At 70.0% G+C, this 110,060-nt stretch carries 107 protein-coding genes, 1 tRNA gene, 2 pseudogenes and 1 riboswitch (1 of these 111 running past the window's edge); of the genes and pseudogenes, 58 read left to right on the top strand and 52 right to left on the bottom strand.

The annotated features are described in order from the left end of the window. The 4 genes from ACFYQ5_RS17480 to ACFYQ5_RS17495 all read right to left on the bottom strand — a co-directional run. Window positions 1–857: AAA family ATPase (locus ACFYQ5_RS17480; RefSeq protein WP_389198294.1), on the bottom strand; the 857-nt coding region annotated here is incomplete at its 3' end. Further along, window positions 854–2,908, bottom strand: coding sequence for a Mu transposase C-terminal domain-containing protein (locus tag ACFYQ5_RS17485; protein WP_389198296.1), 2,055 nt, complete (start codon window positions 2,906–2,908; stop codon window positions 854–856). The genes ACFYQ5_RS17480 and ACFYQ5_RS17485, both read right to left, overlap by 4 nt. Further along, entirely contained in the window at window positions 2,902–3,654 is a 753-nt protein-coding gene (locus ACFYQ5_RS17490) for a TnsA-like heteromeric transposase endonuclease subunit (protein WP_389198298.1), read from the bottom strand. Before ACFYQ5_RS17490 ends, ACFYQ5_RS17485 begins: the two co-directional genes overlap by 7 nt. An 82-nt stretch (window positions 3,655–3,736) precedes the next feature. Then, window positions 3,737–4,003 (bottom strand): hypothetical protein, encoded by a 267-nt coding sequence (locus tag ACFYQ5_RS17495; RefSeq protein ID WP_389198300.1) that lies wholly within the window; start codon window positions 4,001–4,003, stop codon window positions 3,737–3,739. Between the two features lie 57 nt (window positions 4,004–4,060). Between ACFYQ5_RS17495 and ACFYQ5_RS17500 the strand changes: the two genes are divergently transcribed. Further along, window positions 4,061–4,654 carry a DUF4240 domain-containing protein gene (locus ACFYQ5_RS17500; RefSeq protein ID WP_389198302.1) on the top strand — a complete coding sequence of 198 codons (594 nt, stop codon included), beginning with the start codon at window positions 4,061–4,063 and terminating at the stop codon, window positions 4,652–4,654. A gap of 18 nt (window positions 4,655–4,672) precedes the next feature. Here the strand turns inward: ACFYQ5_RS17500 and ACFYQ5_RS17505 are convergent, their stop codons facing one another. Both ACFYQ5_RS17505 and ACFYQ5_RS17510 read right to left on the bottom strand, forming a co-directional pair. Further along, complete coding sequence (locus ACFYQ5_RS17505; RefSeq protein WP_389198304.1) at window positions 4,673–5,086, bottom strand: DUF5958 family protein; 414 nt, start codon at window positions 5,084–5,086, stop codon at window positions 4,673–4,675. 66 nt (window positions 5,087–5,152) lie between these two features. Then, entirely contained in the window at window positions 5,153–5,914 is a 762-nt protein-coding gene (locus ACFYQ5_RS17510) for an SMI1/KNR4 family protein (RefSeq protein WP_389198305.1), read from the bottom strand. A 291-nt stretch (window positions 5,915–6,205) separates the two neighbouring features. On the opposite strand from ACFYQ5_RS17510, the gene ACFYQ5_RS17515 reads away from it, so the two are divergent. From ACFYQ5_RS17515 to ACFYQ5_RS17535, 5 genes are read left to right on the top strand one after another with little or no spacing between them, the layout of a single operon-like run. Continuing rightward, window positions 6,206–7,081 (top strand): TnsA-like heteromeric transposase endonuclease subunit, encoded by an 876-nt coding sequence (locus tag ACFYQ5_RS17515; protein WP_389198307.1) that lies wholly within the window; start codon window positions 6,206–6,208, stop codon window positions 7,079–7,081. Further along, window positions 7,078–9,369: a transposase gene (locus ACFYQ5_RS17520; RefSeq protein ID WP_389198309.1), complete on the top strand. Its 2,292-nt coding sequence runs from the start codon at window positions 7,078–7,080 to the stop codon at window positions 9,367–9,369. Before ACFYQ5_RS17515 ends, ACFYQ5_RS17520 begins: the two co-directional genes overlap by 4 nt. Window position 9,370: 1 nt before the next feature. Next, the gene (locus tag ACFYQ5_RS17525; RefSeq protein ID WP_389198310.1) at window positions 9,371–10,663 is read left to right on the top strand and encodes a TniB family NTP-binding protein; all 1,293 of its coding nucleotides are present in this window, start codon (window positions 9,371–9,373) and stop codon (window positions 10,661–10,663) included. Then, window positions 10,660–11,874: a TniQ family protein gene (locus ACFYQ5_RS17530; RefSeq protein WP_389198312.1), complete on the top strand. Its 1,215-nt coding sequence runs from the start codon at window positions 10,660–10,662 to the stop codon at window positions 11,872–11,874. The genes ACFYQ5_RS17525 and ACFYQ5_RS17530 overlap by 4 nt, the downstream gene beginning before the upstream one ends. Continuing rightward, window positions 11,871–13,079: a TniQ family protein gene (locus ACFYQ5_RS17535; RefSeq protein ID WP_389198313.1), complete on the top strand. Its 1,209-nt coding sequence runs from the start codon at window positions 11,871–11,873 to the stop codon at window positions 13,077–13,079. The genes ACFYQ5_RS17530 and ACFYQ5_RS17535 overlap by 4 nt, the downstream gene beginning before the upstream one ends. 17 nt (window positions 13,080–13,096) lie before the next feature. On the opposite strand, the gene ACFYQ5_RS17540 is transcribed toward ACFYQ5_RS17535, so the two are convergent. Then, window positions 13,097–13,693, bottom strand: coding sequence for a nucleotidyltransferase family protein (locus ACFYQ5_RS17540; RefSeq protein ID WP_389198314.1), 597 nt, complete (start codon window positions 13,691–13,693; stop codon window positions 13,097–13,099). 81 nt (window positions 13,694–13,774) lie between these two features. Continuing rightward, window positions 13,775–14,275 carry an NUDIX hydrolase gene (locus ACFYQ5_RS17545; protein ID WP_389198315.1) on the bottom strand — a complete coding sequence of 167 codons (501 nt, stop codon included), beginning with the start codon at window positions 14,273–14,275 and terminating at the stop codon, window positions 13,775–13,777. A 154-nt stretch (window positions 14,276–14,429) separates the two neighbouring features. Here ACFYQ5_RS17545 and ACFYQ5_RS17550 point away from each other — a divergent pair, with 154 nt between their 5' ends. From ACFYQ5_RS17550 to ACFYQ5_RS17565, 4 genes are all read left to right on the top strand, one after another. Continuing rightward, window positions 14,430–15,074, top strand: coding sequence for a class I SAM-dependent DNA methyltransferase (locus tag ACFYQ5_RS17550; RefSeq protein WP_389198317.1), 645 nt, complete (start codon window positions 14,430–14,432; stop codon window positions 15,072–15,074). Between the two features lie 367 nt (window positions 15,075–15,441). Next, window positions 15,442–15,951: a helix-turn-helix domain-containing protein gene (locus ACFYQ5_RS17555; RefSeq protein WP_389198319.1), complete on the top strand. Its 510-nt coding sequence runs from the start codon at window positions 15,442–15,444 to the stop codon at window positions 15,949–15,951. 28 nt (window positions 15,952–15,979) lie between these two features. Further along, window positions 15,980–16,624 carry a hypothetical protein gene (locus ACFYQ5_RS17560; RefSeq protein WP_389198320.1) on the top strand — a complete coding sequence of 215 codons (645 nt, stop codon included), beginning with the start codon at window positions 15,980–15,982 and terminating at the stop codon, window positions 16,622–16,624. A gap of 117 nt (window positions 16,625–16,741) precedes the next feature. Further along, the gene (locus ACFYQ5_RS17565; RefSeq protein ID WP_389198321.1) at window positions 16,742–17,077 is read left to right on the top strand and encodes a DUF2516 family protein; all 336 of its coding nucleotides are present in this window, start codon (window positions 16,742–16,744) and stop codon (window positions 17,075–17,077) included. Window positions 17,078–17,088: 11 nt separating this feature from the next. Here ACFYQ5_RS17565 and ACFYQ5_RS17570 read toward each other — a convergent pair whose 3' ends face one another. The 3 genes from ACFYQ5_RS17570 to ACFYQ5_RS17580 form a co-directional block, all read right to left on the bottom strand. Continuing rightward, a complete protein-coding gene (locus tag ACFYQ5_RS17570) occupies window positions 17,089–18,417 on the bottom strand; it encodes a PP2C family protein-serine/threonine phosphatase (protein ID WP_389198322.1) in 1,329 nt (442 codons plus the stop codon). 309 nt (window positions 18,418–18,726) lie between these two features. Continuing rightward, entirely contained in the window at window positions 18,727–19,803 is a 1,077-nt protein-coding gene (locus tag ACFYQ5_RS17575) for an NlpC/P60 family protein (protein ID WP_389198324.1), read from the bottom strand. Window positions 19,804–20,098: 295 nt separating this feature from the next. Continuing rightward, window positions 20,099–20,884 carry a class I SAM-dependent methyltransferase gene (locus ACFYQ5_RS17580; protein WP_389198326.1) on the bottom strand — a complete coding sequence of 262 codons (786 nt, stop codon included), beginning with the start codon at window positions 20,882–20,884 and terminating at the stop codon, window positions 20,099–20,101. 193 nt (window positions 20,885–21,077) lie between these two features. On the opposite strand from ACFYQ5_RS17580, the gene mshA reads away from it, so the two are divergent. Both mshA and ACFYQ5_RS17590 read left to right on the top strand, forming a co-directional pair. Then, a complete protein-coding gene (gene mshA / locus ACFYQ5_RS17585; protein WP_389198327.1) occupies window positions 21,078–22,427 on the top strand; it encodes a D-inositol-3-phosphate glycosyltransferase in 1,350 nt (449 codons plus the stop codon). Window positions 22,428–22,475: 48 nt separating this feature from the next. After that, window positions 22,476–22,982 (top strand): YbjN domain-containing protein, encoded by a 507-nt coding sequence (locus ACFYQ5_RS17590; RefSeq protein WP_389198329.1) that lies wholly within the window; start codon window positions 22,476–22,478, stop codon window positions 22,980–22,982. On the opposite strand, the gene ACFYQ5_RS17595 is transcribed toward ACFYQ5_RS17590, so the two are convergent. Continuing rightward, entirely contained in the window at window positions 22,954–23,415 is a 462-nt protein-coding gene (locus ACFYQ5_RS17595; protein WP_389198330.1) for a hypothetical protein, read from the bottom strand. The genes ACFYQ5_RS17590 and ACFYQ5_RS17595 overlap by 29 nt on opposite strands. Window positions 23,416–23,632: 217 nt before the next feature. On the opposite strand from ACFYQ5_RS17595, the gene ACFYQ5_RS17600 reads away from it, so the two are divergent. Next, entirely contained in the window at window positions 23,633–24,412 is a 780-nt protein-coding gene (locus ACFYQ5_RS17600; RefSeq protein ID WP_389198332.1) for a hypothetical protein, read from the top strand. Window positions 24,413–24,433: 21 nt separating this feature from the next. Here ACFYQ5_RS17600 and ACFYQ5_RS17605 read toward each other — a convergent pair whose 3' ends face one another. Continuing rightward, complete coding sequence (locus tag ACFYQ5_RS17605; protein WP_389198333.1) at window positions 24,434–24,676, bottom strand: hypothetical protein; 243 nt, start codon at window positions 24,674–24,676, stop codon at window positions 24,434–24,436. Further along, entirely contained in the window at window positions 24,673–24,921 is a 249-nt protein-coding gene (locus ACFYQ5_RS17610) for a hypothetical protein (protein ID WP_389198335.1), read from the bottom strand. The genes ACFYQ5_RS17605 and ACFYQ5_RS17610 overlap by 4 nt, the downstream gene beginning before the upstream one ends. A gap of 248 nt (window positions 24,922–25,169) precedes the next feature. Here ACFYQ5_RS17610 and ACFYQ5_RS17615 point away from each other — a divergent pair, with 248 nt between their 5' ends. Next, entirely contained in the window at window positions 25,170–25,577 is a 408-nt protein-coding gene (locus ACFYQ5_RS17615; protein WP_389198336.1) for a hypothetical protein, read from the top strand. A gap of 208 nt (window positions 25,578–25,785) precedes the next feature. Here the strand turns inward: ACFYQ5_RS17615 and ACFYQ5_RS17620 are convergent, their stop codons facing one another. From ACFYQ5_RS17620 to ACFYQ5_RS17630, 3 genes are all read right to left on the bottom strand, one after another. After that, complete coding sequence (locus tag ACFYQ5_RS17620) at window positions 25,786–26,538, bottom strand: hypothetical protein (RefSeq protein ID WP_389198338.1); 753 nt, start codon at window positions 26,536–26,538, stop codon at window positions 25,786–25,788. A 335-nt stretch (window positions 26,539–26,873) separates the two neighbouring features. After that, complete coding sequence (locus tag ACFYQ5_RS17625; protein ID WP_389198340.1) at window positions 26,874–27,272, bottom strand: PPOX class F420-dependent oxidoreductase; 399 nt, start codon at window positions 27,270–27,272, stop codon at window positions 26,874–26,876. Window positions 27,273–27,448: 176 nt separating this feature from the next. Next, a complete protein-coding gene (locus ACFYQ5_RS17630; RefSeq protein WP_389198342.1) occupies window positions 27,449–28,603 on the bottom strand; it encodes an epoxide hydrolase family protein in 1,155 nt (384 codons plus the stop codon). Between the two features lie 99 nt (window positions 28,604–28,702). Here ACFYQ5_RS17630 and ACFYQ5_RS17635 point away from each other — a divergent pair, with 99 nt between their 5' ends. Then, on the top strand, window positions 28,703–29,302 hold the full coding sequence (locus tag ACFYQ5_RS17635) for a TetR/AcrR family transcriptional regulator (RefSeq protein WP_389198344.1): 600 nt from the start codon (window positions 28,703–28,705) through the stop codon (window positions 29,300–29,302). Window positions 29,303–29,877: 575 nt separating this feature from the next. Here the strand turns inward: ACFYQ5_RS17635 and ACFYQ5_RS17640 are convergent. Continuing rightward, window positions 29,878–31,179 (bottom strand): tetratricopeptide repeat protein, encoded by a 1,302-nt coding sequence (locus tag ACFYQ5_RS17640; protein WP_389198346.1) that lies wholly within the window; start codon window positions 31,177–31,179, stop codon window positions 29,878–29,880. A 115-nt stretch (window positions 31,180–31,294) separates the two neighbouring features. Between ACFYQ5_RS17640 and ACFYQ5_RS17645 the strand changes: the two genes are divergently transcribed. After that, window positions 31,295–31,762: a hypothetical protein gene (locus ACFYQ5_RS17645; RefSeq protein ID WP_389198348.1), complete on the top strand. Its 468-nt coding sequence runs from the start codon at window positions 31,295–31,297 to the stop codon at window positions 31,760–31,762. 798 nt (window positions 31,763–32,560) lie between these two features. On the opposite strand, the gene ACFYQ5_RS17650 is transcribed toward ACFYQ5_RS17645, so the two are convergent. Continuing rightward, complete coding sequence (locus tag ACFYQ5_RS17650) at window positions 32,561–32,869, bottom strand: NUDIX hydrolase (RefSeq protein ID WP_389198349.1); 309 nt, start codon at window positions 32,867–32,869, stop codon at window positions 32,561–32,563. A 17-nt stretch (window positions 32,870–32,886) separates the two neighbouring features. On the opposite strand from ACFYQ5_RS17650, the pseudogene ACFYQ5_RS17655 reads away from it, so the two are divergent. Together ACFYQ5_RS17655 and ACFYQ5_RS17660 are read left to right on the top strand one after the other, a co-directional pair. Continuing rightward, a pseudogene (locus tag ACFYQ5_RS17655) lies at window positions 32,887–33,085 on the top strand (helix-turn-helix transcriptional regulator). Then, complete coding sequence (locus ACFYQ5_RS17660) at window positions 33,085–34,335, top strand: tyrosine-type recombinase/integrase (protein ID WP_389198351.1); 1,251 nt, start codon at window positions 33,085–33,087, stop codon at window positions 34,333–34,335. The pseudogene ACFYQ5_RS17655 and the gene ACFYQ5_RS17660 overlap by 1 nt, the downstream one beginning before the upstream one ends. 835 nt (window positions 34,336–35,170) lie before the next feature. On the opposite strand, the gene ACFYQ5_RS17665 is transcribed toward ACFYQ5_RS17660, so the two are convergent. Beyond that, entirely contained in the window at window positions 35,171–35,932 is a 762-nt protein-coding gene (locus ACFYQ5_RS17665) for a phosphoglyceromutase (protein WP_014154899.1), read from the bottom strand. A gap of 250 nt (window positions 35,933–36,182) precedes the next feature. On the opposite strand from ACFYQ5_RS17665, the gene ACFYQ5_RS17670 reads away from it, so the two are divergent. After that, window positions 36,183–37,472 (top strand): MDR family MFS transporter, encoded by a 1,290-nt coding sequence (locus tag ACFYQ5_RS17670; protein ID WP_389198354.1) that lies wholly within the window; start codon window positions 36,183–36,185, stop codon window positions 37,470–37,472. Window positions 37,473–37,559: 87 nt separating this feature from the next. Here ACFYQ5_RS17670 and ACFYQ5_RS17675 read toward each other — a convergent pair whose 3' ends face one another. Both ACFYQ5_RS17675 and phoU read right to left on the bottom strand, forming a co-directional pair. Next, the gene (locus ACFYQ5_RS17675) at window positions 37,560–37,700 is read right to left on the bottom strand and encodes a hypothetical protein (RefSeq protein WP_389198356.1); all 141 of its coding nucleotides are present in this window, start codon (window positions 37,698–37,700) and stop codon (window positions 37,560–37,562) included. A gap of 118 nt (window positions 37,701–37,818) precedes the next feature. Continuing rightward, window positions 37,819–38,496, bottom strand: coding sequence for a phosphate signaling complex protein PhoU (gene phoU / locus ACFYQ5_RS17680; protein ID WP_033248220.1), 678 nt, complete (start codon window positions 38,494–38,496; stop codon window positions 37,819–37,821). A gap of 199 nt (window positions 38,497–38,695) precedes the next feature. On the opposite strand from phoU, the gene ACFYQ5_RS17685 reads away from it, so the two are divergent. Together ACFYQ5_RS17685 and ACFYQ5_RS17690 are read left to right on the top strand one after the other, a co-directional pair. Further along, window positions 38,696–39,964: a sensor histidine kinase gene (locus tag ACFYQ5_RS17685; protein ID WP_389198358.1), complete on the top strand. Its 1,269-nt coding sequence runs from the start codon at window positions 38,696–38,698 to the stop codon at window positions 39,962–39,964. Further along, window positions 39,961–40,641 carry a response regulator transcription factor gene (locus ACFYQ5_RS17690; protein ID WP_014047499.1) on the top strand — a complete coding sequence of 227 codons (681 nt, stop codon included), beginning with the start codon at window positions 39,961–39,963 and terminating at the stop codon, window positions 40,639–40,641. The genes ACFYQ5_RS17685 and ACFYQ5_RS17690 overlap by 4 nt, the downstream gene beginning before the upstream one ends. Window positions 40,642–40,711: 70 nt before the next feature. Here the strand turns inward: ACFYQ5_RS17690 and ACFYQ5_RS17695 are convergent, their stop codons facing one another. Further along, window positions 40,712–41,356 carry a DUF461 domain-containing protein gene (locus ACFYQ5_RS17695; RefSeq protein ID WP_389198360.1) on the bottom strand — a complete coding sequence of 215 codons (645 nt, stop codon included), beginning with the start codon at window positions 41,354–41,356 and terminating at the stop codon, window positions 40,712–40,714. Window positions 41,357–42,020: 664 nt separating this feature from the next. Here ACFYQ5_RS17695 and ACFYQ5_RS17700 point away from each other — a divergent pair. The 11 genes from ACFYQ5_RS17700 (at window position 42,021) to ACFYQ5_RS17750 (ending at window position 54,175) form a co-directional block, all read left to right on the top strand. Further along, window positions 42,021–42,503: a CarD family transcriptional regulator gene (locus ACFYQ5_RS17700; RefSeq protein WP_006380568.1), complete on the top strand. Its 483-nt coding sequence runs from the start codon at window positions 42,021–42,023 to the stop codon at window positions 42,501–42,503. A 429-nt stretch (window positions 42,504–42,932) separates the two neighbouring features. Then, window positions 42,933–43,697 (top strand): 2-C-methyl-D-erythritol 4-phosphate cytidylyltransferase, encoded by a 765-nt coding sequence (gene ispD, locus ACFYQ5_RS17705; protein WP_389198362.1) that lies wholly within the window; start codon window positions 42,933–42,935, stop codon window positions 43,695–43,697. Continuing rightward, the gene (gene ispF / locus ACFYQ5_RS17710) at window positions 43,687–44,205 is read left to right on the top strand and encodes a 2-C-methyl-D-erythritol 2,4-cyclodiphosphate synthase (protein ID WP_389198364.1); all 519 of its coding nucleotides are present in this window, start codon (window positions 43,687–43,689) and stop codon (window positions 44,203–44,205) included. Before ispD ends, ispF begins: the two co-directional genes overlap by 11 nt. A gap of 167 nt (window positions 44,206–44,372) precedes the next feature. Continuing rightward, window positions 44,373–44,951, top strand: coding sequence for a GNAT family N-acetyltransferase (locus tag ACFYQ5_RS17715; RefSeq protein WP_389198733.1), 579 nt, complete (start codon window positions 44,373–44,375; stop codon window positions 44,949–44,951). Between the two features lie 30 nt (window positions 44,952–44,981). Beyond that, window positions 44,982–46,508 carry an ABC transporter substrate-binding protein gene (locus ACFYQ5_RS17720; protein ID WP_389198366.1) on the top strand — a complete coding sequence of 509 codons (1,527 nt, stop codon included), beginning with the start codon at window positions 44,982–44,984 and terminating at the stop codon, window positions 46,506–46,508. A 4-nt stretch (window positions 46,509–46,512) separates the two neighbouring features. Then, window positions 46,513–48,225, top strand: a complete 1,713-nt coding sequence (locus tag ACFYQ5_RS17725; RefSeq protein ID WP_389198368.1) for an ABC transporter permease subunit — start codon at window positions 46,513–46,515, stop codon at window positions 48,223–48,225. After that, the gene (locus ACFYQ5_RS17730) at window positions 48,222–49,487 is read left to right on the top strand and encodes an MFS transporter (RefSeq protein WP_389198370.1); all 1,266 of its coding nucleotides are present in this window, start codon (window positions 48,222–48,224) and stop codon (window positions 49,485–49,487) included. The genes ACFYQ5_RS17725 and ACFYQ5_RS17730 overlap by 4 nt, the downstream gene beginning before the upstream one ends. 53 nt (window positions 49,488–49,540) lie before the next feature. Next, window positions 49,541–50,941 carry a cysteine--tRNA ligase gene (gene cysS, locus ACFYQ5_RS17735; protein ID WP_389198372.1) on the top strand — a complete coding sequence of 467 codons (1,401 nt, stop codon included), beginning with the start codon at window positions 49,541–49,543 and terminating at the stop codon, window positions 50,939–50,941. A gap of 106 nt (window positions 50,942–51,047) precedes the next feature. Further along, a complete protein-coding gene (gene rlmB / locus ACFYQ5_RS17740; protein WP_389198374.1) occupies window positions 51,048–52,004 on the top strand; it encodes a 23S rRNA (guanosine(2251)-2'-O)-methyltransferase RlmB in 957 nt (318 codons plus the stop codon). After that, window positions 52,001–52,480, top strand: a complete 480-nt coding sequence (locus ACFYQ5_RS17745) for a dTDP-4-dehydrorhamnose 3,5-epimerase family protein (RefSeq protein WP_389198376.1) — start codon at window positions 52,001–52,003, stop codon at window positions 52,478–52,480. Before rlmB ends, ACFYQ5_RS17745 begins: the two co-directional genes overlap by 4 nt. A gap of 60 nt (window positions 52,481–52,540) precedes the next feature. Next, a complete protein-coding gene (locus ACFYQ5_RS17750) occupies window positions 52,541–54,175 on the top strand; it encodes a DoxX family membrane protein (protein ID WP_389198378.1) in 1,635 nt (544 codons plus the stop codon). Between the two features lie 71 nt (window positions 54,176–54,246). Here ACFYQ5_RS17750 and ACFYQ5_RS17755 read toward each other — a convergent pair whose 3' ends face one another. From ACFYQ5_RS17755 to ACFYQ5_RS17765, 3 genes are all read right to left on the bottom strand, one after another. Then, window positions 54,247–54,966, bottom strand: a complete 720-nt coding sequence (locus ACFYQ5_RS17755) for an NDP-sugar synthase (protein ID WP_389198380.1) — start codon at window positions 54,964–54,966, stop codon at window positions 54,247–54,249. Window positions 54,967–55,002: 36 nt separating this feature from the next. Further along, the gene (locus tag ACFYQ5_RS17760; protein ID WP_389198382.1) at window positions 55,003–55,416 is read right to left on the bottom strand and encodes a hypothetical protein; all 414 of its coding nucleotides are present in this window, start codon (window positions 55,414–55,416) and stop codon (window positions 55,003–55,005) included. 276 nt (window positions 55,417–55,692) lie between these two features. Beyond that, window positions 55,693–56,829, bottom strand: coding sequence for an ABC transporter ATP-binding protein (locus ACFYQ5_RS17765; RefSeq protein WP_389198384.1), 1,137 nt, complete (start codon window positions 56,827–56,829; stop codon window positions 55,693–55,695). A gap of 176 nt (window positions 56,830–57,005) precedes the next feature. Here ACFYQ5_RS17765 and ACFYQ5_RS17770 point away from each other — a divergent pair. Continuing rightward, window positions 57,006–57,080: transfer RNA gene (locus ACFYQ5_RS17770), tRNA-Thr, on the top strand. Between the two features lie 106 nt (window positions 57,081–57,186). On the opposite strand, the gene ACFYQ5_RS17775 is transcribed toward ACFYQ5_RS17770, so the two are convergent. Next, entirely contained in the window at window positions 57,187–57,774 is a 588-nt protein-coding gene (locus ACFYQ5_RS17775; RefSeq protein ID WP_389198386.1) for a TetR/AcrR family transcriptional regulator, read from the bottom strand. 317 nt (window positions 57,775–58,091) lie between these two features. Between ACFYQ5_RS17775 and ACFYQ5_RS17780 the strand changes: the two genes are divergently transcribed. From ACFYQ5_RS17780 to ACFYQ5_RS17795, 4 genes are read left to right on the top strand one after another with little or no spacing between them, the layout of a single operon-like run. After that, the gene (locus ACFYQ5_RS17780; RefSeq protein WP_389198387.1) at window positions 58,092–58,691 is read left to right on the top strand and encodes a (2Fe-2S)-binding protein; all 600 of its coding nucleotides are present in this window, start codon (window positions 58,092–58,094) and stop codon (window positions 58,689–58,691) included. Then, window positions 58,688–59,680 carry an FAD binding domain-containing protein gene (locus ACFYQ5_RS17785; protein ID WP_389198388.1) on the top strand — a complete coding sequence of 331 codons (993 nt, stop codon included), beginning with the start codon at window positions 58,688–58,690 and terminating at the stop codon, window positions 59,678–59,680. Before ACFYQ5_RS17780 ends, ACFYQ5_RS17785 begins: the two co-directional genes overlap by 4 nt. Then, window positions 59,677–61,809 (top strand): xanthine dehydrogenase family protein molybdopterin-binding subunit, encoded by a 2,133-nt coding sequence (locus ACFYQ5_RS17790; protein WP_389198389.1) that lies wholly within the window; start codon window positions 59,677–59,679, stop codon window positions 61,807–61,809. The genes ACFYQ5_RS17785 and ACFYQ5_RS17790 overlap by 4 nt, the downstream gene beginning before the upstream one ends. Further along, the gene (locus ACFYQ5_RS17795; RefSeq protein WP_389198391.1) at window positions 61,802–62,956 is read left to right on the top strand and encodes an XdhC family protein; all 1,155 of its coding nucleotides are present in this window, start codon (window positions 61,802–61,804) and stop codon (window positions 62,954–62,956) included. Before ACFYQ5_RS17790 ends, ACFYQ5_RS17795 begins: the two co-directional genes overlap by 8 nt. Window positions 62,957–63,004: 48 nt before the next feature. Here the strand turns inward: ACFYQ5_RS17795 and ACFYQ5_RS17800 are convergent, their stop codons facing one another. Then, window positions 63,005–64,405 carry an NAD(P)/FAD-dependent oxidoreductase gene (locus ACFYQ5_RS17800; RefSeq protein WP_389198393.1) on the bottom strand — a complete coding sequence of 467 codons (1,401 nt, stop codon included), beginning with the start codon at window positions 64,403–64,405 and terminating at the stop codon, window positions 63,005–63,007. 63 nt (window positions 64,406–64,468) lie between these two features. Between ACFYQ5_RS17800 and ACFYQ5_RS17805 the strand changes: the two are divergent. Next, a pseudogene (locus ACFYQ5_RS17805) lies at window positions 64,469–64,750 on the top strand (hydroxyurea phosphotransferase); the annotation flags it as partial. Between the two features lie 140 nt (window positions 64,751–64,890). Continuing rightward, window positions 64,891–65,367: a GNAT family N-acetyltransferase gene (locus tag ACFYQ5_RS17810; protein ID WP_389198395.1), complete on the top strand. Its 477-nt coding sequence runs from the start codon at window positions 64,891–64,893 to the stop codon at window positions 65,365–65,367. A gap of 190 nt (window positions 65,368–65,557) precedes the next feature. On the opposite strand, the gene ACFYQ5_RS17815 is transcribed toward ACFYQ5_RS17810, so the two are convergent. Further along, complete coding sequence (locus ACFYQ5_RS17815; protein WP_389198396.1) at window positions 65,558–66,754, bottom strand: NAD(P)-binding protein; 1,197 nt, start codon at window positions 66,752–66,754, stop codon at window positions 65,558–65,560. 99 nt (window positions 66,755–66,853) lie between these two features. Here ACFYQ5_RS17815 and ACFYQ5_RS17820 point away from each other — a divergent pair, with 99 nt between their 5' ends. Then, window positions 66,854–67,561, top strand: coding sequence for a pentapeptide repeat-containing protein (locus ACFYQ5_RS17820; protein ID WP_389198398.1), 708 nt, complete (start codon window positions 66,854–66,856; stop codon window positions 67,559–67,561). A 27-nt stretch (window positions 67,562–67,588) separates the two neighbouring features. Here ACFYQ5_RS17820 and ACFYQ5_RS17825 read toward each other — a convergent pair whose 3' ends face one another. From ACFYQ5_RS17825 to ACFYQ5_RS17840, 4 genes are all read right to left on the bottom strand, one after another. Continuing rightward, a complete protein-coding gene (locus tag ACFYQ5_RS17825) occupies window positions 67,589–68,086 on the bottom strand; it encodes a hypothetical protein (protein ID WP_389198400.1) in 498 nt (165 codons plus the stop codon). Window positions 68,087–68,397: 311 nt separating this feature from the next. Then, window positions 68,398–68,736, bottom strand: a complete 339-nt coding sequence (locus ACFYQ5_RS17830) for a hypothetical protein (protein ID WP_389198402.1) — start codon at window positions 68,734–68,736, stop codon at window positions 68,398–68,400. Between the two features lie 151 nt (window positions 68,737–68,887). After that, a complete protein-coding gene (locus ACFYQ5_RS17835; protein ID WP_389198404.1) occupies window positions 68,888–70,480 on the bottom strand; it encodes a M4 family metallopeptidase in 1,593 nt (530 codons plus the stop codon). A 211-nt stretch (window positions 70,481–70,691) separates the two neighbouring features. Further along, on the bottom strand, window positions 70,692–71,267 hold the full coding sequence (locus ACFYQ5_RS17840) for a TerD family protein (protein WP_359479039.1): 576 nt from the start codon (window positions 71,265–71,267) through the stop codon (window positions 70,692–70,694). A 172-nt stretch (window positions 71,268–71,439) separates the two neighbouring features. On the opposite strand from ACFYQ5_RS17840, the gene arfB reads away from it, so the two are divergent. Then, complete coding sequence (arfB, locus tag ACFYQ5_RS17845) at window positions 71,440–71,874, top strand: alternative ribosome rescue aminoacyl-tRNA hydrolase ArfB (protein WP_389198406.1); 435 nt, start codon at window positions 71,440–71,442, stop codon at window positions 71,872–71,874. A gap of 32 nt (window positions 71,875–71,906) precedes the next feature. Here the strand turns inward: arfB and ACFYQ5_RS17850 are convergent, their stop codons facing one another. Further along, window positions 71,907–72,413 carry a flavin reductase family protein gene (locus ACFYQ5_RS17850; RefSeq protein ID WP_389198407.1) on the bottom strand — a complete coding sequence of 169 codons (507 nt, stop codon included), beginning with the start codon at window positions 72,411–72,413 and terminating at the stop codon, window positions 71,907–71,909. Between the two features lie 347 nt (window positions 72,414–72,760). On the opposite strand from ACFYQ5_RS17850, the gene cdgB reads away from it, so the two are divergent. Then, window positions 72,761–74,413: a diguanylate cyclase CdgB gene (gene cdgB, locus ACFYQ5_RS17855; protein WP_389198409.1), complete on the top strand. Its 1,653-nt coding sequence runs from the start codon at window positions 72,761–72,763 to the stop codon at window positions 74,411–74,413. Between the two features lie 132 nt (window positions 74,414–74,545). Further along, window positions 74,546–75,517 carry a carbohydrate-binding protein gene (locus tag ACFYQ5_RS17860; protein ID WP_389198410.1) on the top strand — a complete coding sequence of 324 codons (972 nt, stop codon included), beginning with the start codon at window positions 74,546–74,548 and terminating at the stop codon, window positions 75,515–75,517. A gap of 88 nt (window positions 75,518–75,605) precedes the next feature. Here ACFYQ5_RS17860 and ACFYQ5_RS17865 read toward each other — a convergent pair whose 3' ends face one another. The 3 genes from ACFYQ5_RS17865 to ACFYQ5_RS17875 all read right to left on the bottom strand — a co-directional run bounded on the left by ACFYQ5_RS17865 (window position 75,606) and on the right by ACFYQ5_RS17875 (window position 78,748). Then, on the bottom strand, window positions 75,606–76,538 hold the full coding sequence (locus ACFYQ5_RS17865; protein WP_389198412.1) for a 1-phosphofructokinase family hexose kinase: 933 nt from the start codon (window positions 76,536–76,538) through the stop codon (window positions 75,606–75,608). A 162-nt stretch (window positions 76,539–76,700) separates the two neighbouring features. Beyond that, window positions 76,701–77,855 carry an N-acetylglucosamine-6-phosphate deacetylase gene (gene nagA, locus ACFYQ5_RS17870; protein WP_389198414.1) on the bottom strand — a complete coding sequence of 385 codons (1,155 nt, stop codon included), beginning with the start codon at window positions 77,853–77,855 and terminating at the stop codon, window positions 76,701–76,703. Then, window positions 77,855–78,748, bottom strand: a complete 894-nt coding sequence (locus ACFYQ5_RS17875; RefSeq protein WP_389198735.1) for an ROK family protein — start codon at window positions 78,746–78,748, stop codon at window positions 77,855–77,857. Before ACFYQ5_RS17875 ends, nagA begins: the two co-directional genes overlap by 1 nt. 250 nt (window positions 78,749–78,998) lie before the next feature. On the opposite strand from ACFYQ5_RS17875, the gene ACFYQ5_RS17880 reads away from it, so the two are divergent. From ACFYQ5_RS17880 to otsB, 3 genes are all read left to right on the top strand, one after another. Beyond that, window positions 78,999–80,276: an ABC transporter substrate-binding protein gene (locus ACFYQ5_RS17880; RefSeq protein WP_389198416.1), complete on the top strand. Its 1,278-nt coding sequence runs from the start codon at window positions 78,999–79,001 to the stop codon at window positions 80,274–80,276. A 14-nt stretch (window positions 80,277–80,290) separates the two neighbouring features. Continuing rightward, window positions 80,291–80,569, top strand: a complete 279-nt coding sequence (locus ACFYQ5_RS17885; RefSeq protein WP_389198418.1) for a DUF3263 domain-containing protein — start codon at window positions 80,291–80,293, stop codon at window positions 80,567–80,569. Between the two features lie 73 nt (window positions 80,570–80,642). Beyond that, entirely contained in the window at window positions 80,643–81,491 is an 849-nt protein-coding gene (gene otsB / locus ACFYQ5_RS17890; protein ID WP_389198420.1) for a trehalose-phosphatase, read from the top strand. A 54-nt stretch (window positions 81,492–81,545) separates the two neighbouring features. On the opposite strand, the gene ACFYQ5_RS17895 is transcribed toward otsB, so the two are convergent. Both ACFYQ5_RS17895 and ACFYQ5_RS17900 read right to left on the bottom strand, forming a co-directional pair. Beyond that, complete coding sequence (locus ACFYQ5_RS17895; protein ID WP_389198422.1) at window positions 81,546–82,937, bottom strand: trehalose-6-phosphate synthase; 1,392 nt, start codon at window positions 82,935–82,937, stop codon at window positions 81,546–81,548. A 69-nt stretch (window positions 82,938–83,006) separates the two neighbouring features. Beyond that, window positions 83,007–83,957, bottom strand: coding sequence for a glucosyl-3-phosphoglycerate synthase (locus ACFYQ5_RS17900; protein WP_389198737.1), 951 nt, complete (start codon window positions 83,955–83,957; stop codon window positions 83,007–83,009). Window positions 83,958–84,110: 153 nt separating this feature from the next. Beyond that, window positions 84,111–84,238: riboswitch (SAM riboswitch) on the top strand. 18 nt (window positions 84,239–84,256) lie between these two features. Between ACFYQ5_RS17900 and thrC the strand changes: the two genes are divergently transcribed. The 6 genes from thrC to ACFYQ5_RS17930 all read left to right on the top strand — a co-directional run bounded on the left by thrC (window position 84,257) and on the right by ACFYQ5_RS17930 (window position 94,673). After that, window positions 84,257–85,555 (top strand): threonine synthase, encoded by a 1,299-nt coding sequence (gene thrC / locus ACFYQ5_RS17905; RefSeq protein ID WP_389198424.1) that lies wholly within the window; start codon window positions 84,257–84,259, stop codon window positions 85,553–85,555. A gap of 28 nt (window positions 85,556–85,583) precedes the next feature. Beyond that, window positions 85,584–85,859: a MoaD/ThiS family protein gene (locus tag ACFYQ5_RS17910; RefSeq protein WP_145804483.1), complete on the top strand. Its 276-nt coding sequence runs from the start codon at window positions 85,584–85,586 to the stop codon at window positions 85,857–85,859. Window positions 85,860–86,291: 432 nt separating this feature from the next. Continuing rightward, on the top strand, window positions 86,292–86,498 hold the full coding sequence (locus ACFYQ5_RS17915; RefSeq protein ID WP_003967346.1) for a cold-shock protein: 207 nt from the start codon (window positions 86,292–86,294) through the stop codon (window positions 86,496–86,498). 428 nt (window positions 86,499–86,926) lie between these two features. Beyond that, entirely contained in the window at window positions 86,927–88,549 is a 1,623-nt protein-coding gene (groL, locus tag ACFYQ5_RS17920) for a chaperonin GroEL (protein WP_033297197.1), read from the top strand. 513 nt (window positions 88,550–89,062) lie between these two features. Beyond that, window positions 89,063–91,849, top strand: a complete 2,787-nt coding sequence (locus tag ACFYQ5_RS17925) for a glycosyl hydrolase (RefSeq protein ID WP_389198426.1) — start codon at window positions 89,063–89,065, stop codon at window positions 91,847–91,849. 226 nt (window positions 91,850–92,075) lie between these two features. Continuing rightward, window positions 92,076–94,673 carry a glycoside hydrolase family 9 protein gene (locus ACFYQ5_RS17930; RefSeq protein ID WP_389198738.1) on the top strand — a complete coding sequence of 866 codons (2,598 nt, stop codon included), beginning with the start codon at window positions 92,076–92,078 and terminating at the stop codon, window positions 94,671–94,673. Between the two features lie 36 nt (window positions 94,674–94,709). On the opposite strand, the gene ACFYQ5_RS17935 is transcribed toward ACFYQ5_RS17930, so the two are convergent. Continuing rightward, on the bottom strand, window positions 94,710–95,606 hold the full coding sequence (locus tag ACFYQ5_RS17935) for a hypothetical protein (protein ID WP_389198428.1): 897 nt from the start codon (window positions 95,604–95,606) through the stop codon (window positions 94,710–94,712). Between the two features lie 379 nt (window positions 95,607–95,985). Between ACFYQ5_RS17935 and ACFYQ5_RS17940 the strand changes: the two genes are divergently transcribed. Further along, window positions 95,986–96,561, top strand: a complete 576-nt coding sequence (locus ACFYQ5_RS17940) for a hypothetical protein (RefSeq protein ID WP_389198430.1) — start codon at window positions 95,986–95,988, stop codon at window positions 96,559–96,561. 13 nt (window positions 96,562–96,574) lie between these two features. Here ACFYQ5_RS17940 and ACFYQ5_RS17945 read toward each other — a convergent pair whose 3' ends face one another. Further along, window positions 96,575–97,246, bottom strand: a complete 672-nt coding sequence (locus tag ACFYQ5_RS17945) for a TetR/AcrR family transcriptional regulator (protein WP_389198431.1) — start codon at window positions 97,244–97,246, stop codon at window positions 96,575–96,577. Between the two features lie 59 nt (window positions 97,247–97,305). On the opposite strand from ACFYQ5_RS17945, the gene ACFYQ5_RS17950 reads away from it, so the two are divergent. Further along, window positions 97,306–98,259: an NAD(P)-dependent alcohol dehydrogenase gene (locus ACFYQ5_RS17950; protein ID WP_389198433.1), complete on the top strand. Its 954-nt coding sequence runs from the start codon at window positions 97,306–97,308 to the stop codon at window positions 98,257–98,259. A 15-nt stretch (window positions 98,260–98,274) separates the two neighbouring features. Here ACFYQ5_RS17950 and ACFYQ5_RS17955 read toward each other — a convergent pair whose 3' ends face one another. Together ACFYQ5_RS17955 and ACFYQ5_RS17960 are read right to left on the bottom strand one after the other, a co-directional pair. Then, window positions 98,275–98,928, bottom strand: a complete 654-nt coding sequence (locus ACFYQ5_RS17955) for a response regulator (RefSeq protein ID WP_389198435.1) — start codon at window positions 98,926–98,928, stop codon at window positions 98,275–98,277. Between the two features lie 94 nt (window positions 98,929–99,022). Further along, window positions 99,023–100,693, bottom strand: coding sequence for a histidine kinase (locus ACFYQ5_RS17960; RefSeq protein ID WP_389198740.1), 1,671 nt, complete (start codon window positions 100,691–100,693; stop codon window positions 99,023–99,025). A 411-nt stretch (window positions 100,694–101,104) separates the two neighbouring features. Between ACFYQ5_RS17960 and ACFYQ5_RS17965 the strand changes: the two genes are divergently transcribed. Next, window positions 101,105–101,290, top strand: a complete 186-nt coding sequence (locus tag ACFYQ5_RS17965) for a hypothetical protein (RefSeq protein WP_389198437.1) — start codon at window positions 101,105–101,107, stop codon at window positions 101,288–101,290. 14 nt (window positions 101,291–101,304) lie between these two features. Here ACFYQ5_RS17965 and ACFYQ5_RS17970 read toward each other — a convergent pair whose 3' ends face one another. Together ACFYQ5_RS17970 and ACFYQ5_RS17975 are read right to left on the bottom strand one after the other, a co-directional pair. Beyond that, the gene (locus ACFYQ5_RS17970; protein ID WP_389198439.1) at window positions 101,305–101,571 is read right to left on the bottom strand and encodes a DUF397 domain-containing protein; all 267 of its coding nucleotides are present in this window, start codon (window positions 101,569–101,571) and stop codon (window positions 101,305–101,307) included. Next, on the bottom strand, window positions 101,552–102,394 hold the full coding sequence (locus ACFYQ5_RS17975; RefSeq protein ID WP_389198441.1) for a Scr1 family TA system antitoxin-like transcriptional regulator: 843 nt from the start codon (window positions 102,392–102,394) through the stop codon (window positions 101,552–101,554). The genes ACFYQ5_RS17970 and ACFYQ5_RS17975 overlap by 20 nt, the downstream gene beginning before the upstream one ends. Window positions 102,395–102,551: 157 nt before the next feature. On the opposite strand from ACFYQ5_RS17975, the gene ACFYQ5_RS17980 reads away from it, so the two are divergent. Next, window positions 102,552–102,752, top strand: coding sequence for a hypothetical protein (locus ACFYQ5_RS17980; protein ID WP_389198443.1), 201 nt, complete (start codon window positions 102,552–102,554; stop codon window positions 102,750–102,752). Continuing rightward, window positions 102,742–102,975: a hypothetical protein gene (locus ACFYQ5_RS17985; protein ID WP_389198444.1), complete on the top strand. Its 234-nt coding sequence runs from the start codon at window positions 102,742–102,744 to the stop codon at window positions 102,973–102,975. Before ACFYQ5_RS17980 ends, ACFYQ5_RS17985 begins: the two co-directional genes overlap by 11 nt. 119 nt (window positions 102,976–103,094) lie before the next feature. Here ACFYQ5_RS17985 and ACFYQ5_RS17990 read toward each other — a convergent pair whose 3' ends face one another. Then, on the bottom strand, window positions 103,095–103,646 hold the full coding sequence (locus ACFYQ5_RS17990; protein ID WP_389198446.1) for a hypothetical protein: 552 nt from the start codon (window positions 103,644–103,646) through the stop codon (window positions 103,095–103,097). A 148-nt stretch (window positions 103,647–103,794) separates the two neighbouring features. Next, window positions 103,795–104,829, bottom strand: a complete 1,035-nt coding sequence (locus ACFYQ5_RS17995; protein ID WP_389198448.1) for a hypothetical protein — start codon at window positions 104,827–104,829, stop codon at window positions 103,795–103,797. Between the two features lie 219 nt (window positions 104,830–105,048). Here ACFYQ5_RS17995 and ACFYQ5_RS18000 point away from each other — a divergent pair, with 219 nt between their 5' ends. Beyond that, the gene (locus tag ACFYQ5_RS18000) at window positions 105,049–105,654 is read left to right on the top strand and encodes a Uma2 family endonuclease (protein WP_389198450.1); all 606 of its coding nucleotides are present in this window, start codon (window positions 105,049–105,051) and stop codon (window positions 105,652–105,654) included. A gap of 308 nt (window positions 105,655–105,962) precedes the next feature. On the opposite strand, the gene ACFYQ5_RS18005 is transcribed toward ACFYQ5_RS18000, so the two are convergent. From ACFYQ5_RS18005 to ACFYQ5_RS18025, 5 genes are all read right to left on the bottom strand, one after another. Further along, complete coding sequence (locus ACFYQ5_RS18005; protein WP_389198452.1) at window positions 105,963–106,370, bottom strand: DUF5955 family protein; 408 nt, start codon at window positions 106,368–106,370, stop codon at window positions 105,963–105,965. 13 nt (window positions 106,371–106,383) lie between these two features. Further along, the gene (locus tag ACFYQ5_RS18010) at window positions 106,384–108,249 is read right to left on the bottom strand and encodes a hypothetical protein (protein ID WP_389198453.1); all 1,866 of its coding nucleotides are present in this window, start codon (window positions 108,247–108,249) and stop codon (window positions 106,384–106,386) included. Between the two features lie 65 nt (window positions 108,250–108,314). Next, window positions 108,315–109,127, bottom strand: coding sequence for a hypothetical protein (locus ACFYQ5_RS18015; RefSeq protein ID WP_389198455.1), 813 nt, complete (start codon window positions 109,125–109,127; stop codon window positions 108,315–108,317). Window positions 109,128–109,361: 234 nt separating this feature from the next. Next, on the bottom strand, window positions 109,362–109,532 hold the full coding sequence (locus tag ACFYQ5_RS18020; RefSeq protein ID WP_031093367.1) for a hypothetical protein: 171 nt from the start codon (window positions 109,530–109,532) through the stop codon (window positions 109,362–109,364). 124 nt (window positions 109,533–109,656) lie between these two features. Beyond that, on the bottom strand, window positions 109,657–110,060 hold the 3' end of the coding sequence (locus ACFYQ5_RS18025) for a PTS transporter subunit EIIC (RefSeq protein WP_389198456.1). It continues 1,111 nt past the right edge of the window; only the last 404 of its 1,515 coding nucleotides appear in the window; its start codon lies off the right edge, out of view; the stop codon is at window positions 109,657–109,659.

Consider the following 110,060-nt stretch of genomic DNA (forward strand, 5'->3'; position numbering starts at 1 on the left):
CCAACTCCACCTCCTCGATCTCCTCGATACCGACATCGGACAAACCCGCTGGCCACAGACCTGAAACGGTGACCCGCGAAGTCCGGGTCTAGGCTTTGGCGGTTGCGCCGCCCGAAGGGCTGGGACGGGATGACGGAGTACCGGCCCGCGATCTGTGCTCCTCTCGTGCCCTGGAACAGGGTGCTGGTCTCGACTTCGAGCCCGGCCAGTACGAACGTCGCCGCGATCCGCTCGGACAGGTACTTGAGCTGGTCAGATGCCTCGGCTCCGTAGCGGGTGGTCAGGTCAAGATTGTGGATCTCGTCGACCAGAACCAGGGTGGTGCCGAGCTGGGCGAGCAGGTCGCAGACTGCGTTGGTGATCTGGACTTGGCTCATGCGGTGGAGCAGAGGGACACCGAGGAACCGGGCGAACTCCCCGGCGAGCATCTTCGGAGTCGCGGCCGGTGGGACCGTGACGAAGATGACCGGCAGCTGTCCGGTGGCGGCGGGGTTGCGGCGCCGGGTGAGCTGTTCGACGTTTTTGCCGAGCTGAGTGATCGCGGTGGTCTTGCCGGTGCCGGCCGAGCCGGACACGATCAGCCCGCGGCGGGCGGAGACCTGGTGCCGGTTGAGCACGATCCGTTTGCGGCCGGTGGTGACGACCTTGCGGATCGTGGGGGTGGCGACGATGACGGAACTGGAGTGGTAGTCCTTCCGGGCTTCCTGGTAGGAGTCCAGTTCCTCCGCGTCCAGCTTGGAGCCCGGCGCCAGTGGCGGCGGAGGCTCGGGGCGTTCCTCGACGAAGGCCCGCCAGCCTTCCTTCGTGGTCAGCGTTGCGTACGGGTTGCCGATGTCCGGCGGCAGTTCCTCGGTCACAAGCGGCTCCCGTCGGTGAAGGCATCGAAGACGCCGAAGGGGATGACGTTCGACGGTGTATACGCCGCGGCTTCTTCCTCGTCCCACTCGTCTGCCTCGTCGATCTCCGACGCCGGGGCAGCCAGCGTCGCAAGGGGCCTGGGAGGCTCCAGGGCCGCCCGGGTGCGGGCCGCAACACGGCGATCCGGCCCGGACTCCGCCCGGACCAGGAGCTGCTTGACTGCGGCCGCGACGGTGGCTTGGTCGGTTTCGTCCTGGCCTCGCAGCGCGAGTAGGTCACGGGCCCGGCGCCAGGTGAAGTCCGCGAACGGCGCGGAGATCAGATGCCGGTGCGTCCAGGGAACGGTGATCCACTTGCCGGTGCGGGCATCGCGTACCGAGACCTGGGACAGGTCGTAGGGGTCGTAGTGGACCTCCCAGAGGCCGCCTTTCGCGTCCACTCCCGAAGGGCGGCGCTTCAGCGGGGCCAACTCCGGGCAGTTGTAGGTGCGATGGTCGATGCGGATTCCATAGGCATTCACCGACCGCCAGACCGCTGGCAGCAGTTCGAGGTAGTCGAGACCGCTCAGCGGCAGCGGGACGTAGCCGGTGCGGGCCACGAGCAGCGCGTACGCGTCGTTGGGTGACATCGACCGGCCGGGAAGGAACGGACTACGAAGCCCGTCGTGCGGCCGCTGCTGCCAGCAGGCCACGATCCATTCCTGAAGAAGGTCATCGAGTTCCGCGAGCGTCCATACCGCCTCGACACCCGCGCCGCGGCGGTCCGTGTTGGAGCCGGTGTAGCCGGAAACATGCTGGCAGAGCAGGGTGTTGATGGACGAAAAGGTCCGCTCCACGATGGCCTTGTCCGTCGGAGTGGCGGGCCGCGAGGGCTGGACGGAGACGCCCAGCGACCGGCAAGCCGCGATGAAAGTGTCGGAGACGAACACTTTGCCGTGATCGATTCCGATGGTTTCCGGGACGATCACCGGTTTCGCGGCGGCCTGCTCCAGCCGGGCGTCGATGTCCAGCAGCCGGGCGTGCGGGATCAGCGTCGCCGGCAGGGCCAGGGCCTCCGGCCAGCCCGGCCGCAGCGGCTCGGGGACCAGCATCTTCGCCAGCAGCAGCGACGCATCGACCGCCTTGGTGCCTGCCGGCCGCAGCACCGCCGCGCAGATCGTCCGGGTCGCCACGTCGACGGCGATGGTCAGTTCCGGACGACCGCTCACCCCGTCCTCCAGGATCACCAGCACGTCCAGCGGAGTCGTGTCGATCTGCACCAACTCACCCGGCCGGCAGGCCGCGGACGGCGTGAACATCCCCTCGGGCCGCCGAGCTTGGGAGCGGCGGGAAGCAGCCGAACCGAAGGCGTGCGTGCCCACGCTCACTGCCTCGACAAGCCGATAGAACGTCGTCTTCGACGGCATCGGCACTACCCCGGCCCCGTGCTGCTCGGCCAGCAGTGCCTCGACCCGGCGCCGCACCCGGCCTCGTGTCCCAGTCGACTCGTTCAGCTGGCTGGCCAGCACCTCCGCGACGGCTGAAACCACCCGCTCATCAGTCCGGCCCGTCGGCGAGGACAGACGGGTCTTGCGGTGATCGACCAGTCCCCAGACCCCTTGATCCCGGTAGCGGGCCCGCATCCTCTCGACCGTCCGCGCGCTCACCGTCCAGCCCAGGGCACGCAACTCGGTGGCCTTCGCGGCGATCCGCTCCTCCAAGGTATGCAGGGCCGGGTCGTACTCCGGCCGCGGCCCCGCCCCGGCTCCGATACCGCTTTGCCGCCCGGACTCCAGCTCCAGTAGATGCCGTTCCCAGGCGGTGGCCTTCTCCGCCTCCTGCGGCGGAACGGTGTCCAGCAACGCGAAGGGTGCCACTACCGGTGACCCGTCCCCCTGACCAAGGAACTCGAAGCCTTCGGCGGCCAGTAGGTGGGGCAGCAACACCAGGCTCGCCCGCCCGGCCTCGTCGGCCAGCCGCACCAGCGTCCCGGACAACCCGACCACGGTGTGCAGCCGCTCGTCGAGCCGGACCTGGTCGCCGACGCGCAGCGCCGCCCGTCCGCTCACCACGTCTCCACCCGCGACACCAGCGTCGTGTCCGTCAGCGGCTTCGACAGGTCCGCCCGGAGTCGCCCCGCCCAGAGCAGATGGAACACCGCTGGTAACACCGCAATCGGATCACCCAACAGCGACGCCTGCCCCACCAACGGTGAGGGCACCGAGAACACCGCCATCAGCCGCTCGGCCATCCCCGCGGTGGTCGCATGCCGAGGGTGCCGATACCCCGCCAGCCAGCGGACATTGGCCATACGGACCGGGTCCACCATCCCGACCACCCGATAGCCCCAGCCCGCCGCCTCACAAGCCAGCCGCGTCACCGCGAACTTGGCCGCCGATCGCTCGTCCACCCGGTCCAGAGGCCGGCAGTCCACCAGCAACCCCCGGCCGTCCTCGAATCGTGCGAAGTAGTCCGGCGCGTGGGAGATTGCCCGGTCCTTGTCGTTCTGCCAGAACAGCCATAGCGGCTGCGACAGCAGTCCAGTCACCTCGGGCGTGAAGTCCAGCAGCATCGCGTGATCCCGCTCCAGCCACGACTCGAACCCCACGTGCCCGCCCGTCGTGGCAGACCAGTACAGGCCCGGGAAGTTCCGCTGACCGCGGTATGAAGGGAAGCCACGTACTGGCAGTCCCGTCTCGAACTCGACCTCCTCCGCCTCACTCAGCGGTCGGCGGTGTTCACCTCTGGCATCCCGCCAACCGACCTCGAATCCGCCCACGTCCAGCGGTGCCGTATCACTCGTCCCGCCCAACCCCATGGACTTCACTGTCCAGAATCAATGGGAATCCACCAGAAGATTTGGGCTGAAACCCCTCATGTGAGTGATGCTGCGAGCCAGCTCAGTCAGAGTCTTCATGATCACTGGCGACATCGTCTGAGGCGGGTCGAAGCCTGCGACGCGCCGCGTCCAGGCGTTCGCCATAGTCCGCTGCGAAGATCCCAGGCAGGGACTTGTCGAGCGTTCCGGCCAGCCTATGAATGGGCGCCCAGACCGCCTCGTCGTCGACGAGACGGCTGAGGTTCGTCATCTGCACTCGCTCCAGCCAGTCCGACAGGACCAGCGCTTCATCAGAGGTGAGCTTGATGATGATCTCCGTGTTCTCCACTGCTCGAACATAGTTCGCCGACCCTGCGGTGTCAGAGGTGCCTGGCACAGTGCCGCCGTGGACATCGATTCCTTCTGGAAGCTCATCGAAGAGTGCCGACGGCAGACGCGGGGCCGGGACGAACGGCTGACGTGGTTGCGTGACGAGTTGTCGCGGAGGCCGCTGACAGAGATCGTGCAGTTCCAGGTTCGCCTGGACGAAGTGACGCGTGAAGCCTTCACCTGGGATCTCTGGGCTGCTGCGGAGCGGATCTTCGGCGGCTGGTGTTCGGACGACGGATTCTGCTACTTCGGCCTGTGGATGGTGGGGATCGGTCGGGAAGCCTTCGCGCGGGCAGTGATCGATCCCGACGCTCTGGCCGACACCCCAGAGGTTCAGTGCCTGGTGGGTCGCCCTCGGGAGCTCTGGAACGACGACTGGCCGGAGTGGGAGTCTCTCGACTACGTCGCCATGGAGGCGTATGGACTACTCACCCGCGCGGACGACGACTGCGGCGACGCATTCTATGAAGCCGTCGAAGCCGAGCAGGGCGCTGTAGGCGGCAATCCAGGGCCGCGCGGCGAGCAGTGGGACGTGCGATGCGAAGACGAGTCGAAGCGCAAACTGCCGAGACTGAGCGCGATGTTTCCCCTCCGGCCACTGGTCCGGTAGACGCGAAAGCGCGAGGGATCAGGCCGAGGCTTCGGGGATGTCGACAGACAGGCGATGCCACGCGTGGCCGCAGCCGCCGGAGCAGAAGCGCTCTCGTCGGCGTTCGTCGGCGACGGCCAGCACCGCGATCAGTAGCCGGAATGACTTGAGGCGCTCGTCGTGCGGGGTGAGACTGGCGATCTTTCCGAGTTGCTGGTCGATCCGCCCTCGTGTGATCAGAACCGCCGGTGTGTGCGTGGCGCGAAGTCCGGCGCGTCGGATACTTTCCGGGCCGTCCTCGGTGGTGGCGCGGGCCTGAATACAGAAATGTGACAGGAGACGCAGGGTGTTGGACTGCTCCTCAGTCGAGAGGCCCTCGAACCACTCGATGCCCTGTGGCATCGGCCGAAGCTCCTGGGCGAGCTCGTTGAGAATGATGTACGAATCAGCCATTCTCACGCCCCCGTTGCGCTCGATTCACAGACTTTCTCGGTGTGATCCAAGCAGACCATCGGGCGCCTAGAAAGGCAGTTCGTCGGCTTCCAACGGCTCTGAGTATCCACGTACCCAGTGGCCGGGGAGGGTGGCGCAGAGCGACTCCAGGTCGGCGAGCGTACTTCCCCGAACGTGCAGCCAACTGTGGTCACTCAGTCCGTCGAGCCGCAAGAGCTTCCCCGGCGCGGAATACCAGCACACGGGTGACTCTTCCTTCCCCGTCCACATCGGGTACTCGGGAAACTCCACCGGCGCGAACCGGCTCGGCAGCTCTCGAATCAGGCTGGCGGGAAGTTCGCAGGCGTTGTAGAGCCGTCCTTCGCTGCCAAGCAGCGTCTCGCTGAGTACGAGCTCGACACAGGCCAGGGAGACCCGCTCCAGGTAGCGGACCCAACCATCCCGTGACTGGACGAACACCGGCGGATCGTCCTGACCGAGGTCCCGCAGCCGCACTCCCCAGAAAGCGCATCCCTGGTTCTCGCTGCGGAAGACGAGCACTCCACCGAACTCGTCGTGTACGAAGAGCTCGGAAGGGCGCAGCAGCGGGTCCTGGTTCCCGGTGAGGTCGTGACGCGTGCCGAGAAGCGAATACCCCTCGCGCAACGCGGTCGGCAGCGCGAGCCCCAGCATCTCCTCGGCTCGCTTCAGCTCCTCCGCTCGCGTACCCGCGCCGTCGGCGAGCGGCTCCGCCCACGCTGCGGCAAAGTCCCGAACGAAGGCCCAGGCTCCCGCCCTGTCGGGTATCCCGCCGCGCAGAGCGTGAGCCACATCGAACGCGTCAACCATGCGGTGGACCGTACAGGCCGGCCAGCTTCGCCGGGACTCCGCCATGTCGTTTGCCAGAACCACTGGGACTCGCCACATCTGCTGAGAACGGACAGTTATCGCTGCGAGTCACAGCAAGTGAGACGGAGCGAGCTAGTTGTCGTCAACCGTCCACCCTGACCAGGGGGTTTCTGGGCCGCTGAGCACGACAACTGTCGTCAGATTCGCATCGTTCCTGGCGTGCCCCGCGCATTTTGCAGGCAAGTTGTCGCCAACTCCGAAGATCACCGACTCCCGGGAAGGGGGTGCCGTTTGTCCGGGTACATGACTGATCTACAAGGCGTCACCGCCCCGCACGCCGGGGATGGCACGTCGTACAGCGCCGGGCCGGTGTGGTCTCACCGGTGTAGGTGGGAGGACCTGCTCATACCGGTCTCGGTGGACGCCGGTCGGGCTGGCCTGGATGTGTCGGACGGCTGGACGGACCGGTGGACGGCGACGTGGAAGTACGCCGGGGACGACGTGACGGGTCCGGTACGGCATCTGGGGCACGCGCCGGTGGCGGACCGCCGGCCGATGCGGGGGTTCACCTGGCGGCGCGATCAGCGGCACCGGCCTGGTCTGGAATCGCTGCTGGCGACGGGGCGTCTTCACGGTTTCGAGAGTTTGGAGGAGGACCAGCTGCTGGTGGCCCTGGACTTCGCCGGTGATCTGGTCGAGGTGCTGTCGCAGCCGCTGTGTATCCGGTTCCGCACGCGGGAGAAGTGGCGCAGGCACACGCCGGATTTCCTTGTGGTCTCGCGGGCGGGGGTCTGGCTGGTCGATGTGCGTCCGAGACCGCTGATCGAGCCGGAGGATCTTGAGAGCTTCGCCGCGGCGGCGGAGGTGGCGTTGGTCTGTGGCTGGCACTACGTGGTGGCGGCCGAGTGGCGTCCTCATGTGAAGTCCACGCTCGACGCGATGTATGGACGGCGCCGTCCGCTCCGTGACGTGCTCGGTGTCCAGCCGGGCCTGCTCGCACATGCCCAAAAGGGGCTGCCGTTCGGGGAGTTGGCCCTGACGGAGACGTACTGGCCGGTGGCTCGCGCTCACCTGCTGCACCTGTTGTGGCACCGCCGCGTCGGTGTCGATCTCTCGCAGCCGCTGACGGACCGCTCACGAGTGGTGCTGGCGGGAGGTGCCGCGTGAACGCGTTGGCCACGCTTGATCTCTCCCCCGGAGCCGGCGTCGTGCTGGACGACGTGGAGTGGCGGGTCGAGCGGCAGGAACCGCATCTGGGCCGGGTGCAGCTGGTGCGGCCGGACGGTGGCAGGCAGCAGGTGACCTTCCGCTTCCTGGTCAACCATCCGAGGTGCCGTCCGTCGTCGCGCACGGCCGCGGAGGGGGTCAACCGGGGGCGTCAGCCGGCGTCGTGGAGTGACGTCAAGCCGGAGAAGCGCCCGCTGGTGGAACAGCGTTTCGAGCATCTCATGGAGGTGAAGTACGGCTACCGCAGCGGCGATCTGATGCGGCCAGCGCCGGGTGAACCGCGACCCGAGTACGACCCGGACCGAACAACGCTGACCGCGCGTCGGGAAGCGAAGGCCGTCGAGCTGGCGGCCCTGCGCCCCCAGGAGGCCAAGATGCTGCTGGGTGTCGCCCGTGTCGGAGTGCGCACGCTGGAGCGGTGGGAACGCCGGCGCAGGAAGTACGGGATGGTCGGCTGCGCCGATCACCGCTGGCTGCGGGAGAGCGGGGGCCATCCCAGCGTCGGTGAGGAGGTCCGCGAGGCGATCCTGGCGGTCAGGGAGGAGACGCGCCACCACCGCTCCCGCGTGAGTGGACGCACCCGCGAGAACATGATCCACCGCTACCTCCGGGAGACCTTTCCGGAGGAGGAGATCGAGATCCCGAGCTACCACACGCTGCTTCGGATCTGGAAGGAGTGGTTCGGTCCGGGCGGTGCCCGTCCGCGCTATGACCGGTCGGCCGAACTGCCCGCCAAGAACGGGCACGTGGTGGTGACCCGGCCCGGACAGGTCGTCGCCCTGGACACCACGATCTTGCCGGTGATGGTCCGCGAGAACGTCTTCGGCGATCCGGTGACCGTTCATCTCACGCTGGCTCTGGACGTCTACACCCATTCGATCTGCGCGTTCCGGCTGACTCTGGTGTCGGACTCCTCGGTGGACGTGGCGATGGTGCTGCGGGACGTCATGCTGCCGCTGCCGATGCGGGCTGAATGGGACGACGAGATGGAGTGGCCCTATCCGGGCCTGCCGGCCGCGGTGGTCGCGGAGTTCGCCGGGCACAAGGTCGCTGCCCTGCCGTTCTTCACCCCGGAGACGGTCACCTCCGACCACGGTTCCGTCTATCGCAACCACCATCTCGTGGATGTCCAGGAGGCGATGGGCTGCCGGATTCTGCCGGCTCGCGTCCTGCGGCCCACCGACAAACAGGCGGTGGAACGTGCGTTCGGTAGTTCTCGTTCGCTGCTGTTCGAGAAGCTGGCCGGCTACACGGGAGTCGACGTTGCCGATCGCGGCGCCGACCCGGAAGGCGACGCGGTGCTGACCATGAGCGAGATGGAGCACCTGATCGCGACCTGGGTCGTGAAAGTGTGGCAAAACCGCAGGCTGGGGGAGTTCGCGCCCTTCTGGGACCCGGGCGGCGATCACAGCCCCAACAGCCTGTTCGCGGCCTCCTTCGCTCAGGAGGGCTTCGCGATGGACATCCCGTCGCCGGATCTGTACTACCGCTTCCTGCCCGAGCACCACGTGAAGCGCATCTACCGGCGGGGCGTGAAGATCAAGGGACTTTGGTACGACGCCGAGATCCTGCGCGACCCTGACCGGCACTCCACGCGGGGCGGCCGATACAAGCAGACGTGGGTCATCCACCGTGAACCCCGTGACCGGCGCGTGGTGTTCTTCCAGGACCCTGAATCGCACGAGTGGCACACCCTGCGCTGGACGGGCCTGCCGTCCGAAAACGACGTTCCCGCCTTCGGGGACGCCCGTGTCGAAGAACTCCTCACACGCGTACGCGAGGCCGGGCTGAAGCCGCGCTCCGACACCGATCTCCTCCCGGTTCTCCTGGAGATGATCGGAGCCGTCGATCCCGTCGCGGGCTGGCCGTCGCAGATGACCAAGTCCCAGCGGATCCAGCAGGCCCGGGAGATCGAGCAGGCCCGCGCGGCTGCCGCAGACCGTCCGCAGGCCCCGAAGGAGCCGGGCGAGGAAGCACCCCAGGCAGCCGTCGGTACACCGGCAGCGGGTTCGTGGCAGGAGCGGGCCCAGCAGGCCGCCAGGAGCCTGGACTCCCACCGGCGCCGACGGCGTGAGGAAGTCCTGTCTTCCTCGCCTTCCTTGGCAGAGCCGGCACCGCTCGGCACCAGGCGCCGGGGCCGCAATCTGTTCCTCCTGGCGGACGACGAAGGCGACGACCGGACCGAAAGCCCAGAGCACCCCGACTCGCAGACGACGGACGAGGAGTGAGATGAGCGACCACGGCATGCCCGCGGCGGACAACCCCGTCCCGTTCCTGCGCTTCGGCCCCAGGCCGGACCGGACCACCTACGAGGGCTGGCAGGAGTTCCGCAAGACCCGGGACCTGTTCGTGCCGGTCAAGAAGATCACCTTGGCCGAGTACCGGCTGATGAGCCCGCGCAAGAAGTCGCTGCACGACCTGCACCGGGCCGCCACCCACGTCAACATGCAGCTGCTGGAGACACCGATGAGCGTGGCGGTCACCGATCTGATGCGCTCGCGCATCCAGAACAACGCCATGCGTTTCGGTCCCGGCACTCTCGACGGGCTGATGATCAACGGCGGTGGCTACCAGGGCAAGACGGAGACCGCCTGCCGGACTGCCGCCGAGTTCGAAGACGACTGGAGGAAGCTCTTCGATCAGTACCGATCCCACTACGTGGATGCGATGCCCGGAACCCGGGACCTGATTGCACCGATCGCCTACTGCCAGACACCGGTAAAGGCCACCCCGATCGCTTTGTGCGAGGCGATCCTCGACTTCTACGGCGCCCCCTACGGCAAGAACCTGCGCGGCATGATCCGCAACGTCCGCGAATCGATCAAGGCGCACGCCACCACCGTCCTGATGATCGACGACATCACCCGGCTCAAGATGCACCGCGAGGACGACCAGGACACCCTGGACCTCATCCGCGGCCTCATGGACTTGGACGTCACGCTTGTCCTCATCGGCGTGAACATCCCCCGCTCCGGGCTGCTCAGGGAGGGCTGGCACGATCCGCGCACCAAGCAGTGGGTCTACGCGCCCCTGACGAGGGGCAAGAGCTACAACCCCGATGCCTCCACCCAGACCGAGCGCCGCTTCGACCTGATCAACCTCGACCCCTTCGACTACAGCACCGACGCTGGCACCGAGGCGTTCATCGAGCACCTCGTCGGCATCGAGAACCAGATACGGCTCTTTCACGCAGGCCCAGGCACGTTGTCCGAGGGCAACATGCCCGAGTACCTCCGGCGCCGCACCCACGGCATCGTCGGGCTTCTCCGGCGTCTGATTGAAGACGGCCTGGTCAAGGCGATGGACAGTGGTCTGGAAGACCTGACCACCGACCTCCTCGACGATGTCCCCATCAACCTCGGCAACGTCCCGGGCAAGGGCAACGAGCGTGACGCCGAAGCCGGGGAGATCCCCGACGTCGACACCGCGCCCCAGCCGAAGCAAAAGCCCCGGCAGGCGCCCAAGAAGGGCCGCAATACCGTCTACGACGACCCCGGCACCCCTGCGGCGGTGGAAGCATGAACCGCCGCCCGCTCTCCCGCAGCCTGGTTCCGCTCGATGACGAGTCGCTGGCAGGGTTCTTGCTGCGCTTGGCCAAGTACACCGGATGCTCGCCGGCCGTGATCGCCGATCGCATGGGCCTTGGCCAGTACTACCGGGCAGCCATGCCCGTCGGATCCCTGCTCACGCTCTCCTCCGAGCAACTCTCTGAATGCGCGCATGTCGCCCGCCTGTCCCATGCGGAGATGGAGGGCCTTCTCCTCGCTCCGCTGGGGCGGCGCTACGGCCCGCTCAACCACCAGCTCTGGCCCTGGTCCGGCCCTCAGCAACTCACCTACCTGAGGCGCTGGGTCTATCTCAGGAACACCCAGTTCTGCTCACGCTGCCTGACCTCGGACAACAGCGCTTTCGGGGTCCTGCTCGGCGGTTCGTGGAAGAGGCGCTGGCACCTTGCCGTCTCCTTCGCCTGCGTCGAGCACCGACGACTTCTCAAGCGGAACTGCCCCCGTTGCCAGCACCCCGCACAAGCCGCCCGATGGGGCATCATCGAGCACGCCGCCGAGGAAGATCTTCACCCCACGCAGTGCCGCGCTTCGATCCACTGGAAAACGAGCAGTAAGAGCGGGTCGATATGCGGCACCTACCTGACGGACGGCTCGAACAAATTCCCGATCTCCAGCGACCCCGGTACCAGAAACGAGCTTCTGGCCCTCCAAGGACGTATCGACACCCTCCTGTCCATCAACGGACCTGACACAGCGGCCAGTTGCGGACAGCCAGTCCCCGTCGCCCAGTACTTCCTGGACCTGCGCGCCGTCGCCGCGCTGATCTTCATCTCCTGGCCCCAGGCCCGACCCTCGGCCGCCACCCCAACCCTGGCCAGGGCCATCGGCGGAGAAGCCACCCGCCGCCGCCAACGAGCCTCGGACACCCTCCGACGAGCCAAGAGCGCGCCCATAGGCGACATCTTCCTCGAACCCCCGACACGCCCTATGGCCACCGGGGCCGTCCTCAGCACCGCTGAACAACTCCTGAACGCCGCCTGCGACTCCGAGGGCCGAGCGGCACTCGCCGAGCTCTACCAGCAGTCGGAACAAACACGTCCCACCGTCAGCCGAAGAATCGCCGACACTCCCGGCATCTCCCCGGTTTTGCGTGACTCTCTCGGCCTGCCGGTCCGCCGCCTCGGCACCCGCCCACGCCGCCGGGCAACAGCACAGGAGGCGAAGTGAACCGCATACGGCCCCTGCCCCGCAGCCTCGACCCGCTGCCCGACGAGACCCTCACCGGATTCATCCTCCGTCTCGCCCACCGAACAGGCACCACACCCGGCGAGATCACCATCCGCACCGGCCTGGCACCCCACGACCGCCCCGGCCTGCCCACCCGCCTGCCACTCGGCTCCCTGCACCACCTCAACGATGAGCACGTCACCACCTTCGCCGACGTGACACACCTGACGCCCGGCGAAGTCACCGGACTCCTGCTCGCCCCGCTCGGAGACCGTTACGGACCACTGAACCCCGCGCTCACGCCACGCAGAACACCCGCGCGGATGATCTACGACAACCCATGGGTCCTGACCCGCTCCACCCGCTACTGCCCGAACTGCCTCGCCGGGGACGGAGACACCATCCAGGACATCCACGGCGGCGCCTGGCAACGCCTCTGGCGCCTCCCCGTGGTCTTCCTCTGCCTCCGCCACCAGCGCCTCCTCCAGCACGAGTGCACCGGCTGCGGAACACCCGTCCACTCCGTCCGAACAGCCAACGCCAACGCCATCGCGCGACTGTCCGACGACACGCTCCACCCCTGGCAGTGCCGCTTCCCGACCCGGCCGACACCACAGCACCAGCCCGAAACAGCCTGCGCCACCGACCTGACCCGCCTTGATCTGCCTTCCGCGGAACCCGACACCGTCACCATGACCGTGCTCCTACAACTCCAACAACAACTCGTGGACCTGGTCACAGCGGGCGGCCCCGAGACAGCCATGAGCGCGGGTGCACCGGTCCCCGCCGCCCACTACTTCGCCGACCTGCGCGCCACGGTCGCCATGGTCTTCCGAACCTGGCCCGTCGCCCGCGAGTACGCCGGCACACCCTGCCTGGCCGCCGCACTCGATGCCGAGTACGCCTCCCGCGCCGCCCAGGCCGAGCCCCTGCTCAACACCCCCGGCAAGAAGAAGACCTCCAAGCCCTACACCGCACCGCCCGCAGACTCACTGGCCGCCGGCGCCGTCCTGGACATCGCCTCCCAGCTCCTCCAGGCCCCCGACCCACACGAAGCGCGACAGCGTCTGGCCCCGCTTGTCCAGCACCTTCGCGACGCCGACCGTGCTCTCAGCACCTACCTCCGACGCCCCGCATGGATCTCGCAGCCTCTCCGGGCCGCCGTCAAGGACAACTGGCCCGCCGGAGAGGAACTCGCAGCATGACCACTCGCACCCGAGCGTCAGCTCGGCCACGGCAGCACGCTGAGCTCCGGCCACTCGTCCCTCCAACGCACTGCCTTGGCCTCATAGACCTCCCGCGGGGCAAGCACCGGGTTGGGTCGGACCACGAGGTTGAACACGTCGGACAGCCCGTGGGGCGCATAGACACGCCACTCACCGTCGGGCTCCAGGCGCACGCCGAGACAGCACGTCGTCGCAGCGAACGAGTCGATCGCGGCCTCGGTGGACTCGTGCGGCGGACAGGGCACGCCGAATTTCTGCTCGTACCAGAGATGCACACGGGCCTCGTTGCGGATCTCCACCTCGGCCGGCAGCCCGGCGAACACCTCCTGCCCCGCCTTGATCACGGCATCCTCCGCCTCCCAGGACAGATCGGTGCCGTCGAAGTAGAAGATGTCGTAGTCCCTAATGCCGCTGGTCGGGGGCCTGCCGGTGACCACGTTCCACACCGTCTGGAACAGGCAGCCCGCCGTCACATACCAACCGGGCAGCTCCAGCGTCGCCGCCCTGGTCATCACGTCGGCCAGAACCTCGTTCCGAGAGAGGACGGACCGCAAGCCATCGAGCTGCTCAACGAGCGGGAGTCGACCAAACATTCGTACTCCCTATCACGAACAGCCCCTCTCACAAGGCGCGTTGGTCGCAAGCAGGCATCCCAGCCTGAAAGGCGAGAGAGGTCAGGACTGCGCGCTCCGGAACGCGAGATACCGGCTGAAGGCTTCGTGGCTGTCGGGGGTGAAGCGCCACTCCGGCAGAGCCGAGCCGAGCTCCGGCTCGGTCAGCCAGCCATGCCAGGCGACCTCATTGGGATCGGGGACCACGGCGTCAGGCACCACGGCTTCGTGCACGCCGAGCCAGTGAGGGCTCAAGCCGCTGCGGTTGATGAACGTGAACAGCAGGCGTGGCAGCGCACGAATGCCCAGCTCTTCGGCCAGTTCCCGCGCGGCGGCCTGTTCATAGGACTCGCCGACATTTGCGGCGCCACCGACCTCGACCTCATAGAGCCCGGGGAAGCGCGATACCTGTTCCGACCGTCGGTGGACGAGGATCCGGCCACGATCATCACGACACACCGTCACGGCGACCCGATGCAGCCAACCCTCCCGGATGGCCTCCCGACGGCTGACCACCCCCAGCACGCGATCTTGACCGTCGACACGCTCCACCAATTCATCCACGACGCACACCCTGGCAGAGCCCACCGACAACGCTGCTTCCCGGCTGTCCCGTCTCGAAGGATCTGGTCTCCGTCTCAAGTGACCCGGTCTGATGGGTCGTTGATCTCAGTTGATCTGGTTCGTCCCCCTGATCACTGCACTACTCTGTCGAGCCATGAACGCGGACCGCTGGTTGGCAGACACCCGGACCTCCTACGACACGGTCGCGGCCAGCTATGCCGACCAACTACGCGAGGCTTTGGCCGGGGCGCCGTATCTTCGGGCGGCTCTGGCGCTATTCGCCGACTTGGTGCACGCCGCTGGCGGTGGGCCGGTGGCGGACGTGGGCTGCGGACCTGGACACGTCACCGCTCACCTGCACGAGCTGGGTGTGGACGCTTTCGGCATCGACCTTTCATCCGGGATGATCGACGTGGCTGGGCGCGACCACCCCCGCCTGCGGTTCGAGGTGGGCTCGATGACCGACCTCGACCTCGCCGATGCTTCAGTCGTCGGCCTGCTCGCATTTTGGTCGTTGATTCACGTCCCCGACGAAGCAGTGCCCACGGTCTTCGGCCACTTCCGGCGCGTGTTGCGTCCCGGCGGACCACTGCTGCTCGGCTTTCACGTCGGCGACGGGTCGAGGCTGAAGACGCAGGGCTACGGCGGCCACCCGATGAACGTGCACGTTCACCGCCGCCACCCTGACCAAGTGGCGGCATGGCTACGCGATGCCGGGTTCACCGTCGAGGCCCAAATGCTGATCGACCCCGACGAGAGCGTTCCAGGTGCGGTCCTCTTCGCACGCCGTCAGTCCTAGCCACGCCAGCGGTCCGGTTGTGGCCGACGGCACAGCGAAGTCGGACCACATCACTTGGGACAGCCTCTGGCATCCGCTCGCCCGGGACCACATCACTTGAGATTCCTGGCTTCCCCACATCTCAATTGAACTGGTCGCCGCAGGTCAGCGACCCGACTCGGAACCAGATCATTTGAGACCGGACACAGCCGACCCGCAGAAGTCGACCCGAGAGCACCTGCACCAGGGGACCGGACGCGGATGACGACAGATGTCCTGCAAATACGACACCTATCGTGCTCAGGCTCAGCAAGGCAGGCGGATGACGTGGAACACTTTTGCAAGCATGTGCTTGCAATAGTTAGCAAGGTGGGTGCAGTATCGAGGCATGGCATCACTCAACGTCGGCAATCTCGGCGAGTACCTGCGTGAGCAGCGGCGTACCGCGCAGCTCTCCCTGCGGCAGCTCGCCGACGCCGCCGGAGTGTCCAATCCGTATCTCAGCCAGATCGAACGCGGTCTGCGCAAGCCGAGCGCCGAGGTGCTGCAGCAGGTCGCGAAGGCCCTGCGGATCTCGGCCGAGACGCTCTACGTGCGGGCCGGGATCCTCGATGAGCGGGAGCGGGAGGAGCTGGAGACGCGGGCGGTCATACTGGCCGATCCGTCGATCAACGAGCGGCAGAAGAACGTGCTGCTGCAGATCTACGACTCCTTCCGCCGGGAGAACGGTTTCGATGTCGCGCCCGACACCGGCGCCGAGTTCCACGGTGCCGCCGAGGCGAAGAGCAGAATCGATGCCGACGCGGACAAGGGTGCCGGTGACGTGGCCGGTACCGGTCCGGATGCCCGCGGCCCCCGCACGGCCGGCGGCAGTGATGCAGACCCACCAGCGAACTGACTTCTGATGATCCGGGAGGACCACAGTCATGGCCATCACCGATGACCTGCGTAAGACCCTCACCGACCCCACCCCCCTCTACTTCGCCGCCGGTACGGCCGATCTCGCCGTGGAGCAGGCGCGCAAGGTCCCGGCTCTGATCGAGCAGCTGCGGGCCGAGGCGCCCGAGCGGATCGAGGCGGTGCGCAACACCGACCCGAAGGCCGTTCAGGAGCGGGTCACCACACAGGCCAAGGAGGCTCAGGCCACCGTGCAGGCGAAGGTGACCGAGGTCTTCGGCGCGCTGGACACCGACCTCAAGAAGTGGGGCGAGACCGCCCAGGACCTGGCCCTGCGCAGTGTGGGCGTGGCCGCCGAGTACGCGGTCCGCGCCCGGGAGACGTACGAGAAGGTCGCCGAGCGCGGCGAGCACAGCGTGCGGACCTGGCGCGGCGAGACGGCCGAGGAGATCGTCGAGATCGCCGCGGTGGTCGAGGCGGAGCCGAAGTCCGTGCCGAAGCAGAAGTCCGAGGCGGCGACGAAGCCGGTGGCCCCCGCGAAGCCGGTGTCCCCCGTCGCGAAGAAGCCCGCGCCGAAGGCCGCCGAGTCCAAGGCGGCACCCGCCGCGGCGAAGAAGACGTCGCCCGTGCGCAAGCCCGCGGCGAAGAAGACGACCCCGCCCTCCGCGAAGTAGGCGGGAGCGGTCCGAGGAGTACTGGAAGAGCGGGCCGGGCACTTTTGAGGGTGCCCGGGTCGTTGTCCCCATGCCTTGGCCGCGAGGCGCTCACCCACTGACTAGGCGGTGCTCACCGTGTTGCTCGAAGCATTCGGCTCGTTCCTGCAGCTGCTGTACCTGGCCATGGTCGTCCTGGCCGTGGTCGCGCTGGTCTTCGCCGTGACGGCGCGCGAGGACGCCTACCGGGCCGCGGACAAGCAGAAGAAGTCCTTCTGGCTGATCATCCTCGGGGTCACCGTCTTCGTGAACCTCGTCATCCCGATCCTGTTCCTGCAGATCGCGGGCGTCATCGCGTCCATCGTCTTCATGGTGGACGTGCGGCCGGCGATCAAGGCCGTATCGGGCGGCGGTGGCCGTCGCGGAGGCTCCAGCAGCGACGGACCGTACGGTCCCTACAACGGCGGGCGCTGAGCGTCGGCCGACTAAGCGGCGCAGGGGCGGGAGCGCGATGCGCTCCCGCCCCTGCGGCGTATCCGGGCCTCGTCGCGTTCCAGCAGCAGGACCGCCACGTCGTCGGTCAGCTCGCCGCCGTTCAGCTCCTGCACCTGGGTGACGGCGGCCTCCAGCAGGGCCTCGCCCCCGAGCCCCTGGTCCAGTCGGCCGTTGACCATCGCGACCATGCCGTCCTGACCCAGCCGCTGGGTCCCCTCCGGCCCGACGCGCCCCTCGATCAGCCCGTCGGTGTACATCATCAGGCTCCAGGAGCCGCCCAGCTCGACCTGCCGGCGCGGCCACCGGGCCTGCGGCAGCAGGCCGAGGGCGGGGCCGCCGTCCTCGTACGGGAGCAGGTGCGCCGCCCGCCCCTGGCGGGCGATCAGCGGTGCGGGGTGGCCCGCGATGCACAGGCCCGCGCGGCGGCCGTCCGGGGCGATGTCGACGGTGCAGAGCGTCGCGAAGATCTCCTCGCTCTGCCGTTCGTGCTCCAGCACCTGCTGCAGGGTGGACAGCAGGTCGTCGCCGCAGAGCCCGGCCAGCGTGAGCGCCCGCCAGGCGATACGCAGCTCCACGCCGAGCGCCGCCTCGTCCGGGCCGTGCCCGCAGACGTCGCCGATCATGGCGTGGACCGTGCCGTCGGGTGTGCGGACCGTGTCGTAGAAGTCCCCGCCGAGCAGCGCGCGGCTACGGCCCGGCCGGTAGTGGGCGGCGAAGGCCAGATCGGAGCCGTCGAGGAGCGGGGTGGGCAGCAGGCCGCGTTCCAGCCGGGCGTTCTCCTGGGCGCGCAGCCGGGATTCGGTCAGCTGGTGCTGTGCGATGTCCGCCCGCTTGCGCTCCACGGCGTACCGGATGGCGCGGCTGAGGAGGCGCCCGTCGAGCTCGCCGCGGAAGAGATAGTCCTGGGCCCCGACGCGTACGGCTTCGGCGGCCCGCTCGGCGTCGTCCTCCGCGGTGAGGGCGAGGACGGCGTGGCGCGGTGCGATGCGCAGGATGTGCTTGAGGGCGGCGAGCTCGTCCGGGTGGCCGGTCTCGTCGTCGGCGTCGTCGGCGTCGTCGGCGCGTGCGCCGGCGGGCAGGGCCGCCGCCTCCAGGTCGAGGTCGAGCAGGATGCAGTCGACGTCATCGGTGAGCAGCCGGCCGGCCTCGGTGAGGTTGCGGGCGGTGCGGACGCGGACCCGCGCTCCGGTGGTGGACGACGGCTCGGGGACGGCGAAGGTGCCCGCAGGGTCGTCCTCGATCACCAGAAGGGTGAGGTCGGCGCCATGAGCGGTCTCCGCAGCGGGAACAGCACGTTGCTGCGGTACGGGTACGGGCATCGGTTCGGGTTTCCTTCCCTCCCCCCGAGGGCGCGGCGGGACGACGATCGACGACCCGCCGACGGGACGATAGCGGTCCACAGCAGGGGAACGGAATGGCACCCGGCGAGCGTCCTGCGTCATATGCGCGGCCATAAGCCGCGTCCCACCACGGATCCGGCGCGACGGGCGCACAGGAAACGGACATGGGGTCATGACGAACATCACGCGTCCGACACGTGCCGCACACACTCACCGGGCCGTCCATCGGTGCGGGGTGCGGGGTGCGGGGTGCGGGGTGCGGGGTGCGGGGTGCGTGCGCGGGGGTGCCTATTTGTCCGGGCGGACCACGCCCAGGATCCGCATCGAGCCCGCGCCTGCCAGCGTGACGTGCCGGCCCGGCCGGGGCGCGTGCACGATCGAGCCGTCGCCGACGTACATCCCGACGTGGCTGGCGTCGCTGTGGTAGATGATCAGATCGCCGGGGCGCATGTCCTGGACGGGGATGCGGGGCAGCTGCCGCCACTGCTCCTGGGAGGTCCGGGGGATCGGCCGCTTCGCCGCCGCCCAGGCCTGTGAGGTCAGCCCCGAGCAGTCGTACGAACCGGGGCCCTCGGCCCCCCATACGTACGGCTTGCCCATCTGGGCGGTCGCGAAGGCCAACGCCTGCTTGCCGGCGGCGCTCGCCTCGCGGTTGATGTCCCGGAGCGCGCCGGAGGAGAGCCAGGCGGCCTGTGCCGTGGACGCGGCGTCCTTCTCCATCTGGAGGAGCCTGGCCTGCTCCTCCGTCGCCAGCTGCGATTCGAGCTTCTCCGCCGCCGCGATCTGCGCGTCGATGCTCTTCTTCGCCTTGGCCTGCTTGACGCGACCGGCCTCGATCTTCTTCCAGTTGAGGCCGGCGTCCTTCGTGTACGTCTCCAAGTCCTCCTGGGCCTGCTCCAGTTCGGTCAGCATGCCCTTGGTGGCCTGCTGGTCCTGCCTGACCTGGTTGACGCCGTCCATGAAGAGATCGGGATCGCCGCTCAGCATCAGCTGGGCTCCCGGGGGGAGCCCGCCGTTGCGGTACTGCTCGCGGGCCTGGGCGCCCGCCCTGTCCTTCAGCTCGGCGATCTTCGCCTGGCCGTCGGCGATCGTTTTGGTGAGCCGGGCGATCTCGCCGGACTGCTTCTTGGACTGCTCCTCGGCGAGGTTGTACGCGTCCGTGGCCGCCCCGGCCTTGCGGTAGAGGGTGTCGATCTCCTCGCGCACCTCCTCGAGGCTCTTCTTCGGGGGAGCGGGAGCGTCCGGTGCGGTGGCCGTCGGGGTGGGCTCGGGTATCGGAGCGGCCATGGCCTGGACCGGCGCGGTCAGCAGGGCCAGTGCGCAGACCAGAGTGATCGCGGCAGTGGCACAGTGGCGTCGGTTCACAAGCTCCCCCTCCGGGCGAAAGGCAACGAAAGCCATATCGCGCACATGTGACTGACCGTCAGTAACGTTTGTGTGACGACGCGATCGTGTCATGTCGTCCCGTAAAGCAACAGTGGTCCGCGTCAGCCTCCCGCCACACAGGGGACGAACGGTGATCCGCCGGTGTTCCCGGATCCGGTCACGTCCTGCCCGTCGGTCCCACCCGCCGGTCCTGCCCGTCGCCTTCCACCCGTCGCCTTCCACCCGTCGCCTTCCACTCGTCGCCTCCCGCCCTTCGCCTCCCGCCCGGTGGCGCTCAGACCGTGGCGGGCCGCAGCGCGGACCAGCGCACCGTGATCTCGCCCTGCCGCCACCGTCGTACGTCGTCCGTCAGAGGCCAGTCGGCGGAGACCGCCCGGACGGCCGCGATCCAGCGCTGGCGCGCGCCCAGCGACGCGTACGGGGAGGCCGTGGCCCAGGCCCGGTCGAGGTCCCGCAGGAAGGCGTGCACCGGTTCGCCCGGCACGTTGCGGTGGATCAGGGCCTTCGGGAGGCGCTCGGCGAGGTCCGAGGGACGCTCCAGCGAGCCGAGCCGGGTCGCGAAGGTCACCGTGCGCGGCCCCTCCGGGCCGAGTGCGACCCAGACGTGCCTGCGGCCGATCTCGTCGCAGGTGCCCTCGACCAGGAGCCCTCCGGGGGACAGCCGGGCGCACAGCCGCTGCCAGACCGCGGCGACCTCGCCCTCGTCGTACTGGCGCAGCACGTTGGCGGCCCGGATGAGCACCGGCCGGCCGGCGGTGGGGATCTCGAAACCGCCGTGCACGAAGGTGAGGCCCTCGCGCTCGTACGGCTGTGCCGCCGCGACCCGTGCGGGGTCGATCTCGACGCCCACGACGGCCGTGCGCGGCTCGGCGGTGCGCAGTCGCTCCAGGAGTTCGAGGGCGGTCCAGGGTGCGGCGCCGTAACCGAGGTCGACCGCGAGGGGCGAGTCGCTGCGGCGCAGGGCGGGGCCGTGGGTGGCGGCGATCCAGCGGTCCATGCGGCGCAGCCGGTTGGGGTTGGTGGTCCCGCGGGTCGCGGTGCCGATGGGGCGCTGGTGCATGAGGAGGAGCGTATGCGAAGCACCGGCAGGCTCACTCGGAGCGGGCAGGGGGCGCGGGGCACCCTCCGGCGCGCCGGAGGGGATCGCAATGTTTTGGCAAAGTGGAAATGAAAGGCTGAGTTCTGCTGTTCTGCCACTTCGAGGGCGCCCTGTGCCCGTACGTGTCATGCCCTGAGCGAGGAGGAGCGGACCCGTGAGCCAGTACGTCTCCCGGCTCGGCAGCAGCCGTGCGGCACCCCGTATCCGCTTCCCGGGCGGTTTCGCCGGAAACCGTAAGCCGCGCCGCGTCGCGATGCTCTCCGTGCACACCTCGCCGCTGCACCAGCCGGGCACCGGCGACGCGGGCGGTATGAACGTCTACATCGTGGAACTGGCCGAGCGTCTCGCCGCGATCGGCATCGAGGTCGAGATCTTCACCCGTGCCACCACCGGCGGGCTGCCCCCGGTGGTCGAACTGGCGCCGGGCGTCCTGGTCCGCCACGTCGACGCCGGGCCGTACGAGGGCCTCGCGAAGGAGGAGCTGCCCGCCCAGCTCTGTGCCTTCACCCACGGTGTGATGCAGGCCTGGGCAGGCCAGCGCCCCGGCTACTACGACCTGGTCCACTCCCACTACTGGCTCTCCGGCCAGGTCGGCTGGCTCGCCGCGCAGCGCTGGGGCGTCCCCCTCGTCCACGCCATGCACACCATGGCGAAGGTCAAGAACGCGGCGCTCGCCGAGGGCGACACCCCCGAGCCCGCCGCCCGCGTCATCGGCGAGACCCAGATCGTGCACGCCTCCGACCGGCTCATCGCGAACACCGCCGGGGAGGCCGACGAGCTCATCCACTTCTACGACGCGGACCCGGCATCGGTCGCCGTCGTGCACCCCGGGGTCAACCTGGAGCGTTTCCGCCCCGGCGACGGCCGTGCTGCCGCACGCGCCCGCCTCGGTCTGCCGCAGGACGCGCTGATCCCGCTGTTCGCCGGCCGCATCCAGCCGCTCAAGGCCCCGGACGTGCTGCTGCGCGCCGTCGCCGTCCTCCTGGACCGTGACCCCTCGCTGCGCTCACGCATCGTCGTACCCGTCGTCGGAGGCCCCAGCGGCAGCGGGCTCGCCAAGCCGGAGGGCCTGCAGAAACTGGCCGCGCGCCTGGGCATCTCCGACGTCGTACGCTTCCACCCGCCGGTCGGCCAGGACCAGCTCGCCGACTGGTTCCGGGCGGCGTCCGTGCTGGTCATGCCCTCGTACAGCGAGTCCTTCGGGCTCGTCGCCATAGAGGCCCAGGCGGCCGGCACACCCGTGGTCGCGGCAGCGGTGGGCGGCCTTCCGGTCGCCGTGCGGGACGGAGTCAGCGGCTTCCTGATCCCGGGCCACGCCCCGGAGGCGTACGCACAGGCGCTCGGCCGGTTCGCGGACAGCGCGGAGCTGACCGACCGGATGGGCGAGGCCGCTGCCGCACACGCCCAGTCGTTCGGCTGGGACACGGCGGCGTCGGCCACCGCCGATGTGTACACGGCGGCGATGCACGACCACCGGCGCCGCGCCAGCTCGCACCACGGCTGAGGACGGCGCCCGGCTGAGCGCGCGGGCACGCTGTCGTACGCTCGCACCATGGCTGACGTATCCGACGAGGCAGCAGCGGCGCAGGTCATCGAGGCGACGCTGAACGGCGCGGAGCTCGCATGGGAGAGCCCCGGGCCCGGCAACTACGTCGTCAAGCTGCCAGGCACCCGCAAACTGTCCACGACCTGCTCCCTGATCGTCGGACAGCACTCCCTCTCCCTCAACGCCTTCGTCATCCGTCACCCGGACGAGAACGACGCGGCCGTGCACCGCTGGCTCCTGGAGCGCAACCTCCGGCTGTTCGGGGTCGGTTACGCCATCGACCAGCTCGGCGACATCTACCTCGTCGGCCGGCTCCCGCTCTCCGTGATCACACCCGAGGAACTCGACCGGCTGCTGGGCGTGGTGCTGGAGGCGGCGGACGGCGCGTTCAACCCGCTGCTCGAACTGGGCTTCGCGAGCGCGATCCGCAAGGAGTACGCCTGGCGGGTGGAGCGCGGCGAATCGACCCGCAATCTGGACGCCTTCACCCATCTGACGCAGCGCCCCTCCTGAGGCCGAGGCCGAGACCGGTGGGTCGCCGAGGGATCAGCCGGTCGGCGTGGTGGCCGTGGCGGCTGAGCACGGCGTCGGTCATCGCGGTGAACGCCGCGCGCCGGGTGGGGGAGAGGGGCCCCAGGGGCTCGGCCGGGTACCCGAACCCGGCGGGGCCCGTGACGCGGTGGAGCTGGTCGACGACGCCCCCGAACTCCGAACGCGGCGCCCTGTTCTCGCCGGGCGTCAGGTCACTGGCGACGGCGCTCCCGGGCCGCCCCGGGCAGGCGGTCATCACCACGTACGCCCCGGGCGGCGCCCCTGGGTCGAGCTCGCTGTGCACGACCCGCGGGATCGTGGGACCGCCCGCGGCGGCGGCGCCGTAGAAGGTGACCTCGTTGACGAGCAGGCCTCGTTCGTAGCTCAGCCCTGTGGTGTGCGCCGGGGCCCCCAAGGATCAGCTGCGGAGTCGGCAACCCACCCGGGGTGCCCCACGGGAGCTTCACAAGGTGATCACAACAGAGTCACGATCACATTCCGTGATCGTTCGGGACGATCATCGGACAGGTGTCCGATCGTAAAGTGTGGCGCATCGCGGCAGCCCCGTGTCAGCCCGGAATCACCCGGCGGGACGGGTCTGCTGCACCTTCAGACGGAGAGATGAACGAACCATGCGCGCCACCGCCGTACGCCGTACCGCCCTCGCCGCCGCTGTGGCGTCCCTGACCCTGTTCGCCACCGCATGCGGCGGCTCGGACTCCGCCGCCAAGGGTGACGGCGGTGCATCGGGCACCAAGGGCGACGCCGCCGCCAAGCCCGCGGCTGCCAAGGCGTTGACCTCGGCCGAGCTGGAGAAGGTGTCGCTGGAGCAGGGCGACGTCGCCGGCCACAAGATCAGCAAGACCGGCCCGAAGGACATCGCCCAGCCCGGGGACGTCACCGTCGACAAGAAGGAGTGCGAGCCCATCGGCTTCGCCTTCTACGGCGTGAAGCGGGGGACCCCGGTCGGGAACGCCGGGCGCAAGGTCGTCGAGGAGCCCAAGAAGGACGAGTCCGCCGCCCCCGAGGACGCGCTCGCCGGCATGCTCGACGTGACCTCGTCCCTGGTCACCCTCGCCTCGTACGAGGACGACGGTGCCACGAAGAGCCTCGCCGAGCTGCGTGAATCTGCCGCGAAGTGCTCGGCCGGCGGATTCACCCTGACCATGCAGGGCAGCGAGCAGAAGGTCACCAAGCTGACCGAGGAGAAGGTGACGGGCGGCGAAGAGGCCCTCGCCTGGCGGGTACAGATGGGGGAGGGCGACGAGGCGGTCCCCTTCAAGCTCGTGAGCGTCCGTCAGGGCGGCACGGTCGCCACGTTCTTCTCGTTCAACCTCGGCAAGTCGGGAGCGAAGTCCGACTTCGACCGGCCGACCGCGGTGATCGACGCGCAGGTCAAGAAGCTCGGCTGAGACCCCCGCCACCTCTCCGGGTCACGGCAGCGGTACGAGCCTGACCACGGTGACCGTCAGCACGGACCCGGAGACGTAGTAGAGGACGATGGCGCCGGACACGGTCGCCTCGCGCCGGTCACGTTCATGTTTGACGGCGGTCGAGGCATGCCCGTACGGATGGAGGCCCAGGGTGCGCGCCATCTCGTCCCGGAACGAGTCGCCGTCGCGCATCTTGGCCAGGGTGTCATCGGCGGGCGGTGCGTAGGAGATGCGGAAGCTCAAGCGACGTTCCGCCTCTCGGCCTCGTCCTGCGCCAGCCGGTCCAGGATCTGTTCGGCCTCGGGATCGGGCACGGATTCGAGCATCCAGTGCCGCATGACGGCCTGGATCTCGTGCACCCCGGCCTCGTTGATCGCGAAGTCGAACTCCTCGCGTCTCTCCTCGGGCAGCGCGGCACGGATCGCCGGAATGCTGTTGGGCACCTCGACCTCGGTGCCGCCGACGAAGGTCTTCAGAGACTCGCCCATGATCGCTCTCCCCGATCTCCTTGCTCTCCGCGCCCCGTCCGCCCGCACCGCCGGGGGTGTGTACCTGGGCAACGGGCAGGTGTGGAGCTCACGTTAGCGGGTGTCCGAGGGGCGAGCCATGACGACCGGCTCCCCGATGCCGGACGGGTGTCCCTCGCCGTCACGGAACGAAGCGGCACGTTCGGGGCCGGGCATCCGGTGGAAGCACCCGCAGTGGTTGGATACCGGTCCGACACGGAGGTGTACCCATGCGCGGCGCGCCGTACATTCGCTTCCAGGGAACGGTGCGCCACCCGCGTGGCCATTTCCCTGGGGTCTTCGTACTGACCAACGAGCTGGCCCGTCAGGGCAGGCTGAACGAGGAGCAGTACAGGTTCTGGCGCGCCAACAACGACTGGTACGACGCCCATTACGTCAATCCCACCCACGTCGACCCCCGGATCTACGACCGTGAGATCCACCCCGGCGCCGTGGCCTGGTTCAAGTCCTCGGCGCACGAACTCATCGAGCGGGTGGACGGCTACCTGGAGATCCTCGCCGCCCACGGCGTCGACTGCCGCCGTCTGGAGTCGTCGAGTCCCGGCAGGATCATCTACGAGGACGCGTGCCAGGTGGTCGTCATGCCGCACGAGGAGGCGAACGGCCCGACACCCTGAGAGCGGTCGGCCGACGGGCCGGGCGGATGACGGGCCGTGCGGATGGCGGCCGCGCGGATGGTGGAGAGCGACGTACTCCCGCTCACCGAAGAGGAGCCGAAGGGGTCAGGGACGGCGCCGGATCTGTGAGCGGGAGGGAGTTTGTGGAAGCTGGCGTCGCGGGGCGTCGTGCAGGGCGCGTCGCCCCGTTGCCCGTTCGGGTCTGTGGTCAGTTGTGCTCTTCGTCGATGGTGACGGCGACCCCGTCCTCGACCTTGACGACGACAGCGATGCCGCCCTTCTTGGCCGCGGCTTCGAGGTCTTCCTCGGTGCAGGGCGTGATGGTCTCCGCGTCACCGCAGATCCAGCCGGCGCCGTTGATGACGGTGTCGGTGGCGGTGAAGAACGCGCGCTCGTTGCCGTCGCGGCTGAGGGAGTACTTGCCCGGCGCCATGTAACCGAGGGTGCCGGAGAAGAGCCCCGACTTCTCGCCCTCGCCCATACCGTTGCCGCTGTCGGTGTGGTCCTCGATGATGCTGACAGCCACTCCGTCCTTGACGTCGACCGTCGCTCCGAACCCCTTCTTGGCCGCGGCTTCGAGCTCCTCCTCGGTGCACGGCGTGGCGGCCTGGCCGTCCGCGTCACCACAGATCTTGCCCGCGCCCTCGATGTCGGTGTCCTCCGAGGTGAAGAACGCCTGCTCCGCGCCGTTCGCGTCCGTGACGGTGTACTTGCCGGGGGCGAGGTAGGAGACCGTGCCGACCCACTTGCCCGACACCGTGCCGCGCTTCGACTCGATGCCGGCACCGGTGGCGCTCCCGCCTTCGGCGGACGCCCCCCTGGCGGCCGTGATCGAGGTCGTGGCCCCGGTCGACTTGCCGCTGTCCTCCGTGTTCCCCCCCTGACAGGCGGTCAGCAGCATGGTCGTGGCCACCAGGGCCGCTGCGGCGAGGACGGACTTGCGGCGGTGCGTGCGAAGCATGATGGGACTCCCCCTGCTGATGGTGATGTGGCCGGGCCGTTGGTCATTCCGGCTGGCCTCTGCCTTGTCGGTCACTATCCTGTACGGCGCGGCGACCCCTTGGGAAGCGCGGTTACGGTGTCATGACACTCCTGTCGTGTGCACGGGACGCGGCCAACTGCTGCGGCCCACACGCGCGCTACACCAGGGCGGCCCACACCCGCGCTGCACCAGGGCGGCCCCGTACTCGCTGACCTCGCCCAGCGGATCTGCCGCAGGTTCCGATTGCGGCCCCGGCCGGATGACGTCAAACCACCGAAGCCGCACTCACCCAGGAGAGGCAACGCTCGAGACGCTCACCGAGGAGGGACGGTGTGCAACGTGTCAACGGTGATGGTCAGAATGATGCGCTGCTGCGTGCCGCCGTCGAACCCCGGATAGGGACGGCCCAGGTATTTGTGGGCGAGCTTGTCGATGTGCTCCCGAGCCCCCTCCGTTTCGGCTGCCGTGACACGGCCGCGGGCCGCCCAGTAACGCGACGGATCGGTTCGGTCGGCCACGGCCACGGCGACCCGGGGGTCGCGCTCGATGTTGCGCGTCTTCTGATGGGTGGTCACCGTGTTGATCACTATGTGGGTCCCGTCCGTGTCCACCCAGGTCTGCGTGATCTGGGGAGAACCGTCCGGCATGAGTGTGGTCAGGAAGCACGGGGCCGGAGACTGCAGCACTTCGATCAGGTGATTCGGCAGGAGCATGGTGGAAACGCCTCTTCGGTTACGGGTACTTGGTTACGGGTGCTCGGGGAAGTGCGTAGCCGACCGTGTTCGGCTGATCGGCAGGTCGGCAGGTCGGTAAGACGTGTCGAACTCGGCGGACCGACCGGGCGGGGCTGTCGGTCCTGCGGTGAATGCAATGACAGGTCAGGCAGGGGTCATCCGCGGCGCAGTGAGCGGAAGGTGGTGCGGATCTCTTCGGTCAGGACGACGGGCTGTTCGAGAGCCGCGAAGTGTCCTCCGCGATCGAGCAGGCGGTAGTGCAGGACATGTGAGTACCGCTTCTCGATCCAGCGGCGCGATGCCTGCACGGCCTCACCGGGGAAAATGCTGAACCCGGCCGGCACGGGGTTCTGCTCGGGGGCGCCTGTCTGTTCATGGCGTGCCTCCCAGTACAACCGCGCGGAGGAGGAGCCCGCGTTGGGCAGCCAATACATCATGACGTCGTCCAGGATCTCATCGCGCGGGACGACGGCCTCGGGGTCGCCGTCGCTGTCGGTGACGTCCTGGAAGAGGGTGTAGATCCAGGCGGCCAGTCCGACGGGCGAGTCCGCCAGGGAATAGCCGATGGACTGCGGCCGGGTGGCCTGCTCCCGGGAGTAGCCGTCGAGCACGCTGCGGTAGTGCTGGGCCTTGCCCAGCATGCGCTGCTCGTCGGGGGTCGCCTCCTCGATCTCCTGGGCGGTGGGGAACACGAGCGGCAGGTTGACGTGCAAGCCGAGGAGTCGCTCGGGCGCCTTGCGGCTGATCGCCTCGACGACGGCCGATCCCCAGTCGCCGCCCTGCGCGCCCCACTCGCGGTAGCCGAGGCGGTCCATCAGCTCGATCCACGCGTCGGCGATACGGGCTACCCCCCACCCCGTGGCGGTCGGCTTGTCGGAGAAACCGAAGCCGGGCATGGAGGGGATCACGACGTGGAAGGCGTCCTCGGCCCGGCCGCCGTGCGCGACGGGATCGGTCAGCGGCCCGACCAGGTGCCGGAACTCCAGGACGGACCCGGGCCAGCCGTGGCACAGCAGGAGGGGCATCGCTGTCGGCTCGGGCGAGCGGGCGTGCAGGAAGTGCACGCCGACGCCGTCCAGGACGGTGCGGAACGACCCGATGTCGTTGATGTCCTTCTCGCAGCGTCGCCAGTCGTAAGCGGTGGCCCAGTGCTCGCACAGCGCGCGGATGCGCTCCAGTTCCGGGCCTTGGCCGGGGTCGGTCTCCGGGTCCGGCCAGCGGGTGACGGCCAGTCGGTGGGCGAGCCGGTCGAGTTCCTGCTCGTCGACCGCGATCGGGAACGCTTCGACGTCTGAGGGCAGTGAGGGCATGGCAGCCTCCTCGTAGGGGTGCGAGCGGTGCAACCAAACCATGAAGTGGAAGAAGTATTCAACTTAGAAGTATTGCCTCCACTTGATAAGGTCGACCACATGACCGAACGCCCCCTGCGCCGCGATGCCGAGCGCAACCGGCAGCGCTTGCTGGAGACGGCACGGGAACTCATGGCCCGCGACGGGCTGCGGGTGCCGTACGAGGAGATCGCCCGCACGGCTGGAAGCGGCATGGGCACCCTGTATCGCCGCTTCCCTGACCGCCAGGACCTCGTGGACGCCCTGTTCGCCGAACACGTCGACGCCGTGGTCGACCTCGCCCGGGAGGCGTGCCGGGCCGACGACCCCTGGAGCGGCCTCACCTGGTTCATGGAGCGCCAGTTCGAACTCGAAGCCGACAACCGAGCCCTGGGCGAACTGCTGCGCGGTGGACAGCAGGAAAGCTCACGCCTGGCGCAGGGCTGCGCCCGTATCGCGGAACTAGCCGCACAACTCATCGAACGCGCGGTCCGCGTCGGCCAGTTGCCGGCCGGAGTGACCCCGGGTGACCTCGAAGCCGTCCACCTCATGGTGGGTGCGGTGATGGACGCCTCGCGGCAGCACGACCCCGACCGGTGGCGGCGCGCCCTGGCCGTGGCACTCGCCGGCCTCCGTCACGCCGACCTGCGACCGGACGGGGAAACCGTCCGCCCCGCATGACACCTGTCCTCGCTCGTCCACAGGTCGGACATGCCGATGACGGCAGGAAGGTGCGGCAGCGGGGGCCTGCGAATATCCCCTCCTGGCGTGGGGCGGGTTCGTCCGGCCTGTCCCGCGAACGAGTCCGCCGCTGGAGCCGCCGCGCCTGACGGCCGCCTGTTGAGCATCTGACGGCCCAGCACAGGGAGAAGCCCCACCTCGCTGAGGTCCCACAGTGGTCCCAGGCCGTGTAAATGCCCCCGCCCCGCGCCGTATGCGCAGGTCGGGGGCGTGATCACTTTTACTTCTTCTTCTTCTTGCCCTGGGTCTTGCGGTAGATCGCGGCGACCAGGGTTTTCGCAGGTGGAGACGCTGATCGGCTGCGGGTGAGTAGTCGCCATTGGTCGTCATCGGGTGCTGTTGAGCAACCTCGGACGGCCCAGAGGCGGCCCAGGAGCGACCCTCTCACCGTTCGCTGCGCGGGTCACTGCCGACCGATGGGGACTTCGTAAACGATCTCGCACCCGCTTGATGTGCGTCACGAGCGACACCACGAGTTCAGCCTCAGTAACTGAGACGGACATGCATCACCGCCGCTAAAGAGCCGCCTCTCCAGCGATTTCAGATGCTCGCCCGCGCCAGGTGCCCGACGCCTCGAGCCCCACGGACTCTGCAATCGTGTGAGCGAGTTGCGCAACAGCTTCGCGAGCGTCGCGATGGTCTTCGAGAATCCAGTCATCTCCACCCGGGACTGAAGCCCAGAGAAGGGCAGGTACAGGTTTACCAGGAAACCCATTTAGCCACGTCTGCTCCGCGACAAGAAGAGCTTGCCGATTTTCGCCTAGCAATTGATGGCAAAGCATTCTGTTGTGAAGGTTAATGAGCGGCTGATCGCATCCGGCTTTTGCGGCGCCATTCAAATGGCGCAACGCCTCTCTTGGGGAGTCTTGAATTAGGGCAAATCCGAGATTATTTTTCGCTGAGACGTCACTGGGGGCGATACGAACAATTACCCTGAAGAGTGCTATGGCTGAGCTGCGATCCCCCGATTTCAGTGTTTGTACCGCCTGAATCCTAAGCTGATCCACAGTGCCGGACAAGGCCTCATTCTCACTCTCAAAGACAGCTCTTGAAGCTATCTCGAGGTGTAAATCGGCGGGATTTAGGGATCGGATGGCCATGACGGACTCAGGGCACGGGGTGGGAATGTCGCCGCGAAGCCAACGGAATTCTCGATGCAGTGACTTAAGTTCCCAGTCGGAAAGATATGTGACAGTCAAGCGGTCGGATATCCATGCTAATGATTCAGTTAAATCTGTATCGGATTTTTTGTTAATCTCGAAAAGGTCGCCTACCTCGGTGCCTGCTGAGCATTCCCATGCCAGGATGTCTGTGATGGATGCCGAGAATACCCATGACTGCACGCGCCGTCGCCAGTCATGGGTGATCTTCATAATTCCCTCTAGAAGGGCGCTATCAGTGCTTAGATTGCTGGACTCCTCACCGAGCATCCTCTCGCAAAGTGCGCTCCAGTCAGAGATTTCAGTCAACTCAACCTTGAGTTCCGCAGGTAGCCCCAACTCTCGGCTGGTGTGATCCGATAAGTGCTGCAACAGGGGTCCCAGTGAGGAGAGCGCGGAGATCCGGTTGGCCAGCTCCGAGCCGACCCCGTACCGAACGAACGCATGCCCGTCGAGGCCGCGGCTAGTGAGTGCGGAGATGGCGGCCAGTGCTTGAGCTTCACTTTTGCCTTCACCTCGCTCAGATGGAGGCGTAATGGCAACGTCCTTGATGAACTTGGCGAGGCTGACCGTGCTCCACTCTGCCGGCGTCGAGGTCGCGGATTCCCTGATCAGGGCCTCGGCGGCGTCAAACGGTCGAGCTGTGTGCTCATCCATGGCTCCACACCTTCCCCCGTGCGGGTGAGATGTCCATCATGCCCCACCTTTCGGAGGTTGACAAGCAGGATTCTGCGTAGGATCCTATGCAGAGAGTTCAAAGGAGGAGGCTGAGGTGACCAGTAGCGAACTGATCTTCCAGTCCACCGATCTCGCGCAGCGCCGCACGGAGTTTCTGGATGCGGCACGCAGCGGAATGGCACGTCTCCGCGACAAGGACGGCACGAGCTTGGTCATGCTCCCGGAGCGGCAACTGCACCTCCTGGAGGAGCTTCGCAAGTGGTCGTCAGTGCACATGCGCCTCGAGAGGATGCTTGGGCGGGCTGACTTTCGGCCTACGGTGCAGAATCTCGGCGATTTGGCGTGGCTGCGCGTTTTTGACGGCGAGGACCTTAAAGAGTTTGCAGGTGAACTCAACGAGGCGCTCGTTGCCGCTGATAGTGATAACAGCACTGCCCCGCTGGATGACTGTCTCCGAGCCTGGCGAACAACGGCGCAGCAGCTAGAGGATCCACTTCGCCGGAGCGTTCTGCTTGACAAGGGATCCTCTGCGGATCTCATTGACGCGGAGCGTCCCGAGTGACTGCAGTAGGCGCGTACAGGCCGTATGCGTCTGGAAGGCGACCTGGAGGGCGCCCGGAGCTTGCCCCTGCTTATCGCGTGCTCGTCCATCGCCAGTATCGAGATCACTATCTCGAACTGGCCGAGCGGGTTGGGATTCAGCAGGCTCAGCAGTTCTGGGACCACATCGCCCACACTCCTGGGCAACCCTCGCCCATAGCTCAGACGTGCATTCTAAGAGGGAAGGCTGGCGCGCCTATGGGGCCTGGATGGTCCCGCACCATGCACTATGAACTGACCGGCGCAGCCCGAGCGGACTACCAGTTTCACAACGAATTCATCACGGGTGTCGACGGAGACCCGCACCCCGTGGTGGCAATTCTGACATTGAACTATTCAAGTCACTGACCGGGGAACTTGCTACTGGGGGAATGCAATGAAGCCTCTTTAACGTCGCGGCGGAGTCGGGACAATGGTGCGTAGCCGATCTGCTACGCACCATTCGAATGTTCGCCCGCACTTTGGCGAGTAGTCGGCGGAGTGGGTTTGGTCGGTGTCCTGCCCGGTTTGGGGTCGAGCATTATCAGGGGGCCGTGCGCTCGCCGACAACTCGGGCAGGCTGTGATCTTGCCCGGAATTTGAACGAGTGGCCACCTGGTCTTGCTCGACGCGAGACCCGAACCGGGGAGGTGGCTAAAGCCGTGGAGCCGACCGCCCCAGCCCCAGAGGGTGTCTCCCACTTCATGCCCGCAGCACGTAGCGCGCCGCCGAGGCGGCGCGCGCCGCGCCGTGCGCCAGTCTTGATGAGGTAGGGAAAACTCTAACGCACCGACGTCAGGTGCTTGCCGTCATGGCTCCGCACGTGTGGCCCGTTCCCGTCGAGTGCGCCCAGCATCCGGACCGCGTAGACCTCGGACATCCAATCGGTGACCTCATCCGGCGTGAGCCATCCGACCGCAGTCGATTCGCTGGACGTTCGCTCGCTTCCGCCGGCGGGCTTGCACCGGAAGACTAGGGCGACGATGCCGCGCGTGGTGTTCTTGTAGACCCCGGTGAGCTCGTCCACCTCGGCGTGGATGCCGGTCTCCTCCAGCCCGTCCTTGCGTGCGTCCACTCCGGCTACGGACACGAAGTGAAGCGGCGTTGATGGCGCTTTCTCTGCCGAGCCGCTACCTGACGCCTGACAACCTGGTCGAGATGTTCGAGCTGCCCAGCGTCGAGAGTCTGCCAGTGGCGCCGGAAGCGGACCGGCCCCCGCGGCTTCCGTGTCGGTCGACATCTCCGCTTCGACCCCGACGACGTACGGGCCTGGGTCGACGCCCGCCGGAGCGAGGCGGCTGCCTGATGGCCGGACACATTCAGGACCGCTGGTTCGTGACTGTTACCGGCCCTGACGGTAAGCCGCGCAAGGTGAAGTCGGATCGCTACGGAGTGGGGTCCCGCTACCGCGCGCGCTACGTCGGGCCGGACGGCACGGAGAAGTCGAAGAGCTTCCCAGACCGACAGAAGCGGCTCGCTGATCAGTGGCTGGCCCATACCGAAGCGGACATGGCGCGGGGTCAGTACATCGATCCTCGCGCCGCCCGGACCACCTTCCAGCAGTACGCGGAGGGCTGGGTGTCCACGCAAGGGGCGGACCCCAACACTCAAGCTTCGATGGAGTCGCAGCTCCGGCTGCACGCCTTCCCGTACCTCGGCACGCGTCCGCTTGGTTCGTTCCAGCCGGCGCACATCCGCGACTGGGTGCAGCAACTCCAAGCGAACGGTGTGCGTGGCTCGTACGCCCGGACGATCTACTCCAACGTGCGGGCGGCTCTGAGTGCGGCAGTGGACGACGGGCACCTTCCTCGGAACCCTTGCGCTGCCCGCTCGGTACGGCCGCCGACCGTGGACACGAAGCGCGTGGCGCCTTGGACGACGGATCGGCTCTTCGCTGTGCGCGCGGGCATGCCGGAGCGGTATCAGGCAATGGTCGACCTCGGCGGCGGTTGCGGCCTGCGGCAAGGCGAGATCCTGGGTGTCGCGGTGGACGCGATCGACTTCCGGTCGGACACGTTGCACGTCGTCCAGCAGCTCAAGCTGAGCCGCAGCAAGCCGGTCTTCGCTCCGCCCAAAGGCGGCAAGCTGCGGGATGTGCCGCTTCCCGGCCCTGTCGCTGACGCGCTGCGGGCACACATGAAGCAGTTCCCGCCGGTCGAGATCACGTTGCCGTGGAAGGTCGCGGGCGGACCACTGGTGACCAAGCGACTGATCTTCACGGCACCGCGCGGTGGGCACGTCTGGCGAACCTCGCTAAACGAGGAGGCGTGGAAGCCGGCGCTGGCTGCGGCGGGCGTCATCCCCGTGCCCGAACAGGGGCGGCCGTACGCCGAGTCTCGCGAGAACGGCATGCACGCCCTCCGCCACTTCTACGCCTCGGTGCTCCTGGACGCCGGGGAGAACATCAAGGCCCTCGCCGAGTACCTGGGCCACTCGGACCCTGGTCTGACACTCCGTGTTTACGCGCATCTGATGCCATCCAGCCGCGAGCGAACCGGGAAGGCTGTCGCCAGCGTTTTCAACGCACTACCAGCCTTGGCATCAACGGACTTGTGAGTGATCCCTGTCAGAGGCAGGCGATAGTTTCCAAGCGTGACAAGGAAGAGAGTGGACCATGCTGAGCTCGCGGATGATCTTGCTGATGCCGCTTCGGTTTACTCCGCTTGGGTACGAAGTGGCTACGCACGCGACGAGACGGATGACAGTGGAGATCCTGCCGAACGCCTGCGGCAAGCTATGCGTCGGTTCACTGTCGAAACGCGTATTGGCGTTGTGTACGGGCTTTGGGACCCGCATAGCTACGAACTTCGGTACGTGGGCGTGACGACACGAAACCCGATGTCTCGGTTGGCAGAGCACCGTCGAGCCCTCCGTTCGCCGGTGGGACGCTGGATAGCAGACCTAGGGAAAGATCCGCTCATGGGTGCCCTGACCTACGGCTTTGGAGGGAAACTCTTTATTGCCGAGAGGGACGAGATCTTCAAACAGACGTGGGCGGGACATGACCTGCTTAATGTTGATCATGATGAGGACCACGCCCTGTGGCATTGGGCTGCTCTGAAGCACTCCTGGGACGGGGACGTTCCCGACTTCTTCGATTGGCACGAGGATGGGATAGTCCGCAGAGTGCCCTGCCCCGCATGCCGCGTGGGCCCATGGGAGGACTGCCGCACGCACCCTGATGCGTCAACGCTTGCCCAAGGAGCCAGTCACATACGGCGGTGCGCGGCATACCTACGGCACGTTCGAGGGAAGTGCCCGCCATGCACACCGCCTCAAGCACCTCTCAACTACCAGGCCAGATCGACTGACGGCCCCTAGACGGCCCACACAAGACTGGAAGCCCCCTGCCAGTGGAGAACCCGCTGGTAGGGGGCTTCGTCAGACCTGCTTACTTCTTCTTGCCCTGGTTCTTCACGGCCTCGATCGCGGCCTTCGCCGCGTCCGGGTCGAGGTAGGTGCCGCCCGGCTTCAGGGGGCGGAAGTCGGCGTCCAGCTCGTAGGCGAGCGGGATGCCGGTCGGGATGTTGAGGCCCGAGATGGCGTCGTCGGAGATGCCGTCCAGGTGCTTCACCAGACCGCGCAGGCTGTTGCCGTGGGCGGCGACCAGGACGGTCTTGCCGTCGAGGAGGTCCGGGACGATGCCGTCGTACCAGTACGGCAGCATGCGGATGACGACGTCCTTGAGGCACTCCGTGCGCGGGCGCAGCTCCGGCGGGATCGTCGCGTAGCGCGGGTCGGCGCTTTGCGAGAACTCGGTGCCGTCCTCGAGCGCGGGCGGCGGGGTGTCGTACGAACGGCGCCAGAGCATGAACTGCTCCTCGCCGAACTCGGCGAGGGTCTGGGCCTTGTCCTTGCCCTGGAGGGCGCCGTAGTGGCGCTCGTTCAGCCGCCAGGAGCGGTGCACGGGGATCCAGTGGCGGTCCGCGGCTTCCAGCCCGAGCTGGGCGGTGCGGATCGCGCGCTTCTGGAGGGAGGTGTGTACGACGTCGGGGAGCAGGCCGGCGTCCTTGAGCAGCTCACCGCCGCGGACCGCCTCCTTCTCGCCCTTGTCGGTGAGGTCTACGTCCACCCAACCGGTGAACAGGTTCTTCGCGTTCCATTCGCTCTCGCCGTGGCGGAGGAGGATCAGCTTGTACGGTGCGTCGGCCATGGGCCCGAGCGTAATCGAAGCCGTGCGGCCTCCGCGCGCTCGGTCGAAGGGCGGACTCAGGGAGGTCGCGGGGAGGAGGACGGGGCGGGGAAAGGGCCGGGCGGGGCGGGGCGCCCGGGCCCGACGATTGACGGGCGGCGTCAATTGAGTGGCGGCCGGGGACCCCCGTTCGTAATGTTCGGACAGCTGTCGGGCCGCTTACACAGGCCCGCGCCCAATCCGTACGCGTACGTCCTCGGGGGGAAGTCCTATGTCTGTCGCCGGTCTCAGAAAGGCGGCACACGAGACGGTCGCCGGCCTCCCCAGGGAGTTCTGGTGGCTGTGGACCAGCACTCTGGTCAACCGTCTGGGGGCGTTCGTCGCCACGTTCATGGCGCTCTATCTGACCCTGGACCGGGGTTACTCGGCCTCGTACGCCGGTCTCGTCGCCGCCCTCCACGGGCTCGGCGGCGTCGTGTCGTCGCTGGGTGCCGGAGTGATGACGGACCGGCTGGGGCGCCGTCCGACCATGCTGATCGCGCAGCTCTCGACCGCCGTGTCCGTGGCCGTGCTCGGCTTCATGGTGCATCCGGTGGCGATCGCGGGCGTGGCCTTCGTGGTGGGGATGGCCAGCAACGCGTCCCGGCCGGCGGTGCAGGCGATGGTGGCCGACATCGTCCGGCCCGAGGACCGGGTGCGGGCCTTCTCGCTCAACTACTGGGCCATCAACCTGGGGTTCGCCCTCTCGTCGGCCGGGGCGGGATTCATCGCCGAGCACAGCTACCTGGCCGGCTTCATGGGCGAGGCCGCCCTGACCCTGCTCTGCGCCGTCGTCGTCTTCCTCAAGGTGCCGGAGTCCCGGCCGAAGGAGGAGACCCGGGCCGTCGGGGCCCCCGCGCCGGACGACGTGCGGCTCAGCACCGTCCTGCGCGACGGGCGCTACATGGGTGTCGTCGGACTGTCGTTCGTGGTCGCGCTGATCTTCCAGCAGGGGTATGTGGGCCTGCCGGTGGCCATGGGCACGGACGGCCTGTCCAGCTCCGACTTCGGCACGGCCATCGCGGTCAACGGTGTGCTGATCGTGGCCCTGCAGATCCCCGTCACCAGGTTCATCCAGCATCGCGACCCGCGCCGGCTGCTGATCCTCTCGTCCCTGCTCGCGGGCTACGGCTTCGGACTGACCGCCTTCGCGGGATCGGTCGGGGTGTACGCGCTGACGGTGTGTGTCTGGACCCTGGCCGAGATCGTCAACGCGCCGACGCAGACGGGCATCGTCGTGCAGTTGTCCCCGGCCCACGGCCGCGGCCGCTACCAGGGCGTGTACACGATGTCCTGGTCGGTGGCGGCGCTCGTCGCCCCGCTGATGTCCGGCTTCGTGATCGACCACTACGGCGCCGCGTGGCTGTGGGGTACCTGCGCGGTGCTGGGCACGGTGGCGGCGTTCGGGTACTGGCTGCTGATGCGCAACCTGAGCCTTCCGGACCCGGCCGTCACCGCGGCGGCCGCGTCCCCCGCGCCCGCCGAGGCCGCCGGGCGGGCCGAGGCCGAGCCGGCGCTCTGAGGCGCACGCGGCAGTGGCGCCCCGCGACGGACACGCGTCCGCTGCGGGGCGCCCCAGGTGCCGGGCCCTACTCAGCCCGGCGCGGGCTCAGCCACCGCACTGGCACGGCGCGCCGGACTGGCAGCCGCACCCGCAGCCCGAGCCGCAGCCGCAGGCTCCCAGCAGGGGCAGATGCACCACGTCGGTCGGGGTCTCCTGCTGGGGTTCGGTCACGGGGGAATCGGCCATGGTCCCTCCTCAGGGCATAGGACAGAGTCGCCCCCGTTGCATGCCCAGCCCCGAGGGCGCATCAACGGCGCACGAGCGTGGGAACAGAAGTACGGCCGCCGTGACCGCCGCGCCCCCCCTACGCCCCCTCCACCGGGGCCGCCGCCTGGATCTCGTCCGCGTGCTCACCCGTGACCAGGTAGACGACACGCTTGGCGACCGACACGGCGTGGTCGGCGAAGCGCTCGTAGTAGCGGCCGAGCAGCGTCACGTCGACGGCCGTCTCGATGCCGTGCTTCCAGCGGTCGTCCATCAGGTGCTGGAACAGCGTGCGGTGCAGCAGGTCCATCTCGTCGTCGTCCTGCTCCAGCTGGAGCGCGAGGTCGACGTCCTTCGTGATGATCACCTCGGCGGCCTTCGCCATGAGCCGCTGGGCGAGCTGCCCCATCTCCAGGATGGTGGCGTGCAGGTCGTGCGGCACCGCCGACTGGGGGAAGCGCAGCCGCGCCAGCTTGGCGACGTGCTGGGCGAGGTCGCCCGAGCGCTCCAGGTCGGCGCTCATCCGCAGCGAGGTGACCACGATCCGCAGATCGGTGGCGACCGGCTGCTGGCGGGCCAGCAGTGCGATGGCGCGGGCCTCCAGGTCGTGCTGCAGGTCGTCGACCTTCTGGTCCGCGGCGATCACGCTCTCGGCGAGCTTGAGATCGGCGTCGAGCATGGACGTCGTCGCCCGTCCGATCGCCGAGCCGACGAGCCGGGCCATCTCGACCAGGCCTTCGCCGATCGAATCGAGTTCCTCGTGATAAGCGTCGCGCATGGAAGTCCCTCTCCAGATCCTTGCTGAGGCCGGGGTCTTGGGGCCGACCCCCACGCTGCCACGGTGCGGGGCCAACGCGTCGGGTTCCGGCCGCCTAAGTGAACCGTCACTATCCCCTCAGTGAACTCTGGGCGACGAGTGTTCGAGATGGCACCCGGATGGCTGGGAGAGTGTCGGCGCACCCGCATAACCTTGAGGCATGGACGTGAACGCGGCAGTCGCCGCAGCTGCTGCGATCGCCGGGGTGTGTACCGGTGTGATCGCCATGCTGGCGTTCCGCTGGAGCGAACGCGAGCAGAGGCGACCCACGCGTACGTCCCTGCGCCCCGACGGCAACGCCGCGCTTCCCCCGGGGGTGGACACGGTCCTCTCCGTGCTCAGCTCGTCCGCCGTCGTGCTCGACGAGAGCGACAGCGTCGTCAAGGCCAGCTCGGCCGCGTATGCGCTGGGCCTGGTGAGGGGCGGGCGCCTGGCGGTCGATCCGATGCTGCACATGGCCAGGGACACCCGGCGGGACGGTGAGATACGGCAGGTGGAGCTGGACCTCCCGCGTCGCGGCACGGGCAGGGGCGAGGCGCTCGCGGTCTCGGCCAGGGTCGCGCCGCTGGGCTCACGCCTGGTGCTGCTGCTGGTCGAGGACCTCACGGAGGCCCGCCGCATAGAAGCGGTGCGACGCGACTTCGTCGCCAACGTCAGCCATGAGCTGAAGACCCCCACGGGAGCGCTGTCGCTGCTCTCCGAGGCCGTCATGGGCGCCTCCGACGACCCGGAGGCGGTGCAGCGGTTCGCCGGGCGCATGGAGATCGAGGCGACCCGGCTGACCAACCTCGTGCAGGAGCTCATCGACCTCTCCCGGGTGCAGAACGACGACCCGCTGGAGGACGCCGAGCCCGTACGGGTGGAGGAGCTCGTCGTCGAGGCCATCGACCGGTGCCGCCAGCAGGCCGGCACGAAGCAGATCACCATGGCCTCGGGCGGCACCGCGGACCTGTTCGTCTGGGGAAACCGGAGCCAGCTCGCGGCAGCCCTCGGCAATCTCGTGGAGAATGCCGTCAACTACAGCCCCGCCCGCACCCGCGTCGGTATCGCCGCACGGAAGATGGCCGTGCCCGGCGGGGATCTGATCGAGATAGCCGTGACCGACCAGGGCATCGGCATCTCCGAGAAGGACCGCGAGCGCGTCTTCGAGCGGTTCTACCGCGTCGACCCGGCCCGCTCACGGGCCACCGGTGGCACCGGTCTCGGCCTCGCCATCGTCAAGCACGTGGCCGCCTCGCACGGCGGGGAGGTCACCGTATGGAGCTCGGAGGGACAGGGCTCCACGTTCACCCTGCGACTGCCCGAGTCGGGCGTCGTACGGGGTCGTACCACCGGCGGACCCCTCGTCGTCAACGGTGCTGTTGACGACGACGGGCCGTACGAGACCGATTCCTATGAACCATTTCCTGCCCCGGAGGCTCTTCCGTGACCCGAGTGCTTGTCGTCGAGGATGAGGAATCCTTCAGCGACGCCCTGTCCTACATGCTCCGCAAGGAAGGTTTCGAGGTGGCCATCGCGGCCACCGGCCCGGACGGCCTCGACGAGTTCGAGCGCAACGGCGCCGACCTCGTGCTGCTCGACCTGATGCTGCCGGGCCTGCCCGGTACGGAGGTCTGCCGGCAGCTGCGTGTCCGGTCCAACGTCCCGGTGATCATGGTCACCGCCAAGGACAGCGAGATCGACAAGGTCGTGGGCCTGGAAATAGGGGCCGACGACTACGTGACCAAGCCCTTCTCCTCGCGGGAGCTGGTGGCCCGCATCCGCGCGGTCCTGCGCCGCCGTGGAGAGCCCGAGGAGGTCACTCCGGCGGCCCTGGAGGCCGGACCGGTCCGGATGGACGTGGACCGCCACGTCGTCACGGTCTCCGGCGGCAAGGTCGATCTCCCGCTGAAGGAGTTCGACCTGCTCGAGATGCTCCTGCGCAACGCGGGGCGCGTACTGACGCGCATGCAGCTGATCGACCGGGTCTGGGGTGCGGACTACGTGGGCGACACCAAGACCCTGGACGTCCACGTCAAGCGGCTCCGCGCCAAGATCGAGCCCGACCCCGGTGCGCCGCGTTACCTCGTGACGGTGCGGGGCCTGGGCTACAAGTTCGAGCCGTAAACCGAGCCGTAGAGCGAGGGCTGCGGGCTACGTGGGGGTGTCTCCGCCGGAGACACCCCCACGCGCGCGATCAGTGGGTGGCGGCTGCGTCGTCCGCCGGCGCGGCCGAGTCGGCCGGGGTGCCCGCGGGGCTCTCCGACTGTTCGTCCGGCGTCCCGGAAGCGGAGCCCGAGGGAGTGGCCGAGGGCTTCGCCGACGGCAGTGTGCTCGGGCCGAAGTCCTTGAAGAAGCCGGTGGCCGGGACGATCGCGGCGCCGAGCTCGATGTCGCCCGTCTCGCTGAACGCGAAGGCGACGGTCTGCACGTTGCCGCCGCGCCCCGCCTGGCGGCCGTTGTCGATCACGGCCGAGGCGTTGTTCTTCCCGCCGATGACGACCCGTCCGCCGGCCGGGACCACGAGCGGTCCCTTGCCCTCGGCGGCCTGCAGCTTCACCGTGGCGTCGGTGCCCGGCAGGGTGATCTTCTCCACGACCTCCTGCTTGGTGCCGTCGTTGAACAGGGTGGCGGCGATGACCGCCGGCCCCTCGGCGTCCGCCTCGGGCTGGGTGATGATGTTCAGGTTCTGGATCTTGATGGAGTCGACAGCGGTGGCTGCGTTGTCCGGCCTGACCTGAAGCGTCTGCGCGTCGTTGCCGGCACCGCACGCGGACAGCGCGCCGATCGAGAACACGAGGGCAGTGGCGGCGAAGGCGCCGTGTCGAAGGCTGCGGCTCACGGCGGCGGCAACTCCTTGAACGTTCGGACTGCGGACTTCGGACTCTGCGGACAGGAAGGCCCGAGCGGCCGTGAAGCCGCCCTAAGTGTGTGTCAGCGGGGCTCAGGTTACCGAGCCGCCGTCCCGGGCCCGCACCCGACCCGCCCCACGGACGACCCGGGCTGCGAACCGGCACCGCCGGCCGGGGGTGCGGACATCTTCCGGCCGGGGCGCGGCCATCCGCCCGGTCGTGATGATTCGCACCGTGTTCACAAAACGCGGGTGACCGGTCCGTTGAGCGGCTGATGATCGATTTCCGGGCGGTGGCGCATTTCCCGCGCATAATGCTCCCGGCTCCACGCCGTTGATCAATTTCAATGACCACCGACGCTAAGGGCCGTACGGGTGATCGAGGGCCGAACGGAGTACGGAAAGTTCACCATCGGGAACCCGGCAAAACGGGACGTTCGGCCCCTTCTGGAGGGCTTCCGGCGTCTGTGACGCCTGTGTTTCGGTGTGCCCGCACGCCCGCTCCGACCTGCGAATATCGCCTTCCGGAAGGCTCCCGCAGCACGTTCCTGTCGCAGTTGTCAAGCCCCGAGATGTGCCCTGACCTGCGAAAACGCCATTCAGGAGAAGCCGTTCTCGTGTTACTCTGGATAGCCACGGAAGGGGTACCTGTCACATGACGTTCAAGGTTGGCGACACCGTGGTCTATCCCCATCACGGGGCCGCGCTGATCGAGGCTATCGAAACTCGCCAGATCAAAGGCGTGGACAAGACCTACTTGGTGCTCAAGGTCGCCCAGGGCGACTTGACGGTTCGTGTACCGGCGGACAATGCGGAGTTCGTCGGTGTGCGTGACGTAGTCGGGCAGGAGGGGCTGGACCGGGTCTTCGAGGTGCTGCGCGCGCCGTACGCCGAAGAGCCGACGAACTGGTCCCGACGCTACAAGGCAAATCTCGAGAAGCTCGCCTCCGGCGATGTCATCAAGGTCGCCGAAGTGGTGCGTGACCTGTGGCGTCGCGAGCGCGAGCGTGGACTCTCCGCAGGTGAGAAGCGCATGCTCGCCAAGGCCCGCCAGATCCTGGTGAGCGAGCTCGCTCTCGCGGAGAACACGAACGAGGACAAGGCCGAGGCCCTGCTCGACGAGGTTCTCGCGTCCTGAACCGGACGACACCGGTGACCGGGCGACACCGGTGACCGGATGACGCCGGCGAACTGAATCCGGTGTTGCGTACATGTGCCGCGGTGCCCGCTGACCAGCCGTTTGTGCGGCGAGTCGTCGGGCGCTGCGGCATGTTCGGATCCGAAACGGGTCCGAAAGTGATCCGTCCGAAACTGATCCGTCCGGAAAGGGGAATCGTCCGGAAAGGGAATCCGTCCGGAAAGCCGACCGGAGTGTTCCCCGGTGTCGTCCCCTCAGCAACCTCTGCCGAGCCCCGCTGCGGCTTGGCCGACCAGGGGTCACGGAAGGGGTCCTGGTCAGGTCAAGGCGTAGAGCCCTGCTCTCCCCCAACCTACGGTCGGGGGCACGATCAGGCCATACCCATGTCGGTCGTGGAAACAAACCTGCCGAAGCTTCGGAGTGCAACCGATGTCACCGATGTCACCGACGCCTGATGGACCGAGCCTTTCCCGCACCGCAGCGGTGATCCCCGCAGCGGGCCGCGGCGTCCGGCTCGGCCCCGGTACCCCGAAGGCGCTGCGCGCCCTCGGGGGTACGCCCATGCTCATCCACGCCGTACGGGCCATGGCGGCGTCCCGCGCCGTCACGCTCGTCGTCGTGGTCGCGCCCCCGGACGGCGCGCCCGAGGTGAAGAACCTCATCGACGGTCACGCGCTGCCCGAGCGCACCGACTACGTCGTCGTCCCCGGCGGGGCGACCCGCCAGGAGTCCGTGAAGCTGGGCATCGACGCCCTGCCGGACGACGTCTCGATCGTCCTCGTCCACGACGCGGCCCGGCCCCTCGTGCCGGTCGACACCGTGGACGCCGTCATCGAAGCCGTACGGGCCGGGGCCCCCGCCGTCGTTCCCGCGCTTCCCCTCGCCGACACCGTCAAGGAGGTCGAGCCGGGTGAGCCGGGCGCCACGGAGCCGGTCCTCTCGACCCCCGTACGGGCGCGGCTGAGGGCCGTGCAGACGCCACAGGGCTTCGACCGGGACACGCTGGTCCGGGCGCACGAGAGCGTGGCCGTCGACGGCGAGGGCGCGACCGACGACGCGGGCATGGTCGAACGGCTGGGCTCGCCGGTCGTCGTCGTACCCGGGCACGAAGAAGCGTTCAAGGTGACCCGGCCCCTGGACCTGGTCCTGGCGGAGGCCGTTCTCGCACGCAGGAGGGCGAACGATGGATTCTGAAGCAGTGGAGCAGCGGCGCCCGGCTCCCGTGATCCCGCTCGTCGGCATCGGGACCGACATCCACGCCTTCGAGGAGGGCCGCGAGCTCTGGTGCGCCGGGCTGCTGTGGGAGGGCGAGGGCCCCGGCCTCGCCGGGCACTCGGACGCCGACGTCGTGGCGCACGCCGCCTGCAACGCCCTGTTCTCCGCCGCCGGACTCGGCGACCTGGGCCAGCACTTCGGCACAGGCCGCCCGGAGTGGTCGGGCGCGTCGGGCGTCACCCTGCTCGCCGAGGCGGCGCGGATCGTGCGTGCCGAAGGTTTCGGGATCGGTAACGTCGCCGTGCAGGTCGTCGGTCTCCGGCCGAAGATCGGCAAGCGGCGCGACGAGGCCCAGAAGGTGCTGTCCGACGCGGTCGGCGCCCCCGTCTCGCTGTCCGCCGCCACTTCCGACGGCCTCGGGTTCACCGGCCGGGGCGAGGGCATCGCGGGCATCGCGACCGCTCTGGTCTACCGCGCCGAAGGCTGACGCGGCAGCTGATCCGTCCTGGCGGCCGGCACCCGGACCGGCCGTCGGGAGCCCCCGGCACCTTATTGCACATCACTCGCACGTACGCTGGTGCGGCAAGTGATGTGCCGTACGGCCGAGAGCGAGGGTGAGCGTCAGTGGTGAGTGCGACCGCCGGGGCGACGAGGATGCCGGACGCGCCGACCGGTGCGGAGGGGTACGTCCTGCGGACCGCCACCCCACAGGACGTCGGCGGGGCCCGGGCCGTCATGCTGGACACCGTCTACCACGACCTGCGCTCCGGCTACGTGCCCCGCTGGCACGCCGACATCATCGATCTCGACACCTCCTACCTGCGCCCCGAACGGTGCACCCTCCTGGTCGTCGTGCGCGGCGACGAGGTCGTGGCGACGGGCGCCGTACGGGACCGGGGCCCGCAGGCGCCGCCCAATCCGCAGTGGGTCGCGGACCGCTTCCCCTCCGGGACGACCGCCCAGCTGTGCCGGATCTACGTACGCCCCGAGCACCGCAGGCACGGCCTGGCCCGCGCGATCGTGCGGGAGCTCGGGGACTTCGCCGCGCGGGCGGGTGGCTACACCTCGCTCTATCTGCACACCGATCCGGCCGTGCCGGGCGCCGAGCCGTTCTGGCGGTCGCTCGCCCATGAGGTCTGCGACGAACGCACACTGCCGGGCGGCGGTCAGAGCGTCATCCACTTCGAGCTGCCGATGCCCGCTCCCCGAGGCCTGAACGCCCCGAACATTTGATGATAATCGTTTCCATATAGGGTCTCCGTCATGCCTAAGTCCCGAAGCCGCCGCTTCCCGCTGCCGGTCATCGCCGCCACAGCGGCCCTGCTGATCCCGCTCGCCGCGTGTTCCTCGTCGAGCGGTTCCGAAGCGTCCGGCGACGCGCAGCGGCTCCGGGTCGTCCTGGCCTTCCCGCCCGCCCAGGCCATGTCCCCGTACGGGGACGACGCGGTCACCCTCAGCCGGCTCGCCGTCATCGAGGGCCTCACCACCCTGGACAGGAACGGTGCGGCCCAGCCCGCGCTCGCCGCGTCCTGGAAGCAGAACAACCCCACCACCTGGACGTTCACCCTCCGTGACGCCGTCTTCCAGGACGGTGCGAAGGTCGACGCCGAGGCGGTCGTCCGGTCCCTCACCGCCGCGGCCGAGGCGTCCCCGCTGCCCCGGGTGCTCTCCGACACCACCCTGAAGGCGACCGCTGTGAAGGGCGGGGGCGCGGACACCGTACGGATCGTCACCGAGGAGGCCGACCCGCTGCTTCCGCAACGGCTCGCCAACCCGTCCCTCACGATCCTTTCCGCAGACGCCTACGAGAACGGCAAGGCGAACCCCGCCGGACATGCCACCGGCCCGTTCACCCTGACCGACGTCAAGGGCGCGGTCGCCGCGACCCTGGAGCGCAACGCCGACTACTGGGGAGACAAGGCGAAGGCCCCGGGTGTCGACGTCACCTTCGCCGCGGACGGCACCGCCCGCGCCAACGCGCTGCGGACGAAGGCCGTCGACGTCGCCGAATACGTCCCGATCTCGCAGGCGTCACTGCTCGGCGACTCGTTCGTCCACGCGTTCCCGTCCGCCCGCACCAACGGCCTCTCGCTCAACACCGAGCACGGAGTCTTCGCCGACCCGGCCATGCGCGCCGCGGCCCGCGAGGCCATCGACTCCAAGGCCCTGGTCGACGGGGTGTACGAGGGCCGCGCCGACTCCGCGCAGGGACTCCTCGGCCCCGGCATCCCCTGGGCCGCCGACGCGCGTGCCACGCCCACCGGCCGGACCCCGGCGGCAAGCAGCGGGGAGGTGGCGAAGACGAAGGAGATCGTCCTCGCCACCTACACCAACCGGCCCGAGCTCCCCGAGGTCGCGACGCTCGTCCAGCAGCAGCTGGAGAAGCGCGGATTCACCGTCAAGCAGGTCGTCCGCGACTACGCGCAGATGGAGGCCGACGCGCTCGCCGGGAAGTACGACGCGTTCATCCAGGCGCGCAACACCCTGCTGGACACCGCCGACCCGCTCTCCTACCTCGCCTCCGACTTCACCTGCGACGGCAGCTTCAACATCTCCCAGCTGTGCGACAAGCGTGTCGACGCCGCGGTGAACAAGGCCGCCACGCTGACCGGCACCGACGCCCGCCACCGTGCCGAGATGACCGTCGAGGCCGCCGTCCTCGGCGCCGACGCCCTCGTGCCGCTCGTCCACGAGCGCTTCGTCCAGGGCTACGACGACGCGCGCGTCGAAGGCGTCGCCCTCGACCCGATGGAACGCACCCTCATCACCGCCGACACCCGCGTCGGGTGACCGCGTGACGTACCTGGCCGGGCGGCTCGGCGCGCTCCTGGCCGTCGTCGCCGCCATCGGGCTGCTGCCCTGGCTGACCCGCACGGACCCGGCGCTGACGATCCTGCACGCCCGCTACGCCGACCGTCCGCCCACACCGGCCGTGCTCGACGCGATCCGCGCCGAGACCGGCCTCGACGGCGGCCCGCTGCACGTCCTCGGCGGCTGGGCGTCCGGACTGCCGCACGGCGACCTGGGGGAGTCCTGGGTCTCCGGACAGCCGGTCGGCCCCGACGTGACCTCCGCGCTCGGGGTTTCCCTCACCCTCATGGGCGCCTCGCTCGCCGTCGCGGTCCTCCTGGCGCTCGCCCTCGTCGCCGGAACGCTCCGGAGGGGCGCCCGCCGCCGGCTCGTCACCACCCGGGCGGGCGTCGGCGCGGCCGTGCTCGCCGCGCTGCCGGAATTCCTCCTCGCCGCGGTCCTGGGCACCGTCCTCGCCGTACAGCTGGGCTGGTTCCCCGCCCTCGGCTGGGGCGGGGCCGACCAGCTGGTGCTGCCCGCCCTCGCCATGGGCGTCCCCGCCGGCGCTCTGCTCGGGCGGCTGCTGGACGACGCGCTGCCCGCCGCGTTCGCCGAACCCTGGGCGCGCGCCGCCACCGCCCACGGGATGCCCGCCCGCCGGATCGCGGCCCACGCCCTGCACCGTTCCCTGCCCGCACTGCTGCCCCAGCTCGGCCTCGTCGCCGTCGGTCTGACCGGCGGCGCGGTCGCCGTCGAGACCCTCTACGCCATACCCGGGCTCGGCGGCACCGCCCTGGCCGCCGCCCTGGCCCAGGACCTGCCCGTCCTCCAGGCCTGCGTGCTGCTCCTGCTCCTCCTGGGCGTCGCCGCCGGACTCGCGGCCCGGCTCGGCTCCAGGGCCCTGCTCGGCCCCGCCCGGACCGAAGGCGCCCTGCCGCCGCTCGTCGCCCCGGCCCTCCCCACCCGCCGCGCCGTGACCCCCGGGGCAGCGGTCCTGGGCGCGCTCCTCGTCGCCGTCGCCCTCACCGGCCTGCTGCGCGACCCCCTGTACGCCGACGCCGCCGCCCGCCTCGCGTCACCCTCTGCGGCCCATCCGCTGGGCACCGACTCCCTGGGGCGCGACGTTCTCGCCCGCCTCGGCCACGGGGCGGCCACGACCGTGCTCACCGCCGTTGCCGTCGGCGCCGTCACCCTGCTCCTGGGACTGCTCGCCGGGGCAGCCCGCGCCGGTGCCCTCACCGAGACGGCCAACGCCCTGCCCGCGATCCTGGCCGGCCTCGTCGTCGCGGGGATCGCGGGCCCCGGCGCCCGGGGCGCGGCCGTCGCCGTCGCCGTCGTCGCCTGGGCCCCGCTCGCCGCCCACACCTCCGCGCTGTTCGCCCAGGAACGCGCCGCCCCGCACATCACCGTGGCCCGCGCCCTCGGCGCCGGACCTGGGCACCGGCTGCGCCGCCACATCCTGCCGGGCGTCCTGCCTCCGGTCGTACGCCACGCGGTCCTGCGCATCCCGGCCATCGCGCTGGCGCTCGCCTCCCTCGGTTTCCTCGGCCTCGGGACCCCGGCCCCGGCACCCGAGTGGGGCCGCATGCTCTCGGAGAACATGCCCTACGCCGAACGCGCCCCCTGGGCCGTCCTCGCCCCCGCCGCCGCCCTCGCCGCCCTCGGCGCGCTCGCGGTGCTGACCTCGGCGGCCGTACGCGGCAGGAGCCGAGGGTGACGGCGTACCCGGAGAGCGGCCGGGCGGGCAGCGGGGCTTCCGGGCTCAAGCCCTACCTCCGGCTCCTGACCACCACCCAGTTCGCCTTCAACACCGGCTTCTACGCGGTCCTGCCCTACCTCGCCGCCCACCTCGGCGACGGGCTCGGCATGGCGGGGTGGCTCGTCGGACTCGTGCTCGGCCTGCGCACCTTCAGTCAGCAGGGTCTCTTCGTCGTCGGCGGCGCCCTCACCGACCGCTACGGCCCCCGGCCGGTCGTCCTCAGCGGCTGCGTCCTGCGCATAGCCGGATTCTGCTGGCTCGCCCAAGCGGGCTCCACCCCCACCGTCATCGGCGCCGTCCTCCTCATCGGCTTCGCCGCCGCCCTCTTCTCACCCGCCGTCGAATCCGAGACCGCCAGGGCCGCCGTCGCCTACGAGGCCAAGACCGGGAAGCCGCGCGCCCAGGTGCTGGCCGTGTTCTCCGCCGCCGGCCAGGCCGGAGCGTTCCTCGGCCCCCTGCTCGGCAGCCTGCTGCTGCTCCTGGGCGGCGGATTCCGGACGGCGTGCCTCGCCGGCGCCGTGGTCTTCGTCGGCGTACTCGCCGGGCACGCCCGCCTCATGCCCCGCCGCCCGCCCCGCGTCCGGACCACCCGGGCGGGCGCCGTCCTTCCCCGCGAGGTCTTCGCCAACCGGCCCTTCCTCGTGCTCTGCCTCGTGTACAGCACCTATCTCGTCTCCTACAACCAGCTCTACCTCGCCCTGCCGGTCGAGGTGGAGCGGGCCACTGGCTCCCAGAGCGCGCTCGGCGGACTCTTCGCGCTCTCCTCCCTGCTCGTCGTCGCCGCCCAACTGCCGCTGACCCGCTGGTCCGCCCGCCGTATCGCGCCCCGGACCGCCCTCGTCGTGGGGCTCGCCGTCGTCGCCGCCGGATTCGCCGCTGTGCCCCTCGCACCGGACGGACCGGCCGGGCTGCTCCCCGGGGCCGTGCTCGTCGTCCTGCTCACGCTCGGCCAGATGCTGCTGGTCCCGGCCGCCAGGGGACTCGTACCCGACCTGGTCGACGACCACCGGCTCGGGCTCGCCACCGGCGCCCTGTCCTCCGTGTCGGGCCTCGCCGTCCTCGTGGGCAGCGCCGCCACCGGAACGCTCCTCGACACCCCCGGCCCCGTCCTGTGGACGGTGCTCGCCGCAGTCCCCCTGGCCGGTGCCGCACTCGCCCTGACCCTGTCCGCCGGACGGCGCGCGCCGAAGCCCGGTTCCACCGTTACCGACGAGTTGTGACACGTTTTCCACAGGTGCGCTGTGCACTGGTGCGGGCCCACTACCCTTGAGGGGTGACTATTCGCCTGTACGACACCGACGCCCGGCAGATCCGTGATTTCGTCCCGCTCACAGCGGGCTGTGTCTCGATCTACCTCTGTGGCGCGACTGTCCAGGCTTCCCCGCACATCGGGCACATCAGGTCCGGGCTGAACTTCGACATCATGCGCCGCTGGTTCGACCACCGCGGGTACGACGTGACGTTCGTCCGGAACGTCACCGACATCGACGACAAGATCATCAAGAAGTCGGCCGAGCAGGGCCGCCCCTGGTGGTCCATCGGCTACGAGAACGAGCGCGCCTTCAACGCGGGCTACGACGTCCTGGGCTGCCTCCCGCCGACGTACGAACCGCGCGCCACCGGCCACATCACCGAGATGGTCGAGATGATGCGCGGTCTCATCGAGCGCGGCCACGCCTACGAGGCCGACGGCAACGTCTACTTCGACGTCCGCTCGTACGAGGGGTACCTGGAGCTCTCGAACCAGGACCTCGACGACCTGCGCCAGCCCTCCGGCGACGGCGAGACCGGCAAGCGTGACCAGCGCGACTTCGCCATGTGGAAGGCCGCGAAGCCCGGCGAGCCCAGCTGGGAGACCCCGTGGGGCCGCGGCCGTCCCGGCTGGCACCTGGAGTGCTCCGCGATGGCGCACAAGTACCTCGGCTCCGCCTTCGACATCCACGGCGGCGGGCTCGACCTGATCTTCCCGCACCACGAGAACGAGATCGCCCAGGCCAAGGCCTTCGGCGACGACTTCGCGAAGTACTGGGTGCACAACGGCTGGGTCACCATGTCCGGCGAGAAGATGTCGAAGTCCCTCGGCAACTCCGTGCTGGTCAGCGAGATGGTCAAGGCCTGGCGCCCGATCGTCCTGCGCTACTACCTCGGCACCCCGCACTACCGGTCCATGATCGAGTACAGCGAGGAGGCGCTGCGCGAGGCCGAGTCCGCCTTCGCGCGGATCGAGGGCTTCGTCCAGCGCGTGGTGGAGAAGGCCGGGGGACCGGTCGAGCCCGCCGCCGAGGTGCCGCCCGCCTTCGCCGAGGCCATGGACGACGACCTCGGCGTCCCGCAGGCGCTCGCGATCGTCCACACCACCGTCCGGCAGGGCAATTCCGCCCTCGCCGCCGACGACAAGGAAGCCGCCGTCGCCCGCCTCGCCGAGGTGCGCGCGATGCTCGGCGTCCTCGGTCTGGACCCGCTCGACCCCCACTGGGCGGGCGAGAGCGACCGCGGCGAGGATCTGCACGGCGTGGTCGACACCCTCGTACGGCTCGTCCTCGACCAGCGCCAGTCCGCCCGCGAGCGCAAGGACTGGCCCGCAGCCGACGCGATCCGCGACCAGCTCAACCAGTCCGGCCTCGTCATCGAGGACAGCCCCAGCGGACCCCGGTGGACCCTCGGACCGCGCTGAGCGGACCTACGCACCATGCGTGAGCAGCGCAAATGTGCCGCCCGGCCATCCGGGCGGCACACTTTCACTTGACGACGTTTTTCTGAAGCAACGAAACAGGTAGGTCATGGCCGGGAACAGCCAGCGCAGGAACCGCCGCACGTCCAACAAGAAGGGCATGCAGGTCGGCAGCGGCGGTAACCGACGCCGTGCTCTCGAAGGCAAGGGACCGACGCCGCCCGCCGCCGCCCGCAAGGGACACAAGAAGAACCGGGTGGCGAACGCCCAGGCCAAGCAGGCCGTCGCCCGGCGCCCCGCCCCGCGCCGGGGTGGCGCCAAGGGCACGTCGGAGATGGTCGTCGGCCGTAACCCGGTCTTCGAGGCGCTGCGCGACGGCGTCCCCGCGACCACCCTCTACGTCCAGCAGTACATCGACAACGACGAGCGGGTCCGCGAGGCACTCCAGCTCGCCGGCGAGCGCGGCAACATCCACCTCATGGAGGCCCCGCGCCCCGAGCTCGACCGCATGACGAACGGCCTGAACCACCAGGGCCTCGTCCTCCAGGTCCCGCCGTACGAGTACGCGCACCCGGAGGACCTCACCGCCGCCGCGTACGACAACAACGAGGACCCGCTGATCGTCGCCCTCGACGGCGTCACGGACCCCCGCAACCTCGGCGCGATCGTCCGCTCCGTCTCCGCCTTCGGCGGCCACGGCGTCGTCGTCCCCGAGCGCCGGGCGGCCGGTATGACGGCCGGAGCCTGGAAGTCCTCGGCCGGCACCGCGGCCCGGACGCCCGTCTCCCGTGTCACCAACCTGACGCGCGCCCTGGAGGGGTACCAGAAGGCCGGCCTCACGGTCGTCGGCCTCGCCGCCGACGGCGAGCACACCGTCGAGGACCTGGAGGCCCTGGCGGGCCCCGTCGTCATCGTCATCGGCAGCGAGGGCAAGGGCCTCGGCCGCCTCGTCGGCGAGACCTGCGACTACCGGGTCCGGATCTCCATGCCGGGCGGTGCCGAATCCCTGAACGCCGGCGTCGCCGCGGGCATCGTGCTCTACGAGGTGGCACGCCGCAGGGCGTGACGCCCAGGAGGCCACGGGGCCCGGTCCGCCGGGTCCCGGGGGCCGGTCCCTCCTCGGGCCCCTCCTCGGGCAGCCGCGCGAGGGTCGTCGGCGGCGGCGGCGGCAGGAAGCACTCCTCGCCGCCACGCCGCCTCGCCGCCTTGCCGTCGCGCCAGGACGTCCTCGGGCGAGGAGCGAGAGGCGCGCTACGCGGAATCCACTACGCCGAAGTGCCGCCGGGCCAGGCGACGTACGCCACCTGTCTGCGGGCCGCCGCACTCGATGCGTCAGCCGGTATCCGCACCGGATCGTCCTCGGACGGGCGCCGGGAAGCGGTACGACCGGCCGCCGTCGACCAGCACGTCCTCCGGCCCGCCGACGGTCCGGGCCGCGTCTGCCTGGCGCTGGAGGACGACACCACCCTTCGCGAAGCGGCCAAGGCGTCCCCCTCCGCGCGCCTCGCGCACGCGGACTCGTCCCGCGCCGAAGGCTGTTGACGGTTCTCGGACACTTCGGACGAGTCAAGGCAGTGTCCTAATCACACATCACTCGGTTAGATGAGTGTGGACACCAGAACGCCTCGGTTCGACGACCAACCCGCCCTGAGCATGACGAAGGTGGACAGCGACCCCGCGCAGGTCATCGTCAGCCACGCCAGCTTCCGGGTGCAGCTCGCCCCGGGTCAGCGCACCCGTCTGCGCCCCATGGGCTCCGCGGGGCCGGTCAGGATCCCCGCCATGGGCGGCGCGGGCGGCCGCAGGCGGGCTCCCGTCGTCTGGAGCGGCAGGTCCGAGCCCGGCGACCCCGGAGCGACCGGACTCCTGCAGGCCGTACGGAACTCCACCGCCGGCCACCTCGACGCCCGCCCCGGCGGCGACTTCGGCCCGGGCCGCGACGACACGGGCGGCGGCACCCAGGTCATCCCGCGCCTCGACGAGACCCAGCCCAACCCCGTACTCCGGACGCCCCATCAGCCCGGAGGCGGCCGCACCGGACCGCTGCTGCCTCCCATGCGGCAGGCCGTCGGTGCCTACGACACCGTCGACACGCAGTCCCCCGACGCGTACGACCTCACCTACGACGACCGGCCCGGCACCGAGGACCGGGACCGCACCTCCGCCAAGGAACGGCGCCACGCCGGCGACACCGTCCGGAACGCCTACTATCCCGGCCGCCGGATGAACCTCGGCGTCGTCCTCCTCCCCCTGCGCGTCATCCTCGGCTTGCTCGCCGTCTACACGGGGATGGGCAAGCTCTGCGACCCCGCCTACTTCGACGGCGGCGACCGCGGCTCCATGGTCAAGTGGCTGACCTCGCTGCACCCTTGGACGGCCGCCGAACCTCTGCGCGACTTCGCGCTCTCCCACCCCGTCGCCGCCGGGCTGTCCGTCGCCTTCCTCCAGGTCGTCGTCGGCGTGCTCACCGTCCTCGGGCTCTGGCAGCGTGTCGCGGCGGCCTTCGGCGTCCTGCTCTCCGCCGCCATCCTGGTGACGGTCAGCTGGCGCACCGCCGCCGCCTACGACACCCCCGACATCATCCTGCTGGCCGCCTGGAGCCCGCTCGTCATCGCCGGCGCCCCCGTCTACTCCCTGGACGGACGTCTCGCAGGGGAGGCCTGGCGCACGCTCGGCCCGCGTTCCGGCATCTGGGACCTCCGCCGCCGCGTACTGCGCCGCGGCAGCGTGGTCGCCACCGTCGTCGTCGGTCTGACCCTGCTGGTCGGTTCCATGCTCGGCGGAGCCGTCCGCTCCACCGAGGTCGTCACCGTGCCAGGCCCCGACAGCTACCCGACCAACCAGCTGCCCGGCTCCCCGCTCCCCGACAGGTCCGAGGGCGGGAGGAGCAAGCCCTCACGGACCCCGGGCGGGACCCCCGAAGCGGCTCCCTCCAGCGCCCCCGGCACCCCTTCGGCCGAGGAGTCCACCCAGGGTTCCGACTCCACCGGCGGCTCCACCCCGACCGCCGGGGCGAGCGCGGGTCAGCCCAGCCAGACCCAGGGCACCGGCCAGGCACCTCCGCTGGAACCGGCCCCGCAGGAGCCCCCGACCGGTGACGCGGGCCCCAGCTCGTCCGGTTCCGCGGGCTCCGGCGGTACGACCGGCGGTGCGGACGAGGGCGGCTCCTCCGGCGGATCCGACGGGGGCTCCTCCGGCGGCGCCGGCCAGAACCCCATCGGCGGCCTGCTCGGCTGACACCGGCACCGCACACCGCGAGGGCGGTCACCGGACATCCGGTGACCGCCCTCGCGGTGCGTACGGGAGGCTCAGCCGCCCGCGGAGGAGCCCAGCTCCTTCGCCGCCTCCGTGAGGTCCTTCGCGGTGTCGATCGCCCGCCAGTACGCCCCGTGCGGCAGCGGAAACCCGGCCAGCCGGCGTTCGCGGGCCAGCCGGGGGAAGGTCGTCCGCTCGTGGTCGCCGCGGTCCGGCAGCATCGTGGTGAACGAGGGGGCGAAGACGTACACGCCCGCGTTGATCAGATACGGCGACGGGGGCGATTCGATGAAGTCGGTGATGTGCCCGAACGCGTCCGTCTCCACGGCGCCCCACGGGATACGAGGACGGGCGAGCGCGAGCGTCGCGGTGGCGTCCCGTTCCGCGTGGAAGGCGGCCATCTCCCGCAGCGAGAAGCGGGTCCAGATGTCGCCGTTCGTCGCGTACCAGGGCTCCGACGGATCGGGGAGCCGGGTCGCGGCATGCTTGAGACCGCCGCCACGGCCCAGGGGCTCGGTCTCGACGACGGTGGTGACGCTCAACGGAAGATCGGCCGAGGCCAGCCACTCCTGCAGCACATCGGCAAGATGGCCGCACGAGATCACGGCGTCGGTGACGCCCTCGGCGGCCAGCCAGGACAGCTGATGGCCGATGATCGGGGTCCCGGTCCCCGGGATCTCGACCATCGGCTTGGGGCGGTCATCGGTGTAGGGGCGCAGCCGCGAGCCCTGACCACCCGCCAGGATCACGGCCTGCGTCGGATACGTATGCATGCCAGGCACGATATGCCGTGCCCGTACACACCCGGCTCAGCTGAACTGCGCGACGCCCGAGGCGAACGAGGTGTCGCAGACCGGACGGGAGAAGCGGTGGGCGCGCGTCGGACCGTACTGGTCGACGGCGGCCTTGCCCAGCGCCTTGGCGATCGACATGCAGTGCTTCGCGAGGGACGGGCGCCCCTCGACGGTGCGCTGGAGGCTCGTCAACGCGACCCCCGGGTCCTTCTCCCGGAGCTCCAGCAGGAGCTTGTCCTGCAGAACGTCCTGGGGAGCCCGGGCCTTCGCCCGCTTGGTCACGGTCTCCGAGGCGGCGGTCAGCAACTGGGTCTCGGTGTCCTGCCCCGACCACTGCACACGGGTGACCGCGAGGGTCCCGGACAGCACCATGACGACGGGCAGTACGAGGGCGAGGGTTCGGCCGATTCGGCGCGCGGTGTGGGTCACGCAGGCGATCGTAGCGGGCAGTGATGAGTTGGCGACATTTCGTCACCCCTGTGAGGGATGGTTCGAGTGGGCTTTTCGAATTACGCGTTGACGGGCCGGGGCGAATCGACGTGGTGTGCCGGGGAATTCGGCGTCCGGCGGCTCCGAAACCCGATCTTCCCCGCGACACGCGAACGGCCCCGCGTTCTCGAGGAACGCGGGGCCGTAGCGGCTGGATCGTAAGGATCAGGCCGTCGGGCGGATCGGGCGGTCGGCCGGATCGGGCCGTCGGACGGATCAGGCGGTCAGGCGCTCACCGGTCGACGTGGCGAAGACGTGCAGCTCGTCCGGGCGCGGCACGACGTGCAGCTCGGTGCCCTTCTCCGGCACGGCGCGGCCACCGACGCGGACGACCAGGTCCTTGTGCTCGCCACCGACCTGCGCGGCACCGTAGACGAAACCGTCGGCGCCGAGCTCCTCGACGACGTTGACGGAGACGGCGAGACCGGCCGGGGCGTCGGCCGAGCCCTTGCTGAGGGTCTGCGCGGCGGCGCCGCCGTGCTCGACGATGTCGAAGTGCTCGGGGCGGATGCCGACCGTGACGGTGCTGTCACCGCGGTCGGCGGCGGCGGAGAGCGCCGCACGGGAGACCGGGACGACGCTGTTGCCGAACTTCACGCCACCGTCGGTGATCGGGACCTCGATGAGGTTCATCGCCGGGGAGCCGATGAAGCCGGCGACGAAGAGGTTCGCCGGGCGGTCGTACATGTTGCGCGGCGAGTCGACCTGCTGGAGCAGACCGTCCTTGAGGACTGCGACGCGGTCGCCCATGGTGAGGGCCTCGACCTGGTCGTGGGTGACGTACACGGTGGTGATGCCGAGACGGCGCTGCAGCGAGGCGATCTGCGTACGCGTCGACACGCGGAGCTTGGCGTCGAGGTTCGACAGCGGCTCGTCCATGAGGAAGACCTGCGGCTCACGCACGATGGCGCGGCCCATCGCCACACGCTGACGCTGACCACCGGAGAGCGCCTTGGGCTTCCGGTCCAGGTAGTCGGTGAGGTCCAGCATCTTGGCGGCCTCTTCGACCTTCGCGCGGATCTCCGTCTTGTTGATCCCGGCGATCTTCAGCGCGAAGCCCATGTTGTCCGCGACGGACATGTGCGGGTAGAGCGCGTAGTTCTGGAACACCATGGCGATGTCCCGGTCCTTCGGGGGCAGGTGCGTGACGTCGCGGTCACCGATGCGGATCGCACCGCCGTTGACGTCCTCGAGACCCGCGAGCATGCGCAGGGAGGTCGACTTGCCACAACCGGAAGGACCGACGAGGACGAGGAACTCGCCGTCCTCGATGTCGATCTCGAGCTGGTCCACAGCCGGCTTCGTGGAGCCGGGGTAGACGCGGGACGCCTTGTCGAACGTGACACTGGCCATGACGATTCTTCTCCTCCACCGGCAGGAACGTGCCGGACGATCCGAGTAGGGAGTGGTGTGGTCCACTGGAGTGAACCTGAGGTGACGCTACCTGGCGTTTTCGGATCTGTCAGTAGTCCGGAGTCCCGAATATCGAGCAGGTTCCGGTCCCGGCGTTGGTTACACTGCTTCCGCGCGCCTCCTTAGCTCAGTCCGGCCAGAGCAACGCACTTGTAATGCGTAGGTCGTCGGTTCGAATCCGACAGGGGGCTCAACGAAAGCCCAGGTCAGATTCCCTCTGTCCTGGGCTTTCTCGTTCGGCCCGGGGCGATCTCCGGCCGTCGCGCGGAAGTGGCGGACGTCCGGCGGTGTGCCGTCCTACGGCTCTTTCCGGTCGGAGGCCCCCGCGCGCAGGCCGTCCATGACGAGGTCCAGGAGGCGGGCGGCGCGCGGTTGCCAGTTGCCGTGGGGGTCGAGCTGCCAGAGGCCGGCGATGGCGAGGACGAAGTCGTCCGCGGTCACGCCCGGGCGGATGGTGCCGGCCTCCTCGTTGGTGCGGAGCAGGAGCTCCGCCGCGGACGTCACCGGGGTGTGGCCCGGCTTCGCCGGGCTGCCCGGCGCGCTGGTGGCCTGGCGGATCGCGTCCGCCAGGCCGGCTTTGGTCATGGCGAAACGGGCGAGGTGGTCCATCCACTCGCGCAGGGCCCGAGCGGGCTCAAGGGTCCTGATCAGCTCGGTCGCGGCGTCGGCGACCTGCTGCATCTCGTAGCGGTAGATCTCGAGGACGAGAGCCTCGCGGCTGGGGAAATTGCGGTAGAGCGTGCCCTGCCCGACGCCTGCCTTCTTGGCTATCACGCTGAGCGGGGCATCCGCGCAGAGCGTCAGCTCGGTCAGGGCCACTTCCAGGATGCGCTCGCGATTTCGCTGTGCGTCCGAACGCAGCGGTGCGTCCTTCTTCTGCCGCACTCGTCCTCCTCACGGGGTTGTGGCCGAATCCCGCCCTTGCATAAGTGGACAACTGTCCACTACTTTTTTCGGTGAACGGACAACTGTCCGGTTAGGTTCACCTTAGCGGTGGGCGGCCGGGACGGACAGCTGTGGGCGGCACCGGCATCCTCCTCGATGTGTTGCGCGCTTCCGGTCTGCCGACGCCGCGTGCGCGTCCGTCCTCCCTCTCCCGGCACGTCTCCGGTTCCTCTCCGACACGTCTCCGCGTCTTCCGTTTCCTCTGCTTGCCGGGCCGTCCTCGCGAGGTGGTCCGGGAATGAGAAAGAAGGCTGATCATGGCCCCGACGCCCTCGTCGACGCACAGCGCCATCACTCTGAACATCAACGGCGAGAAGCACTCGCTGACCGTCGACCACCGGACCACCCTGCTCGACGCCCTGCGCGAGCGCCTCGATCTGACCGGTACCAAGAAGGGCTGCGACCAGGGGCAGTGCGGTGCGTGCACCGTCCTGCTCGACGACAGGCGGGCCGTCGCCTGCCTGCAACTGGCAGTGGCGGCCGAAGGGCGGGAGGTCACCACCGTCGAAGGCCTCGCCGAAGGCGATCAACTCCACCCCGTGCAGCAGGCGTTCCTCGACCTCGACGGTTACCAGTGTGGTTACTGCACCCCGGGCCAGATCTGTTCGGCCGTCGCGGTGATCGAGGAACACGCCGCCGGCTGGCCGAGCGCCGTCACCGACGACGTACGCGCTGAAGCGGGGCCACCGCCACTGACGGCCGAGGAGATCCGGGAGCGGATGAGCGGCAACCTGTGCCGTTGCGGCGCGTACGTGTCGATCGTGCAGGCGGTCGAGCGCGCGGCCGGGATCCATGCGCAGGCCGCGAGGACCGCGGAGAGCGCACCGGCCGTGACGAGTGAGGGAGCAGCGGCATGAAGGAGTTCGGATATGAGCGCGCGGTCGACGTCTCCGGGGCACTCGCACTGCTCGACGCCGACCCGGACGCCCGGTTCCTCGGCGGCGGCACCAATCTCGTCGACCTGATGAAGACCGGCGTCGAGCGGCCCGGCCGGCTCGTCGACGTACGTGAACTCCCGCTGGACCGGATCGAGGTGACCGGGAGCGGCGGGCTGCGCATCGGCGCGACCGTCACCAACAGCGACCTCGCGGCCCACCCTGACGTGCGGCGCAGCTACCCGGCCCTGACCCAGGCGGTGCTGGCCGGTGCTTCCGGGCAGCTGCGCAACATGGCGACCGTCGGCGGGAACCTGCTGCAGCGCACCCGCTGCGGCTACTTCGCCGACGTGACCAAGCCGTGCAACAAGCGCGTACCCGGCAGTGGCTGCCCCGCGATCAAGGGTGAGCACCACAATCACGCGATCCTGGGCGCCTCCGACCACTGTGTGGCCACCCACCCCTCGGACCTGGGGGTGGCACTGGCGGCTTTCGACGCCGTCGTCTCCTACGAAACGGCCGACGGACCGGGCGAGTTGCCCGTCACCGAGTTCTACCGGCCGGTGGGTGACACCCCGCACCGGGAGACCGCCCTTCCGGCGGGAGCACTGATCACCGGCGTCACCCTGCCGCCCGCCCCGGTGGCCGCGAACTCCCGCTACCGCAAGGTGCGCGAGCGGGCCTCGTACGCCTTCGCGATCGGCTCGATCGCCGCCGCGCTCGACGTCCGGGACGGCGTCGTACGCGAGGTGCGCCTGGCCTTCGGGGCGGTCGCCTCCCGCCCGTGGCGGGCGCACACGGCCGAACAGTCCCTGACCGGCGGCCCGGCCGACGCCGCGGCCTTCGCCGCTGCCGCCGACGCCGAACTGGCGGCCGCCCGGCCGCTGCCGCACAACTCGTACAAGGTGACACTGATGCGCAACCTCGTCGTCGCCGTGCTCAGCGAACTGGCCGAGGAGGCCGCCCGATGACCACCACCACCACGACCGGGACCAGGGCGACGAAGGCCGTCGGTACCGCGCACACCCGCGTGGAGGGCCGGGACAAGGTCACCGGAGCGGCCCGCTACGCGGGCGAGATCCCCTTCGCCGAACTCGCCCACGGCTGGCTGGTGTTGTCGACGATCACCCGTGGCCGTGTCCTCTCGGTGGAGGCGGAGGCAGTCCTGGAGATGCCGGGCGTCCTCACCGTCCTGCACCACGGCAACGCCCCCCGGGTCGACATCGACTACGTCGGCATGCTCGGAATGTCGCCGGACCCGACCGTCGCCGTCTTCCAGCACGACCGGGTGCCGCACGCGGGCTGGCCGGTCGCGCTGGTCGTCGCCGAGACCTCCGAGCAGGCCAGGGAAGCCGCCGAAGCACTGGTGGTGCACTACGAGGAGGAACCGCACGACGTCACCTTCTCCGGGGAGCACCCGGACGCGTACACGGCGCAAGGCCCCGGCGGGCCGGGAGTGACGGAGAAGGGGGACCTGGAGGCCGAGCTGGCCGCGTCCGCCGTGGTTCTGGACGCCGAGTACTCCACGCCGGAAGAGCACCACAACTCGATGGAGCCTCATGCGGTGACGGCTCTGTGGGACGGTGGCCGGCTCGAGGTCGTGGACTCCAACCAGGGCACGTTGTGGGTCGCGGGCGAACTCGCGAAGCTCTTCTCGCTCGATCCGGCCTCGGTGCGGGTGAGGTCCGAACACGTCGGGGGCGGTTTCGGGAGCAAGGGCGTCCGCGCGCACCAGGTGGCCGCGGTGATGGCGACGACCGCCCTGTCGCGCCCGGTCCGGGTCGTCATGACGCGCCGTCAGACGTTCTCGCTCGCCGGCTACCGGAGTCCCACGGCCCAGCGGGTCCGGCTCGGCGCCGACGCCGAGGGACGACTGCGCGCGCTGGAGCACCGCTGCCTGAGCCTCACCTCGACCGTGCACGAGTTCATCGAGTCGGGCGCCGGCCCGGCGCGGGTGATGTACGACGCCCCCGCCCACCACACCGCCAACCGGGTCGTTCGGCTCGATGTGCCGAGTCCGACGTTCATGCGCGCTCCCGGTGAGGCGCCCGGGTCGTTCGCGCTGGAGTCGGCGCTCGACGAACTGGCCGAGAAGTGCGGCATCGACCCGATCGAGCTGCGCGCGCGTAACGAGCCCGAGCGGGGTCCGGTCTCCGGTCTGCCGTTCAGCACCCACAACCTGTCCGCCTGCTTCCGGGAGGGCGCCCGCAGGTTCGGCTGGGCCGACCGCGACCCGCGGCCGGGCCTTCGCCGGGAGGGGCGCTGGCTGCTCGGCACCGGGACGGCGGCGGCCTCCTTCTTCGCGGGTGCGGGGCCGTCCACGGCGGCCGTGACCGCGGAGGCGGACGGCACCTTCACCGTGCGGATCAACGCGGCGGACATCGGAACCGGTTCGCGGACGGCCCTCACCCTGGTCGCCGCCGACGCTCTACAGGTGCCGACCGACCGGGTGCGCGTGAAGATCGGCGACAGCGATTTCGGCCCCGCGATGATCGCCGGCGGCTCGATGGGCACCCGGTCGTGGTCGTGGGCGGTCACGGTCGCGGCGGACGAACTGCGGGAGCGGCTCGCGCTGAGCGACGGCATTCCGCCGGAGGGCATCACCGTACGGTCGGACACCACCGAGGCCGTCGGAGCCCTCGCGCAGAAGGAGCGGCACTCCTTCGGGGCGCAGTTCGCCGAGGTCGCCGTGGACGTGGCCACCGGAGAAGTGCGCGTACGTCGCATGCTCGGCATCTTCGCCGCCGGCCGGATCGTCAACCCGCTGACCGCACGCGGCCAGTTCACCGGCGGGATGATCTGGGGCATCTCCATGGCCCTGCACGAAGAGGCGATCCGGGACCGGAACACCGGCGCCCTCTACGGTGCCGACCTCGCGGGCTATCACCTCGCCACGAACGCCGACGTGCCGCTCGTCGAGGCGGACTGGGTGGACGACCCGGACCCGGACGACCCGGTCGGGATCAAGGGCATCGGGGAGATCGGCGTCGTGGGGGCCGCGGCGGCGATCGCCAACGCCGTCTGGCACGCGACCGGTGTGCGCCACCGCAGCCTGCCGATCCGGCCGGACCGTGTCCTGGAGGCGGGTGCGCATGCTTGACATCGCCCATGAGCTGGCCCGCTGGACCGAGGAGGGAAGGGAGTTCGCCGTCGCCACCGTCGTGGCCGTCGGCGGCAGCGCGCCGCGCGGTCCGGGCGCGGCACTCGCCGTCGACAGCGAGGGCACGGTCATCGGCTCGGTCTCCGGCGGCTGTGTGGAAGGGGCGGTGTACGAGCTGTGCGTCCAAGCGCTCCAGGACGGCGAGTCCGTCCTGGAACGCTTCGGCTACAGCGACGAGGACGCCTTCGCGGTCGGGCTGACCTGCGGCGGGGTCATCGACGTCCTGGTCACCCCGGTCGGTGCGCAGGCGCCTGCCCGGGAGGTGTTCCGGTCGGCGTTGTCGGCCGCCGCCTCGGGTGAGCCCGTGGCTCTCGCCCGGGTCGTCCGGGGCCCGGCCGAACTCCTGGGCAGGGCACTGCTGGTGCGTTCCGACGGGGTGTACGCGGGGTCGTACGGCAGCGGCTCCGTGGAGCTGGACCGGACGGTGGCGGCCGAGGCGCGGGCGATGCTGGATGCCGGGCGCACCGGCACCCTCGACCTCGCGGAGGACGGAACGCACTGCCCCGGCGGCCTCACCCTCCTCGTCGAGTCGAACGTGCCACCGCCTCGCATGATCGTGTTCGGCGCGATCGACTTCGCCGAGGCGCTCGTCCGCGCCGGCAAGTTCCTCGGCTACCACGTCACGGTGTGCGACGCCCGTCCTGTCTTCGCCACCCGGGCCCGCTTCCCCGAGGCCGACGACCTCGTCGTCGACTGGCCGCACCGCTATCTGCGGCGCACCGCGACCGACGGGCGCACGGTCCTGTGCGTGCTCACCCACGACGCCAAGTTCGACATCCCTCTGCTGAAGCAGGCCCTGCGGATGCCGGTCGCGTTCGTCGGGGCGATGGGTTCGCGCCGGACGCACGCGGACCGTGACCGGAAGCTGCGGGAAGCCGGGCTGCGCGAAGCGGAGTTGGCGCGGCTGCGGTCGCCGATCGGTCTCGACCTCGGTGCCCGTACGCCCGAGGAGACGGCCTTGTCCATCGCGGCGGAGATCGTCGCGGCCCGGCGTGGTGGGACGGGCGTCCCCCTCACGGGTTCGGCGACGCCGATTCACCGCGACGGGAGACAGCGGGACGCGGCGGAGGCAGCGGAGGCCGCCTGAGGGCCCGGAAGTCGGGGGAACGCGTCACCGCGGCGGCGGACGGGTCGGTCAGCGCCGGCCCGCGATGCGGTCCGCCGCCTTCGCGAGGCGGTCCGTGCCGAGGCTCGGTGAGGTGGACTCGCGGCGGTCGGCCTTGCGGTAGGCGGCGTACAGGGTGTGGACGCCGAGCCAGCGGAAGGGTTCGGGTTCCCAGCGGCGGACCCTGTGGTTGACCCAGGGAAGGGCGGTCAGGTCGGTGGGGCCGGCCTGGCCGGAGTCCTGCTGGATGAGGTCGCGCAGGGTGCGGGCCGCGAGGTTGGCGGTGGCTACGCCGGAGCCGACGTAGCCACCGGCCCAGCCGAGGCCGGTGCTGCGGTCCAGGGTGACGGTGGCGCACCAGTCGCGGGGAACGCCGAGCACGCCGGACCAGGCGTGGTCGACGTGGGCGCCCGCGGTGGTGGGGAAGAAGCGGACGAGCAGGTCGCGCAGGGCCTCGACGGTCGCGGGCCGGGTGCGTCCGTCATGGTCGGTGGCCGAGCCGTAGCGGTAGGGGACACCGCGTCCGCCGAGGGCGATGCGGTCGTCGGCGGTGCGCTGGGCGTACATGTAGGCGTGGGCCATGTCGCCGAGGGTTTCCCGGCCGTCCCAGCCGATGGTGTCCCAGAGGGCCTCGGGCAGGGGCTCGGTGACGATCATGGAGGAGTTCATGGGGAGCCAGGTGCGCTTCTGGCCCTTGAGGCCCGATGTGAAGCCCTCGGTGCAGCGCAGGACGTAGGGGGCGCGGACCGTGCCGTACGGGGTGACGGCGTGTTTGGGCTTGATCTCGGTCACGGGGGTCGACTCGTGGATCGTGACGCCGAGGGCTTCGACGGTGTCGGCGAGGCCCTTGACCAGCTTGGCGGGGTGCAGGCGTGCGCCGTGCGGGGTCCAGCTGGAGCCGACGGCTCCGGACACCCGGACGCGCTCGGCGGTCTCGCGGGCGCCGCGCAGGACGCGGTCGGTCTCGCCGAAGGCGATCTCGACGGAGTGGAAGTCCTTGAGGCGGGCGAGCTGGGAGGGGGTGTGGGCGACTTCGAGGACGCCGCCGTGGTGGATGTCGGCGTCGATGTCCTCCTCGCCGGCGATGCGGATGACCTCGCCGACGGTGTCGTTCATGGCTTGCTGGAGGCGGACCGCGGCCTCGTGGCCGTGCAGTGCGGCGTAGCGGTCGCGGCCGGCGATGCCGTTGTAGAGCCAGCCGCCGTTGCGGCCGGAGGCGCCGTATCCGCAGAACCTGGCTTCCAGGACGGTGATGTTGAGGAAGGGGACGGCCTTCTTGAGGTAGTACGCCGTCCAGAGGCCGGTGTATCCGCCGCCGACGATGCAGACGTCGGCGCTGGTGTCGCCGGGCAGGGGTTCGCGTGGGGCGGGGGTGCCTTCGTTCGCGTACCAGAAGGATATGCCGCCGTTGACGGTACTGACGGTGCTCATGTGTCCCCTGATTGTCCGTGTGCAGCCCAGTCGCTGGAGGGACGTTACCTCTACCCTCGCCGTGTGATCGACGTTCCGGATGACCTGGTCGTGAATCTGAGTGCGCACAGCGGTGCGGCGGGGCGGGCGTTCGCCGACGCGTTGCCAGAGTTGGCCGTGAGGTTCCTGGAGGAGTGGGGGCTGCGGCTCGACGGGGCAGCGATGTGCGGGATGTGCGCGCTGGTGCTTCCGGTGGTGCGGGAGGCGGACGGCCGTCCGGCGGCGCTGAAGCTTCAGATGCTGGACGCGGAGACGGCGGGGGAGCCGGTCGCGCTACGGGTCTGGGGTGCGGCGGGCGCGGACGCTCGGGCGGGTGCTGCAGAACGCGCTGTGGGGGATCCGGCGCGGGAAGCCGCGCCTGTGGCCGGACCATGCGGAGACCGCCCGACAGTTGCTGGGCCGGGACTGAGGGGCGCGAGGGTGGCCTGCCTGTTTAGGCTGCGCCCATGATTCGTACTGCTGCTTCCGAAGATGTCCCCGCCATCCATGCCATGGTCCGTGAGCTCGCCGAGTACGAGAAGGCGCTCGATGAGGCGAACGCCACCGAGGAGCAGCTGCGCGAGGCCCTGTTCGGCGAGCGGCCGGCCGCGTACGCGCATGTCGCGGTGTCGGACGAGGACGGCGAAGTGGTCGGGTTCGCGCTGTGGTTCCTCAACTTCTCGACGTGGCGCGGGGTGCACGGCGTGTACCTGGAGGACCTGTACGTGCGCCCCGAGCGGCGCGGTGGCGGGTACGGCAAGGCGCTGCTGAGGGAGCTGGCACGGATCTGTGTGGAGCGCGGGTACGGGCGCCTGGAGTGGTCGGTGCTGGACTGGAACGCCCCGTCCATCGCGTTCTACGAGTCGCTGGGTGCGCGGCCGCAGGACGAGTGGACGGTGTACCGGCTGACGGACGGGGCGCTCGCGGAGCTCGGGGCGGCCTGAGGGTTTTACGGTACGAGGACGACCTTGCCCACCGTGCCGCGGGTTCGGGCGGGGACGGGGTCCTCGGTCCGTTCGTGGACGAGGTTCTCCGCAGGACCGAAGGCGTGGAGCGGATGGCGTACACGGCGTGCTCCCCGGGTGCCTGGGCGTGGCCGCTGCCTCCGCTCTTCGACCTCAGGTCCGCTTGCGGTCAAGCGGTTCCTGCCGTGCGGGGGACGTCCGGTGCGGTCCTGCCGAGGAGCTTCAGCGCCAGGACCGCGGCTTCGATGCCGCTGTTGAACGCGACCTCGCTGAGGAGTCCCGGGGCGGCGACCTGGTCGCCCGCGAGCAGGGTCCCGTCGCCGCGGTCGACGGCGGGCCGGTCGCGCCAGGTGGTGCCGGGCTTGTCGACGGCGCCGGTGCGGCCGGACGCGAGTGCCTCGCGGCGCCAGGTGACGCGGTCCCGCCAGCCGGCGAAGCCGAGGTCGAGCAGGTCCTCGGCGCGGCGGACGGCGTCGGCGCGCGGGGCGCCGGGGGCGAGGGGGACCTGGGCCTGGATGAGCTGTTCGCCCGGCGGGGCGAGGGTCGGGTCCTGGGCGGTGAACCGTTCGATCCAGCCGGGGGCGTCGAGGTCGGAGACGATGAACGGGTCGCCGCGCCGGGTCTTCAGGGCCAGGTCGAGCAGGACGGTCCGGCCGCTGTCCCAGGTCAGGGTGGGGTCCTCCAGCAGGGTGCGGGCGGAGTCCAGATGGGTGGCCACGATCACCGGTCCACCGCGCCGGAGGACGGCCAGGTCGCGGGGGCCGACGCGTGCGTCGGTCTCGATGCGTACGCCGAGATTCCAGGCCCGTGAGGCCATCCGGTCGACGAGCCGCGCCCAGCCCCCGACGGGGTAGTGCGCTTCGGGCGGCAGTGCGGTGGCGCGGCGGAGCCGTTCCTGGACGAAGGCGGCGGACAGCGAACCCGGGGCGTGGTGGAAGAGGGCCACGCCCATGTAGTGCGCCGCCGCGCGGGCGCCCTCTTCGCCTACCTGGCCGGTGGCCCAGCTGAGGAAGTCGGTGTCGACGGGGGCCGTGCGGGCGCTGCGGCGGGTGAGGCGCAGCATGGCGAGGGGCGGGGTCCTGCGCAGGGCGCCGTCGCGGCGGAAGAGGAAGCGGGTGCCTTCGAGGGGCGGTACGGAGGCGATCGGGCCGAGGAGCCCGCGCTGTTCGAGCCAGGTCCAGTGCGGTCCGCGGCGGTACAGGGCGTGTGGTCCCTCGTTGGTGAGGTAGGGGCCGTCGGAGGTCCTGGCCCTTCCGCCGAGGGTGTGGTGGGCCTCGTGGAGGGTGACCGGGGTTCGGGATTCGGCGGCGGTGACGGCGGCGGTCAGTCCGGCGAGGCCGCCGCCGACGATGTGGATGCGCTGCATGGCTGGGTCTCCTTGCGGTGGGCGCTTCTGCACGGAGGACGGTTCGGCCGGCTGGTTCTGTGACACCGGGCCGGGGTGATGTCAGTGGTGTGCGTCACGATGGGGGGCATGGCACGTACAGGCAACAGGAGCAGCAGGGGCGCGGGCGCGAAGGACGGGGTGGCGGTGGCGCGGCGGCCGGAGGTCCGGCTTCCGCCCCTCGCGGAGTACGACGGGGAGGGCCTGGAGCCCGACGGGGATTACGACGGTGTGCGGTTCGGGGAGACGGACCTGGCCGATGCGTCGGGTCCAGGGGCGCGGTTCATGGACTGTGAGCTGCGGGGCTGCGCGCTGGACCGGGCGGAGCTGGTGCGGGCCAGGTTCATCGACTCGGTGCTGACGGGGGTCCGGGGGGTGGGCACCGATCTCGCGGGGGCGTCGCTGCGGGACGTGGAGGTCCTGGACGCGCGGCTGGGCGGGGTGCAGCTGCACGGTGCGGTGCTGGAGCGGGTGCTCGTGCGGGGCGGGAAGATCGATTACCTGAATCTGCGCAAGGCACGGCTGAAGGACGTCGTGTTCGAGGGGTGTGTGCTGTCGGAGCCGGATTTCGCCGAGGCGCAGCTGGTGCGGGTGGAGTTCCGGGACTGTGTGCTGAAGCGGGCGGACTTCAGTTCTGTGCGGATGGAGTCCGTCGATCTGCGGACGGTTGCCGAGCTCGACATCGCGCGGGGTGTGGAGCGGCTGGCGGGGGCGGTGATCAGCCCGTCCCAGCTGATGGAGCTGGCTCCGGCGTTCGCGGCGCAGATCGGGGTGCGGGTGGAGGCGTAGGGACGGGCTCCGGGCCTCCGGGGGCTGTCAGAGACGGGGGAAACGGGCCTGGAGGTCCCAGACGATGGGGTTGTCGGCGAGACCTTCGTGCATGTCGGCGAGGTCGGCGATCAGGTCGTGGAGGAAATCGCGGGCCTCGCGGCGCAGCAGGGAGTGGCTGAAGGTGAGCGGGGGCTCGTCGCCGGGCATCCAGTCGGCCTCGACGTCCACCCAGCCGAAGCGGCGTTCGAAGAGCATGCGGTCGGACGATTCGGTGAAGTCGAGCTCGGCGTACTGCTGGCGGTGCGAGCGGTTGCCCCGGGGGTCGCGGTCGATCTGCTCGACGATGTCGCAGAGCGCCCACGCGAAGTCGAGCACGGGGACCCATCCCCAGGCTGTGGATACCTCGCGGTCGGCCTTGGTGTCGGCGAGGTAGACGTCCCCGGAGAACAGGTCGTGCCGCAGGGCGTGGACGTCCGCGCGGCGGTAGTCGGTCTGCGGGGGGTCCGGGAAGCGCCGGGAGAGTGAGTAGCCGATGTCGAGCACGGTTCGATGGTGTCATGCCGCGTGAGCGTCCCGCGCCGTCCGGCGGCGGGGGCCCAACGGGAGCAGTTGTTCTTCCGTGGCGACGGCGACCGCGCGTGTCCTGACCGGTGCCGTCGCCGCCGTCTCCCTAGGACCGCTCGACCTCCGAACTGGTCAACGCCTGGAGCAGGCCCCGGACCCGAAGGACGTCCTGGGCACCCTGTTCCCGGCGGGCGGTTCGCCCGTGCGGGTCAAGGGCGCCCCGGTGGCGGGCATCGGCGTCGCGGCTCTCAGCAGGTGGAAACCGTTCGACCGGCGAGGAAGCCTTCGGATCAGTCGCAGCCGAGCGATGCGCGCGCGGCCGCGGTGAAGCGGTCCTCCACGTCGGACTCACGGAAGAAGGAGGCCGCGGCCTTCGCCTTGGGAGTGGTCGGGGACCACACGGAGAGGAGCTCCGCCGCGAGGTAGGTCTCCTTGCCGTCACAGACGGCGTGCTCGAAGCCTCGTTTCGCGGCCGCGGGCGACAGTGTGGGGTTCCGGATGATTGCGAGGCGGGCCGAGGCTCCCTCGTTCTCGTCCCTGGGCAGGCCCGTGGCGGGCCGTTCGAGGGAGAGATCGCAGTACCAGGCGTCGTCGCGGGAGCCCGAGGCCTGTTCCGAAGACGGGCGCACCGGCACGGCAACGCCCCGACGGCCGACCTTGCCGTCGACGGGGAGGGGGGTGCCGGGCCGGACCTGACGGGGCTCCGGGACGTGTGGCTCAACGGCGGGAGCCGGCCCGCCAGAGGCTGACCGGCTCCCGTTCCGTCGTTCCGTCGGGGGACTACTTCACGTTGACGCCGGCCCAGGCCGCCTGGACGCCCGCGAGTTCGGCGCTGTCGGCCCCGAACAGGTCGGTGGCCGCCTTCTCGGTCGCGTCACGGGCTCCCGCGTAGTCGGTGCTCGACGTCATGTAGACGGAGAGCGCCTTGTACCAGATCTGGTAGGCATTCTGGCGGCCGATGCCGGTGACCGTGGAGCCGTCGGCGGTCGGGGAGTCGTAGTCGACGCCGCCGATGGTCTTGGCACCGCTGCCCTCGGCCAGCAGGTAGAAGAAGTGGTTGGCGACACCGGAGGAGTAGTGCACGTCGAGGTCGCCGACGCCGGCGTCCCAGTAGTCCGCCGAGCCACCGTCCTTGCTCGGCTCGTCCATGTAGCGCAGGGGGGTTCCGTCGCCGTTGATGTCGATCTTCTCGCCGATGAGGTAGTCGCCGGGGTCGGTGGCGTTGTCGGCGAAGAACTCGACGGAGGCGCCGAATATGTCGCTGGTCGCCTCGTTGAGACCGCCGGACTCACCCGCGTAGTCGAGGTTGGCGGTGGCCGCGGTCAGGCCGTGGCTCATCTCGTGGCCGGCGACGTCGATCGCGGTGAGCGGGCTCTTGTCGTCGGCCCCGTCGCCGTAGGTCATGCAGAAGCAGCTGTCGTCCCAGAAGGCGTTGACGTAGCCGGTGCCGAAGTGGACGCGGGAGTACGCGGCCTTGCCGTCCCCGGCTATACCGTCGCGGCCCAGCTCGGTCGAGTAGAAGTCCCAGGTCTTCGCCGCGCCGTAGTGGGCGTCGACCGCGGCGGTCTGGCGGTCGTTGCCGGTGCCGTCGCCCCAGGTGTCGTCGGCGTCCGTGACGAGGTCGCCGGTGCCGGTCTGGCCCTGGTCGAGGTCGTACGTCTTGTGGCCGCCCCGGTCGCCGTCGGTCAGCTCGAAGCCCGAACCGCCCTCGGTGGTCGTGAGCGCGACCTCGCCGCTGTACTGGCTGTTCCCGGTGCCGGTCTCGATGGCCTCGAAGCTGTGCAGCTGCTTGCCGGTCGTGGCGTCCGTGATGAGGTGCAGCCGGCTGGGCGTGCCGTCCTTCTGGACACCGGTCTTGACGGTCTCGAAGGCGAGGGCGGGCTTGCCGCCGCCCGCCCAGACGACCGTGCGGGCGTTCGCCGCGGCCTTCAGCTCCGGCTGCGTCGAGGGCACGGCGATGCGTGCCTCGGTGGCCTTGTCCACGCCCTTGGACGTGCCGTCGGCGGCGGTGTGGGTGACGAGGTCGCCGCCGAGGACGGGGAGTCCGGCGTAGGTGCGCTCGTAGCGGGTGTGGACGGTGCCGTGGGCGTCCTTGATCACGTCACGGACGATCAGTTTCTCCTGGCTGCCGAGCCCGAGGGACTCGGCGGCAGCGGAGGCGTCGGCCTGGGCGGCCCGGAGGGCGGTGCTCCGTCGGCCCGACGTGTTCACACCGAGCGCGGTGGCGCCGGCGGTGGTGCGGGAGGAGGAAGAGGCGGTGTCGTCGGCGGCGTGGGGGCCGGCCGTGGCCGTACCGGCCTGGACTCCGACGACGACCATCGCGGCAACTGCGGCCAGGGCGGCGGCGCGACGGGTGTTCATGTGGGGGGTCATGCCTTCTCCGTTGCTCGTACCTGTGGGGGGTTACGAGCCGAGAGCGTGCCACTGAATGAACACTTTTGACGGGGCGCCGACAATTACCACACAAGTTTTTGACCAGTTCTTGTCCGACTGGGGTGTCTTTGTGTCCGCTATATGACGCGAACGCACGGGAGCCCCCGGCCGACCGCAGTCGGACGGGGGCTCCCGTGGGAAAGTCGATACGTCAGAGGTTGACGCCGAAGTCCTGGGCGATGCCGCGCAGGCCCGAGGCGTAACCCTGGCCGACCGCGCGGAACTTCCACTCGGCGCCGTTGCGGTAGAGCTCGCCGAAGACCATGGCGGTCTCGGTGGCGGCGTCCTCGCTCAGGTCGTAGCGGGCGATCTCGGTGCCGCCGGCCTGGTTGATGATGCGGATGAAGGCGTTCCGCACCTGGCCGAAGTTCTGGCTGCGAGCCTCGGCGTCGTAGATGGAGACCGGGAAGACGATCTTGTCGATGTCCGCCGGGAGGCCCGCGAGGTTGACGTTGATCTGCTCGTCGTCGCCCTCGCCCTGGCCGGTGATGTTGTCACCGGTGTGGACGATGGTCTGGTCCGGCGTCGCCTTGTTGTTGAAGAAGACGAAGTGGCCGTCGGAGTAGACCTTGCCGGCCGGGTTGACCGCGATCGCCGAGGCGTCGAGGTCGAAGTCGGTGCCGGTGGTGGTGCGGACGTCCCAGCCGAGGCCGACCGTGACGGCGGTCAGGCCCGGGGCCTCCTTGGTGAGCGAGACGTTGCCGCCCTTGGACAGGCTTACAGCCATGGGAAGTCCCTTTCCTCGTCATGTGCGGGCTTCGTGCCATCACGAAAGCTACCGTCACCCGTCCTAACGCAGACAAGAGACCACGAGGTTCCTGCTCGCTTTACTTTCTTTGCCGAACTTCTGGCCGAACGCTCGCAAAACAAGGTGACGAACGGGTCGTGGGCCGGGGAACATGGGTGTCATGTCCGGGCCCTATGTCATCCGCGGTTCGGTCTCCCTGCCGGAGGCCGAGCTCATGTGGCGTTTCTCGCGGTCCTCCGGACCCGGCGGGCAGCACGTCAACACGAGCGACTCCCAGGTGGAGCTCCGCTTCGACCTCGCGGCGACCGAATCCCTGCCCGAGGCGTGGAAGGCCCGGGCCCTGGAGCGGCTGTCGAGCCGGCTGGTCGGCGGTGTCGTGTCCGTACGCGCCTCGGAGCACCGTTCCCAGTGGCGCAACCGTGAGACGGCCGCCGTGCGGCTCGCCGCGCTCCTGGCGGAGGCCACGGCGCCACCGCCCAGGCCGCGCCTCAAGAAGAAGATCCCGCGCGGCATCAACGAGCGCAGGCTGCGGGAGAAGAAGCAGCGGGGCGACACGAAGCGCGGCCGCTCCGGCCGCGACTGGTAGGTCCCCGCAGGGCTCGGCGGGGAGCGCGCCGGTCAGCCCAGCTGCCGGTAGCGGCCCTTGAAGTACGTCAGGGGCTCGCCGTCCGCGCTCGGCAGCGACGCCGTCAGCACCCGGCCGATGACCAGCGTGTGATCGCCGGCCAGGACGCGCTGCTCCGTACGGCACTCCAGGGTGGCCAGCGCGCCGCCGATCAGCTGTGCGCCCGTGATCCCGCCCCGCGTGCAGGGGATGCCCTCGAACAGCAGCCGGTCGCTGATCCGGCCCTTCATGGCGAACCGCCCGGCGATCTGCCGCTGGCCCTCCGTCAGCACCGACACCGCCCACAGGGGCTGCTCGGCCAGCAGGTCGTCCATCCGTGAGTCGTTGCGCAGGCTCACCATGACCAGCGGCGGATCGAGGGAGACCGACATGAAGGCGGTCGCGGTCATCCCGACGTCCTCGCCCCGGCCGTGCTCGTCGAGCGGCGGTTCCTGGGCGGTGATCAGCACCACGCCCGCGGCCAGGCGGGACAGGGCGGCACGGAATTCGTCGTTGCTCACCCCTTCAGCATGGGGGACGGTTTCCTGAGGCGAGGTGGCGGAAGTCTTCTGCGGCACACCGGGCACGCTAGCGCCGCGGGGTGCGGGGCCGCATCGGGCCGAAGGACCAGTCAGGTCCTAGGACTCCGGAACCACGTGTGCCGATTTGCGTTCGGTAAACCACAGCAGCCCCTGGAAGAGGCGTGAGCAACGCTCACCTTCTGTTGTGACTTGAGTCACAGAGAGCAATAATTGTTGACCCTGTGTACCGGGTGCACAGCTCACTGTGATTCAGTGACCGTGACACTACAACAAGTACGTCGGTATGAAGCCTGGAGTTGCTGTCGAGGTCTCAGGGAGTGCGAGCAATGGAGGCCGAGTCGGAGCCGTACGTCCGCCTTGCGACCATGCGGCAGTTGCACCAGGCCGTCGCCGACCTCAACACGGCGCGGAGCCTGGCGGACACACTGCAGTCCGTGGCCGACGGCATCGTGAGCGGTCTCGGTTACGAACTGGGCTGCGTCAACCTCGTCCGGCCCGACGGCGATCTCGTGGTCGCCGCGTTCGCCGGCAACAGCGCCGCGGAAGCCCTGATCACCGGCCGTATCGGCTCCCGGGAGGCCTGGGAGCGCAGGCTGTCCATGGGTGAGGCCTGGGACGAGCTCCGGTTCATACCCCACACCGAGGGCTGGATGCTCCTCGACGACGACGTACCGCAGTGGCACACCGAGGGGCCGGAGCCCCGCTTCGAGGACGAGTGGCACCCCCTGGACCGCCTCTACGCCCCCATGTACGCCTCCGGCGGAGGTCGGGACCTCCTGGGAGTCCTGTCGGTCGACGGGCCGCGCAACGGCCGCCGCCCCGGCGCCTGGGGCCGTGAGGCCCTCCAGATGTACGCCTCCCAGGCCGCCATTGCGATCAGTAACGCCCGCCTCCGAGCAAACATGCAGCGCGCCCTGGTCAGGCTGGAACGCGAGCAGCAGGCGCTGCGGGCCAGTGAGGAATCCTTCCGCCAGGCGTTCGAGTACGCCCCCAGCGGCATGGCCATCGCCGAGATGGGCGGGGACCAGCACGGCAGGCTGCTGCGCACCAATGACGCCCTCTGCCGTCTCCTGGGGCGTCCCGCCTCCGTCCTGCGCCGCTACTCCTTCGCCGACCTCGTCCACCCCGAGGACATAGGCACCCTGCTCCGCACGTCCGCCGAGGGAGGCCGGGCGGAACTGCGGCTCGGACGCAGGGACGGCACGTACCTCTGGGTCTCGCTGCGCAACTCCGTCGTCGCCGACACCACCGACGGCCCGCGTCTCCTGCTCACCCACGTCGAGGACATCGAGGAGCGCAAGCGCAACGAGCTGCATCTCGCGCACCGCGCCTCGCACGACGCGCTCACCGGGCTGCCCAACAGCGCCGAGCTGCGCTCCCGGCTCGGGGCCCGGCTGTGTGAGAGGCCTCACTCGGTCACCTCCACCGCCATCGAGGCGCTGGACGCGGCGTACGGCGACGTCGAGAGCTCGGCGCACGGCTACCGGGCGGACGGCTACGAGGGGGAGGTCGCGCCGGGCGTCGGTCCCCACGACCACCATGTGCATGTCGTGGCGCCCGGCGCGGAGCGCGACGACGGGGTCAAGGGGCTCGCGGTGCTCTTCTGCGACCTGGACGGCTTCAAGTCCATCAACGACCGCTTCGGGCATCACGCGGGTGACGCGGTTCTCATCGAGGTCGCCCGACGGCTCACGACCTGCGTACGGGACGGTGACACCGTCGCCCGGCTCGGGGGTGACGAATTCGTCGTCCTCGCGGACGGTCTCGGGGCGGCAGATGCCGCGGATCTGGCCGTACGCTTGCGTAACGCCATCATTCCGCCCATTCGGGTGGACGGCCGGGCAGTCAGGGTCGGGGCGAGTTTCGGTATCGGCTGGGCCGAGTGCGGCATGACCGAGGAAGAGGTCCTGCACTCCGCCGACCAGCGGATGTACATGGAAAAGCGGTCCCGATCGAAGGTTCACCGCAGAGCCGGCTGACGTTCACGCGCCGGCTGTCCCCGTACACCGCCCGGTTTTCCGGAGGGCTGAGGGCAATTCGACGCGTGCTCCGTTCGGGGTAGGCTCGGCCGGTCGGCGACGGCTGGCGACATGGTGAGGAGTGACCCAGGGATGACGGCCGGGAACAACGGCGCGAGCAAGCCCGAGGACGACGATCCGTTCGGCTATCTGTACGAGGACGGGCGGGCGGCAGGTGCACAGCCGCCCGGACAGAGTGGCTACGGCTACCCGGGTCCGGCCGCGCAGCCCGGTGTGCCCAGAACGTCGTACAACCAGGTGCGGACGGTCGGCGAGCGCCAGTACGGGCAGGTCCCGCCGCAGCAGGCATACGGCCAGCAGCCCCCGCAGTACGGCCAGCCGAACGCGCAGTACGCGGCCCCGGAGACCTACCCCGGCGGCGCGCCCACCGCGCAGAGCCAGTCCGGCGGATACGGCGGCGGCAGGAACGGGGGCTCCGGCCGTGGCGGCCCCAACACCAAGGCGCTGCTGATCGCGGCGGTCGCCGTGGTCGCGGTGGTGCTCATCGGCATCGGTGCCGCGCTGATGACGGGTGACGACGAGGGCAAGAAGGCCGAGGCCGGCTCGTCGGCGGGCCCGGCCGAAGAGGTCGAGGAGTCCCCGGAGCCGGAGAAGTCCTCGACGAAGTCCCAGGAGCCCGTCGATCTGCCTGAGCAGGACGCGGCGACGCTGACACTCGGCGGTACGGCCTCCCTGGACAACACGGTCAAGGGAGCCAAGAGCGCCAACGGCCAGTACATCAGCCTCAACGAGGTCGGCCGGTCGGCGACCTGGACGGTCGACGTGCCGGAGAGCGGTGCGTACACGCTGTTCGTGACGTACGGCGTGCCGGGCAAGGACGCCAAGACGTCCCTGACGGTCAACGACGGGGATCCCCGCTCCATCAACATGAAGAACTACGCGAACGCCGCGGAGGGCGATCTTGAGAAGGGCTGGACGAGGACGTACGCGTACGTCCAGCTCGAGAAGGGTTCGAACAAGCTCATGCTGTCGTGCAACGAGGGCGACTCCTGTGACGCCAACCTCGACCAGCTGTCGCTGAAGTCGGGACAGGTCAAGGACTGACCCCTCCAGGAATCCAGTACCACCGTCGTCCCGGTCATCGCCCAGCGAGCCGGGACGCCGTGTTTCCCGGACATCCCGGGCGGCCGGTTCAGGCGGCGGGTGCGCGCTGTTCGACGGTGACGCGGGCCAGCAGGTCCTCGTAGGCCGCGCGGTCGAACTCGCCCGCCGCCGGGGCCAGTACGGTCGCCGTCGACAGGGCCACCGCGCGGGCCAGCCGGTCCTGCCAGCCCAGTCCTTCGGCGAGCGCGGACAGCAGCCCGGCCACCGCGGAGTCGCCCGCACCCGTCGGATTGCCCCGCACGGCGGTCGGCGGTGCGGCCCGCCAGACGCCGTCGGGGGTGGCGGCGAGGAGCCCGTCCGCGCCGAGCGAGGCGACGACGCTGTGCGCGCCCCGGCGGCGGGCGTCGTGTGCGGCGCGCAGGGGTTCGAGGGCGCCGGTGAGCCGGGCGAGCTCGTCGGCGTTCGGCTTGACGAGGTCGGGTCGGGCGGCGATGCCGCGCCGCAGGGGTTCGCCGCCGGTGTCCAGGAGGGAGGGCACGCCGGCGGCGCGGGCGAGCCGGATCAGTTCCGCGTACGCGCCGACGTGGATGCCGGGCGGCAGGCTGCCGCACAGGGCGACGGCCTCGGCTCCCGGGAGCAGTTCCCCGTACGTCCGCAGGAAGTCCGCCCATTCGCCGGCGCCTATGTGCGGGCCGGGTTCGTTGAGCTGGGTGGTGTCGCCGGTGGCGCGGTCCACGACGGCGACGGTGCGGCGGGTGTTCCCCGCGACCGTGACCAGCGCGTCGCCGGGTCCGTGGGGGAGCGCGCCGAGCAGGTCGCGCAGGACGGCACCGGTGGCGCCGCCGGCGAAGCCGGTGACCACCGTGTCGTGGCCCAGCGCGGCCAGCACCCGGGCCACGTTGACGCCCTTGCCGCCGGGGCGTTCGGTCACCTCGCCGACGCGGTGGCTGGTGTGCGGGACGAGGGCGGGGACGGGGTACGTCAGGTCGAGCGCGGTGTTCAGCGTGACGGTCAGTATCACCTGCGCCGGCCCCCGGTTCCTTGGTAGTCCGCTCCTGCGCGCCGTCTCCCCGTGGCGCCGTCCTGGCGATCATGCCAAAACGGCGGCGGTCGTCCCAGGTTTCCGGGACAACCGCCGTCTCTTCGTTACGTGTTCAACCGGCCGTCGGCCGGGCGCGGCCCGTCAGCCGAGGTGGGGCCCTACGATCCACTCGCCGCGGCGCATGACGCCCTTGAGCGCGAAGTCCGCGTCCAGGACCACCAGGTCGGCGTCCTTGCCGGGTTCCAGCGAGCCGACCCTGTCGTACAGGCCGAGGAGCCGGGCCGGGTTGGCGGAGATGGACCGTACGACGTCCTCGACGGGAATCCTGTCGACGGTCACGGCCCGGCGGAACGCGGTGTCCAGGGTGAGGGTGGAGCCGGCGATCGAGCCGCCCTCCACCAGGCGCGCGACACCGTCCTTGACCTCGACGGCGAGCGGACCGAGCTCGTAGAAGCCGTCGTCCGAACCGGCCGCGTCCATGGCGTCGGTGATCAGCGCGACCCGGCCGGCGCCCGCGTGGTGGTAGGCGAGCTCCAGGGCGGCGGGGTGCAGATGCGTACCGTCGTTGATCAGCTCGACGGTGACCCGCTCGTCCTCCAGGAGGGCCGCGATCGGGCCCGGGGCGCGGTGGCCGAGGGCGGGCATCGCGTTGAAGAGGTGCGTGGCGACGGTGGCGCCGGCGTCGATCGCCTCGACGGTCTGCTCGTACGTCGCGTCCGTGTGGCCGACTGCGGCGATCACCCCGTGCTCGGCGAGCAGCCGTACCGACTCGATGCCGCCCGGGAGTTCGGTGGCGAGGGTGACCATCTTCGTGGTGCCGCGGGCCGCGTCGAGCAGCTTGCGGACCTCGGCCGGGTCGGGGTCGCGGAGCAGTCCCTCGCTGTGGGCGCCCTTGCGGCACGGGGAGATGAAGGGGCCCTCGAAGTGGATCCCGGCGAGCTCGCCCTGCTCGACCAGCTCGGAGAGCAGGCCGGCCTGGCGGGCCAGGAAGTCCATCTCACCGGTGACGGTGGAGGCGACGACGGTCGTCGTGCCGTGTTCGCGGTGCGTCCGTGCTCCGGCCAGGACGTCCTCGGCGGTGCCGGTGGCGAAGGACGCGCCGCCGCCGCCGTGGTTGTGCATGTCCACGAATCCGGGGACCAGCCAGTGGCCCGAGAGGTCGACGGTCCGGGCGCCCTCCGTCGTGCTGCCGGCGATCCGGGTGCCCTCGACGATCACCCGGCCGTCCTCGACGGTCCCGGTGGGAAGCACCACCCGGGCACCTGCGAGAACCGTGCTGTCTGCGCGTCCGGCCATCAGGCGGATACCTCCGTGGAGAGTAGATCCCAGGCGAGCAGCCCTGCGCCCAGGCATCCGGCGGTGTCCCCGAGGGCCGCCGGGACGATGTGAGGCAGCTTCTGGAACGTGACCCGTTCCTCGACAGCCGCACGCAGTGGTGTGAACAACGTTTCTCCTGCCTCGGCGAGGCCGCCACCGATGATGAGCGTGCGGGGGTCCAGCAGGGTGAGCGCGGTGACCAGTCCGGCGGCGAGCGCGTCGACGGCGTCCCGCCATACGCGCAGGGCCGCCGGGTCGCCCGAGACCACGGCCTTCGCGCAGTCGGCGGCGTCCGCGTCGGGGTCGCCGGACACGGCGGCCCAGGCCCTGGACACCGCGGCGGCCGAGGCGAGGGTCTCCAGACAACCGCGCTGCCCGCAGCCGCAGTCCGGGCCGTCCGGCCGGACCACGATGTGGCCGATCTCGCCGGCGTATCCGTGCGCGCCCGCCTCGATGGTGCCCGCGATGCCGATGGCGCCCGCGATCCCGGTGCCGAGGGGCACGAACAGGAACCGGTCCGCGCCCTTGCCCGCGCCGATCCGGCCCTCCGCGAGCCCACCGGTGCGGACGTCGTGGCCGAGGGCGACCGGTATGCCGCCGAGCCGTTCGCTGATCAGTTTCCGCAGCGGCACGTCGCGCCAGCCCAGGTTGGCGGCGTAGACGGCGATCCCGTGTTCCGCGTCGACGATGCCGGGCACGGCGACCCCTGCGGCGGCGGCCCCTTCGCCCAGGTGCTCCTCGCCGTACGCGTACAGATCCGTGGCGAAGCACAGGATCGTCTCCACGACGGCCTCCGCACCGCGGTCCCTGCCGGTGGGCCGGCGCGCCTCGTGGAGCAGGGTGCCGTCGGCCCCGACCAGAGCGGCCTTCATTCCTGTGCCGCCCACATCGAGGGCGATGACGTGTCTCACGGGAGACAGTTTCGCCCGCCGACCCCTAAAAGGTCTAGTCCACTATCGAGGTGTGTTGAGCACCCACACAAAGGTGTGTTGTGCACACATACGGAACGCTCCTGCTAGATTGCCGAGAAGATGCACCTGGTGGTGTAGACCTCCTCGCGGAGGTGAGGGAGGGGCGCGGACCGCCGCCGGAACGGTGGCGCCCGCGTCGAGGGATCTAGGAATGGACAGGGCTGTGCAGCGGTGCTTTGTGGGTCTGACCGCGGTGGTGGCCGCACTCGGTATGACGGCAACGTTGTCGGGGTGCGGGGCGGACACCGGTGGTGGCGACGTCACCCTGCGGCTGGTAGCGGCCGACTACGGCACCGGTGCGGAGAACAGCTCCGAGAAGTACTGGGACGACGTCGCGGGGAAGTTCGAGAAGCAGAACCCCGATATCAAGGTCGACGTCAGCGTCTACTCCTGGAAGGACGTCGACCGCGAGGTCGCCGAGATGGTGAAGGCCGGCAAGGCCCCCGACATCGCGCAGATCGGGGCGTACGCCGACTACGCCAAGGCGGACAAGCTCTACGCCGCCAACGAGATGCTCGCCATCCGCACCGGGGCCAACTTCATGCCCTCGCTCACCGACGCGGGCGAGGTCGACGGCAATCTGTACGGCCTGCCCTTCGTGGCCAGTACCCGGCTCCTCTTCTACAACAAGGGCCTGTTCGCCCAGGCCGGCCTCGGGGCCCCCCAGACCTGGGACGACATCCAGCGCGATGCCACCACGCTCAAGAAGCACGGTGTGACCTACCCCTTCGCTCTGCCGCTCGGTCAGGAGGAGTCCCAGGCCGAGACCCTGATGTGGATGCTCAGCGGCGGAGGCGGCTACACGGACGACGTCGGCAACTACGCCATCGACTCCCAGGCCAACATAGCGACCTTCCAGTGGCTGAAGAACGACCTCGTCGGGAAGGGCCTCACCGGCCCCGTCGCCCCCGGGAAGCTCGACCGGGCGAAGGCCTTCGACGCGTTCACCAAGGGCGAGGTGGGCATGCTCAACGGCCATCCGACGCTGATGCAGGAGGCCGAGAAGAAGGGCGTCGAGGTCGGCATGGTCCCGCTGCCCGGGGTCGACGGACCGACCGAGGGCTCGATGGGCGTGGCCGACTGGATGATGGGCTTCAAGCAGAACGGCCATCGGGCGGAGATCGGTAAGTTCCTCGACTTCGCCTACCAGGACGCCAACGTGCTGGCCTTCGCCGACCAGTACGACCTGCTGCCCGTGACCATGAGCGCGTCCGCCGTCATGGAGACCGACGGCAAGCACAAGTCGCTGCGGCCGTTCCTGTCGGCGCTGCCGAACTCGCAGCTGTACCCGTTCGGCAAGACCTCGTGGGCGCAGGCCAGCGAGATGATCAAGAAGAACATCGGCTCCGCGGTGGAGCCCGGCGGCAGCCCGGAGAACGTGCTCGTGGGCGTCGCGGCCCGGGCCCGGCAGGCGGAGAGCGCGGAGTAGGTAGGTTGGTTGATATGACCGCCCCGTCCGCCGACTCCGCCGACTCCGCCGACTCAGCCGACTCCGCCGTCCCGCTCTCCGACCGGGAACGCGCGGTGCTGGCCCTGGAGCGGCGCTCCTGGCCGGGTCCCGGCGCGAAGGAGCGGGCGATCCGGGAGGAGCTGGGCATCGCGCCGGTCCGCTACTACCAACTGCTCAACGCGCTCCTGGACGACCGCCGCGCTCTGGAGGCGGACCCGGTCACCGTGAACCGCCTGCGCCGGGTCCGCGAGGCGAGGCGCGGCCGCCGCTGAGAAAGGGGCCGAATCCGGCCTCTCCGGCGTTCGGAGCCCCGCCGCGACCCACGGTCACCGCTACGCTCGGACCATGGGCTACCCGGCACACCTCCTCCCGTCCCCGTCCACCCAGGCCGGCCGCGAAGGCCTCGCCGCACTCCTCGCCCGCCCGGCCCGCGCGGTCGTCGCGCTGGACTTCGACGGCACGCTCGCCGACATCGTCCCGGACCCGGAACAGTCCCGCGCCCATCCCCACGTCGTCCCGGCCCTCTCCGCGCTGGCCCCCAGGGTCGCCGCCGTCGCGGTGATCACCGGCCGGCCGGCCTACACCGCAGTGCGGTACGGCGGCTTCGCCGGGGTGCGGGGCCTGGACCACCTCGTCGTCCTCGGGCACTACGGGGCCGAGCGCTGGGACGCCGTCACCGGCTCCGCCCATGCCCCCGCCCAGGATCCCGGCGTCGAAGCCGCCAGGGCGGAACTCCCGGACGTGCTGGCGGAGGCGGGTGCCGACAGCGGCACCTGGATCGAGGAGAAGGGCCGCGCGGTCGCCGTGCACACCCGCCGCGCCGCCGACCCGCAGGCCACCTTCGAGGCCCTGCGCGCCCCGCTGGACGGCCTCGCCGCCCGTCACGGGCTGATCGTCGAACCGGGCCGCCTCGTCCTGGAGTTGCGCCCGCCGGGCATGGACAAGGGTGTGGCGCTGGAGGAGTACGTGAAGGAGACCGGCGCCGAGACGGTGCTGTACGCCGGCGACGACCTCGGCGACCTCGCCGCGTACGCCGCCGTGGAGAAGCTCCGCACCCGGGGCACCGCCGGACTGCTGGTGTGCAGCGGAACCGGGGTCCCCGAACTCGCCGAGCGCGCCGACCTGCTGCTGCCGGGCCCGGCAGCGGTGGCCGAGTTGCTCGGGAACCTGGCCCGGCAGCTCGCGCAGCCCTGAGAGGTGGCCCTGGGCGGGGCGGCGTCGCGTGCCCCGCTCGTTCCTCCCCTCCACCTATCCGCGCGACCTCTGAGCCCGCAGTGCGTCCAGCTGGTCCAGGAACCACCGCTGCGGCGGCAGCGCGGTCGCGGCGGCGGCCAGGCGCTTCGAGCGTGCCTCCCGCTCGTCGGGGTCCATCGTGAGCGCCGCGTGCAGCGCCGTCGCCGTGGCCGACACGTCGTACGGGTTCACCACGATCGCGTCGTCGCCCAGCTCCTCGTACGCCCCCGCCTCCCGGGAGAGCACCAGCGCGCAGCCGTGGTCCGAGACGACCGGGACCTCCTTGGCGACCAGGTTCATGCCGTCGCGGATCGGGTTGACCAGGGCCACGTCCGCCAGCCGGTACGCCGCCAGGGAACGGGCGAAGTCGTCGTCGACGTGGAGCAGGACCGGGGTCCAGCCCTCCGTGCCGTAGTCCGCGTTGACGGAGTCGGCGACCCGCTGGACCTCCGCCGTGTAGTCGCGGTAGACCGCGAGGTCCTGCCGCGAGGGGTAGGCGAAGGCGACGTGCACCACGCGCTCGCGCCACTCGGGACGCTCCTCCAGGAGTGCCCGGTAGGCGTGCAGCCCACGGACGATGTTCTTGGAGAGCTCCGTGCGGTCCACCCGCACGATCGTGCGCCGGTCCGCGCCGATCTGCTCCCGCAGGATCTCCAGGCGCTCGTCCACGTCCGCCTCGCGGGAGCGGCGGCGCAGGAAGTCCGCGTCGGCGCCCAGCCCGTGCACCCCGATCCGGGTGCGGCCGGTGCCGCCGAGGATCTCCGTGCAGCAGCTGATGAAGGCGTCCGCCCAGCGACGGGTCAGGAACGCGGCGCGGTCGGCGCCCAGGATGCCCTTCAGCAGTTGCTCACCGATGTCGTCGGGCAGCAGCCGGAAGTAGTCGACGGGAGCCCAGGGGGTGTGCGAGAAGTGCCCGATCCGCAGGTCGGGGCGCAGTTCGCGCAGTATGCCGGGGACCAGCGAGAGGTGGTAGTCCTGCACCAGGACCGCGGCACCCTCGCCCGCCTCCTCGGCGAGTGCCTCCGCGAAGGCCCGGTTGTACGCCTCGTAGGAGGCCCACTGCCGGCGGAACTCCGCGTCGAAGACGGGCTCCAGCGGCGTCTGGTAGATCATGTGGTGGACGAACCAGAGCACCGAGTTCGCGATGCCGTTGTACGCGTCGGCATGGACCCCGGCGTCGATGTCGAGCATGCGGACGCCAGGTTCGGACACCCCGCGCCGGACCGCCTCCCGGTCGCCGTCGCTGAGGGCCGCGCACACCCACAGCTTGTCGTCGACGGCGCTGAGGCCGGAGACGAGCCCGCCGCCGCCCCGCTTCGAGTCGAGCGTGCCGTCCTCCCGCAGTGCGTACGACACGGGGCCGCGGTTGGACGCGACGAGGACCTGGGCGGAGTGCTCGGAGACCATGTACCCGAACCTAGCCCGTCCGGGAAGCCTCCAAACGTGAAGTGACCGTGGAGCCGGGGCGAAGAACCGTTACGCCGCGTTCCGTGACGCGTACTCCACGATGTCCCGCATCGGCGGCCGTTCCTCGGTGTCCACCGCATGGGTGTGCGGGACGAAGCCCTCGGGGCCCCGCTCGAACTGGGTGATCTCGGGCCGTACGAGCGTTCCCCGGGAGAGCCGCAGCTGCGCCGTGCGGTAGATCGTGGCTGCCATCCGGCCGAGGGCCTGGCCGTCCTGGTGGCGGTGTTTGCGCACGCCGACGTCGACCTGCGCCAGCGCGTCCAGGCCGACCGTGTGCAGCGCGTCGACGAGGAGGCCCAGCTCCACTCCGTAACCGACCGGGAAGGGGAGCTGCTCCAGCAGGGAGCGCCGCACCGCGTATTCGCCGCCCAGCGGCTGGACGAAGCCGGCCAGCCGTGGCCAGTGCAGATTGAGCAGTGGGCGCGCCACCAGCTCGGTGACCCGGCCGCCCTGGCCTGCGCTTTCTCCCAGCGGCCGGTCGTACATGGCCTTGACGAGCTGTACCGAAGGGTCGGTGAGCAGCGGGCCGACGATCCCGGAGACGAAGTCCGCGGAGAAATCCTTGAGGTCCGCGTCGACGAAGCAGACTATCTCTCCGCTGGTCACCAGGAGTGAGCGCCACAGGACCTCGCCCTTGCCGGGGAGGGCGGGGATCCGGGGCAGGATCGCGTCCCGGTGCACGACCCGGGCGCCGGCCCGCCGCGCCTCCTCGGAGGTGGCGTCGGAGGATCCGGAGTCGATCACCACCAGTTCGTCGACGAGCTGGACCTTCGCCATCAGCTCGCGCCGGATCTCCGCGACGATCGCGCCGACCGTCGCCTCCTCGTTCAGCGCCGGCAGCACCACGCTCACGCGCGAGCGGTGCGGATCCCTCGCCCGCGCGGCCGTCAGCCGGTCGATCGGGCGGTCGGCAGCAGACCAGGAACGCCTGGTCAGCCAGCGTTCCACCTCTTCCAGCACGGTCGATACTCCCTGTATGTGATCCATCTCGCGGTTCGGACGACTATCTCAACCGTCCAGTGCTTCGGTTACAGTCTTGAACAACGCGGATGACCCTCGCATGTCGGGGTCGGTCCGCGAATAAACGCCCGGATCCATGGTCCGGTGCCATAGCGCTCATCCAGAGGGACTGAGGGAACGGCCCGTTGAAGTCCCGGCAACCCTCCTGCCGACCGCGAGGTCACGGTGGGGAAGGTGCCAATTCCGTCTTGTGGCGAAATACGTCGCAAGGAAGATGAGGAGAAAGGGCCTCCGCCATCATGGCCGTGCAGACAGTTGCAGCGAACACCGATTCTTCCGCCGTGGACCTCGGTCCCGCCGCGGCGCTTTCCTGCCGCGAATGCGGCGAGCGTTTCGAGCTCGGTCCGATTTTCGCCTGTGCGTCCTGTTTCGGGCCGCTCGAAGTGGCGTACGACCTGCCGAGCGGCTCCCCCGAAGAGCTGAAGAAGCGCATCGCCGAGGGCCCGAACAACATCTGGCGCTACGCGCCGCTGCTGCCCGTCCCCTCCGACGTCGCGGACAAGCCCAACATCAACCCCGGTTTCACGAAGCTGGTCAAGGCCGACAACCTCGCCCGTGAGCTGGGCGTGACCGGCGGTCTGTACGTCAAGGACGACTCGGGCAACCCGACGCACTCCTTCAAGGACCGCGTCGTCGCCATCGCCGTCGAGGCCGCCCGCGCCTTCGGATTCACCACCCTCTCCTGCTCCTCGACCGGCAACCTCGCCGGTGCGGTGGGCGCCGCCGCGGCCCGCGCCGGCTTCCGGTCCTGCGTGTTCATCCCGCACGACCTGGAGCAGGGCAAGGTCGTCATGGCCGCGGTGTACGGCGGTGAACTAGTCGGCATCGAGGGCAATTACGACGACGTCAACCGCTTCTGCTCGGAGCTCATCGGCGACCCGCTCGGCGAGGGCTGGGGCTTCGTCAACGTCAACCTGCGTCCGTACTACGGCGAGGGCTCCAAGACGCTGGCGTACGAGATCTGCGAGCAGCTCGGCTGGCAGCTGCCCGACCAGCTCGTGATCCCGATCGCGTCCGGCTCGCAGCTCACGAAGATCGACAAGGGGCTGCAGGAGCTGATCAAGCTCGGCCTCGTCGAGGACAAGCCGTACAAGATCTTCGGCGCCCAGGCCGAGGGCTGCTCCCCGGTCTCCACCGCCTTCAAGGCCGGCCACGACGTCGTGCGCCCGCAGAAGCCGAACACCATCGCCAAGTCCCTGGCGATCGGCAACCCGGCCGACGGGCCGTACGTCCTGGACATCGCCCGCCGCACCGGTGGTGCCGTGGAGGACGTCGACGACGAGCAGGTCGTCGACGCGATCAAGCTGCTGGCCCGCACCGAGGGCATCTTCGCCGAGACGGCGGGCGGGGTGACGGTCGGCGTGACGAAGAAGCTGATCGACGCCGGTCTGCTCGACCCGACGCTGACCACCGTCGTCCTGAACACCGGCGACGGACTGAAGACGCTCGACGCGGTCGCACCGACGACCGGCCTGTCGGCGACGATCCGGCCCAGCCTGGACGCGTTCCGCGACGCGGGCCTCGCCGCCGCCAGCTGACCACCCGAGACCGAAGGAAGGTACCCACATGAGCGTCAAGGTCCGTATCCCCACCATCCTCCGCACCTACACGGGCGGTCAGGCCGAGGTCCCGGCCGAGGGTGCGACCCTCTCCGAGGTCATCGCGTCCCTGGAGCAGAACCACCCGGGCATCGGCGCCCGCGTCCTGGACGACCAGGGCAAGCTGCGCCGCTTCGTCAACGTGTACGTCAACGACGACGACGTGCGCTTCGAGGGCGGCCTGGACGCGGCGACCCCGGACGGTGCCGGCGTCTCGATCATCCCGGCCGTCGCCGGAGGCTGACGGGCCGCTCGGGCTGCCCGAGCGCACGGAGTAAGCAGAATGGCCCCCTCCGCAAGAGAAGCGGAGGGGGCCATTCTGTATGGTTGAGCACGGTAGAGTTGGGGAAGTCCCCGCAGCTGCCCCGGCCACCCGCATATGAGAATGCGCCCGGCCGCGACAAGAAGCAGCCAAAGTACGTGTACTCCTTGTGGCATAAGTGGCCTTTGTCGGGCCCGACTTGCCCGGGAATCTTATGAATTCCCCTCATGCGTGCGGCCATGTGTGCCCGGAATTCTCGTCCGATTGACCTGTTGCAGAGGGCAGTTGGGCAGATACATTCGGCCGCGGTCGACGCGTTCCGGCGCACGCCACCCTCTCCTGTCGGAGGGTGAGTTCTGACCCGGGCCCGCGAAGTGCGGGCTCGTGCAAGGGCCAGTAATAGGGGAGTTAGGCATGGCTCAGGGCACCGTCAAGTGGTTCAACGCGGAGAAGGGGTACGGCTTCATCGCGGTCGACGGTGGTGCGGATGTTTTCGTCCACTACAGCGCGATCCAGATGGACGGGTACCGCACCCTCGAAGAGGGTCAGCGAGTTGAATTCGAGATCTCGCAGGGCCAGAAGGGGCCGCAGGCAGACATGGTCAAGCTCGCCGTCGGCTGAGCTCGGCGCGGTCGGCCAACGACACCACTCACACACGCGGGGCCCGTACCTCCCACCGGGGTACGGGCCTCACGTGCGTCCGTGCGCCCCTCTCGGCTGCCCGTGTCCCGAAGAGGGCGCTCGCGCCCGCCCTCCCCGGGCTCTCGGCTTCGTTCGGCCGGGGGAGGTCCCATCCCCTCAGCGAGCCGTCCCCGAAGGCGCTTGCACTCTCAGGGGTCGAGTGCTAATCATTGGCGTTAGCACTCTCCAGGTGAGAGTGACAGAAACTTGGACCGGGCCGGTGAGGCCCGCAGGCCCAGTGGGGCAAGGAACCACTGAGCACGCTGGCCGTCCGTCGCGGGCGCCACTCGGTCCGGAGAAATCCTTCCCCAAGCTCTCAACTGCGTTCGAGCAGGGGAGACCCCATTAGTCCGGGAGGACCACTTCACATGGCCAAGATCATCGCGTTCGACGAGGAGGCACGGCGCGGTCTCGAGCGCGGGATGAACCAGCTCGCCGACGCCGTCAAGGTCACCCTCGGCCCCAAGGGCCGTAACGTCGTCCTCGAGAAGAAGTGGGGCGCGCCCACGATCACCAACGATGGTGTTTCCATCGCCAAGGAGATCGAGCTCGAGGACCCGTACGAGAAGATCGGTGCGGAGCTGGTCAAGGAGGTCGCCAAGAAGACGGACGACGTCGCCGGCGACGGTACGACCACCGCCACCGTTCTCGCTCAGGCTCTCGTCCGCGAGGGCCTGCGCAACGTCGCCGCGGGTGCCAACCCGATGGCTCTGAAGCGTGGCATCGAGAAGGCCGTCGAGGCCGTCTCCGCCGCTCTGCTGGAGCAGGCGAAGGACGTGGAGACCAAGGAGCAGATCGCTTCGACGGCCTCCATCTCCGCTGCTGACACCGAGATCGGCGCCAAGATCGCCGAGGCTATGGACAAGGTCGGCAAGGAAGGCGTCATCACCGTCGAGGAGTCCCAGACCTTCGGTCTGGAGCTCGAGCTCACCGAGGGTATGCGCTTCGACAAGGGCTACATCTCGGCGTACTTCGCCACCGACATGGAGCGTATGGAGACGTCGTTCGACGACCCGTACATCCTGATCGTCAACTCCAAGATCAGCAACGTGAAGGACCTCCTTCCGCTGCTCGAGAAGGTCATGCAGTCGGGCAAGCCCCTGCTGATCATCGCGGAGGACGTCGAGGGCGAGGCTCTGTCGACGCTGGTCGTCAACAAGATCCGTGGCACCTTCAAGTCCGTCGCCGTCAAGGCTCCGGGCTTCGGTGACCGCCGCAAGGCCATGCTCGGCGACATCGCCATCCTCACCGGTGGCACCGTCATCTCCGAGGAGGTCGGTCTCAAGCTGGAGAACGCCGGCGTCGACCTGCTCGGCACCGCTCGCAAGGTCGTCATCACCAAGGACGAGACGACCATCGTCGACGGTGGCGGCGACAGCGACCAGGTCCAGGGTCGCGTCAAGCAGATCCGTGCCGAGATCGAGAACTCCGACTCGGACTACGACCGCGAGAAGCTCCAGGAGCGCCTCGCGAAGCTGGCCGGCGGCGTGGCCGTCATCAAGGCCGGCGCCGCCACCGAGGTGGAGCTCAAGGAGCGCAAGCACCGCATCGAGGACGCGGTGCGCAACGCCAAGGCCGCCGTCGAGGAGGGCATCGTCGCCGGTGGTGGCGTGGCTCTGCTCCAGGCCTCGGCCGTCTTCGAGAAGCTCGACCTGACCGGTGACGAGGCCACGGGCGCCAACGCCGTGAAGCTCGCGCTGGAGGCCCCGCTCAAGCAGATCGCCGTCAACGGTGGTCTCGAGGGTGGCGTCATCGTCGAGAAGGTGCGCAACCTGCCGATCGGTCACGGCCTCAACGCCGCGACCGGTGAGTACGTCGACATGATCGCCGAGGGCATCATCGACCCGGCGAAGGTCACGCGCTCCGCCCTGCAGAACGCCGCGTCCATCGCCGCGCTCTTCCTCACCACCGAGGCCGTCATCGCCGACAAGCCGGAGAAGGCCTCTGCGGCCGCTCCGGGCGGCATGCCGGGCGGTGACATGGACTTCTGATCCTCGGATCAGCAGCTCCACGCAGCACCCGCTGCACCCCGCAGCACCTGTACGATGCCGGCCCCCGGGATTCCTCCCGGGGGCCGGCGTCGTTCCATCGGTACCGCTTCCAGGGCCGGTCCCCGCTCGCCGGCCCGGTGAACTGTCCCGACACCGCACGCCGGCCCGCACCGGATCCGCCGTCCTGACGGGAACCGGCTTCGCCGTGCACGGCATCATCGCCATCTGACCGTCCTCCGTGTGGCGCGACGCACCCACGCCGTCGGGCCCGGGTGAGGGGCCCTCGGGAGGGGGCATCCGGTCCGTACCCGTCCCGCGCCCTCACGACCTGCGCCCGGAGCACCTCCCGAGGTCCTCTCCCCGGTCAAGACTCGAACGCACGGCGACTTTGCGTTACCCCCAACTCCCGTCTGTGTCAGCACTATTGACACTTACCTTTCAAAGGTTTTACGTTCCTGGGCATTGAGAGCGCTCTCAGGCGCTCCCTGCCCCCCCATGACGAGGTGCTGCCCCATGCAAGCCTCCCTCTCCAGACCAGCAGCGGCGACGGTCCTGGCCATCGCTCTGGCCGCCGTGGGTCTGGGCCCTGCCGCGTCCCCGGCGGCAGCCGCCACCATCCCCGCGGGTTCCGGCAGTTATACCGACAGCCGCCCCGCCGGTACGTCCGGCCCCACCACCGACACCGGCGCCCCGGTCACGCCCAAGCTCACGGCGGCGGCCAAGGACAAGCCGGTCCCGACCAACGACTGGTGGTCCTCCCTCGCCTACCAGCGCTACGGCGACAACCCGTACTCCACCCCGATGTACGGGCATCCGCTGACCTACCAGGCGACCTCCGGCGGACTGGAGGTCGGCTACCCGACCACACCCGCGATCGTCGGGGAAGGCCGTCAGTACGAGTACGCGCACAAGGCCGACCTCACCGTCGGCCTCAACGGCCTGAACTCCCCGGACACCAAGGCCGACGACTGGTCCGACTGGACGGTCACGCCCTACTGGTCGGACGGCGCCCGCACCCTGCGCACGACCATCGGGCACGGCATGCCCTTCGTGTACGCCAAGGGCTCCGGCGGCGACGCCCGGATCACCACGGCCGGCACCCCCACCGTCTTCGCGGACAACGGCAACGTCCTCGGCATCACGGTCGCGGGCCACCATTACGCCCTGTTCGCCCCGACCGGCAGTGACTGGAACGTCTCCGGCACGGCGATCACCGCCGGGCTCGGCGGCAAGGACTACTTCTCGCTCGCCGTGCTGCCGTCCACGGACGCGCTCGCGACCTACCGGAAGTACGCCTTCAGCTTCGTCACCGGCTCCAAGGTGGCCTGGGAGTCGGCCGGCGGCACGGTCAAGGCGACCTACAGCCTGACCACGGAGGCGAAAGAGGGCACCGAGCGCGGCACGCTCCAGGCGCTGTACCGCCACCAGTGGCTGCACACCACCGACGCGCTCACGCCGTACACGTACGTCTCCCCGCGCGGCACCATGAAGGTGCGGGAGTCCGCGTCCTTCACCACCAGCCAGAAGAACCAGGGCGTGCTGCCCGCCCTCCCCGCGTCCACCGGGGTCGACAAGGCGCGGCTGACCGGATACCTCAACGAGGTGGCGAACGCCTCCGACCCGTTCTCCGGGGCCGCTGACACGTACTGGACCGGCAAGGCGCTCGGCCGCCTCGCCCAGCTGGTGCCCGTGGCCGACCAGATCGGCCAGACCGGTATCCGGGACAAGCTGCTCGGCCTGATGAAGGGCCGACTCCAGGAGTGGTTCACGGCGGGCGGCGCAGCTGAGTTCAGCTACGACAAGGACTGGAAGACGCTCACCGGCTACCCGGCCTCGTACGGCAGCGACACCGAACTCAACGACCACCACTTCCACTACAGCTACTACGTGTACGCGGCGGCGATCGTCGCCCAGTACGACCAGGCGTGGGCCGCCGACTCCGCCTGGGGCGCCATGGTCAAGACGCTGGTGCGGGACACCGCCAACCCCAGCCGCACGGACACCGCGTACCCGTTCCTGCGCGGCTTCGACGTGTACGCGGGTCACAGCTGGGCCTCCGGCCACCAGGGCTTCGCGGCGGGCAACAACCAGGAGTCCTCGTCGGAGTCCGTCAACCTCAGCGCGGGACTCGTCCTGTGGGGCGCGGCGACGGGTGACACCGGGCTGCGGGATCTCGGCAGCTATCTGCTGACCACCGAGTCGGAAGCGATCACGCAGTACTGGTTCGACGCCGACCAGCAGGTCTTCCCGGGGGCCTTCGGCCACGACACCGTCGGCATGGTGTGGGGCAGCGGCGGCGCGTACTCCACCTGGTGGACCGCGAACCCGGAGGAGATCCACGGCATCAACGTCCTCCCCGTCACCGGCGGTTCGCTGCACCTGGCCCGCGAGAAGGAGGCCATCAGGCGGAACATCGCGGAGATGGAGCGGGAGAACGGCGGACCGGCCGTCGAGTGGCGCGACCTCCTGTGGGAGTTCGAGTCGCTGGCCGATCCGGCGGCGGCCAAGGCCAAGTGGGACGCGGGCAACGCGGGGTACACCCCGGAGCAGGGTGAGTCCAAGGCGCACACGTATCACTGGGTCACCACGCTCGACAGCCTGGGCGCCCCCGACATGACCGTCAGCGGGAACATCCCGACCTCCGCCGTCTTCACCAAGAACGGCGTCCGGACGTACAGCGCCCACAACCACGGTTCCACCGCCGTCACCGTCACCTTCTCCGACGGTGCGACCCTCTCGGTGCCGGCACGGTCCACGGCCACCGGCACGGGTGCCGGCGGCGGTGACCCCGATCCGGATCCCGAGGAGCCGGGCCCGTCCACCGGCAACACCTTCCGGCTGAAATCCGGCGGCGCCCTCACCACCGCCACGGACGGCGCGGCGGGAGCCGACACGCTGGCCTCGGCCGACGGCGTCAACCGGGACGGTACGCCGTACAAGCCGACGGTCTACGAGATCAAGAAGGTCGACGGGACGCTCGCGGCGGGTGCGTCCACCGCCTTCCGTCTGCGGGTCGACGCGGGTACGAAGGTGGGTCTCGCCCCGCAGGTCAGGGTCAGTTACGACCTCACCGGTGACGGCACCTTCGACCGGACCGAGACCTTCCGCTACTTCGCGACCGACCCGGTCACGGGGTGGGAGGAGTACACCCAGGCCGGGGGCACCGCGGCGGTGACCGGAAACCTGGGCGACCTCAGGGGCGGCACGGTCCGCCTGGAGATCTGGAACGCGCTGGGCAACGGCACCTCCCAGGTGCAGACCGGCACGGACGCGGCGGTCGTGAAGATCCCGTACGTCTAGACGCTCCTGTGCGCGGCGGGCCCCGGCCACTCAGGCCGGGGCCCGCTGTGTCTGTCATGACCCTGGCGGATCTCGCGAACGGCCTCCACAATGCATATGGGAGCGCTCCCATGTGTGTTCCCGCCCCACCCGCACCTGTCGACGAAAGGCCTCCCCGGTGAATGCCTCACCACTCTCCGCACGGCCCGTACGCGTCCGTCCCCGGCACGGGAGACGTGTCCTCGGGATATCGGCCGCAGCCTTACTGTTCGCGGCGGCGCTCGCGGTACCCGGTACGGCCGGTGCCCAGGAGGCCGAGCCCGGCCCCGAGCAGATCTCCAACGGCGACTTCGCCGCCGGTACCGCCCCCTGGTGGTGGACGGCGAACGCGCCGGCGGCCGTGTCGGACGGCCGGCTGTGCGCCGAGGTGCCCGCCGGCACGGCCAACGCCTGGGACGTCATCGTCGGCCAGAACGACGTCCCGATCGTCGCGGGCGAGAGCTACGAGCTGTCGTACACGGCCAGTTCGACCGTTCCCCTGACCGCCCAGACCCGCGTCCAGGAGGCGGCCGAACCGTACACGACGGTGCTCGCCACCGCGGACCCGGTCGGTGTGGAGGCCACCCGGGTGACCCGCACGTTCACGGCCTCGGTGGACCTGCCGGCCGCGTCGGTGCAGCTGCAGATCGGCGGCGGTGAGCGGGCGACGGCCTTCTGCCTGGACGACGTCTCGCTGCGGGGCGGGGCCGAACCGCCCGTGTACGTACCGGACACCGGGTCGCCCGTCCGCGTCAACCAGGTCGGGTACCTGCCCCACGGTCCCAAGAACGGCACCGTGGTCACCGACGCCGACGCGCCGCTGACCTGGACGGTGAAGGCCGGGGACGGCTCGACGGCCGCCACCGGCACGACCGTTCCGCAGGGCGAGGACCCCAGCTCGCTCCAGCGGGTCCACACCTTCGACTTCGGCGACCTCACCACGGCGGGCGACGGTTACACCGTGGAGGTCGACGGCGAGGTCAGCGAGCCCTTCTCGATCCGCGGTGACCTGTACGACGGGCTGCGCTCCGACGCGCTGGCGTACTTCTACCACAACCGCAGCGGCACCCCGATCGAGGCGGACCTCGTCGGCGAGGAGTACGCACGCCCGGCCGGCCACATCGGTGTCGCGCCCAACAAGGGCGACACGGACGTCCCCTGCCAGCCCGGGGTCTGTGACTACCGGCTGGATGTGTCGGGCGGCTGGTACGACGCGGGCGACCACGGCAAGTACGTGGTCAACGGCGGCATCTCGGTGGCCCAGCTGATGTCCACGTACGAGCGCACCCTGACCGCCCCGAACGCCGAGTCGGCGGAGCTCGGCGACGGTGAGCTGCGGGTGCCCGAGCGCGACAACGGGGTGCCGGACATCCTGGACGAGGCGCGCTGGGAGATGGACTTCCTGATCAAGATGCAGGTCCCGGACGGCGAGCCGCTGGCGGGAATGGCGCACCACAAGATGCACGACGCCGAGTGGACCGGGCTGCCCATGAAGCCCCATCTCGACCCCCAGCAGCGCGAGTTGCACCCCCCGTCGACGGCCGCCACGCTGAACCTCGCCGCCTCGGCCGCCCAGTGCGCCCGGCTCTACGCCCCCTTCGACGAGGACTTCGCGGACCGCTGCCTGCGGGCCGCCGAGACCGCGTGGGCCGCCGCGAAGCAGCACCCGGACGTGCTCGCCGATCCGGACGACGGCACCGGCGGCGGCGCGTACAGCGACAACGACGTCTCGGACGAGTTCTACTGGGCGGCCGCCGAGCTGTTCACCACGACGGGCAAGGACACCTACCGCCAGGCGGTGCTCTCCTCCGACCTGCACGGTGACACGGACGCGGTCTTCCCGGCGGGCGGCGGCATCTCATGGGGCTCCACCGGCGGACTGGGCGTGCTCACGCTGGCCACCGTGCCGAACGGCCTCACCTCGGCACAGCTCGGTGACGTCCGCTCCGTCGTCACCACGGCCGCCGACCGCTACGCCGCACAGTCCCGCGAGCAGGCCTACGGGCTCCCGTACGCCCCCCCGGGCGAGGACTACGTCTGGGGCTCCAACAGCCAGGTCCTGAACAACATGATCGTGCTGGCCACGGCCCACGACCTGACCGGCGGAGCCGCCTACCAGGACGCCGTGCTGCGGGGCGCCGACTACCTGCTCGGCCGCAACCCCCTCAACCAGTCGTACGTCACCGGCTACGGCGAGCGGGACTCCCGCAACCAGCACCACCGCTTCTGGGCGCACCAGAACGACGCCTCCCTGCCCCACCCGGCACCCGGCTCGGTCGCGGGCGGCCCCAACCTCACCGCGATCGCCTCCGGCGACCCGGTGGCGGTGGAGAAGCTGACCGGCTGCGCCCCGGCCATGTGCTACATCGACGACATCGGCTCGTGGGCGACCAACGAGATCACCGTCAACTGGAACGCGCCGCTGGCCTTCATCGCCTCTTACCTGGACGACGCGGGCGAGGGCGGGCAGACCGGCCCGGCCCGCGCGTGCGAGGTCACGTACTCCTCACACCCGTGGAACAGCGGCTCGACGGTGACGGTCCGCGTCGAGAACACCGGCTCGGAGCCGGTCTCGCCGTGGTCGCTGACCTGGCTGCTGCCCGGTTCCGGTGAGCAGCGGCTGAGCCACACCTGGAGCGCGGAGTTCGACCAGTCCGGCCGCACGGTCAGCGCCCGGCCGCTGTCGTGGAACCGGGCTCTGGCCCCGGGCGCGGCGGTCGACTTCGGCTTCAACACCACGGCCTCGGGCCCGGCACCGGACCCGGGGGCGTTCAAGCTCAACGGCCGGGCCTGCACCTCGGGCTGATCCCGGCGCACCAGCCGTACGGGCCCGGCGTGTTCGTCAGCGCCGGGTCCGTACGCCCCGGGCGTGGCCGGTCCGCTCCGGCCGGGGGACGAGCCCGGCCCGGACCGCCGCCACCCGCTGCCGTACGTCGTCGGTGGGTACGGCGCCGGGAGGGCCCGCAGGCGCGTGGGTGTCCTCACCCCGGCACAGCGCGCAGAGCCCGCCCGCCAGGGCCTCGGGGCTGCCCGGCGCACGGCACTCGCCGCATTCCAGGGTGAGCAGCGCCGTCCGCCGCTCCGGGGCCGGCCGGTGCGGGGGCAGCTTGTCGGTCAGCCGCCTGCGGATCAGCGAGGCCGCGTGATGGACGGGCACGGGAAGCCCGTCGGTCAGGGCGTGCAGCAGCTCCGCCTCCGTGGCGCCCCGCTCGAACCACTCGCCGACCTGCGGCTCCAGGCTCGCGCACTCCGCCGCCGACAGGCTCAGCGTGGGCGCGGTACGCCCGAGGGCGGCCAGCAGGACGAACGCCCGTGAGCGCGTGGGATGCCGGGTCTCCTGCGGTACGTCGCCCCGGATGAACGCCGCCCACCAGCCGTCGTCGCGCGCGGTACGGGAGAAGAACGTCCGGGTCACCCAGAGCATGACCTCGTCGGTGGCGAGGCACTCGCTGCCCCGGCGCAGATGTCCGGCCGCCTGGAGCCTGTTGAGCGCGGTCCGCAGGGCGCACTGCCCGTACGGGAGCCACTTGGCCAGTGTCTTCACGGAGATGTCGGAGCCGTCCGGCAGCCGGTCGATATAGGCGGCGACGGCGGCCTCACGAGGCGGCAGGTGCGAGAAGTCCCGCGCGCCGCGCGGGCGTTGGTCCGGGGCGGAACGCTTGCCGTAACCGGGGTTCGCCATGGGGTGCGGGGGCGCGTACGAGGGGGAGGGGGCGGCACTAAACTGGCTGACAGCCATCAGATCGCTCTTTCGATCGCGTGGTCAGACCCCTGCCAGGTGTTCCCGCACCGGCGGGGGTCGTCTGTTGTCCGGCACGCTAGAGCGCGGCGACGGTCCGTGGCAAGTCGGTCACAAACGGTCAACTTCGCAGGCGGGGAGGGTGGGTGGGTGGGAAGAGACCCGCCGACCATTCCTTGGAAAGAGCGCTCGGAGTCCGAGGCTTGAGCTCCGGGGTCAACGCGTGGGGCCCGCCGCCCCCGATCGGATGGTGTCCCCCGCGCGGCCGGGCGTGGCGCGGCGCGAGATCGCCAAGATGGCTGGTGACGGCGCCCTGACCAGCAGGTCGTGGGGTGCAGGGGCACTCGCATGCCGTCGATCGATCCGAGCGGGAGTGACCATGGCGAACGAGCTGAAGTACGGCGACAGGATTCACCTGCAGAACGGCTACAACAGCTGGGCGGGCGGCTACCTGGACACCAACGGCCACAGCAGCGACTCCGGCGGCAAGTACGCCGTCTCGACCGCAGAGTCCCCGACCCGTGGCGAGGGGACCGGCACCTGGGAGATCCTCTCGCCCGCCGGGAAGGCCGCAGGTACCCCGGTGGTCAGCGGTGACGTCATCCAGCTGCGCAACCTCTACGGCGGGGACGGCGGGTACCTCGACACCAACGGCCACGCCTCCGCGGACCAGCGCACCGCGGGCGCCAAGTACAACGTCTCCACGTCCAAGGACAAGGACCGCGCGCCCGGCTCCGGCACCGGCCGCTGGCGCATCACGGCGCGGAGGTCCACGCCCGCCGACGGGAACATCCGCCCCGGCGACGTCATCCGCCTGTGGAACCTCTACGCCGACAACGGCGGCTTCCTGGAGACCAACGGCCTCGGCCCGGCCGCCGGCAAGTACGACGTCTGCACCAACGCCTACTTCAACCGTGCGGAGGACGTGGCCGACTGGAAGGCCCAGCGTCCGTAACCGCCCGGCGCCTTCACGCCGAGGGTCCGCCTACCCGCCGGAGATCCAGCCGTGCGGGCGGCGGCAGGGCGGTCGCCGTCTCGGCGCGGAAGGCCTGGAGCAGATAGGCGGCCAGACGCCGGGACGCGGTGGCCGCATCCTCGCCGGAGCCGACGGTCACCCCGCAGTTGGCGAGCAGCAGCAGGGTGACGTCGCTCGGTTCGAAGTCCTGGCGCAACCCGCCCGCGTCCTTCGCCCGTCGGACCAGCAGGGCGAGGTTCTCCTCGGCGCGGGAGCGTTCGCGCGCGAAGTCCGCCTGGTCGGGGAACTCCGTGAGGAACGCCTGCGTGAACCCCCGGTCCGCCGCCTGCATCAGGCAGACCTTCTCGATCACGGTGCAGAACCCGCGCCAGGGATCCGGGTCCGCCAGCGCGTCGTCGAGCACGGACACGCAGTGGCTGAGCTCCTCCGCGAACGCCTCCGTCACGAGCGAGTCGCGGGTCGGGAACCGTCGGTACAACGTGGCGACCCCGACCCCGGCCCGCCGGGCGATCGCCGCGACGGGGACGTCGATGCCCTGCGCGGCGAACGCCTCACGCGCGGCCCTCAGGATGCGGTCGCGGTTCTCCTGGGCATCGGCGCGCAGGGCGCCGTGGCCGGGCGGCTTCTGCTTCTGCTTCTGCTTCTGAGAGGTCTGATCAGGCATGTTTCTCACTTTAAGCCAAATGGAGGGGGTCATCCGTTTACGCGCATAGCCTGGAAGACATGAACGACATGCGCGCGGCGCTCTACGACAGCTACGGCCCTCCCGACGTGCTCTACGTCGGCATGGTCCCCGTACCGAAGCTCCAACAGGGCCAGGTGCTGGTCCGCGTCCGCGCCGTGAGCGTCAACGGCGGCGAGCTGCACGGACGCGCCGGACGCGTCCGCCTGGTGACCGGCCGCACCTTCCCGCAGCGTACGGGGCTCGACTTCGCCGGAGAGGTCGCCGAGGTGGACCCCGCCATCACCGGACTGCGGCCGGGGGACCGGGTCTGGGGCGTCCTGCCCCGCACCTTCGGCAGCGCGGCCGAATACGTGGCGGTGCGCCCCCGGAACCTTTCGTACGCCCCCGAGAACATCGGCCTCGTCGAAGCCGCGTCCCTCCCCGTGGGCACGACCGCCCTCACCGCCCTGAAGACCAAGGCGCGGCTGAAGGCGGGCGAGCGCCTGCTCGTGCGCGGTGGCAGCGGCGGAGTCGGCAGCATCGCCGTCCAGCTCGGCAAGGCCCTCGGCGCCCATGTCACCGCTCTCGCGGGCACGAAGAACCTCGACCTCGTCCGGGAGCTGGGCGCCGACGAGGCCCACAGCTATGCGACGACCGGACCGTCGGACCTGGGCCGCTTCGACGTCATCATGGACACCGTGGGCACCGAACTCCGGGCTTTCCGGGGCCTGCTGGCACCGGGCGGCCGCATGGTCTCCATCGCCTTCGACATCGACCACATCGCCGCGAGCCTCGGCTACCTGCTCGCCTCGACGGCCCACGGCCGGGGACGCGTCCGCTTCTTCAGCGGCAACCCCAAGCACGATCTGCTCGCCGAACTGACCCGCTACGTGGAGAGCGGAGCGATCCGCCCGGTCGTGGACACCGTCCACCCGCTCGCCGAGATCGCCGCCGCCCACCGGGCGCTGGAAGCGGGCGGCGTACGCGGCAAGCACGTGATCCAGGTGGTCTGAGAAGGGGGGGGGCGGTCAGGACCCGAGGCCCGCGTCCCGGGCCAGCAGCGCGGCCTGCACCCTGTTCTCGCAGCCCAGCTTGGAGAGGATGCGGCTCACGTACGTCTTGACCGTCGCCTCGCTCATGTGGATCCGCCGGCCCGCGTCCGCGTTGGACAGCCCCTCGCCCAGGAGGGCCAGGACGTCGCGTTCGCGGGCGGTCAGCTCCTCCAGCCGGCGGCGGGCCGCCTCCGCGCGGTCCGTGGCGCCGCCGGAGGCCAGCGAGTCCACCACATGCCGGGTGGCGCCCGGCGACAGATACGCCTCACCGGCCGCCGCCGCCCGCACGGCCCGCATGAGCTCGGCGGGCGCCGAGTCCTTCAGCAGGAAGCCCGCGCTCCCGCCGGTCAGGGCCCGCAACACGTTCTGCCGCTCCCCGAACGTCGTCAGGATCAGCACCCGCACCTGCGGGGCGGCCCGCCGGAGCTCGGCCAGGGCCGTCAGCCCGTCCATCACCGGCATCTGTATGTCGAGGAGCGCGACGTCGATCCGTTGGGAGCGGGCGATCTCGACGGCTTCCTGGCCGTTCGCCGCCTCCGCGACGACGTCGATGTCGTCGGCCGAGGAGAGGATCATCCGGATGCCCGCCCTGATCAGCGGCTCGTCATCCGTCACAAGAACCCTGATCACGCGTCTCCCGGACGGTCCTGGGCGGTCGGCACTGCGGACATCCGCCCATCATCGCCGACCGGCCCGCCCGTACGGACACCGGCACCGTCTGCCCTCAGGCGGCGGCGTCGAAGGACTTCTTCTCGATCAGTTTGCCGTCCTCGAAGCAGAACCGGAAGACCGGATCCGCGTCCAGGCTGTCCCCGAACTCCGTGGAGAGGACGGTGAGGCACTTCGCCCCGTCGGGCACGGGCGGCGCGCCGTCACCCGCGCCGGTGTTCAGGAACGACTCGCCGTCGGGCAGCTGATCGCGTACAGCTTGCTCGGACTCGCCGATCTTGAAGCCCTCGTACTGTGCGGGCTCGATCATCGCCTTGTCCGCCTCCCGTACGAGGAAGACCAGCCCGACGACCGCCACGATCACCAGGACGACGGCGATCAGAGCCGCCACCCCGCAGCCGATCGCTATGCCGTTGCCCCTCTTGGTCCTGTTCACTGCCTTGGCCAACTCCTTCGGGAGACCGTTCCAGTCGATGACAGGATCACTGTCGCCCGGAGCGCCCACCGGATTCTGTGCCCGAAAGTCTTCCGGAGGAGCGACGGACGTCGCCCTCGCGTCACCCGGCGAGGTGTACGGCAGGACACCGGCCAGCCGGAAACCCCCGTCCCCCGTAGGACCGGCGTGCACCATGCCCCCGACCAGCCGGGCCCGCTCCTCCAGCCCGGTGAGCCCCTGACCACCGCTCGCCACACTGCCGCCCACCGGCTCCAAGGCGGGGCCGTTGGCTATCTCCACGACCAGCGTGTCCGGCTCGTACCGCAGGCCGATGGAGATCGACGCCCCCGGAGCGTGCTTGTGGGCGTTGGTCAGCCCCTCCTGGACCACGCGGTACGCCGCATGATCGGCGGCCGAAGCGAGCGGACGCTCCTCGCCCGAGCGCCGGACCTCCACCGGGGTTCCCGCCCTCCGCGACCCCTCGGCCAGGCTCTCGATGCCGGCCACCCCGCGCGACGCCGCTTTCTCCTCCTCACCGGCGCCGTCGACGGCCGGCGCGCCCGCGCCGGAGCTCGACGGTTCGTCGGTGTCCTTCAACATCCCCACGACGTCACGCAGTTCGTGCATCGCGGCGACCGACGCCTCACGCAGCACCCCGACGGCCTCGTGCTGCTGCTGGTTCAGCCCGGGGGTCACCTCCAGCGCGCCGGTGTGCACGGCGATCAGCGCGAGTTGGTGACCCAGGCTGTCGTGCATGTCCTGGGCGATGCGCTGACGCTCCAGCATCCTGGCCTGGCTCACGAGCATCGCGCGCTCGCGCCGCAGTTGGGCGTTGTACTCCTGGAGCGTGTCGGTCAGCGTCCGGCGCTGCGACCAGTAGCGTCCCGCGAGCCCGGGCACCACGAGCGAGACCAGGATGAACAGGCCGGCGATCGCCAGGATGGACCAGGAGGTGTGCGGTTCCCACAGGGCGGTGAGCCCGAGGGTGAGGACGTAGGCCAGACCGAAGACGGTGGCCGACCTGCCCAGGCTCTCGATCCGTCGCCCCGCCGACCAGGCGACGACGAGGAGCAGGGGCGCGAACCCGAAGAACGGCGCCGAGCCGACGGCCGCCGCCAGGAGCACGGTCGCGGGCAGCCCCCGCCGCAGGAGCGACAACACCCCTGCCAGCACCCCGATGAGGATGGCCTGCGCCGGGCCCTCGTCGTCGAGGAGACCGGCACCCACGGCGGCCAGCGCGAGCACGAGGCTCAGGACCGCCTCACCCGCGATACGCCTGCCCGGCCACATCCCGGGCGCGAGGAGAGCCCGCCCCGGCACAGCGAACCAGGACACAAGCCGCGCCCTCACCGCCGGTGCCGGAGGGGCGGGGTGTGCGGGAGCCAGCGCATCCAGACGAGTCACGCGCCCACCGTAGGGGGTCCGGATGGACACCGCTGTCACCGTTCGTCGCTACGCCCCACGACGAAAGTAGCCCCGGCCGGGCGCACCCAGGGGTGGACGGGCCCGGCCGAGGCCCGTTCATGAGGAGGGGACCGGGGTCGGCGGTTGAGGACGGGTCCCGGGAAGTGCCTAGCCAGCCCCGGACCGTCGAATGTCCCGACCGGCCGCCCCGCGACGCACGACGCACTTCAAAGTGCCTTTTGTAAGCCTTCTCCCACTCACTCATTCGGAGCGCCCAACCACGGCCTCGACCACGTCGTGCCCACCACCGAGGCGGTGCTGGGACATGAGCAGCAGCTGGGACTCGATGTCGCCACCGTGGTCCCCGAGATGGCCATGGCGCCCCACACGCCGCACCTGGCGGAGTTCCTCCCGATGTACGAGGCGTCCATGGCCGACGCCCACGACCGTGCTCGCGAGCTCGCTTTGAAGATCGCCGCCTGATATCCGCTACGGGGTCAGGGCTGCTTGAGGTCGTCGACGAAGGCGGACCAGGCGTCCGTCCGGAAGACGAGCGTGGGGCCGTCGGTCACCTTGGAGTCCCTGACGGGGACGAGGTGGGGGAAGCCGTCGGCGACCTCCAGGCAGTCGCCGCCGCTGCCGCCGCTGTACGTGGACTTGCGCCACGTTGCCACTTCGAGGCAGTTGCCGCCGCTGCCGTCGCTGTACGAGGACTTGTACCAGGTTGCCGTTGTCAGGTCATAGTCAGAACTGCTGATCTTCATGGGCGTAATCCTCCGCCACCGCTTCGATCAGGGCCAGGGACGCATCAGGTGACAATGCGCTGGCTACCAGTAGATCGTAGGTCAGCTCGTACGACCGTACTGCTGCTGGGTCGTCCAGGAGTTGGCCGGATCCCAGCCCGTCCAGGTAGGCGAGGGGCGGTGCGTCAGAGAAGGTCATGAGTTTGAGTGGGCCTCCCATGGCTGGGTGGCCGCCCGCGCTGAAGGGCAACACCTGGACGATGATGCGCCTCTGCCGCATCAACGTCGTGAGGTGGGAGAGTGCCTCACGCATGACCCCAGGGCCGCCGACCCGGCGCCGTAGTGCCGCCTCGTCCAGGATCGTCCAAACCATGGGTGTTGTTGGGTGGGCCAGGAGGCCGGCTCGCGCCACTCTGGCCTCCACGAGCTGGTTCACCGTCTCCTCCGGCGTGGTTGGGCGGTAGCCCAGGAAGACCGCCCGCGCGTATGACTCGGCTTGCAGGAGTCCGGGGATGAGCAGGGGCGAGTACTCCTTGATGGTTTCCGCCACCGCTTCCGCCTCCGCCGCCTCCGCGAAGTGGTCCGGGTACTTGGACTTCTTCAGGGCCGCGCAGTTCCGGACGAAGAAGCCGTCCGTCTCCAGCACCTCGTCCAGCTTCTGGGCCTGGTCCAGCTGCATGCGCCGGGTGCCGGCCTCCAGTTGGCCGATGAAGGAGCCGCTGACGAACAGGGGTGCGCCCAGCTCGTCCTGAGAGAGGCCTGCCGCCTCTCTGCGGTGGCGGAGTTCGGCGCCCAGGAGAGCCCGGGGCGAGGAGGAGGGATCGAGCGTCTTCGGTCCGGGCATGGCGACTCCGTGGGGCACACGTGCGGGTGTTGGAACTGCACCTCTTCCAGCGTAGCGAGGAATCGGCCACGCTGAGTATGCATAGCAACTACTCAGCGTGGAAATGGGGAAGATCATGATGACGGCTACGGAACAGTGCAAAGAGGCAGCGGGAAGATTGCGCGCTGCGGAGGACGCGGTGGCGCGGCTGCGGGCCGGGCTCGCGGGGGTCGGCGTGAAACTGCCGTCGCTGCGGACCGACCTGGCGTCGTGCGCGCGGAACGAGCCGACGCCGCTCGTCGACCTCGGCCGGTGCTCGGTCGAGACGGCCCTGCTGCTCAGTGCGCAGCTGGAGGCGAAGGCCGCTCATGACAGTTGAAGGGCTGGAGCCGTGTACGCCGGAGCCCGGGACGTTCGCCATGGACGCCCGTACGGGCAGGGTGGGCCGGGTGATGGGCCGCGTCGGGCCGTACGTACAGCTGCGTCCGCCGGGCGGCGGCGCGGAGTGGGACTGTCCGCCGGATGCCGTCCGGCCGGCGCCGCCGGGGCTCGTGCTGCGGGCGCGGGTGACGGAGATCAACCGGGAGGGGCGGCTCCCGTGACGGTCAGGTCGGGGCCCTGAGCCCCGTACCGCGCGGCTGCGTATCCGCGCGGAGGCGGTGGCGGGCGGGCCCGGCCGGCCCGCGACCGGGCCCTGTACCCGGCTCGCCCGGTCCGGAGGTCAGTAACCGCCGCCGCTGGTCGGGGGCGTCTTCGTGATCTTCTTGCCGTCGGGGTCCACGACGAACCACTTGGCACCGAAGGCGTCGACGCCCTGCCCGTTGGTGTCGCCGGCCTTCTGGTCGTCGGCGAACCGGTACAGCGGGTGCCCGTCGTACGTCACCTGTTCGGAGCCGTCGTCCCGCTTGGTGGTCTTGAGCAGATCCGTCTTCAGGCCCTTGCCCGCGGCCGGGGTCGACGTGACGGTGAACGGCGGCCATGCCTTGGCACAGTTGTCGTTGCACGCCGACTTGTCCTTCGTGTCCTTCTCGAAGAGGTAGAGCGTCTGCCCCTTCTCGTCGACCAGCATCTTGCCGAAGGGGCCGTCCTTGACGTCGACCGCGGGGCTGCTCGACGAGGTCGCTGCCGGTACGACGTCGGTGTCCGGCGCCTCGGCGGCGACCTTCGTGCCACCGGTCGCACCTTCACCGCTGTTGTCCGAGCACCCTGCCGCCGCCCCGGCAACCAGCAGGGTTGTGGCCAGCGCCACGGCTGGTCCGACGTGCCGTTTCATGAGGTCTCCTTGAGTGTCAGCTGTCCTGTGGGCAGCGCGAGGTCCGTGCCGGTGTCGCCGAACCCAGCGGACAGGAAGGCTCATGAAGCGGCCATCCACGGGGAGCCGTTCGGCGTACGGACGGGATGCCCGGGGGCGGTCGCGTCGATCAGCCGTTCCGGGCCGCCGCGCGCGGGCCGGACGTCCTGCCGGCGGCCCGGGCCTGACGCTGATGGAGAACCGCGAGGACCGTGTGCGCGAAGGGGAGGGTCAGGGCGCCGGTGAGGAACAGGGCGGCGGCGATCGGGGCGAGGACCCCGGCGACGTACGCGCCGTAGGTGTTGTCCGGGCCCCACTCCAGGAAGACGGAGACCGCGCCGGAGCGCAGGGGGCGGGCAGCGGCGTGGAGCAGGACGTACAGGCCGACGGTCAGCGCACCCAGGGGCAGTGCGACGGCGACGCTACGGAACCATGCCGAGGCCCCGCCCCAGGTCAGGGACCAGGAGCGGCGCAGTGCGGCGAACGGGGTGAGGCCCTCCGACGCGGCGGTGGCGGGGGCCAGGGTCCAGCCGAGCCGGAGCGCCAGGGCGATCGCCATGCCCAGCAGGGGCGGTCCGTAGCGCAGCACCTCGAAGAGGTCGGGGTACTCCCACTTCGGGACGATCGGGGTGTGTTCCCTGAATGTGGTGGTGGTGAAGTACTCCTCCACCAGGATGCCGAGGACCACCGGGGCCCATACGCACACTCCGCGCAGCACGTACACACCGAGGACCGTGCGGAAGCGGCCGTCGTCCTTGCCGCCCACGGCGCGGGAGGCTGCGGTCTGGAGGGCGGTGCATCCCAGGTGCAGCAGGAGGATCAGGAACGGCAGGCAGGCGAGGAGGGTGAGCCACATGCTGTTCACCCGGCTCCCGTCGGGGGCATAGGAGTCCTCGTCGATCCGGGCACGCACCGCGCCCGCGCGTATCGCGTCGAAGTGGTGCCAGGCCACGAGGAAGCCCACGACCGTCACCAGCAGACCGCCCAGCGCGGCCAGCGAGGCGACGCCCGCTGCCCTGCCGTACAGGGAGGGGCCTTCGCGGCGCAGGACGGCGAACGCGGTGCGGACGACGCCGTGTTGCGGGTGGCGCTCCTCGTCCGCACGGCGTTCCTGGCGCAGCGCAGACCGTCCCGTGCAGTCGCCACTCGCCGGGCCGTCCGTCATGCTCTCCGCCTCTCGCCGTTCCTCTGTGCTGCCCGGGGGCCGGGATCAGCGTCTGCCTCCTCAGATGCGTGCGGGCAGCGGCCCGGTTCTCCGGCCGGGACACCTGCGGTGGGGTCGGTGCGGGGCTCACACGATCGTGGGACGCTGGAGAGAGCGGCGGGCAGCCGCAGGAACGTCGATCTACGCTCCCGTACGAGGCCACAGGAGAAGGGAACCGCGATGACCGCTGCGATGGTCGAAAGCGATCAGGGCTCCGAGGGCCGCCCGTGGGAGTACCTGCTGCGGACCTGGCAGGAACTGGACGTGCCCGAGGGATGGCGCGCCGAGATCGACGAAGGGCAGATCGTCTTGGTACCGCCGCCTCATGCGCACCACAATGGCATCGCCGCGAAAATCCGGCGCAGGCTCTACGCACACCTGCCTGAGGAACTGGAGATCTACCAGACGCTCGGTGTGCATGTCGCGCCTCTGGACAAGCTCTACGTACCGGATCTCGTGGTGATGCCCGCGGAACTGATCGCCGCCGCCGACCCCGATACCAGCGACCCCATGGACGCGTCGGAGGCGCTGCTGATCGTCGAGATCACGTTCAAGGGGAACGCCCGGGAGGACCGGACGAAGAAGTACCGGGCCTACGCGCGTGCGGGCGTCGCGATGTATCTGCTGATCGACCGCTTCGACACGCGCGGGGCGATGGCCACGCTGTTCACCGAGCCGAACGAGGACGGGACGTACAAGCGGTCCGACGCCGTGCCCTTCGGGAAGCCGCTCCCGCTGCCCGAGCCCTTCGGCGTCACCCTGCTCACGGACGAATTCCCGGTCTGAGGGGCGTGTGTATCCCGACAGCGGGGCCGGCCCAGCTTGTAGCCCGTGGCTGGCTCGTCCCCCGCGGCAAGGCCCGGGCCCGCTACTACGCTCCCGGCCCGCTCATGGACCCTGTCCGGGAAGAGGTGCGCCAGTCCATGGAGCCGTACGCGGATCCTTACCGACGCGCCCGCTGAACCCGCGGGCGGCGACCGGCACGCGACGGCACCGGACGCACGAGGTGTGCGCACGGTGCCGTTGGGGGATGCGGGCCGGGTCAGACGCCTGCGGGTTCCAGCGTCCGGGGAGGCCGGTCTCCTTCGTGGCGGTCAGAACCAGGGGCTCGCCGCGTCGCGCAGGGCCCGGATGGACTCGGAGAGCGAAGCGACCGAGGCCAGCGCGCCGGTCACCAGGAAGACCGAGTTGCGTACGCGCCCCTGACCGGCCTCGTCGGCCGGGGACGGGACGTCGTCCACCTGGGCGAGTGCCGCCTCCACGGCCTCTTCTTCCGCTGACGGCAGTTCGTCGGGGCCGAGGGCCCGGACGGCGAGGCGCAAATCTTCGACGGCTTGCCGGAGCCGCGCGATCTCGTCGGATTCCTCTTCGTCCGAGGCCCCTGAGGCGGCGTGACCGATGTACTCGGCTGTGCTGCCGTCTCCCGTCTGGGCGATCCCGTCGAACGTGCCGTGCCCGCTGACGTGGATGCCGCGGTCGTCCCCGGCCGGTGTGCTCGTCATCGTGTGAACTCCTTCAGCTGGAACCGGAACCGGTGGCGGCGCCGCCGGCCGTCGGGCCGACGTGCGGTTGCGGTGTGGTGATCGTCTGGTGGGCGGCCCGGGCGCTGTCACCCGTCTGGATGTTTCCGTGCATCGTTCCGTTGACGTGCACGGAGCGGTCGAAGAGGACGGTGGTGCGGGCGTCGTACTCGCCCGTGCCGTAGCCCGCGTCCCGCAGGCTGTTGCGTACGGCGGTCACCGTCCTGGTCCGGATGCTCTTGAGGAAGCGCTGGACGTCCATCTCCTGGAAGAGCTGCTGGAAGTGGGGCTCCGCCGCCAGCTCCCGTACCGAGTACGCGGGCCCGTGGTCGACCGGGCGGTTCGTCGCACGCATGCGCGCGTACCAGTAACTGGCGCGCGCGGTCCGGGTCTTCGTGCGTGAGGGGGCTGTGAGGTCGCTCAGGGAGTCCCCTACCAGAGAGAACACCGACGCGAAGGCCGCGCGGGCCAGATCGAGCCAGTCCTTGGTGTCCCTCGGCGGCAGGATGTCGTCGATGCGGTGGTAGCGGCGGGCGAGCGGCGGAAGCAGGAAGGCCCGTGACTCCAGGAACAGCAGGCCGCCCTGCATCTGTACGCGGCTGAAGACGGTGAGCACCACCTCGTCACCCCAACTCCCCACCCGGACGGTCAGATAGTGGCGCAGCCGTTCGTCGGCGTACAGGTCGAGGCTGTCGGCCCACCACGTCTCGGGGGCCTGCCCGTCCTGCGGGACACGGAGCATCCGGGCCGCCTCGGCGCGGGCGGCAGGAGCCTTGGCGTGGAAGGGGGTGCCGGGGCCCGTGCCGCTCCAGTCCGTCGAGGGGGCCAGTCGTTTGCCGCTCTTCATGACGTAGTCGTCCACGTGGAGCCCGCGCAGCTGGTCGCCCGGGTAGGTCTCGCCCTCGCCGAACCGGAGGAGGTCGCGGCGTATCCGCGCGTGCACCTCGGGCACGGTGAAGGCCGCCCGGCGCTCGGCGGCGCCGTCCCGTTTCTCCAGGTCCGGCACCAACTCGATGGCGAACGACCAGTGGTCCAGCTCGATCCCCGCACCGACGAACGGGGCGTAGTCGCTGTAGACGACATCGGGGTCGGCCTGCAGCACGCGGATCTCTTCGAGCCGGTCGGCGACCACGGGAGGGTCGGGGCGTTCCGTGCTCCGGCCGATGGCGAGGGAGTACAGGTGGAGTTCCGTGCGGTACCGGTACACGCCGATGACGACCGACCAGCCCACCAGGACGAGCAGAAAGGCGACAAGTGGCCGGCTCTCGCCCGTGGCAAGACCTTCCAGCACGTAGGAGGCCGACAGCGACAGACGCACCGCCTGCCCCAGGGCCCAGAGGAAGGCGAGCAGCAGCAGGAGCGTGATGAGGGCGTTCCCGGGGCGGGACCCCGGGCTGCCGCCCGGCCGGCGCCCCTCGCCGAGGGCGTTCCTCAGCCGGCGTCCCAGCGCTCTCGCGAGCTGGACGAACAGAACCAGCAGGAGAGCGACGAGTGCTCCGGTGACGCTGACGGGCAACAGCAGGAAGGGCAGGGCCAGCAGGATGGCCGCACGCGTCGCCACTTCCCTGCGCGCCACGAAGCACTCCTTGAGGACCGCTGCCAGATCCACCCCGTACGACGGAGGGGGGATGCGGTACGCGTTCTCGGCGAGCTCCTTGATCACGGCGTTGCGGAACTGCCGGTCCAGGTGGGCGGCGCCCCGCAGATACTCCGTGGCGCCGCCGGGGCGGTTTCCGGCCTGCGAGCGGACCAGTTGCCACAGGTCGCTGTCGGGGTCGGACGGCGGAGGGGCCGGTGGGCCCGGTGCGGGGCGGGGGCCAGGGACGGGGGGCGGTGGGTCCTGGGGATCGGGGTCGGTCATGGCGGGAGCCGGCTTTCCGTCGGGACGGACAGGGGGAGGCAGTGCCGGGGTGGGGCGGTGTGGCGTCAGAGCTGGGCCGTATCGCGTTCCGGCAGCCCGTACCGCGCGGCGATCGGCGTCCAGAGCGCGACGAAGTCCTCTTTGGCGCCGGTGGCGAGTTCGCTGCTGCGCACGCCTTGGTGGTACGAGGAGGTGCGGGGGACCGCGCCGGGTGAGCAGCCCCGTGCGTCGTCGGCCCAGTCCGCGAACGCCCGGTCCGCGTCGGCCGAATGCTGCCAGCCCGTGCGGAGGCGGCCCGCCGCGTCCGAGCCGGACGCGAGCTCGCCCAGGTCGAGCTCGGCGAGTCCGGTGATCAGGCTCTCGCGGCGTACGGCGGCGGCGTCCAGGACCTGGCCCGCGCTGTCGACGGATTCATCCGAGGCGCACGCCTCGACGGCGTTGACGGCGTCGATGACCTGCTGGCGGTCCGAGGTGCTGCGTTCCAGGAGCTCGTCCACCGCGGTGGCCTGTTCCTCGGCGGTGCCGGTGGGGGCTTCGGCGGGCTGGGGGTCCGCTGCCGTGGAAGCGGGAAGGGACCGCGACGGAGAGCTGGAGGACGAAGGTTCCGTGGTGGGGCCCGCCTCGGGAGCGGAGGGGCGGACGGCATGGGCGATGACCAGGGTCACGGCGGCGACGGCCAGCCCACCGCCCACCGCGAGGAGGATGACGTACTTCCTCGGTAAGGCGCGACGGCCGCCGCCCGGTTCGTCTCCGGGGTCGGGGTCGGGTGCGTCGGGCGGCGGTCCTGGCCGGTCCTCGGAGGCCGGTACCCAGCCACCCGCGCCGCCGCGCGCATGCTCGTCCCAACGCATCGGTCTGTTGCTGTTGTTCTCGCTCATCAGCGCCCCCCGCCACTGCAAGAAGGCAACTGTCCCACATACCACGGGTGGAGCCAATGGGGTTGCTGCGATGTGGCACAAGAAGATCTCACCGTGAGCGGATTCTTCCCCTTATTCGACTGCCCGCGCTTTTCCGGGCCACACCCGGTGAATTCGGCGAACGTGGAAAGAAACGCGGGTGGCCCAGGACCCGAAAGGTCCTGGGCCACCCGCGTCCGTGCTGGTCGGGGTCGGCTACCAGCGGTACCACCGGCCGCGCTTGCCGCCGCCTGCTGCCGGACGCACGAAGAATCCGATGAGCCACACCACGAGCACGATCACCGCGATCCACCACAGTGCCTTGAGTGCGAAACCGGCACCGAAAAGGATCAGAGCGAGCAGAAGAACGAGAAGCAGGGGAACCATTGTTATCAACCTCCGTGACATCTGGTGCCCGGCAATCAATTCCCTACACACAGGTGTTCGTGCGAAGAATCCTGCGTACGTCTCGTGACCGCCCGGGAGGCTCGGACAGCCGTACTTCCGCCGGTCAGACGCCCGCCGGTTCCTTCGCGGGGGTGTCGCCCGAGGCTGCGCCGGCCGGGCCGGTGGCCGCGACCGTCGACGCAACCGGTTCCTGGGAGACGTTGAACTCCGTCAGCAGCGCCTTGCTGAAGCCGAAGAAATACGTGGCGGCGAAGCCGGCGACGTACCCCACGAGCAGACCGCCCGCGTAGATCGCGATCGTCGAACCGAGGCCGTGGTTGCCGTCCAGGAGCGGGAACAGGGCCCAGCCGGACGGGCCGATCGCCGTCGAGCCGACCGAGTCGCCGAGTTGGTTGAACAGTCCCACGAAGCCGCCGCCGAACGCCCCGCCCACACAGGCCGTGATGAACGGGCGGCCCAGCGGGAGCGAGACGCCGTAGATCAGGGGTTCGCCGACGCCCAGCAGAC

It is taken from the genome of Streptomyces sp. NPDC005794 (assembly GCF_042871445.1).
Taxonomy (GTDB): domain Bacteria; phylum Actinomycetota; class Actinomycetes; order Streptomycetales; family Streptomycetaceae; genus Streptomyces.

Excerpts from the sequence above, each read along its gene's own strand:
- ACFYQ5_RS17630 (WP_389198342.1), bottom strand. The coding sequence starts at position 28,603 with ATGCCCTCACTGCCCTCAGACGTCGAAGCGTTCCCGATCGCGGTCGAC.
- ACFYQ5_RS17950 (WP_389198433.1), top strand. The coding sequence starts at position 97,306 with ATGAACGACATGCGCGCGGCGCTCTACGACAGCTACGGCCCTCCCGAC.
- ACFYQ5_RS17560 (WP_389198320.1), top strand. The coding sequence starts at position 15,980 with ATGGCCATCACCGATGACCTGCGTAAGACCCTCACCGACCCCACCCCC.
- ACFYQ5_RS17660 (WP_389198351.1), top strand. The coding sequence starts at position 33,085 with ATGGCCGGACACATTCAGGACCGCTGGTTCGTGACTGTTACCGGCCCT.
- ACFYQ5_RS17635 (WP_389198344.1), top strand. The coding sequence starts at position 28,703 with ATGACCGAACGCCCCCTGCGCCGCGATGCCGAGCGCAACCGGCAGCGC.
- ACFYQ5_RS17800 (WP_389198393.1), bottom strand. The coding sequence starts at position 64,405 with ATGAGCACCGTCAGTACCGTCAACGGCGGCATATCCTTCTGGTACGCG.
- ACFYQ5_RS17720 (WP_389198366.1), top strand. The coding sequence starts at position 44,982 with ATGCCTAAGTCCCGAAGCCGCCGCTTCCCGCTGCCGGTCATCGCCGCC.
- ACFYQ5_RS17940 (WP_389198430.1), top strand. The coding sequence starts at position 95,986 with ATGGCGAACGAGCTGAAGTACGGCGACAGGATTCACCTGCAGAACGGC.
- ACFYQ5_RS17815 (WP_389198396.1), bottom strand. The coding sequence starts at position 66,754 with ATGCAGCGCATCCACATCGTCGGCGGCGGCCTCGCCGGACTGACCGCC.
- ACFYQ5_RS17895 (WP_389198422.1), bottom strand. The coding sequence starts at position 82,937 with ATGGTCTCCGAGCACTCCGCCCAGGTCCTCGTCGCGTCCAACCGCGGC.
- ACFYQ5_RS17590 (WP_389198329.1), top strand. The coding sequence starts at position 22,476 with ATGGCTGACGTATCCGACGAGGCAGCAGCGGCGCAGGTCATCGAGGCG.
- ACFYQ5_RS17750 (WP_389198378.1), top strand. The coding sequence starts at position 52,541 with ATGAGTGTGGACACCAGAACGCCTCGGTTCGACGACCAACCCGCCCTG.
- ACFYQ5_RS17555 (WP_389198319.1), top strand. The coding sequence starts at position 15,442 with ATGGCATCACTCAACGTCGGCAATCTCGGCGAGTACCTGCGTGAGCAG.
- phoU (WP_033248220.1), bottom strand. The coding sequence starts at position 38,496 with ATGCGCGACGCTTATCACGAGGAACTCGATTCGATCGGCGAAGGCCTG.
- ACFYQ5_RS17600 (WP_389198332.1), top strand. The coding sequence starts at position 23,633 with ATGCGCGCCACCGCCGTACGCCGTACCGCCCTCGCCGCCGCTGTGGCG.
- ACFYQ5_RS17615 (WP_389198336.1), top strand. The coding sequence starts at position 25,170 with ATGCGCGGCGCGCCGTACATTCGCTTCCAGGGAACGGTGCGCCACCCG.
- ACFYQ5_RS17550 (WP_389198317.1), top strand. The coding sequence starts at position 14,430 with ATGAACGCGGACCGCTGGTTGGCAGACACCCGGACCTCCTACGACACG.
- ACFYQ5_RS17670 (WP_389198354.1), top strand. The coding sequence starts at position 36,183 with ATGTCTGTCGCCGGTCTCAGAAAGGCGGCACACGAGACGGTCGCCGGC.
- ACFYQ5_RS17860 (WP_389198410.1), top strand. The coding sequence starts at position 74,546 with ATGACGGCCGGGAACAACGGCGCGAGCAAGCCCGAGGACGACGATCCG.
- ACFYQ5_RS17765 (WP_389198384.1), bottom strand. The coding sequence starts at position 56,829 with ATGGCCAGTGTCACGTTCGACAAGGCGTCCCGCGTCTACCCCGGCTCC.
- thrC (WP_389198424.1), top strand. The coding sequence starts at position 84,257 with ATGGCCGTGCAGACAGTTGCAGCGAACACCGATTCTTCCGCCGTGGAC.
- ACFYQ5_RS17995 (WP_389198448.1), bottom strand. The coding sequence starts at position 104,829 with ATGACGGACGGCCCGGCGAGTGGCGACTGCACGGGACGGTCTGCGCTG.
- ACFYQ5_RS17835 (WP_389198404.1), bottom strand. The coding sequence starts at position 70,480 with ATGACCCCCCACATGAACACCCGTCGCGCCGCCGCCCTGGCCGCAGTT.
- ACFYQ5_RS17985 (WP_389198444.1), top strand. The coding sequence starts at position 102,742 with ATGACAGTTGAAGGGCTGGAGCCGTGTACGCCGGAGCCCGGGACGTTC.
- ACFYQ5_RS17880 (WP_389198416.1), top strand. The coding sequence starts at position 78,999 with ATGGACAGGGCTGTGCAGCGGTGCTTTGTGGGTCTGACCGCGGTGGTG.
- ACFYQ5_RS17945 (WP_389198431.1), bottom strand. The coding sequence starts at position 97,246 with ATGCCTGATCAGACCTCTCAGAAGCAGAAGCAGAAGCAGAAGCCGCCC.
- ACFYQ5_RS17925 (WP_389198426.1), top strand. The coding sequence starts at position 89,063 with ATGCAAGCCTCCCTCTCCAGACCAGCAGCGGCGACGGTCCTGGCCATC.
- nagA (WP_389198414.1), bottom strand. The coding sequence starts at position 77,855 with ATGGCCGGACGCGCAGACAGCACGGTTCTCGCAGGTGCCCGGGTGGTG.
- ACFYQ5_RS17910 (WP_145804483.1), top strand. The coding sequence starts at position 85,584 with ATGAGCGTCAAGGTCCGTATCCCCACCATCCTCCGCACCTACACGGGC.
- ACFYQ5_RS17840 (WP_359479039.1), bottom strand. The coding sequence starts at position 71,267 with ATGGCTGTAAGCCTGTCCAAGGGCGGCAACGTCTCGCTCACCAAGGAG.
- ACFYQ5_RS17755 (WP_389198380.1), bottom strand. The coding sequence starts at position 54,966 with ATGCATACGTATCCGACGCAGGCCGTGATCCTGGCGGGTGGTCAGGGC.
- ACFYQ5_RS17530 (WP_389198312.1), top strand. The coding sequence starts at position 10,660 with ATGAACCGCCGCCCGCTCTCCCGCAGCCTGGTTCCGCTCGATGACGAG.
- ACFYQ5_RS17665 (WP_014154899.1), bottom strand. The coding sequence starts at position 35,932 with ATGGCCGACGCACCGTACAAGCTGATCCTCCTCCGCCACGGCGAGAGC.
- ispD (WP_389198362.1), top strand. The coding sequence starts at position 42,933 with ATGTCACCGATGTCACCGACGCCTGATGGACCGAGCCTTTCCCGCACC.
- ACFYQ5_RS17525 (WP_389198310.1), top strand. The coding sequence starts at position 9,371 with ATGAGCGACCACGGCATGCCCGCGGCGGACAACCCCGTCCCGTTCCTG.
- ACFYQ5_RS17885 (WP_389198418.1), top strand. The coding sequence starts at position 80,291 with ATGACCGCCCCGTCCGCCGACTCCGCCGACTCCGCCGACTCAGCCGAC.
- ACFYQ5_RS17580 (WP_389198326.1), bottom strand. The coding sequence starts at position 20,884 with ATGCACCAGCGCCCCATCGGCACCGCGACCCGCGGGACCACCAACCCC.
- ACFYQ5_RS17975 (WP_389198441.1), bottom strand. The coding sequence starts at position 102,394 with ATGCCCGGACCGAAGACGCTCGATCCCTCCTCCTCGCCCCGGGCTCTC.
- ACFYQ5_RS17540 (WP_389198314.1), bottom strand. The coding sequence starts at position 13,693 with ATGTTTGGTCGACTCCCGCTCGTTGAGCAGCTCGATGGCTTGCGGTCC.
- ACFYQ5_RS18020 (WP_031093367.1), bottom strand. The coding sequence starts at position 109,532 with ATGGTTCCCCTGCTTCTCGTTCTTCTGCTCGCTCTGATCCTTTTCGGT.
- ispF (WP_389198364.1), top strand. The coding sequence starts at position 43,687 with ATGGATTCTGAAGCAGTGGAGCAGCGGCGCCCGGCTCCCGTGATCCCG.
- ACFYQ5_RS17915 (WP_003967346.1), top strand. The coding sequence starts at position 86,292 with ATGGCTCAGGGCACCGTCAAGTGGTTCAACGCGGAGAAGGGGTACGGC.
- ACFYQ5_RS17685 (WP_389198358.1), top strand. The coding sequence starts at position 38,696 with ATGGACGTGAACGCGGCAGTCGCCGCAGCTGCTGCGATCGCCGGGGTG.
- arfB (WP_389198406.1), top strand. The coding sequence starts at position 71,440 with ATGGGTGTCATGTCCGGGCCCTATGTCATCCGCGGTTCGGTCTCCCTG.
- ACFYQ5_RS17510 (WP_389198305.1), bottom strand. The coding sequence starts at position 5,914 with ATGGTTGACGCGTTCGATGTGGCTCACGCTCTGCGCGGCGGGATACCC.
- ACFYQ5_RS17785 (WP_389198388.1), top strand. The coding sequence starts at position 58,688 with ATGAAGGAGTTCGGATATGAGCGCGCGGTCGACGTCTCCGGGGCACTC.
- ACFYQ5_RS18000 (WP_389198450.1), top strand. The coding sequence starts at position 105,049 with ATGACCGCTGCGATGGTCGAAAGCGATCAGGGCTCCGAGGGCCGCCCG.
- ACFYQ5_RS17790 (WP_389198389.1), top strand. The coding sequence starts at position 59,677 with ATGACCACCACCACCACGACCGGGACCAGGGCGACGAAGGCCGTCGGT.
- ACFYQ5_RS17935 (WP_389198428.1), bottom strand. The coding sequence starts at position 95,606 with ATGGCTGTCAGCCAGTTTAGTGCCGCCCCCTCCCCCTCGTACGCGCCC.
- groL (WP_033297197.1), top strand. The coding sequence starts at position 86,927 with ATGGCCAAGATCATCGCGTTCGACGAGGAGGCACGGCGCGGTCTCGAG.
- ACFYQ5_RS17875 (WP_389198735.1), bottom strand. The coding sequence starts at position 78,748 with ATGAAGGCCGCTCTGGTCGGGGCCGACGGCACCCTGCTCCACGAGGCG.
- ACFYQ5_RS17640 (WP_389198346.1), bottom strand. The coding sequence starts at position 31,179 with ATGGATGAGCACACAGCTCGACCGTTTGACGCCGCCGAGGCCCTGATC.
- ACFYQ5_RS18005 (WP_389198452.1), bottom strand. The coding sequence starts at position 106,370 with ATGACGAGCACACCGGCCGGGGACGACCGCGGCATCCACGTCAGCGGG.
- ACFYQ5_RS17610 (WP_389198335.1), bottom strand. The coding sequence starts at position 24,921 with ATGGGCGAGTCTCTGAAGACCTTCGTCGGCGGCACCGAGGTCGAGGTG.
- ACFYQ5_RS17990 (WP_389198446.1), bottom strand. The coding sequence starts at position 103,646 with ATGAAACGGCACGTCGGACCAGCCGTGGCGCTGGCCACAACCCTGCTG.
- ACFYQ5_RS17970 (WP_389198439.1), bottom strand. The coding sequence starts at position 101,571 with ATGAAGATCAGCAGTTCTGACTATGACCTGACAACGGCAACCTGGTAC.
- ACFYQ5_RS17810 (WP_389198395.1), top strand. The coding sequence starts at position 64,891 with ATGATTCGTACTGCTGCTTCCGAAGATGTCCCCGCCATCCATGCCATG.
- ACFYQ5_RS17715 (WP_389198733.1), top strand. The coding sequence starts at position 44,373 with ATGCCGGACGCGCCGACCGGTGCGGAGGGGTACGTCCTGCGGACCGCC.
- ACFYQ5_RS17490 (WP_389198298.1), bottom strand. The coding sequence starts at position 3,654 with ATGGGGTTGGGCGGGACGAGTGATACGGCACCGCTGGACGTGGGCGGA.
- ACFYQ5_RS17700 (WP_006380568.1), top strand. The coding sequence starts at position 42,021 with ATGACGTTCAAGGTTGGCGACACCGTGGTCTATCCCCATCACGGGGCC.
- ACFYQ5_RS18015 (WP_389198455.1), bottom strand. The coding sequence starts at position 109,127 with ATGAGCGAGAACAACAGCAACAGACCGATGCGTTGGGACGAGCATGCG.
- ACFYQ5_RS17505 (WP_389198304.1), bottom strand. The coding sequence starts at position 5,086 with ATGGCTGATTCGTACATCATTCTCAACGAGCTCGCCCAGGAGCTTCGG.
- otsB (WP_389198420.1), top strand. The coding sequence starts at position 80,643 with ATGGGCTACCCGGCACACCTCCTCCCGTCCCCGTCCACCCAGGCCGGC.
- ACFYQ5_RS17820 (WP_389198398.1), top strand. The coding sequence starts at position 66,854 with ATGGGGGGCATGGCACGTACAGGCAACAGGAGCAGCAGGGGCGCGGGC.
- ACFYQ5_RS18010 (WP_389198453.1), bottom strand. The coding sequence starts at position 108,249 with ATGACCGACCCCGATCCCCAGGACCCACCGCCCCCCGTCCCTGGCCCC.
- ACFYQ5_RS17675 (WP_389198356.1), bottom strand. The coding sequence starts at position 37,700 with ATGGCCGATTCCCCCGTGACCGAACCCCAGCAGGAGACCCCGACCGAC.
- ACFYQ5_RS17795 (WP_389198391.1), top strand. The coding sequence starts at position 61,802 with ATGCTTGACATCGCCCATGAGCTGGCCCGCTGGACCGAGGAGGGAAGG.
- ACFYQ5_RS17620 (WP_389198338.1), bottom strand. The coding sequence starts at position 26,538 with ATGCTTCGCACGCACCGCCGCAAGTCCGTCCTCGCCGCAGCGGCCCTG.
- rlmB (WP_389198374.1), top strand. The coding sequence starts at position 51,048 with ATGGCCGGGAACAGCCAGCGCAGGAACCGCCGCACGTCCAACAAGAAG.
- ACFYQ5_RS17780 (WP_389198387.1), top strand. The coding sequence starts at position 58,092 with ATGGCCCCGACGCCCTCGTCGACGCACAGCGCCATCACTCTGAACATC.
- ACFYQ5_RS17960 (WP_389198740.1), bottom strand. The coding sequence starts at position 100,693 with ATGTGGCCGGGCAGGCGTATCGCGGGTGAGGCGGTCCTGAGCCTCGTG.
- cdgB (WP_389198409.1), top strand. The coding sequence starts at position 72,761 with ATGGAGGCCGAGTCGGAGCCGTACGTCCGCCTTGCGACCATGCGGCAG.
- ACFYQ5_RS17625 (WP_389198340.1), bottom strand. The coding sequence starts at position 27,272 with ATGCTCCTGCCGAATCACCTGATCGAAGTGCTGCAGTCTCCGGCCCCG.
- ACFYQ5_RS17570 (WP_389198322.1), bottom strand. The coding sequence starts at position 18,417 with ATGCCCGTACCCGTACCGCAGCAACGTGCTGTTCCCGCTGCGGAGACC.